The sequence below is a fragment of the Sulfitobacter sp. S223 genome (genome assembly GCF_025143825.1).
Taxonomy (GTDB): Bacteria; Pseudomonadota; Alphaproteobacteria; order Rhodobacterales; family Rhodobacteraceae; genus Sulfitobacter.
The window spans coordinates 1,019,376-1,134,718 of record NZ_CP083560.1 but is presented as its reverse complement, the minus strand read 5'-3'; the positions used below and the strand labels follow the sequence as shown (position 1 = coordinate 1,134,718).

The following is a 115,343-nucleotide window of genomic DNA, read 5'->3' as shown; positions in this document are numbered from 1 at the left end:
GAGGCAGACAGCTTTCTCCGGTTCCGCGACCAATGCGCAGCAGCCGGTATCGACAGGCCCATCATACCTGGCATCCTGCCGATCACGAACTGGACCTCAGCGCGCAAATTCGCCACAGCCTGTGGCACCACAATTCCCGCATGGATGGACGAAGCCTACCGCGCGGCAGAGCGTGATGGCCGGACAGAGCTGCTCTCGACCTCCATCTGCACTGAACTGTGCAGCGAACTGGTGGCAGAGGGCGTTGACTCGCTGCATTTCTACACGCTCAACCGCCCTGATCTGACGCGCGATGTTTGCCGGGCGCTTGGTGTGACACCGCAGTCGACTCTTTCGAACGTGGCGTAACACCTTGCGCCTTCATATTTGGCGGCTCTAGGCTGGATTGATACATTTAGCCGGAGCCGCCCATGCCAAGCCTTGCCACGTCACCCGACCAACTTCTGAGCCAATCCGAAGCGATCAAGCTTTCCGGTCTTGAGTTCATGCAGAAAATTCTGGACGGCACCAACCCAGGCCCCCCTATCGGCGGCACAATGGGATACCGCCTCTACGAGGTCGAGGAAGGCCGCTGCATTTTTCGCGGAACACCGGAATTCAACGTGACAAACCCGATGGGGACAGTACACGGCGGCTGGTACGGCACGCTTCTGGATAGTGCGATGGCCTGTGCGGTCATGACGCTGGTACCACGCGGTTCGGTCTATACGACACTGGAATACAAGGTAAACATCCTTCGCTCGATCCCGCTGGGCATGACCGTAGATTGCATCGGGATTGCCGACCACGTGGGCCGCTCAACGGGTGTATCTCATGGTGAGATCAGAGGCGTAGAAGATGGCAAGCTTTATGCCACAGGTTCCACCACCTGCATCGTGATGAAAATTTCCTGAAGCCCATACAGTCCTAATTCAGGAGAATGGGGTCAAGCGGCACGTCATATGAACGGGCCAGTGCGCCGCAATAGTCGATCCAGTCATGGAACTCTGTCTTGAACGCCATGGTGTATCCCATCGCGGTCCATTCCTCTTGCTTATAGCCATACACGCTGATCAGTTCATCCGGGTTCCGGCCTTCGATACGTGATTGTGCCTCTGCGGCTGCTAACATCGTGTCCCCGGCATGTGCGAGAACGCTCTTGTGCGGTTGTCGCGTGATATGTTGCTCCATCACCCCCATCAGCGCGCTGCACTGCGCCATCCCCCAACTGACGGGTTGTGCCTGCAAAGACGTTCCGCAGCAGAGTGCCACAGTAAGCGTGAAGAAACAGATTGTTCGCATGGCTAAACCTCTAGGAAAGCTGGCAAAAGCTGTACGCCCCCGAGGCGGCAATACTATGACCTGGCTGCGGCAAATGAGGGGGTGCTGCCAGCTGCCTGATCAACACTATCGTGTAATCGCTCTGACGGATCAGCACCCACAATCCGCTTTCGCCTGACAACAAACACTTTGCCCCACCCTGCCCATGTTCCGATAGAGGGCGCCGCAGGATTCTGAACAAACCGCTGCTGCCAATATTCGGGTAGCGGCAGGCCCATTTCCTGCGCCTGCTCCAACATCCAGACAAGTGGGATATTGGACAGCGGCCGCGCAAAGTCACGCCCGCCAAGCTGCCCGCCCACGTCGCCATGGCTTCCGCGAAACCAGACCTGATGGACCTGATCAGGCCGTTCGTCATCACGTTCCCACATGACCGGGCTATAGACCACGCGGTTTTCGTTCAAGGCCAGTGCATGACAGCCACGTTTGACGCATGCGCTTAGTTCATGACTGTGGAAGGCATGTTGCGAAGCACTCAGCCGCCAAAGAACAGGCGCATTGATGCCCAGGGATTTCACCGTGTCCCAGACGCCAACCATCTCTATCGGCACTTCATCATGGCAATAGGCATCGCTAAAGGCATGCGCCGCCTTGCCTTGTAGCCTACGCTCGTACAGTCGGTAGGCCTGACGCACGTTGCGCTCGGTCGCGTGCTCCTGCGTGAGCAACCCAACGCGGTTGATTACCCCCGCCAAAGAACGCACCGCATAAGCGCCGCGCGAATATCCCATCAGAAAAATTTGGTCACCCGGATGGTATCTGGATGCAAGATAGCCATAGGCCCGTTTGATCTGTCGATTAATTCCCCGCCCGACAACCACATCGCGCAACGACGACCAGTCGTTCCACTGCAATCCGGGTTCGTAATATACGGATATCTGACTGCGCATTTCCTGCGCCAGATGATACGTCAGGCCAGCGTTCGTTTCACACCCGGGATCAAGCGTAGACATTGTCCCATCCAGAATCACCAAATGGATTTGTTGCCCGCGTCGCGGCCCAAAATCGGTCGCCGGGCGGCGCCAGAGGCGGCCGAAAAGCCGCCTCAGGAACGAAACTTTGTGCTCACTCTGCAGCGATGGCCTCACCTTGCAGCAACTCCCAAACCTTGTGTGGTGTGAACGGCATATCCGCCTGACGGATACCGTGATCCCACAGCGCATCCTGCACCGCATTGGAGACCGCCGCCAACGCACCAACTGTGCCCGCTTCACCGCAGCCCTTCATCCCCATGATATTTGCCGTTGAGGGGACAGGTTCACTGGTGAACGAAATATATGGCACATCCATCGCACGTGGCATCGCATAGTCCATAAACGATGCTGTGAGCAGTTGGCCGTCTTCATCGTAAACAACCCGCTCTTGCAGCGCCTGACCGATACCTTGCACAACGCCGCCGTGCACCTGACCTTCGGCCAACAACGGGTTGATAAGGTTACCAAAGTCATCGACCACCGTGTAACGGTCGGTGGTAACAATGCCGGTTTCCGGATCGATCACCACCTCGCATACATGCACCCCGTTGGGGAAGCTGCGCGCAGGCAATGTCGCGCGTTCGTGATGGGTCAACAGATCTTCGCGCCCCTTTTCGCGCGCCATATCGGCCACTTCCAGCATGGTCGGCGTCAGGTTCGAACCTTCCGCACGGAAGCGTTCATCATCAAAGCTGATCTCGGTTGCCGGCACGCCCATCTCTTCCGAAAGAAACGCTGTGAAAGCATCGACCATCTTGCTTACGGTTGCCAGTGTCGCATTGTTTTGCGTGGTAACAGAACGGGAACCGCCTGTGCCGCCACCTTGCGCAATCAGATCACTGTCACCCTGAATAACGCGGATATTTTCAAGCGGAATACCCGTCTGGTCACTCAGGAATTTGGCATAGACTGTTTCATGGCCCTGCCCGCCCGATTGCGTCCCAACTAGGATTTCGACAGTGCCATCCTCAAGGAAATTGACTTTCGCACCTTCGCTTGGGTCGCCCAGAATACTCTCGATGTAATAGCACACGCCCTGACCGCGCAGCAGACCTTTCGCAGCATCCGCATCACGGCGCGCCGCAAAACCGGCCGCATCTGCCTGGCTCGCGCCACGTGTCAGGACCTTGTTAAAATCACCCACGTCGTATGTTTCGCCTGTCGCGGTCGCATAGGGGAACTGGTCAGGCTTGATAAAGTTGATCCGGCGCAGCTCCCACGGATCAACGCCCAACTCGCGCGCGGCGCGGTCCATCACACGCTCCAGCACATAAATCGCCTCGGGGCGGCCAGCACCTCGGTATGCATCCACTTGCACGGTGTTGGTGTAATAGCCCTCTACCTGCAACCACGTGTTCTGCACATCATAGACACCCATCAACACGCGAGAAAACAGCGTTGTCTGGATCGGTTGGCCAAACTGGCTGTTGTAGGCGCCCAAATTGCACTTGGTCCGCACACGATAGGCAGTGATCTTGTTGTTCTCGTCAAAGGCCAACTCAGCCACCGATACCAGATCGCGCCCACCATTGTCGCTCAGCATCGCTTCTGTACGCTCTGACATCCAGCGCACCGGTTTGCCCAATACACGGGCGGCATGGCTGACAAGGAAATACTCAGGATAGGCCATCGCCTTCATGCCAAACGCGCCGCCCGTATCAGGGTTGGTCACGCGCACAGCGCTTTCATCCAGACCAAACGCCTTGACCAGATTGCCCTTATGGACCCATACGCCCTGCCCGTTGTTCGCCAGATGCAAACGCGTACCGTCCCATTCAGCAAAACAGCCACGCGGTTCGATAGAATTGACGATGATGCGGTTATCGCCCACTTCCAAGGCAACTGTCTTGGCCGCCGACTTGAACGCGGCATCGGTGGCTTGCTCGTCGCCCATGCCCCAATCAAAGGCGCAGTTGTCTGTCGCCTCGGCATGAACCGTCTCACCGCCGCGCGCCATCGCGATGTTGGCAGGCAGCTCATCCACATCAAACATGATCAGCTCTGCCGCATCACGCGCCTGCTCGTAGGTTTCCGCCACGACCATCGCAACAGGCTCTCCGACAAAACGCACCTTGTCTTTGGCCAGCATCGGCCGCAGCGGAGACGCTGCGTCGCTGCCATCACGGTTCTTCAGGATCGCCCCTCCGATGGCGATATTCACGCCAGCCTCTTCCATGTCGGCACAGGTGAAAACCAGATGTACACCTTCGGCGGCAGCTGCATCGCTTACATCCAGCTCCGTAATCACGCCATGCGCCACAGACGAGCGGAACACAAACGCATGCAATGCGTCTTTGGGCGCGATGTCATCCACGTACCGTCCGGCACCGGTCAGAAAGCGCACATCTTCAACCCGTTTGATCGGTTGGCTTTTGCCGAATTTTTCCATGACCTTACTCCTCGGTGGTCGTCCCATTCAATTGAAAGGAAACTTAGCGGTCCTGTACCTGTTGTCTAGTGACGTCGTTATGTGTCTACGCCCTGCGGGAGGGCGGGCGGGGCGTTCTGCGGCCAAAGGCCAGCAGGAGCGTCGCACACCCTTCCCCTTTGGACCTTCCTCCGTTACATCAAAGGCAAATGCACAAGACGGGAGCCACCATCATGGCGCTGGAAAAAAACTTCGACGCAACCGAGGCCGAAGCACGCCTCTACGCCGCCTGGGAACAGGACGGCGCCTTCAAAGCAGGCGCGAACGCCAGCCGCGACGAAACCTACTGCGTCATGATCCCGCCGCCCAATGTGAACGGCTCCCTGCACGTTGGACACGCCTTCAACAACACGCTTCAGGATATCCTGACACGCTGGCACCGCATGCGCGGCTTCGACACACTTTGGCAGCCAGGACAGGATCACGCCGGCATCGCGCTGCAACTGGCTGTCGAAAACCAGCTTGCCAAAGAAGGCATCAAACGCACGGACCTCAGCCGAACAGAATTCCTTGAACACGCATGGAAGTACAAAGAGCAGACAGCCGACACCATCGTTGGCCAGCTCAAGCGTCTTGGCTCTTCTTGTGATTGGTCACGCAACGCCTTCACCATGTCCGGCGCCCCCGGTGACACCCGCATCGGCCACGAGAACTCGCCCAATTTCCATGACGCCGTGATCAAAGTCTTCGTACAAATGTATAACGAAGGCAAAATTTATCGCGGCAAGCGCCTTGTTAACTGGGACCCGCGCTTTGAAACCGCGATCTCCGACCTCGAGGTGGAAAACACCGAAGTGCCCGGCCACATGTGGCATTTCAAATACCCGCTCGCGGGCGGCGCAACGTATGAATACATCGAAAAAGACGAGGACGGGAACGAGACCCTGCGCGAGGTGCGCGATTATATCTCGATCGCCACCACGCGGCCTGAAACTATGCTGGGCGATGGCGCGGTCGCCGTTCACCCGTCAGATGAACGTTACGCACCAATTGTCGGAAAACTGTGCGAAATTCCGGTTGGCCCGAAAGAGCATCGTCGCCTGATCCCCATCATTACTGACGAATATCCCGACAAGGAATTCGGCTCCGGCGCGGTGAAAATCACCGGCGCGCACGACTTCAATGACTATCAGGTCGCCAAGCGCAACGGCATTCCGCTCTATAGTTTGATGGACACCAAAGCGGCCATGCGCGCTGACGGTCGCCCCTATCCTGAAGAAGCCGCAATTGCCCAAGCTATCGCGAATGGCGAGCAAGAATTCGACGAAGCGATGATCGCCGCGATGAACCTTGTGCCAGAAGAGTATCGCGGCTTGGACCGGTTCGAAGCGCGCAAGCGCGTTGTGGCCGACATCAACGCCGAAGGTCTTGCCGTGATGGTACCGAACCCCAAGGCAGACGATGAAGACAGCGAAGCGCCTGCCTTCATTCCATACGTAGAAAACAAACCGATCATGCAGCCCTTCGGTGACCGTTCCAAAGTAGTGATCGAACCCATGTTGACCGACCAATGGTTCGTGGACACCGACCAGATCGTTGGGCCTGCCCTTGATGCGGTGCGCAACGGCGATGTGAAAATCATGCCAGAAAGCGGCGAAAAGGTTTACTATAACTGGCTCGACAAAATCGAACCTTGGTGCATATCGCGTCAATTGTGGTGGGGCCACCAAATTCCGGTTTGGTACGGTCTGGACCTGAAATCTGCCGGATATGTCGATGACGAAGGCGACGGCGCGATGGACCTCGTGGAAATCTCACGGCTTTTGATGGATCAATCCCTGCCTGAAGGCGGTGATCATGTGCAATGTGCGCCCGATTTCGCCATGGCCAGTCAGGGCTTTAATGACTTCACCGCCGCCCTGCCCACACCGCTGAACCATGCGCGCGTGATCGAAGTCTCTACGCGCGCCGAAGCGATGCACGAACTGGCCGAGAGCCTTGGCAAATATTCCTTCAGCCAAGACCCGACAGAGATCGTCTATCCCGTGTGGCGTGACCCCGATGTGCTGGATACGTGGTTCTCTTCCGGCCTCTGGCCCATCGGCACGCTTGGCTGGCCCGAAGAGACAGACGCGTTGAACAAATACTTCCCTACATCCGACCTGATCACCGGACAGGATATCCTGTTCTTCTGGGTCGCGCGGATGATGATGATGCAGCTCGACACAACGGGCAAAATCCCGTTCGACACGGTCTACCTCCACGGCCTCGTGCGCGATGCCAAGGGTAAGAAAATGTCGAAGTCCGTGGGCAACGTGATTGATCCACTTGAGATCATTGACGAATACGGCGCCGACGCGCTGCGCTTTACCAATGCCGCGATGGCGTCGCTTGGTGGTGCCTTGAAACTGGATGCAGCACGGATTGCAGGTTATCGCAACTTCGGGACCAAAATCTGGAACGCCCACCGTTTCGCTGAAATGAACGGGGTGTTCCAGACCACGCCCGCCACACTTCCAACACCGAAAGCAACGCTCAACAAATGGATCGTTGGCGAAACAGCAAGGGTGCGCGAAGAGGTCGATGCCGCTCTCGACACCTACCGTTTCAACGATGCCGCCAGCGCGCTTTATGCCTTTGTCTGGGGCAAGGTCTGTGACTGGTACGTCGAGCTGTCCAAGCCCCTGCTGCAAGACGACGACGGCAAAGGCCCGGTAGCAACCGAGACGCGCGCAACTATGGCTTGGGTGCTGGATCAATGTCTGATCCTGCTCCACCCCATCATGCCCTTCATTACAGAAGAACTGTGGGGCGAAACCGCCAAGCGAGACAAGCCGCTTATCCACGCCGACTGGCCTACCTACACAACCGCCGATCTACTCGACGATGCGGCCGACCGCGAGCTGAATTGGGTTATTTCGCTGATCGAGAACATCCGCTCGGCCCGCGCGCAAATGCACGTTCCCGCTGGCCTTAAGGTGCCAATGATCGTGACAGGCATGGATGCGGCCGCTCAGGCGGCATGGGACAACAACGAAACCATGATCAAGCGTCTTGCAAGGGTGGAGAGCCTTGAGAAGGCTGATAGCTTCCCGAAAGGTACCGTCGCCATCGCCGCCGCCGGCGCGACCTTTGGCCTACCGCTTGAAGGTCTGATCGACATTGCAGAGGAAAAAGCCCGCCTGCAAAAATCGCTGGATAAGCTGGCCAAAGAGATCGGCGGCCTGAAGGGTCGTTTGAACAATCCGAAATTCGCAGCCTCCGCCCCGCCGGAAGTTGTCGAAGAGGCCCAAGGCAATCTTGCTGCGCGTCAGGAAGAGGCGGACCAATTGCAGGCTGCAATGGATCGCTTAGCCGAAATCGGGTAAATCAAGCGATGCGCAGCTTTGCCCGCCTTATTGAGTCCCAGATCGCCAAGGCCCGTGCCTCTGGCGTTCTGTCGGGGCTAAAGGGTGAGGGCAAGCCGCTTACCGAGAAAGCGATAGAGACGGGCGAACAAGCCGCCCTCTCAACCGGAATTCGGATCATGGCCGAAGCGGGCGCCGTGCCCGAAGAATTCGCGATCCGCAAAGAACTGGATGCGGCGCGCAAAATCTACACAACACTCAAGACCGAAGAGGCCCGCGCAAGACAGATGGCCAAGATCAGCAGTCTTGAGTTGCGCTACAACATCGCTGTTGAAGCCCGCCGAAAATTCCTGCGCTAACGCGCGGCGAGACAGCGCCCCCCAGCCCCGCAATGCGCGCGTTATTTGAACACTGCAGGACGTTTCGCAAAGCTTGCAGCGATAACCTCCATTTGATGTGGCTTGCCAAGCAGATCAACCTGCTCACGCGATTCAGCGTCCAGCACTGTCTTTGCATCTTCCGTTTCGGCCACTGCGATCAGCCGCTTAGCGGCGCGGATTGCAGACGGGCTTTTGCCTGCAATTGTCTCGGCCAGAGTCTGGGCCGCAGTAAGCGGATCATCGGCAAGCTCCGTGACCAGCCCCCAGCGTTCGGCTTGCTCGGCGCCGATGGGCGCTGCCGTATAGGTTAGTTTGCGCAGCACATCCGTCCGCACCAGTTTCGGCAACAACACCATACCGCCCATATCAGGGACGATGCCCCATTTCATTTCCATAACGGCAAATTGTGCATCCGGTGATGCAATGCGAATGTCGGCGCCCAGCGCGATTTGGAGACCCGCGCCAAAGCACACACCATGAACCGCAGCAATGACGGGAATATCCATCCGCGACCAGATCATCGCGACTTCCTGCCATTGGTTCGTAGTGCCGTTCCCGTGCGTGCGCGGCATCAGCAGGTCAGCCGGGTCTTTGCCAATCATACCGGACAGACCGGAAATATCGATCCCCGCGCAAAATGCCTTACCCTCACCCGACACGATCACCGCCCGCGCGTCAGAGGCTGCAACCTCCTCGCCCGCCGCGATGAGGGCTGTGATCATATCCTGATCCACCGCGTTCATTTTATCGGCGCGGGTCAGGCGCACGTGGGCAATGTGGTCTTTGTAGGTGACTGAGACGCGTGACATCGGCTTTCCTCCGCTAAGCTTTGCACGTAGCCAAACAGAAGCCCGTCCTACCTGCCACAAAAACGTGGCGGCACTTGGTTACTTCGGGACAAGCCGTTCAACCGCCCGCATCATGCCGAGGCTTTTGTCATAGGCGAGTGTCAGGATGCGGCGCATTTGGGGCTTTGCCACGGAAACTCCGGCGCCGCGCAGGGCACCTGCGGCTGCCGCTGTTCCAATAAAACCACGTCGTGTGAGCTTTGCCATGATCAGCCTCCCGTTTATGCGATCTATTCTCAAATAGATATCGCTTTGCCAGTTTACAAGGCTTGCCCTTCCCTGAGGCCCTGCATTAACTGAGCCCCATGACACATGTTCGCCTCACGCCCCTCGCCCAATCCCTGCCCGCAACGGTGCCCTTCGTCGGGCCAGAAACGCAAGAACGTGCGCGCGGCAAATCATTCGACGCCCGACTGGGTGCAAACGAGAACGTCTTTGGCCCCTCGCCGCTTGCCGTGAAAGCAATGGCCGAGACGCCGCAATGGATGTATGGCGATCCAGAGAGTTATGACCTGCGCACCGCGCTTGCCGTACATCACGGCTGCACGCCGGACAACATCATGGTGGGTGAAGGCATTGACGGACTGCTGGGCTATCTGGTGCGGCTGACTGTACAATCCGGCGATGCTGTTGTGACGTCGGCGGGCGCATATCCGACCTTCAACTATCATGTGGCCGGATTCGGCGGCACCTTGCATACAGTCCCCTACGTGGATGACCACGAAGATCCCTCCAGCCTGTTTGCCAAAGCTGCCGACGTAGACGCCAAACTGGTTTATCTGGCAAATCCAGACAATCCGATGGGCAGCCACCATCGCGGGGCAGATATCGCCGCAGCGATGGACGCCTTGCCCGCAGGTACTTTGCTTATTCTGGACGAAGCATATGTGGAATGTGCGCCCAAAGGGACCGCCCTTCCGCTGCCCGCAGATGATCCGCGTGTAGTCCGGATGCGCACCTTCTCAAAAGTCTACGGGCTGGCTGGGGCGCGTGTGGGGTACGCCATTGGACACCCCGATTTGATCGAGGCTTTTCACAAGGTACGCAACCATTTCGGTATGAACCGCGCGGCCCAAGCCGGCGCTTTGGCAGCACTTGCGGATCAGGCATATCTGGAGAAAACCCAACAGCAGATCGCGCAGGCGCGCGCGCGGATTGCGCAAATAGCGCAGGACAACGGCCTGACACCACTGCCCTCTGCCGCCAACTTCGTGACGATAGATTGCGGGCGCGATGGCGCCTTTGCCAAGGCCATTCTGGACGGTTTGATTGCGCGCGGTATCTTTGTCCGCATGCCCTTTGTTGCGCCGCAAAACCGCTGCATTCGTGTCAGCTGCGGCACGCCTGACATGCTTGACGCATTGGCCGCAGCGCTGCCCGCTGCCATCTCGGACGCAGAAAAAAGCTGACGACGCAGATTTGCGTGCTAGTTTTTGAGGTCTAAGAGAAAGGGCCGCAGATGAGCAACGCAAGAGGCAGTGCACCTAATTTCACCAGCGCATGTGTTGTGATGTTTGGCGTCAACATCGCGTGGATATTTGTGGTGCTCTGGGCCCTTTGGGGGCTGATCGCCGTGGCCGCCACAGGATGGTGCGTCAACCGTGCGATCAGCTATGTCGAGGCAAGGCGAAATTAGACGCCGCTGATAACCTCTGCCGCGGCGTCCAGCGCCCCGCGTCCGTGGGCGATGCCAAGGCTTTTCATGCCTGCTTGCATGCCGCCCAACAATCCCATGATCATCTGGCCGTTCACATGGCCCATGTGCCCCAACCGGAAATACGCATCACGGGCGGGATCGCCCGGCTCGGCCATACCCAGTCCGATGCCCAGCGTCAGGCCCAACTCTTGCTCGACCCAGTCGCGCAGGCGCGTGCCATCGTTGCGCCCAAGACGCAGTGAGGTGACTGCCGTACTGCGGCAGGCCGGATCTGTTATATTCAACCGAAGTTCACCACCTTCGGCCCACGCATCGCAAGCCGCCCAGACTGCACGTGCCAGAACCCTATGACGTGCCCAGACCTGATCGATCCCCTCTTCGTGGATCATGTCCAAGGCAACCCGCAGGCCGTAAAGATGGTGCGTCGGTGCCGTGCCGTTGAAATACTGCCAGAATTCCGTAGCTGTGCTGCGCGGTGTCCAGTCCCAGTAGCGGCTGACGCGGGGCATTGCCTCACGCACTGCCTGCGCCCGATCATTAAAGAAAACAAAGCTGCAACCGGGCGGCACCATCAGCCCCTTTTGACAACCGGTGACCATGACATCCGCGCCCCAACCGTCCATCTCGAAACGGTCACATCCCAGCGAAGCGATACAATCCGCCATCAGAAGCGCCGGATGCCCTGCTGCATCCAATACGCCGCGCAGCCCTTTGATATCATTCAAAACCGAACTTGAAGTGTCCACATGTACCGCCAGCACAGCCTTGATGCGGTGATCTTTGTCATCCGCCAACGCTTGCGCGACCCGCTCCAGATCGATTGGCGAGGATTTACCAAAATCAATCACCTGCGCATGCGCGCCCAGCCCTGTTGCCACATCGCCCCAGCCATGACCAAACCGGCCCGTCGCAGGAACCAAGACATGATCGCCCGGCGCAACGACATTGCTTAGCGCCGCCTCCCAGGCGGCATGGCCGTTGCCGATATAGATAGCAGCGTGATGCCGCGTGCGGGCCACCCGTTTCAGATCCGCCATCAACCCCGGCATCATATCTACCAGCTCACCTGCATAAATATTGGGCGCAGGGCGATGCATGGCCTGCAAAACGGCATCCGGCATCACTGAGGGGCCCGGAATGGCAAGGTATCCGCGACCATGGGACAGGTTTGGCCGGTGTGTCATGTGTCTTTATCCTGTATATCAGACGGTTAAACCGCCCTGTGGTGGGCCAACCATAGCTTGCGCGCGCGGGCCGTCAATTGCGCCTCTTGCTTGCTCCTTCACCCTGCGACGATTAAGGTTTGCGCTACGCGCAATCGCCCCAAGCCAGAAAGCCGGAATACCCATGAGCAGCGGACAGACCTATACATCAGGCGAACTAATGCGCTGGCTCTGGCGTGACTATCTGCGCCGCCATCTAGGCAAGTTGGGACTGGCTGTCTTTTTCATGGTTATCGAAGGCTCCACCCTTGGCGCGATGGCCAAGCTGATGGAACCAATGTTCGACCGCGTCTTTGTCGCCGGGCAGCAGTCGTGGCTTTTGATCGTCGGCTTTGTCTTGATGGGTATTTTTGTGCTGCGCGCGATTTCCGGTGTCGCACAAAAAGTCCTGCTGACCCGGATTGCCCAACGCTCTGCCGCGGATATGCGCATTGATCTGCTGGACCGTATGATGCAGCAGGACGGCGCATTTCACCAGACACACCCACCGGGTTTTCTGGTCCAACGCGTGCAATCGGACGTAAACGCAGTTGGCAACGTCTGGCGGGCAATCATCACCGGCGCAGGGCGTGATTTCATTGGCCTTCTGGTCCTGCTCGGCGTCGCAATATCAATTGATCCGGTTTGGGCCCTTCTGGCGTGCATCGGTATTCCGGTGATGGTGCTACCGGCCGCTTTTGCCCAGCGATTTGTCCGCAAACGTGCACGCGAGGCACGCGATCTAGGCGCAAGCCTATCCACCCGTCTGGACGAAGTGTTCCACGGGATTGTCCAGATCAAGCTTAATGCACTCGAAAACTACCAAGCGCGCCAATATCGCGACATCACAAAGCAGTTTGTCTCAACCGAAGTGCGCACGGCCTTTGGCAGTTCCGCCATCCCTGCGATGATCGACATCATCTCCGGCATCGGTTTCATGGCTGTTATTTTATATGGCGGGTCCGAGATCATCTCTGGTGACAAGACCATTGGTGAGTTCATGACGTTCTTCACGGCGATGGGTTTCACGTTCAATCCTTTGCGCCGTTTGGGCGCAATCAGCGGCCAGTGGCAGGTTGCGGCAGCCGCGCTTGAACGGATCAAAGAACTGATGGACGCGCCCCTGCGTCTGACATCGCCCGACGCGCCAAAGGCAGCGCCACGCGTTGACGCCGATATCACGCTAGAAGACGTGACCCTTTCCTTTGGCGATACCGAAGTTTTGCACGGTCTGTCGCTTACGGCTGAGGCAGGGCAAACGACGGCACTCGTCGGGGCATCTGGTGCCGGTAAATCTACGATCTTTAACCTGCTGACTCGTCTGTTGGACCCGACAAACGGTCATGTCCGCATCGGAGGCGTTGCCACGACCGAGATGGCCATTCCCGATCTGCGCACGCTTTTCTCTGTCGTCAGTCAAGAAGCATTGCTGTTTGATGAAACCCTGCGCGAGAATATCGTATTGGGCCGCACCGATGTCAGTGATGAACGGCTCAAGCAAGTCCTTGATGCTGCTTTTGTCTCCGACTTTTTGCCGCAGCTTGAAAACGGTCTTGATACCCATGTAGGGCCGCGCGGTTCTGCGTTGTCGGGCGGCCAACGGCAGCGTGTTGTGATTGCGCGGGCGCTGTTGCGTGACACGCCGGTGCTGCTGCTTGACGAAGCGACCAGCGCGCTGGATGCGCAATCAGAGCAGGTTGTGCAGGACGCATTGGACCGCCTCTCTGAGGGCCGGACCACGCTGGTTATTGCACACCGTCTCAGCACCATCCGCAACGCGGACAAGATCATCGTGATGGACCGTGGCCGGGCTGTCGATCAGGGCACACATGAGGAATTGCTGGCCCGCGGCGGCATTTATGCCGATCTGTACCGGCTCCAATTCAGGGACGGGAAGATGGTGTCAGACCGTCGGCGTGGCATATTGGGCCGCCGTGATGCCCCCCTGCCGGAGCAGCAACCCAACCTGCTTCAACGCATCGGGCAGCACTTCTTCGGTAATTGAGACCTGCGCTAGCGGTTATATGACTGTGATAGCTGCTCTGGCGGGGTGCCTGTCACATAGCGCAGCAAGGTCCACAAGTTACGCCCGCCCCGCCGAAGCCATCCTTGCCGCCGGTATTTCGCGGCAGAGGTCACGGCGACAGCATCCAAAGCCACCAACCGGCCCTTGAGCGCCCGCGCCAGAGCTACATCCTCCATAAGCGGTTGGTCTGAAAACCCGCCCACAGCATGGTAGAGGTCACGGTGGATCAGAAGCCCTTGATCGCCATAGGGAAGTCCGAATCTGCTCCGCAAATTTGCCCAGCTTGCGACGATTGACGCGGCGATTCCGCTTTGATCAAACGATAGACGGAACCAGCCTGCAGATTGCGGCTCCTCTAGATGTTTGCGCACCGCCTCCGTCCAGCCAGCGCGCAAAACGGTGTCCGCATGAATAAACAATAGCCAGTCGCCACGTGCGGTTGCAGCGCCGCGCCTAAGCTGACCACCACGAGACGCGGGCCCATGCAGCACGTCAGCCCCCCACGCTTGGGAAACAGCTCCGGTGGCATCTTCAGACCCGCCATCGCTCACGATCAGTTCGCGGATAAGGCCCAGCTCAAGCCCCTCCATCAACGCGCCAAAGCAAGCGCCAAGTGCAGGTTCGGCGTTGAGAGTGGGTACCACTACTGAAATTTGCGCTGGCATGGCGTTCCCCTTAGTCATGCCCCTGTAAAGCGGAGCCTGAATTGTTATATGTAAAACAACACCGAAAGGACACCCCGATGACCGCATCCTCCCGCCGTATCCTGCGCCTGAGTGGCGCAGACACCCACAGTTTCCTGCAGGGGTTGATAACCAATGACATCACTCGCCTTGATGCGGGGCTGGTCTATGCTGCGCTGCTGACTCCGCAAGGCAAATATATCGCGGACTTCTTTCTAAAAGCCGATGGCGATGGCGTTCTTCTGGATGCGGATGCGGAACAAGCCGACATGCTGGCGCAGCGCCTGACGATGTACAAATTGCGTGCCGACGTCACCATTGCCCAAACCGATCTGCACCTCCATCGTGGCACAGGCCCCGCCCCCGCTGACGCGCTGGCAGACCCGCGGCACCCTGATCTGGGTTGGCGCGCCTACCGCGATGCCCCGCAAGAGGATGACGCCACCGATTGGGACACCCTCTATGTCGCTCATCTGATCCCGCAAAGCGGGGTTGAGTTGACGCCAGACAGTTTCATTCTGGAAATGGGGTTCGAACGGCTGAACGGTGTCGATTTCCGCAAAGGCTGTTACGTGGGTCAGGAAGTGACCGCGCGCATGAAGCACAAGACAGAGCTGCGTAAAGGGCTCGCCAAGGTTCAAATCACCGGCCCCGCCCCCACCGGCACCGACATCACGTCAGAGGGCAAATCAGCAGGTACGTTGCTCACACGCGCCGGCGACGAGGCATTGGCTTATTTGCGATTTGACCGCGCCACTGGTGAGATGAAAGCAGATGACGCGACGTTAAAACGCATCCCATAACGAAAAAAACGCAGCCCCAGCAGGCTGCGTTTTTAAATCCGAATTATTAGAACCCATCAGGCGCGTTCTACATATTCCATTGTTTCTGTGTTCACGATGATATCCTCATCGGGCCCCACGAAAGGCGGCACAGAGACTTTAACACCATTGTCCAGAATGGCGGGTTTGAAAGAGTTCGCTGCGGTCTGACCTTTTACCACCGGCTCTGTCTCGACGACTTTGCAGGTCACTTTTTGCGGCAACGCGGCATTGATCGCCTCGTCTTCGTGGTATTCGACAACGATCATCATGCCATCCTGCAAGAACGGGCGACGATCCCCCAGCAGATCGGCTGCAAGCTGAACCTGCTCGTATGTGTCTGTATCCATTAGCACAAGCATGCCATCGTCTTCATAAAGAAACTGCTGGTCTTTCTGCTCAAGACGCACACGCTCTACTTTATCGGCGCTACGGAAGCGTTCATTCAGCTTGGAACCGTTGCGCAGGTTCTTCATCTCTACCTGAGCGAAGGCACCGCCTTTTCCTGGTTTGACGTGGTCGACTTTTACTGCCGCCCAAAGACCGCCGTTATGTTCCAGTACGTTTCCTGGACGAATCTCGTTTCCGTTGATTTTGGGCATGTGGCAAAACTCTGACATAAGGTTGATCAAACAATGATCAGCCCTATATCTTGAGTACAATGCACAAGCAAGCAGCCCAGTTTAGGTCAACTAGCATACAAAGACATGCAAATTGAACATATCAGCCATGCACAAACGGGGTATCCGAATCGCTCTTAATCTGTCAGAAGAAGCGAACGCCGAAAATGACAAGAGCAAGAATAAAGGAAGGACGACGAGTTGAAAGATTTCGTTGATGGCACAGCTTTTAATAACGAGCAAGGCAACCGTGCCCGTAAACTTTTTGCAGCCGTAGTACTGGCTGCACTCGATGATGCAATCGCAGACGACAAGAAATATGGCAACGGTCCAGAGCAGATCGCCCGTTGGGCACGTTCACGCGACGGCCGTGAAGTTCTCAGCTGTGCTGGGATCGACCCGAACGAACGTGTTGTAACCGGCCTGATGGATTTTGTGGGCAAAGGCGTTCGGACTTCCGTCGCCCTGTCACGCGAAGAATCAGAGCGCCGCAATGCAGCTCAACAGGCCGAAGCCGCATAAGCGACTTACGGAATTTACCTAAAAAAGACGCAGCCTTCGGGCTGCGTTTTTTTTTCGTCTGACGGATTGAGTTTACTGTTGTCTCTGGCGTTGAATCGCTCTTTTCCTTGGCTACCGTTTGCGCCACTTTGCCCGTGACCACATAAGGGGCAGATAATGGCAAAAGCGATCATGATCCAAGGTACCGGCAGCAATGTCGGCAAATCAATGATTGTCGCAGGCATTCTGCGGGCCGCCCGCGCGCGAGGCCTCGATGTCCGACCGTTTAAGCCTCAGAACATGTCAAACAACGCCGCCGTCACCAGCAATGGTGGCGAAATCGGCCGCGCACAAGCGCTACAGGCCCGCGCTTGTGGTGTCGCCCCTCACACCGATATGAACCCGATCTTGCTGAAGCCTCAAACGGCGACAGGTGCACAAGTCATAGTACAGGGACAGGTTGCTGGTCATCAGGAAGCGCGTGATTTCGGGCGCAATAAGCAGACGCTCATGCCAGCAGTTCTGGAGAGCTTTCGGCGACTTGCCAGTGAATGCGATCTTGTCGTGATAGAGGGCGCAGGTTCCCCTGCCGAAACGAACCTGCGTGCAGGCGATATTGCAAATATGGGTTTCGCCCGTGCTGCCGGTGTCCCTGTGATCCTCATGGGGGATATCGACCGTGGTGGCGTGATCGCGCAGATCGTAGGGACCCAAGCAGTACTCTCCGCGGAGGATCAAGCACTGATCAAAGGGTTTTGCGTCAACAAGTTTCGTGGCGATCGCAGCTTGTTCGACGCAGGGCGCGACGACATTGCCGCGCGCACAGGCTGGCCCAGCCTTGGGGTACTGCCATGGTTCGATCAAGCCGCACGTCTGCCTGCCGAAGACGTGATGGATTTGCCAGCACGGGCGCGCTCCGGCGGCGCCGGTCTGGTCGTAGCGGTGCCACAACTGCCGCGGATCGCCAACTTTGACGATCTTGATCCACTAGCCGCCGAGCCTGCTATCGACTTGCGCATGATTACGCCGGGCATGGCGATCCCTGCAGAAACTGATCTGGTGCTACTGGTGGGAAGCAAGTCCACCATTGCCGATCTGGCAGCCTTGCGGGCGTCCGGCTGGGATATAGACATCGCGGCCCATATCCGGCGTGGGGGACATGTGATGGGCCTGTGTGGTGGTTATCAGATGCTCGGGCGCACGATCACCGACGCGGAAGGAATTGAAGGCCCGGCTGGTACTGTCGACGGCCTTGGCCACCTGGACGTCCACACAACACTGGAGCCTGTGAAAAACCTGCTGCTCAGGGATGGGACACATCTGGAGAGCGGCGCACCCCTGACCGGTTACGAGATTCATATGGGCCGGACGGACGGGCCTGATTGCACCCGCCCCTGGCTGCGACTTGGAAACGTGGATGATGGTGCAGCCAGCCGAGACGGACGTGTTATGGGCTGCTATTTGCACGGCATCTTTGCGTCAGACGCTTTTCGTGCTGCCTATCTTGGCGGGCTCGGAGCATCGTCTTCTATTGTTTTTGAAGATCAGGTTGACGAAACCCTTGATGCGCTCGCCGCCCATATCGAGGCATATTTCGATCTCGACGCGCTGCTGGCTGCGGCGGTCGAGATAAAATAGGCCTATTCCATTTCCTGTGCGGTCAAGGCGCGGTGGATTTCACGGCGCACAAGTTTGCGCACGTTGCGTGTGATCCGTTCACCCAAGGCGCCTTGCAGTTCGGATCGGACAATCTCGCTGACCAAATCGCGCAGCGCTTCTTCGTCAATCACCTGATCGTCGCTGCCGAATGCTGCGCCTATTGGCGTATCCTCTAGGGCCTCATCCGCTTCGGGTATGGCATCGATTTCGTCTGCATCAAGCGGTGCACCATTGGCATCCAAATCAACGTCATCTTCCCACACCATGGCCGAGGTGTCGGCCGCGGCAAGTTCGTCACTCGCTTCGCCATCAGGCTCCCATTCTTGACGGGTTTTTCCAATAGCAGCGCCTAGCGCGGCAATCGTCGCCTTTAGCGGGACGCTCGCTGCCCGCAGGTCGCCGAAATTAATGTTCTGCGTGTCAGGTTCGTCTTGATCAGGCTCGAAGAACGCTTCGTCACCCGTCTCATCATCAGCCTGCACTTCTACATCTGTAGAATCCGGTTGCTTTGGTAAATGATCATTCCAATCGAAATCGTCGCTAAGATGATTTTGGCGATCTTCGATTTCTACAGGCGATGACCCGGCCTCGTCAGAAATGTCAGACTTGGCGCCTGCTGCGGCGCTGTCATCTTCGTCCTTCCAGTAGCTTTCATCGCTGTAATCGTCGTCTTCGTGCGGACTATCGTCTGCCTGAGGCTGCGTCTCAAGGGTCTCCTGAACCAATGCATCAAGCGCATCCATAATCTCGTCTGGTTTGGAGTTCTGCGTAGTGGGTTCCGCCGCCACCCCATCATCGACGTCATCAGCCGCCTCATCCGGTTGCATCCATGTCTCGCGGGCGACCGATCCGAGATCAAGCGGGGCTGCCTTCTGCTCCGTGGCTTCTGCGACGCGCAAGGCAGGGGTTAGAACCAAACGCTCCGCTGCTGGTTCCACTTCTCGCTCGGCTGGGGCCGGAGTTGCCAATTCGCGTGGCGCGCTTGAAAGCCCCGCGAGCGGACGCTTGTCTTCTGATACCAACCGGCGGATCGAAGACAAGACATCTTCAACCTCTTCGTTTGTTACGGGCTTTGACATTTTTCACCACTCTCTACTCAGTCGCAAAGATAGCGCGCAGATCAGATTCTCACAATGGTCGGAAAATCGTTAATAATTATAAAACTAGCCTGTTGCCTTCACGCAGTCCTTGACCGCGGATGGACTAAGGGCCGCCCTTTCCAGAGCGGCCCCATGTAGATCATCAACCCGGCGCTGCTTCAGTCTTTTTGCAACCGCTTAAGAACCCGGTCCAGTTGTGCGCCCTGCTTAGACTTCGAAGTGGGGCTATTTTTGACCAAATTATAATATTCGTTCACATCATATTGCTGGATCGGCAAACGCAAGTCGGTGGCTGTCAACCGCCCCATGGCTGCCAGTACACCGTAGGCGGCGTTGTACAGCTGGGACTGGGCAGAGATACGCGCAGCTTCGGCATCAAGCAGGGATTGCTCAGCGTCAAGCACGTCCAATGTTGTCCGTGCGCCAAGGGTCGCTTCTTCGCGCACCCCTTGGAAAGCAATGCGCGCGGCGCGAATTTGACGGTCAGATGCCGCAAGCGAAGCCCGAGCGGAGCTAAGTTGTGCATAGGCGATGCCGACGTTTTGCTGAACATCACGGCGGACGATGTGCAGATTGCCCCGCTGGGCGTCGCGTTGCGCCTGTGCTGCGCGCACTGCGGATGAACGCGCGCCGCCTTGATAAAGCGTACCACCGGCGTTGATACCAACACTGGCACCTGTGCTAAAGTTACTACTGTCCAGATTTTCACTGAGCGAGAGCGCGCCTTGTGCCACCACAGTCGGGCGCTTCGCGGCTTCGGCCCGTTTCACAGACAGGTCCGCTGCTGCGACACTGTGCTGAACAGATCGCAGGCTTGGGTGCAAACGCACGGCAAGCCCCTTCGCCGCATTGATGTCACCGCTGAGTGTGGGCAAATTCGGCGGCGGCGACAGGCGACCGGGCTTGCGACCGATCACATTGCGATATTCTTCGATCGCGATGGCAAGGTTACCCTGAGCCGTGGCAAGGCCACTGCGGGCCTGCGCCAACTGCGCCTCAGCCAAAGCAACGTCTGTGCGGGTGACTTCTCCGACTTCGAAACGGTTCTGGGCAGCACGCAATTCCTGTGTCAGGACGCGCATGTTGTTCTGGCGGAGCTGCACAAATTCATTGGCTTCGATTACGCCCATGTAGGCCTGCACACCGCGCAGCAGAACCTGCTGTTCAATCGAAATCAACGTCTGGCGCGTTGCCAAAACTGTTTCTTTCGCCACTTCGATACCCAGCGATGTCGCACCGCCATCATACAGCAATAGCTCTGCGATCAACTGGCCATTGGCAACGAGGCTATCAACATCCTGCGCCCCAAACGTGGTGGAGTTTTGTGCCCGCCCCAAGGTTTGCGTGATACTGGCCGTCCAGCGCAGCACAGGTTCCAATGCGGCGCCTGCTGCAGCCACGTCTTCATCTGCTGCCCGCAGCAATGCGCGGTTCTGTTCCAACAATCCCGAATTTGTGTAAGCGCTGACAAGCGCGTCGGCCAATGTATCAGCCCGGGTAGCTCCGCCAAGTGACACAAGAACCACCGCAGCAAAGCCGCTGATCCTTACAGCCTTTCCGGCAGTATGCCTGATCTTACTCAATACCATCTTATTGCCTCCGATCACGGCGCAAATCGCGCAGATCTATGTTTGTTATTTTTGTCACACCGCTTGGCGGTATGAAGACATTCACAGGGTGAACGACATTTCTTTTTCAAAGCCCGGCAAAACGGGCGCACTTGCATTGAACGCCAAACGCCAGCTGATCTTACCGCCGCGCTTATAACCGATACGGGCCTCACCAAATGCGTTCTGCATAAACAGCGCCGCAATCCGGCCACCTTCCTTGAGCTGGTCCGTGATCGCAGTCGGCACGTCCGAAACGCCGCCTTCCAAAACGATCACATCGTAGGGGCCGTGCTGCGGCGCGCCATCAACCAACAGACCTTGATGCACCACCGCGTTATCCGCACCAGCCGCCATCAGAGCGTCCTGCGCTTCACGCGCCATGTCTTCATCCTGTTCCACTGCAACAACTGCCTGCGCCATCCGCGCAATTACAGCTGTTGAATAGCCCAGGTTACAGCCCACGTTGAGAACCAGTTCGTCACTTTCTATTGCCAGCGCATCAAGCATTTTTGCCAAACTGCGCGGCTCAAGCAGTGCGCGCCCCTGCCCCAGATCAATGTTTTCCCCGACATAGGCAGCTTCACGCTGCACCGCCGGCACGAAATCTTCGCGCGCAACATGAAGCATTGCCTCAATAATCGGGAATTTAGTCACATCCGAAGGGCGCACCTGAGTATCGACCATCATCGTGCGTCTTTTAGAGAAATCAGTCATGGGGGAATGCTCGTTTTTTGCAGAATCCTGTTCGGGTTAATGTGCCACAACCCGCAGCTGGCAGCAACGCCACATACCGGGTCGCGTAAGCCAACTATACGCTAAAACGCACAGAATCACAACGCAACCTGTTGCGGAAACTATGTTTTGATCAAAAGTTGCAAAGCACGCTATTGAAGCTAATCATTCTTGAAAGGCGGATTAAAGAGATTTGCGGCCTGATTCACAGCTTGCGCCCTGAAGTATGAGCCAACAAAAACCAGTAGCGCGGCTCGCTCTGAAAAGCCATCAGCGACAATCATAGAGGCCAGATCAAACAGACGATAACAAAGCCAAGCCGAAAATAACGAACAACTTTTACGCTGCCTGCCAGCCGCACGCCCTACTGTCGAAGCCAAGAAAGTTTCACGCAAAGCAAGAACTCGATTTTACCCCCTTGCAGCTTCGGCTGGGAAACCCTAATAAACGCAAGGCTTCGGCGAGTTGGCGGAGTGGTTACGCAGCGGATTGCAAATCCGTGTACAGGAGTTCGATTCTCCTACTCGCCTCCATTTACTTTCAATGACTTAGCGGATCGAATGATCCAGCACGTTTGAAAGTCTAAACAAACGTCTAAACATTCTGTTTTTGTTCCGTTCTCTTTTGCTGTGCTTGAATGGCTCGCATCTTCTGCCGAACTTTTTTGGTATAGTGCAGAACCATCGCAGGGCTTTGCCCCGTCACAGCCGCGATGAGATCATCACTGCACCCAGCTTCGAGAAGCTCGCAAGCCGCGTTATAGCGCCAACTGTGAATATCAAAGTCCAGCGCCCCAACCTGTTCCCTAATCTTACGGACAGCCTGCGAGGCACCGCGATAAGACCAGCGGTTTGTGCCGCGCTCATTGGTCAGGATGAAAACTGAATGACGGCTGGCAGCATCAAGTGCGGCGTTGAGTTCTGGAAGGATTGGAACCCAAAGCTCTTTGCCCGTCTTATTCTGCCGTATGGCAAACGCACCGTCTTGAATGTCGGACCAGCGCATTTCTAGAACGTCCCCGATCCTCTGCCCTGTGCCGAGGCAAAGCTCCATAACGAGCCTTTCCCGCGAGCCAAGCGGACAAGAGTTCCGGTAAGCGTCTAACAAATCGCGGGGCCAAGGCTCTCGTGCGACTTTCTTAGCTTTAATCTCTGGAACGCCTTTAGCTGGGTTTGCTTCGCGCCACCCCAAATCAACGCAGTGCTCCATGAGTACACGAAGTACACGCAGAGAATAATTAGCGAAGTACGCTTTCTCCGCGTTTGCGTCACGAAGCTTGATAACGTCTTTCCGCTTCATATTGCATGGATTTGCATCCGCCATGATCGAAAGAAAGAAATCCAAGTACTTATCATAATCCAGAGCAGTTCGAGGCTTTAGCCTCTTATAGCGGTGCGAACTGCGATAGTCCTTGACCAACGCGCCGAAGTTCCGGGCATTGACCCGCTTTGGCGGTGCTTCACCATTTAAAATGTCCGCATATTCTTGCCAGAATTCTGCCGTTTGAAACTCATTCTGAAATTTGCGCGAGGGCCACCCCCGCCGCTGAAAATACAGACCGTTTCTCTGCCTATACACATGCTTTGGAAGCTCACGTTTTGTCATAGCGCATATCAATCCTCTCGAACTCGTCAGCGGTTGGTTCACTTGATAGCACAAGTTCGATCTTCCTGCCCTCAATTGTGACACGACTGACCGTTCTACCTGCTTTCTCAAACGTGCTGAGCAAACTCAATGCACGTTGTTCCACCGATGACGTTGACATTTTTCTTTCCTCACTATCGGTTCGAGAAAAGACAACCATATGGACTCTAGCAACAGGAAAATTTTAGGGTTCACCACTAGATGCATATAGGTTTTGTAACAATTCGTTACTAGAGATTAGCGGCGCGAGCTAACGCCGAACCGATTAGCACAATCAATCCCCATGTCTAAAAGGCCGGATTGCTCCCACATCGATGACAAGAGACTAACCTTACCCAAAGACTCACAGCCCCGCGCGAAAGTTCGAACGATAAATCGTGCTGAGTGTTATGGTTCGTTTTGGAGATGCCTTTGCCACCTATGGTATTGGTCCGCAGTCCCGCGTGTTAAGTGGTGACCGACTGCCGTGCAAAATTTCGGCCACCTTGATCAGTGTTCACCACTAAAAGGATATACCATCAAGAGTGTGTAAAAATATCCCGCCTATCGCCCTCTCCGATACTTACGTCTCCGAGGGCGATAGGCTTGCGTTGGGAACCAAGTCACAGCATTGGATTGAGGCCAGCACTTTCGCGCATCACGCAGAAAGCGGCGCTAGGAGCGCTACTTGCGCTCTCAGCACCCCCAGTTCAAAAATGCACCATAACGCTTGATCTAAACGCATCTCCGCGCCGCTGAGAGCGCCTTAGTTTCCCTGACGAATACTGAACACCAAACAACAGAGATTAAAAGAGCTGGTCTTGATGCTTTAATAGGCGGAAGGCGGTCATTCGCTACGCCCCGCACCAACGGCAGCTTTGCGCAGAAAGTGTGCTCTGCAAAGTCACGCGAACGGCCCTTACCGGACCTTAGTCAACGCGCCGCAAGCTGTGGTGCATATTCCCAAGTGATTGCCGCTTGCTTGCAATTATCCCTGCCGCGCGATGTCAATGAGATTGATTATTGCAAATCGGATCCAAGATCGACGTCGTGTTCCTTGAGCGAGTCTAAAGATCGTAGATTTGGAAGAGGCTGCTCAATCCGTTGAGCACTCGGCACTCGTTAAGAATGACCTTGCGCCATGGTAGCAGTGGCCGGAAGCGCGTAGACCTCAAATATCGCAGCGGTTCTGGCCATTGCGGGGTAAGAGAAGCATCCACGCCAGCATTCATTCTCCACTCATTGCACCAACAACACGTTTACTACTGAGAGGGCGTATTCTCTTGAAAAACTCCGCCGCCTCAAAACATCCTCGGAAACTTGAAACGTTGCTCTCGCAGCAAGGCCATTTATCCCACGGACCAGCCATCACTCTAACGTGCATGCTGAGCAATCGGTCAAGGTCTAATTTGGGGACGCTAATTGCGGCTTGGACCCGTCGTCGACTATCGAGGAGTCGCGTCGCCTAAAATTACAAAATACTTTTCGAGGCTGATAACGGCAAGCGGGCCGAGGATGGCTTTCTCAATTGAATCATGTAAGCCGTCTTAAAGATTTTTTGGACCTAGGGATGCTTTGAAGATGCTAGAACTCATCAGGCTGCTTGAGACTTCAGGTCAAACTGTTCGTTCCGATTTTCGTCGTTGGTTTGAAGAAATTCCAGTTGCCGCGAGTTGGACAGTTGCCTCGGACTACAGCGTTGGAAACAAGAACAAGAAAAGCGACGCGTTTTCTTTTGTAATTATGCCAAAGCATGACACCGATCAGAATATTGCATCGTGGATTTCCGCGTTTGCGCCAAAGGATATCAAAGGAACGCGTACTCCGTCTAATGAATTCCTAGATTATTTTTGTTCGCCGGTAACTTTCAGTTATAATTTCTTAGTTGAGAAAGACAGCAACTACTTGAAGGCTGCAATCACAACAGACGCTATGAAATCTATAGCAAAAAATCTTAGAGAAGTCGTTGCCGATTGGAAATCCGCAGAACCGGGTAACGAACAGTACTACACCGATTTGGACGGAAAATGCCAACAGCTGGAACGCGAGCTTTCCAGTAAGAATCCGTCAACGGCGCTTCTTCGGAGAATTTTTCTAGTTGCTTCATTTGGCGCGCTTGTATTCCACTTAATTCACGAGGAAAAATCGCCTCTAAGTATCCGGTGGATAACTGATCGTGATGCAATGTTTGATCGGCACGATGGGCTTGCGTTCGATCTCGCCTGGTTGTTGTTTCAAATCATGAGGAGGCGCTCAGGGGGTGTCATTGACGTTCTTAGACCGCAACTTATGTTTGCATCTCCGCTTATGGACGGCATCACGAAGCACGACGAGTTCGTTAGGTTGCCTGACTATTTGGCTGGTACGCTTGCTGACCTTCGATTGCCCAATGTAATGTTCAGCCATCCCAAATTTCCGACGATTTTTAACAGGCTTTTTGTGGACGCATTGAACAACGCGATAGTTGAGATTGTAGCGCCAACTGGTCGTGTTACATCGCGACGCCTAGCGTTTGGAAATCTGCCTCAGGGCGCCAATACCATTAAGCATCACAAGTAGACCTTTTTCAGCTGTCGGTCAGCTCTATCAGAAAACGTCGAACTTACCCCCTGCTGCTGACGTAAACGTCTGGTCCTGCGATGGCACCGATGTTCAGGTGGCCGCGGCAGAGTTTGGTTATCTTACAAAGATGCGTTAGAAGTTATGTAGTACTTCTGCGGTCAAATATTCAGTGAGCGAAAATATTACTTCCTGTTAAAGAGGCAAAACCGCCTTGCACCGTTGAACATCTATACAACAACTATAGACTTAAGGTTGTATTTTGAATTTGGATAGTTGCGTATGAAAATTTCGTCGTTTTGCCTCAAAAATTACCGTAGACTGATTGATGTAGAGTTGGTGCTGGACGACCAAAAAACGATACTGGTTGGGGCAAATAATAGCGGCAAAACCTCTGGTATTGGCGCTCTATACACTTTTCTAATGCGGCCTGAAAACTTGCGAGTGCGGGATATATCGAAGCAGCATTGGCAGTTAATCTCATCAATCGGAGTGCAGCTTGGCGCAGACGAGATCAGCACTGGGCGACTGGAAACGCTGAGAATGCAACTGGTAAGTCTTTTACCTCGGCTCGATGTGACTATTTGTGCTGAGGCAAGGGAAGCCTATAGGGCCAGAGACATCCTCCCCCATCTTGATTGGCGGGGAGGACCACTGGGGGTCAGGATCGCATATGAACCAGTGGAAATTGCAAAGTTGGCGGCAGACTACAGCAAGGCAAGAGAAGTGGTGGCAAAGCACGACGGCGTTTCGCTATGGCCAAAAAATCTTTTCGACTTTCTAGAGAAGGGTAGCAATTTTAGTAAATATATAAAGCAGAAGCACTATATTCTTGGCCTCGATACGGAGACCGCAATAGACTTGGATGAAGATGGTGAGCAAGCGGGAAAATCGGAGCCCCGTCTTCAACCATTAAATTCCGGTGCGCTGCGAAAGTTGATCCGAGTGGATGTGATCTCCGAACAGCGAGGGCTTGGCACCGAGGATAGTGCTAATGAGAAAGGGCCATATTCAGAGAAACAAAGGTTGCATAAACTGCTTCGCGAGTACTACGACCGCTTCTTGAATCCTGATGATTTTCCAGAGGCGGGAGATATTGAGGTTCTCCAAAAACAACAAGAGATGGAAGAAGGATTTACAAAGCGCCTTGAGCAACAGTTCAAAGCGCCCTTAGAAGAACTGGTAGATATGGGGTACCCCGGTATTGGAGGTAATCCTACTGTGGAGATTGCTGCCAAAATCAGTGGCACAGACGCGCTCCAAAAGTCTTCATCGGTCCGATATCGCTTTGATAAAAACCAAGATGAGAACCTTCCGGAAAGCTATCTCGGGCTTGGGTATCAGAACTTAATCTACCTTACGTTTCGGCTTTTGGGTTTTCGTGACAAATGGATGCGAAAAGGGAAGTCTGTATCGTCTGACGAAGATTTAACTGAGGAAATCGAGCCAATTCACTTAGTTCTAGTTGAGGAACCAGAGGTCAACTTACACGCTCAGGTACAGCGAGTGTTTATAGCGCAAGCTTACGAAACACTACGAAAACACCCCGCACTAGGTCAAGATTCAACTTTTCAGACTCAGTTGGTTGTGAGTACTCATTCGAGCCACGTCGTAAACGACGTCAATTTTAAGGACCTACGGTACTTTCGCCGCAGTTCCGCAAATGGTGCAGTCAATATGGATCATACATCCATTGAAAATATGTCCGAGTTATTCTCCACAGATGAAGATGCAATGAAATTTGTCAGTAAACACCTTAAGCTAACTCATTGTGACATTTTCTTTGCTGATGGGGTCATCTTTGTCGAAGGTCAGGCCGAACGACTTTTGGTTCCCGAGTTTATTGCCAATAGGTTTAGAGGGCTGTCCAAGAGGTATCTGTCCATTTTGGAAGTAAGCGGCGCTCATACGCACAAATACAAAGCTCTTGTCGAAAAGTTAGGTGTGGTCACACTCGTTATCACGGACTTGGACTCGCGGGACGCCGCAAAGCAAAAATGTGCACCGCAAAAAGGTGTAACCCAAACAACAAGCAATTACACACTCACAAGCTGGTATCCCCGAAAGCGCTTGATCGATGCTCTAGTTGCGCTTCCCCCAGAGCCCTCTTCCAGTAAGAGTTCGACCGTACCTTTATTTGTGGCTTACCAAAAGCCGATAGTACTCGGTGAAAATGAAGTTCTCAGCAGAACTTTTGAGGATGCGCTTATTCTTGAAAATTTCGTTCACCCGCACTTCGACGGCATCGCTAAATTGCAGGCAGCAAAAAAGAGCTTCGAAGACGGTTCAGTACTGCTTGAAGAGGCTCTATTTAGATATGTGCAAACGCTAACAAAAGGTGACTTCGCTTTTGATTGCCTTTTTTACATCGCGTCAGAAGCTGATAATTTTTTCGAACCGCCTGCATACATCCGCGAGGGTCTTGAATGGTTGCAAGCCCAGTTATTCCCCCGTTTATGAGCGAGACACCATGCCCAACGACCACACTTTAGCCACTACCAAACCAATAGAGCATGACAACCCGGTCGATGCAGGTATTCGGGAGTGCTTGCAGCTAGGATCAGGGAAGAGCTTTATCATCTTCGCTGGAGCTGGATCAGGGAAGACCTTTTCACTTGAGAACGCGCTAAAACATTTAAGATCTCTGTACCAAGAAGTGTTCTCGCGTCTTGGTAAACAGGTTGCAGTTGTCACTTTTACAAACAACGCCGCCGACGAAATTCGAGATCGAGTTGAGCGAAACTCAATTTTTACCATCTCAACGATCCACAGCTTTTGTTGGCACACAATCGCGGGGTTTAATGAGGATATTCGGCAATGGTTTTTGTCAGAGATACCAGGTGAACTTGAAAAATTGAAAGAACAGGAACGTCGGGGGCGTGCTGGCAAAGCGTCCGACGCAAGAAAAAGGAGTATCTTACGCTTAACCGAAAAGATGGAGTGGTTAGCCAATCCACAGGAATTTAAATATGATCCCAATGGGGTAAATTCAGCTCAGAATGCTCTTGCACACGCTGATGTTTTGAAGATCTTTGCCCATTTTGTAACAGTTAAACCGATGATGTCAGAAGTTCTTGCTAACAAGTACCCGTTCATATTTGTGGATGAGAGCCAAGACACTAACAAAGATGTGATCAATGCAATATTCTCGCTACAAAAAAAACAAGCTGATAAAACCGTTGTTGGCTTGTTCGGTGACAGGATGCAGCGCATATTTGGTGGTGGAGAGCCCGAGCTCGGCAAATCTCTTCCTAGCCAATGGGAAGAGTTTGACAAGCAGATGAACCATAGATCCGCTAAGCGCATTGTCGGGCTAGGGAATACCATCAGAAAAGAGGATGATGAGCGGCTACAGTATGCCAGAGATGGTGCTACCGAAGGTTTCGTTCGATTTTTTTTGCTTCCTCACGGAACCAGAGACAAGGATCAGGTAGAGCGAGGTATTAGGAAGTTCATGGCAGAGACTGCTGGTGACCTAGCGTGGAATGTGCCCACAGCCGACCAAACCGCAGTCTTGCTACTTGAGCATAGAATGGTCAGTCGCCGACTTGGTTTTGAGTTTTTGACAGACGAACTTTCTAGATCAAGTCAGATTAGGGACCGGCTTTTTGTGGGAGAAAGCTCAGAACTAAACTTCTTTTCAAACTCTGTCTTACCGTTAGTGGAGGCTGGACAAGCTGAAGACGTATTTGAAACCATGAAAATCCTACGAGACAACAAGTCGCCATTACTCCATGAGTCCGTATTCGTTGAGAATGAAACTGACCCTTTGCGTGTCGCACGCATAGCTGAAAGTGCGCTCAAGTCCGTTGCATCTAACAGCAACGTTTCGTTGAAGGACGTTCTGGCTGTCATTGCTGAACATAATCTTCTGCTTATCCCTTCCAAGCTTAAGTCTTTCGTGACCATCCAAGATGAAGTTTTGCCAGAAATTGATCTCGACAATGATATGATTGTCCCAAAAATTTCCGATCCACTGCCAGATGATGACGAATTTGACGCATGGGCGGCAGCGCTCGATACACCCTTTCGACAAGTTCGGGGTTACCGCGACTATATTGCGGGCAAATCAATCTACCGAACACACCAAGGGGTAAAGGGGAACGAATTTGAACGTGTAATGGCTATTATGGATGATGATGAAGCTGGTGGTTTCATGTTCTCCTATGAACAGTACTTCGGCGCGAAAGAGCCGACTGCAGAATTAGTCGCGAAGGACAAGGCTGGTGAAGAAACAGGATTGGGTCGCACTAGACGGCTATTCTACGTCACCTCAACAAGAGCGAAAAACAGCCTTGCTCATGTTATTTATACCGCCAACGTCGAGGCGGTGCGACAGAACTTACTGATGCGTAAGTTGGCAACCGAAGAAGAAATCTTGGTGTTGCCATTCTAATCGGCTTTAAAGCGTGCTTTGTCATTAGTTCGCGCGGTTGCCGCTAATATCTGTTTCGATAGGCCATGCTGCAACATTATTATTAATTACCAGAAGGCTGCTTTGGGCGGAGCGACGACTAGTCATAAAGCTCAAACTGATAATCTCGTCGATGATAGAAAAGAAGAGTGGTTCGGCGCACTCTCAATGAGGAATCTTTATTTTGACCCGTGATCGATGGATGGAAGACCCGAAAGCTGTAGAGGAAGCCGAGAAAGTGTATGCTTTTATTGGAATTTATGTGATTAGTTTCCAATGGTTTGAAGATAAAATTGACGAAATATTTACTCTTGGAAAGGGTGTGACAAACTCAAAAACGACGCTCAACTGGTTGGTCAAGAAAACCTTTAGCGACAAGATAAAGGCCTTTCATAAATTTGCGATAGACGATGAGTTTTTTCGCTTGGCTCCACAAAAGGATTGGTATGATGAGCTTGACATCATTTTAAAGCAGCTCGACGAAGAGCGTATCCGACGCAACGGACTCCTTCACTCCAATTTTATTTTTGACTTTCTTGCAATAGGTCAGCCTGTCATTTCGAACCAAGTAAAAAAAGAGAACGGCGTGGCCCAGATTCATAACCATGAATTATCAGTTGAAGTTCGAGACGGCATCCTACAGGAACTTGCGGATCTATCATTTCGCTTCTCAATGGTGTGCATGCAATTGAGAAATCTAGCTAAAAATCCTTGAAAATTTTAGAAACAAGCTTTTAATGACAGCCGCGGGAAAGCTGCAACGCCGCGTCAATTCGATTGGATTATGTCTCTTTTGGACGGTTCGGAACGTTCGGATGAGCTATGAGCGTCGTTGATCGATTGAAGTGGCTATCTAGCCGAATGCTAACTTTGTTCTATAGCCGGTCGGGCAGTTGGCTTTCGATAAACTTGATAAAATTGTATGACTCTCGCTCACAAACTCTCAAGATAAATAGCAACTCAATCACATCTAGCCGTCTTTCGCCCACTTCATACTTGCCGACAAATGATGGTGGCTTTCCCAGTTTCTTGGCCAGCTGGGCTTGAGACAAACCAGCCTCGCGACGCACCTCCAAGAGAGCTTTGAGCAGTTTCGAATATGCTTCCGTGTGAACAGTACCAGCCAAGATTTGATCCGCCATTATTATGACGAGATCGCTACCCCCATTTCGGGTTTACCCCCAAAATGGGGGTGATATACTGTACTTGCCGGATCGAGCAGGAGAGTACCGCCAGTGACCATTATCACTTTCTTCAACCCGATTGGCGGCAGCGGCCGAACCACTGCTGTCATGGCGATAGCCTCAGCTATCCTTGAAGAGAAAAAACAGAAACCTGCAGTTATAGACATGACAGAGGAAGCCAAGCCCACCGGTCATGGCAAACCGTCTTCGCTGACGGTTTGGGAGAGCAAAATAGTAGAGTGTGGATTTAGCTTCGACGACTTCAGAGTTGAGGAAGTCCACAATTTTGAAAGCATGATCCGTTCTGACTGTTATTGCGAAATGGATGGCTTCGCTTACCTGCTTGTAGACACGCCAAGGCGTCCAAACGACCTCGTGTTGGATATGCTAAGTCGAAGCGATCTGATCATAGTGCCTTTCAGGAACGCATCAGAAGCAGCCGTGAGCTGTAAACTGCTTGCTAAGCACGGCAAAAAGAAAACGCTGATCTATGGCTTGGTGTCCGGCGTGGAATCTGATGAAGAATACGAACTTGTGAAAGCTGCGTTCACAGGGTTGCCCGTCTTGGATAACTACCTTCCAAATGCGCCTATATTCGAACGACAGCACAAATGTGGGCACCTGTTTAACATGGACGCCCACGAGGGCGATCCAGAAAGCCTTCCGCCCGAAGAAGCGCAATTCAGTTTGATGAATGAGAATGGTTGTGTGTCGGCACAGCTTCTCTGGAAGGAGGTTCATTCGATTATTTGCAAGGATACCTTGCGAAAAGTCGAGGCGAGGCGCTCAGTCGATAACCCTATATAACTTCATTAATGTCGGGTTTCAAAGGCCGCGCCGCCGCGCGCCCCCCCCAACTTCCGGAAAGGTCTCACGATGCCCCGCTGCTCACGTTTTTCTTGAAAGCATCTGCGTTTGCTGCTCTCCTTACACTGCCCACCTCCGCTGTTACTCCAAGAACAGACTTTCACGCCGCTACCTACACCCGCAGAGCGGCCTTATCCTTACAATATCCTTGGAATGCAGCCCGGTGAAAGTATTGAGGATGCTATGGCGGTCATGACGATCCGCAGCGACGACGTGCCACCAGGCGAGACCGATGTCATCAGCGTGCAATCCCTCGATGGCCGTTCTCTAGAGTTTTCATACGAGCGGTTCCGCCAGATCGGCGGGTTGACCTTGAATGAACGGATGGGAAAAGTGGATTTCCCAAAGAACGTGATCGCCTCCCTGTCCTCGGACGCAATGGAACAGCGCCCTATTGCTGTCCGCAGGTTGATGCGCCTCCCGACAGACGAACTATCCAACTAACTGCTATAAGATGACATAAGCGCCGATTAATTTTTCGGAGAATTACAGCTCCATCTAAATGCGAAGGCGCGCCGGCTTCGGTAACTTTCACACCTCAGGCGGCAGCACCGAGGCGATAGCCTCGTTTCGTAGATATTCTATTGCGTGGGGGTTGCTTAGGATGCCACGCAAAAGGGCTGCCAGCCAACTATTTGCCCCCCTTGCATCAAGAGCCACTCGAAGCTCCATTGTAAGCTGATGCGTAACGCTTGTGGTGGTCAGCTTTGGATCTCTAAGCTTAATTTGGGTTGGAAGCGATGACCATTCATTTGCCGTCGATAAGTCGAACTGAATACCCAAGACGTTCTCAAGATGGAACGCGACAATTTCTTTCTGCGGTTCCTCCAAACTGGGAAGGGCACGGGGAATAAACCGCGCCGCTTTGAATGGCGATATGATCTCTACTTGCCAGATCGCTTGTTCCGCCCAACGGTCGAAATAGGGATGAATGAACCGCCGCGGATTCTCGCCATGAACTGTGGATCCCTTCACTCCAGAGTTGCAGTGGGTGCAAGCGGGTATAAGGTTTGCCCGCATGATAGAGAACTCAGGGAAAACCGTGCGGGGGAGGTAGTGGTCTAGGTCACCGATCACTGGTGACCCGCATACTGGGCACGATTTTAGCCCCTTTTTCCGCCTCATGCGACGAAGCTCACCAGACCCCTTGCGGTTGTCGTACAGCTTATACTGGCGGTCATGAACACCTGGGCCGAAGTTTTGCGGAGCAACCGCAAACGGACTTCCCGAATTTGCTCGGTATGCCTGATACGCTGCGATCCACGCGGCTTGGTGGGGCGTCCATTCCGGGTTCTTTGCTAATTTAGTGAGCTCCGCCTCATCATCGGCGACAGTCACAGGAAAAGTTAGGTGCTGCATTTGTCAGGCTTCCGGCTCATCTTCTTCAGGCACGGCAGCAAGAGGTTCGGCCAACCGGCGGGCAATAAAGGAAAGGCTCTCAGAATTCAGTTGAGCTCCATATTGTTCAATGACGCCGTCAATACCGAGTTCACGCCCTGTGTGATCGGCCCAATCTGCTAATGTCTTTTGAAAGCTATGAGATATGACAGTATCCCCGAACACGAATTGAGAAATGCTATCGATTGTCGCCCCGAAGGTTTGCATGCGCGGCCTGTCGATACGTATCTGACGGTCTTCAAGGGTGAGGACGTTAACGCGGTCACGGGGGGTCTCGCGTACGACATAGGCCGAGTGCGTTGCTATGACGGCAATTGATCCGGTCGACTGCAGCAGATTGTCGAGAATTTCCATCAAGTTCGAGATGAAATTAGGGTGAAGATGTGTCTCTGGCTCGTCCAACAAGAGCAGACTACCCTGTTCTATCGCTGACGCTGCCTGGGTTGCGAACCGGAGCATAGCGTACTCACCACTGCTGAGGCGGCGCACTTCCATGTCATTATTGAGGATTATAGTTTTTCGATCCCATTCGACTTGCTGTATCAATCGGATGGAATTTTGCTCTTCCAGATGTTTGCGTATTGGAAAGTAACTTTGGCCCTCAATTTCTACAACGTGCGGTAGCGTATCCCCGGGGATTCGCGCTCGCAGAGGCACATGAAGTCCCCGCCATAGACCAATTGGCTCAAGAGCTTCTTGGATCACATCCATTCGCGACTTGTCTCGGTCTTGCCCCAACACGTTTCGGTCGCCAGATTTTCGACACGCTATCAGAGCGGCAAGTAATGTGTCCGCACGGTCATCAATATGGGAGTTTACTGCAAAATACTCATAGTCAATACCGTGCCATGCCCCAATTGAGCGAGGAAAGGGATCGGTTGGAACCGACGAAAATACGATTACCCGCGAAGGACGAAGGGCAGGCAAAAAGCGTTGACGCGAGTAATCAGGTTTTTGTGGGTCATAAAGACCATCAACAATTGCTTTTAGGAGTTGTGTTTTGCCGACGCCGTTTCGGCCTATGAGAACAGAAGCCCTATCGCGGAAAATTTCATCCTGATCGAAATGGAAGGGTAATGTATAGGGATTGTCGGCACTGAGCATGCGCGCCGAAAACACGAAATCACTGGCTAATTCTTCCACTGGAGGCGGTGGATTAGGTCTAAAATAACGCCCTCCGCGTCTTAGAGCATCATAGGCACCACCATGACGAAGTGCACCAAAGTGGAAATCTTCACCGCCGATTAATGTGAGCAGCTCGGGATTGCTACCTTCCACCCTTGCGACGGTTGCGTCATGCATAATCCGCAGCGCGCTTACCCCGATCTCAAAGCCTAGAGCCGCGATGACATCCCGATACATATCGGTATCAGGGAGCAGTGAAGCAAAAGGTTGTTCGATATTGTTAACTGCGAGTAAATCACCGAACTTTCCAAATAACGCAGTAAAAACGTTCGAACTCCGGTTACTTCCTTGGAACATCACTCGCATATGGAAATCTAGGGTTTCTCCTTCAACGGGGTGAACATACAATCTTGCGAAAAAATTGCGTCCAAAATCATTCCAGCCTGGATTGTCGTGGTCGGGTATGATTGCAATGATAGGTTTTGGAAGTTCTTCGAGGTTTTCGACTGATTTCGCGATATAAACATCGACAGGCACGTCGGCTGGAATGACTTCGGGCATTTACTTCTCCTAAGTGACGCAGGCCGGGAACGTAGCACTTTGTCAAAAGCGGGGGTGTCCGCTTTTTTGTTTTCTGCTGCAATACACGGGGCAATCCCGTCAACTCATGGACGAGCATTATCGTCATCCAATCGTAGAGAACAACCTCTCAAATGGATCAGTGTGACTGCAATCCGATGTCGATCGAGCTGATAGCTTGAGTGGGGGAATCACTGCCGTCTCCCTCCAATATCTCGATATTCCAGCGCACCAGAGCCCTTTTTCAAGAATTAATTTTTGATATTTAACTATCTGGTTATCGGCGCGGTACCAGCCATTTTCTTCGAAAATCGCTGATTGTTGCATGCCATTGGTGGGTGATCAAACTGCGAATTGACACGATATACCATGCTAAACTCCTAGATCGGGTGTCTCTAGTGCAAAATATACACCCCTCTAAGCCCGTCCAATCCCAGAGAAAGAATAGACATAACAGTCATTTGCCAACTATCTTCAGCTTGACGCAGCACTTGAAGGCCAGCTAGTCATAAGAATACTAGCGATATATGGACGCCAAGATGGAACGCACTTCAGTCGCCATTAACAAGCGTGAATTCGTTAAAGCCCAGCTTCGAAGTAGTGGAACTTCTCTAAGCCAAATCGGGCGCGATCTTGGTCTGAAACCGTCAACAATATCTTCTGTCTTGTCCGGTGCGAGATCGCAAAAAGTTGAACGAGCAATTGCAGATGCGCTCAAAAACGAGCCTCAACTTATTTGGCCAGAGAGGTATTCCCCATGATCTAGTCAAAAGAAAACCGCCGAAAATCTTCGGCGGCTTCCTAGAATTAGTTATCGATTGGCGTTGGTATCTAGTTCTCTCAAATCAACCAAGCGAAGTCAAGGTGGGTGCTGCCCGCCAATGGCCGCGCTTACCAAAATGAGAAATTAGTATGTTCACAGATATACAGCGCCGAGTGCGTTACCTCTTGCAAAACCGGCTCAACAACACTCAAGTCGCTGATTTAACTAACTGTTCGCGAAACACAGCCGCTGGCTGGCGGGCAAGGCTTGCCGAACTCGACCTCAGCATTGAAGAAGCGGACGATATGGATGACGATGAACTTCGGCAGCTAGTCACCCCAGGTGTCTTCACCAAGAAGCAAACCTTTGCGATGCCAAATTTTAATCAGATTATGGTGGAGATTACCGAGCGTAGCGTAAACATTTCGACTCTTTATGATGAGTATAAAGAAAAGATCGATGTTGGTGAACGCCCGATGTCCCGGTCAACATTTTTTCGGTCTGTTCGGCAGCACGCCAAAGAAAAACAGATAACTATTTCCTTCGAATACGAACCTGGTGAGCAAATCCAAGTCGATTTTGTCGGTCGCAAGAAGAAGAAACAGCCAATACTTATGGACCAAGATGGGCATGAACAGAACTATGAACTGTTCTGCGCTGTGAGCTCAAGAAGCCGAAAAACGTTCCTTCTCGCGATTGAAAGTCAGTCGAAGCAACCAGTATTGGCTGCTTTCACCAAAATGTTAGAATTCTTTGGAGGCGTGCCTGTACTTGTTACGGTGGACAACTTCAAAGCTGCAATTTCGGAGCCTCGCAGGGGTAAATCAGAAGCTGTAGTTACTGCAGAATTTCAGGAGCTGGCTGATCACTATGGGTTTGGTTTGAAAGCGGCGAGAGTACGTAAACCGAAGGATAAGGCGTTAGTTGAAAACGGAGTTGGCATTGTACAAAATGATGTTTTGGCGGCCTTTCGAAACCGCCGGTTCTTTTCGCTCGGCGAGATGAATGAAGCTATCCGCGCACGTTTGGAGGCGCTGAACACTCGCCCCCTTACGGGTCACTTTGGCGAGAGCAGAAGTGAAATTTTTGAACGTATTGATGCTGACGGTTTTCTACCTCTACCTGCAACGCCATATGAGCACGGTCTTTGGTCTCGAAAAATCCGGGCTGGACGCGATTATCATGTTTTTTCGGAGGGTAGTCGCTACTCAGTTCCGTGGCGTTTCGCCAATCAACTGATGAACGTAAAAGTCACAACGACAACGGTGCACATCTACCATCTCGGGCGATTGATGGCCACGCACCAAAAGAGCGTTGAAAATGGTAAATTGATAACGAACCCTGATCATATGCCGGCTGCTCATCGCAGTGCAGCTCTAACACGTCTATCGGGTCTGAAGGGCTACGTACATGATATTGGTCCAAACGCCGAGCGGCTGATCGACGACCATTTTCGCGTAAACAAGCGGCCCCAAGAGACCGCCAATACTGCTATCAAACTAAGAATATTTACCGAGCAGTATTCGCCAGAACGGATTGATGCTGCCTGCGAAATGGCAGTCAATATTGGGAAGCCGTCTGCTAAAAAAGTCGAGTGTATTCTTGCTGGCGGACTAGACCAGTTGCCAACAGTTTCAAACTTTTCTCCGGAACATCCAATGCCGAAAACAAATGTACGTGGGGCAAATTACTTTGCCGAACTTTTAAATCTACCAGCGGGAGGTACGGAAGATGTCTAGCGCTCAGATCTTTGAACTTCTGCACGAGCTTCGTTTGGCCGGTTTCCGTGAGGAATTAGAGCATCAACTTCAGCTTCCTCAGTATTCAGATATGCCTATCCAAGACCGCATCCTACGTATGCTTCAAGCTGAGACGGAGCGACGTTATAATAACAAAATTGAGCGCTTAATGAAATCAGCTCAGTTCAAATACCAAGCAGAGCCAGAAGAGATTAATTTTCGAACGGGTCGTAACCTTGATAAATCGGAGATGCTTGATTTACTTAAATGCGATTGGGTCAAGCGGAAGCATAACCTTGTCGTTTCGGGCGCTTCGGGTACTGGGAAAACTTGGCTTGCGTGCGCACTAGGGGTCTCTGCGGTTCGGCATGAACTTGCGGTTCGCTACGTTAGAGTTGGGCGTCTTGTGGAAGAGGTCATGTACGCACGATTGGATGGCACGATTGCCAAATTTCGGGCGAAGCTATCTCGCCTCGATGTGCTTATCATCGACGACTTTTCCTTGAGCCCAATGAAAAAGCAGGAATTAACGGATCTCTTTGAGATAATTGAGGACCGCTCATCGCAAAGCACCACTATCATGATTGCGCAAAGATCCCCCGATGAGTGGTACGACTACATCGGAGATCCGCTTTTGGCGGACGCTTTTATGGATCGAATAAGAAGCCGAGCGCATTTCCTGCGTTTGGAAGGTAAATCGATGCGCTAGCGCGAGGACGTACAATCTCATTGAGATTGTGCGCTCAATGACTTGAGATATAGCTGCCCAATGACAAGGGATTTTGCACTGTGGTGCCGCTTGCGCAAACCGCACATTGACTTCACTGATCGAATAGCGGCTGTATCGGACTTAGTTGCCGTTCAGTGTGATGTTCAAACATTCTGCTATCAGCCCTTAATATCGGGCACCGCTCAAGGACATATTTTTTGTTAGGTCTGCGCCGCATGGTGTATGAAAATCTAGATCGGTTGACGCCTACGCCACACTTCCACTGCGCACTGCCGCAAGTCGCGATGTTTCGCACCTAAACTCTCGGATGTAAAACTGTCACGCAATTGCTGATCTCCAGTCTCATAGGCACATCAATTTGATGTTCAAGAAAGGCGAAACAGCTCATCAGCCAGTGCCAAAAGTCATATGCTGGAGGTTCCCGTAGGAGCTTCCTTAACCATGGTTTAAAGGATCAAGAATAGTCTGCGTGTGCACTAAAAGATCGTCAAAGGGTAGATTGATGGGTCGAAGTAGATTTGGGAACATAATCCTTTGATTGTTTCGACTGTCGAATAAAAACGGCCTCAATACTATCCGAAACTCGCGTTCTTTGGAAAATTCAGTGGGTTTTATCTGTTCTGAACGATCTATGGCTTGTAAAACTTCGCTTACGTCATGTTTAGACATATGTTCAGAGAAGGTTACAGTTCTGCTTCTGTATTCAACGAGTCGCAGGTCCGCAAAGACACGAACAGTGAGATTAGGATTGGGCAGAGGCGGGTAAGAAAACCCTGGTCCTTGCAGGGGACCGACAGTTTCTGGAATCTGGCATTCCGGAAAGGCCAAGTTTTCATATAATACAGCGATCAGCCGTTGAACAAAGTTATACAGCGAAGTTTCAGGTATTGACCAAACAGAATCGTATTGTGGATCAAGTATTACTGCGCCTACCTCGGGTGATGTGCTTAGGCAGAGTATATAAGCGTCTGCCACTTCAGCGTGCACATCGATTGTTCCCTGCACGGTTACATCTCGCTCGGTGCGCTTAGAAAGCTTGGCGTCAGACGTGCTGTACACACACCCAGATGTAAGTTCGCCATGAAAGGGGCGAACGATGATATTATGTGAGATTTCATCAAAGTCTAGCGGTAACGTGTGATGTGTAATATCCAATAACTCTTTGATATTTACCTTTGTTGGCTCTGGAAAAGATACGGATACATTGAAAGTGCCTTCGTACGGATCAACTATAAATCTGTTCTCGCTTCGCCGGTACTCAGACAGCGTTCCGAGCCGAAGTGTACTACCTAACTTAGGTAGATACTTCTGTGCACAATGCTTGTAGAGGCTGCCGAAACTACCAGCTGACGCTGGATCGGCATCCTCGATGTGAGGAAGCTGAACTGGTGGAGATGTGTGGATAATTGTAGATCTTATAATTTTGTTAGCCAATGTTGCGCTCTCATATCAATAGCCAAAACTTTGTGCATATAGCCCTCATCGGACATACGGCAGCAATCTCCAAAATGCCAAGGCAATCCATACTCATTCAGCGCTGTATAATCCGTGCGCTAGGAACTGTTATGAATTTCTATAATTTCAATGGGCGTCAAAGCCCTATTTAAGGTAATTTGGTTACGTCAGCAGAAGCAATTTTCTACGCGAAAACCCGAAAGTCGTATTTCCAAAAATTTTGTTTTCAGACTTCGTTGGATTGGCGAAAGCCCACTCGATGCAGACACAAAGTCGTTCTACAACTTATAGTTAGCTCGGAACGGATATCGCCTTATGTCTGCTTTCAACTCGCAATAGGCGAAGATTTCGAGCGCAACTAATGCCTATCTTCCGCCCAATGCGTCAAGAGACTATATATCCTTCGGGCTGGGAGCGGTCATTAGACGCGCCCCGCACCAAGGTCGGCTTGGGCCGAGAGCTGATTTATCGGACGCTCTTGTGCAAGGTAGCCGCGATAGGAGTAATCCTATCGCGGCTTAAAGGTAAGTTACGTGGTGCAGGTGATGGGAGCGCCGTCCTGTACGGCAGTCTGCCAATCGGCCCCGAGCGTTTCCCGAGCCGACAATGCATTCTTCGCATCGGGAGAACGAGGGTCGACGAGCTGAACAACCATTCCCTGTTCATTCATACCCGACCAGCCGTCATAACCCGTTGTATCACCCTGAATGACGAACAGGTCGTGACCACGGCGGATAACTTCTACCGCAGCGGTGCGGAACGCTACATTGCGTGTGCCGGACGAACCACAGGCTGGCGCGCCACGGGTCGAAACCTTAAAGCTAGTCTTGGAAAGCTGTTGAACATCAGTGGTTGCGCAGGCCGCGAGCATCAAAGCAACTGCTGTGATCGAAAAAATATTACGCTTCAAGTTGGTATCCTTTATAAATTGTTCACAGCTGCACAGCTATTGACTTGAGTGCCCTACGACAACCTCAGGTCGAAGCCCTTTTCAATGCCATGTATTTCTGTTGCATATGAGATACTTAGGGCAACCCCGCACTACAGCACCAGACCATTGCCTTGGACTATCCGTCAGCGGTGCTGCCAATGGCTGCCCTAGGCCCAAATTGGCTTGATGCAATTCTCAACATCGACAAGAAGCTACGCCTGAACTCTTGCTCCTTCGATCCCACCTTAGCCTCTAAACTGTTTGCTCAACGTCCCACCGTCCGACAAGGAACTCTAAACATTCTTGAAACGTTCCCTTAACTTCAGACACATCTCTAAACAAAAACATCATTTTTACCAGCCACATACCTAGTCTTGCAAATCCGTGTACACCGGTTCGATTCCGGCACTCGCCTCCAATAAAATCAATGGGTTACGAATTTTTCTGCTCATTGGGTATCACCTCGGGTATCAGTTTCTCGTTCTGTGCTTGTTCTGTTCGGGGTCATTTGCGCTTTGCTACCGCCTGTCGCGCGCGCATGATTTGGCGGGCCTCCCCCGCATATTTGATGATCATCTCTTTGGATGTATGGCCGCTGTAGCTGGCGATTTCATCGTCCGTACAGCCCGCCCACGCCAATTCCATGACGCCGCGATACCGCAAGGCGTGTTGGTCATGGGCCATCAGGCCTAAACGCTTACGCTCGCGCATCATCACACGCGCCATCGCGTGATAGTCCATTTTGGAACCGTTAGCGCGCGTCAGGATGTGCCGCGATGGGTGGGGCGCTACGCCTAGATCAGCTTTCGCTCCATCCAGTGCCGCCTTGAGTGCAATTGTGCAGGGCAGTGAAAGGACCGTATCTGTCTTATTCTGGCGCAGCTTGAGTGTATCGCCATCATAGTCGCCCCATTGAAAATCCACCCAGTCGCCGGGGCGCTGGACACTTCCCACACCAATCTCAAAAATCAGGCGAGGCAATGGCTCACCCTCTTCCCGCATCTTTTCAACGGACCCGTCGGTCCATGGCAAATGCGGTTTCTTGCGGTCTTCCGGAACTTTGAGCTGTTCTATTTCTGTTGCGGGATTGTCATCTCGCCAACGCTTTCGGATCGCCAACTTGCACAACATGCTGATCGCTGTGGGGAGGTAATTGGCAAACCTGACCCGATGGCGATTTTGGTCCATCGCCTCGTAAATATCGGCTTGGGTTAGCCGCGACACATCCATGTGACCGATTTTTTCGGTCAGATATTCGAAGGCATTTTCGAGGTCGCCTCGGTAGCGCGGGGAAAACCCGGCCCACTTGTCTGTTTCTTGCATTGCGTCGATAAGCGCAGCCCACGACGTTTTCACATTCGCTTTTTTGCCACTCAAAATTTCCCAATATTGGCGGTCGAATTCAGCCGTACCCTCTTCGGCAGTAATACGTCCCAGATAAATCATCTTGCCATTGACGATCTTGCGCACATACCAACGGCCAGACGGATGCCGCCAAAGGTATTTCTTGCGCCGACCTACCACTGAATTTGATCCCATAGCTCTGTCACATCCCCCGCTGATATCCGTTTAAGAACCTCAGTATCCCAACGAACAACGCCGGGTGCAATTTCATGCCCCGGCGGTAAGTGACCTTCGTCGACCAAAGCCTTGAACTCATTCGTGCGTAAATCGAGCAACCGCGCGGCGGTCGTCTCGCTGGCCATGATGGGTGTGTGCCGCGTCATTTGTCAGAACCCATTTCTTGGCCTGCTCTGCATCGCTCCGGCTTTTGGGCTTTGACCGTGAATTGAGAGACATATTTCTCCCAAGCTCCACTCGGAATCTTGGGGTTACGCTGCCCCGGCGCGGTGAAAATATGGTCCAGCATGTCTTCGCGGATCAGATATCGGATGTTGGTCACGGGCAGACCTACGCGCTCAGCCAGTTCCTTTGGTGTTTCGAGAGGTTTGGTCACGGCTCACCTTTCCATTGGATTTCAGTTGAAAACACTGCAAGAGTGAACAGGATCGCCCAAATCACTCTTCAAGTGCACATATGGGTGAAATATTAACTCATAGGTGCATCTTGTCAACGGACTTGAGCGGTATTGGCCTTCGTTTGCGAGAAATTCGCAAAATAAACGACATTACTCAGCCCGTTATGGCTGCTGCCATCGACGTGTCTGACCGCGCGTATAAGAACTATGAGCAGGAGAAACGGGATTTGCCTGCGCTAACAGCTCTGAACATCAGCGAGGCGTTCAGAGTGAATCTTGACTGGCTGCTGGCGGGGCGCGGCAAGATCCACAAAAGTGACGATCCCGAACTGGCTGAGGCAAGCGCAATCGCTGTCTTGTCCGAGGCTGACCGTCGCCGAACAAACCTACCTATCGCCAAGCTCGGCAAGATCATCGGGTTTGTCGCCGCGCAGGCCGCACAGACGGGCGAAAGCCCCGCACAGGTCGCCAGCCACTACTTTCAAACCCTTTAATCAGGAGACCGCCATGACCGAAACATATCAGCCGCTGAAAGCCACAAAGTCAGACTTGGACCCCTGCGACCAAGACGTACTTACCTTTGCGCGGCAAGTCGGCATCTCAGGCGCGTTCCTGTTTTTCGGTGGTGTGATTGCCTTGATCGCTACGGCGAACCAAACAACTTGGGACATTGCACGCTCCCTTTACGTTGTAATGGTTGTTCTTGGTCCTATCGGCATTATCGTAGCGCAAAGGCTTCTGCGCATATTGATGAAACATCGACGCAAGGAACTTTCGATTTTCGATCGTCTCTAGCCGGACAGTGGTTAGGTTAAACCCAGCCTTAATTCGGTGAGCTTAACTAACGCCTTGCATCGTCCCGATCCTAAGGCTGTACCCTCAGACAAAAATGAAAAGTTGCCCATGAACCAAGCTACGCAAAACTCAGGCCTAAGAGGCGCACAAAAAGCCAAAAAGGACGAGTTTTATACGCGCCTTGAGGATATCGAGAAAGAGCTTCGGCATTATAGGGATCACTTCAAAGGTAAAGTGGTTCTATGCAACTGCGATGACCCGCGAGTCAGCAACTTTTTTCACTACTTCTCCTATGGATTCGAACACCTTGGCCTGAGTAAGCTCATAACGACTTGCTATAAGAGCCGTGCGCTTGACCTGTTCAGCGAAAACGACGCCGAAGCCGCTATTTCACTAATTTATGAAGGCGACAAGAACGGCAACCGCGTGCCTGACATCGAAGAAATTGGTGTGAAGCAACTAGATGGTGACGGCGATTTTCGCAGCGATGAATGTGTCGCCTTGCTGAAACAGGCGGATATCGTAGTGACAAATCCGCCCTTTTCGTTGTTCCGCGACTACATCGCGCAGTTGGTCGAGCACGGCAAAAAATTCCTCATCATCGGAAACATGAACGCGGTCACCTACAAAGAGGTTTTCCCGCTGATTCAAGCCAACAAGGTTTGGCTTGGCCCAAGCATTCGTAGTGGTGATCGAGTTTTCGGTGTACCCGACGATTATCCATTAGAGGCGGCGGGATGTGGGATCGATGAGAATGGAAAAAAATTCATCAAGGTAAAAAGCGTAAGATGGTTCACAAACATGGATTTCGCTGAGCGTCACGAAGATCTTGTGTTGCATCGGAAATACACTCCAGATGACTATCCACACTATCACAATTTTGATGCCATCAACGTCGATGTAACAAACGACATTCCTGCTGATTATGATGGGCCGATGGGTGTGCCTATCACGTTTTTGGACAAGCATAATCCAGACCAGTTTGAAATTCTCGGCTCTAGTCGCACGCTTGGACAACGCATGTCCGAAGTTGCAGAAAAAGGAACTTTTCAACAGGGCGGGCCCCGTTTCTATTTGCCTAATGGCGATGGGACATTTCGTCGTCTCTACGAACGAATTGTTATACGAAAGCGCGCCCAATGAAGATTGTTCTCCAAGAAATCACCGTTCGCGAGCTAAGCGAAGATTACACCGACAACACCGAAGGTGGCGTCACGGGCTACGGCGGCAAGCTGGATATCCGGCCACCCTTTCAACGGGAGTTTGTCTATAAGGATGCGCAGCGTGATGCGGTAATTGACACGGCCTCCAAAGGCTTCCCCCTCAACGTCATGTATTGGGCCGTGCGTGAAAATGGCGAGTTCGAGATCATCGACGGACAACAACGCACCATTTCCCTGTGCCAATATGTGAACGGTGATTTTTCGGTGCAGATCGGCTCTTTCGAGCAGAAACGCGCGTTTCACAACCTGCAAGACGACGAGCAAGAAAGATTACTCGACTATCCCCTCACCGTTTACCTTTGCAGCGGGACGGATACTGAAAAGTTGGAGTGGTTCCAGACGATCAACATCGCGGGTGCAGAACTATCAGACCAAGAACTCCGTAACGCTGTTTTTCACGGTGAATGGGTCACAGACGCCAAAAAATGGTTTAGCAAACGGAACTGTCCCGCTCAGGCTATCGGAACAAAATATCTAACGGGTGAAGCCATTCGCCAAAAATATCTTGAGACGGCTATCAAGTGGCACGCGCCAGATGGTAACATCGAACAATACATGTCGGACCATCAAAAAGAGCAATCAGCCAAAGAGCTTTGGGACTATTTCCAAGCTGTCATCGAATGGGCTGAGGCGTGTTTCCCAAAATATCGTAACCAAATGAAGGGTGTCCCGTGGGGACCGCTCTATAACGAATATGGCCCGACTGTCATCGACTCGGCAAAGGCGGAAGATGAGGTCAAGCGCCTACTCATTGATGATGATGTATCAGCAAAATCAGGCATTTATAGCTACATCTTCGACGGCAAGGAACGCCACCTCAGCATTCGCAAGTTCTCCGAAAAAGACCGAACCGAAGCCTATGAGCGTCAAGGCGGCGTTTGCCCTGTCTGCAAAGAAACCTTTGCAATCACCGAGATGGAAGCCGACCACATCGACCCTTGGCACGCAGGGGGCAAAACCAACGCCGCCAATTGCCAGATGCTTTGTAAAGAAGACAATCGCAGGAAGTCTGGGACGTGATTAGATTGGCGTTATCAGTGGCCTAGGTTGGACGTGCCTCTAGATGCCTCTTAGTACCATGGGTATGGTAAGCGTGCTTTTTTCAAGCGAACTTCAACCATCAAAGACATTAGATGCCTCTCCATCTCGGAAATAACCGAGTGGTCTAGTTTCCTGTCCGATTGCTGGAAGGTTCCGCCGGTAATCACACGGGACAAGCGGTTGAGTTTGATATCCAGACCGCGCGTTGTCTCAATATCGTTGTCAAACAGTTCCAAATAAAGCTCTGGTAGGGTGTCGCAGAGGGCGACTAACCGTGCACCTGAAGCCTTCTGTTCGTCACATTCGTCAACGGACCAATAGTCCACCGCCAAAACACGTACCTCATCAAGTACTTCAACAATGAGATCTTCAAGTGTGTCACGCGAAGCGGTCTTGTGATCAACGCGTTTACCTCGAAATGAAAATACGTGTTTCGCAACGGCCCCTGCCAAGCCGCCGAGGAAGGCGATGGCAAAGATTCCGAGACCTTGACCAATGGTGTCAAGCAACTGCTTTGTCTTTGGCTTCCTCGATATATTGCCAAATCTGGGCGATATAGCGGTTCTTGCGCGCTTCTGTCGTCGTGATCGACAAGCGTTTTTTCAGCACCTCGAGAGTGAATCCATCTCTTACAAGACCTCCGAACGCCTCCTCCAAAAAGGAAGACGGATAGCCTACGGCCCCATCAAGGTTGATTTTAATTTCTTCTTCGCTTTCGTCCAAAAATTTCTTCAGAAACTCGTTTCTGAAGCGTTCGCCCGTTCGGTTACCATCCTTAGGATGATAACGGCCTGCCGGAACCCTTGAAAAGTCTTCAGCGATGTTGACAACCATCATGCCGCCTCCGTTAAATTTCTCTGAAAGCTCTGGATCGGGAAGATCCATTCTATCAGTGTACCACCTATATGGTGCTCGAGTGGTAAAGAAACAGTATCACAACCGTCCGCAAGTGTCACTTGTGCTTGACCACTTGTGATCCGCAGCGTCGAACCACTCACTTCTTTGACCGGGGCCTGTATATCCTTGAAGCCCTTGCCTCTCTTGTCGTCACCGGTTCTGGTTCGGGCTGCCTCCAAGGCTGCCTTCACCATGATTTCTTCCGGAGTATCAACAAGTTTCGTCAACTTTCCCAGAAGCTTACCAATGGCCACCTCTATATTCTCAACAAGGCCAGATGTTGGCAACGTCTTGGCAATTCCATGTCCTTGATCATAGATAATGACCTTAAGCTCTGATCGATCAGCGTCCATTACAGCGGCTGCCCACCAACGTTTTCCACAGCTCGGGTATTCAAGCGAATATTTGCTTAGGTACGCATGATTTGTAGCATTGAGCATCGCCTCCGCCATGCTGCTGTGAACAAAGTCAGTAGTTTGAAACTCCTCAAAAATTTGCCTGACAGATTTTTCAAATCCAAGAAATTTTTCCTCATCGCAGTTAAGGCCAGACATTAACGGTATGGCGGTCCGATGCCCATGAACCGCTACAGCCGTTTCTTCCACTGCGCTACCTTCCTTGAGATTTCCGATTAACCGAAAGACACCAAGTTGACGTAGCAATGAGATTGGCTCGCTGTCATCCTCGACCTTACCTTGATAAAATAATTCGTCGCCGGCGACACGCCGCAATCGGTCAATCTCTGCCGCTAAAATAATCGCGCAGCGCACAGAAATGGTTTCAAGATTTTCGAGACCAATCGAGTAGTGAACTGGGGTAGTTTTTCGGTATTCGCGGCGTTTCATGATCTGCTTGGAAAGCTGCTTAAGCTCCAGAAAAAACTGGATCGTTTGGTTAAAATTCCGGTCAATTGACAGAACTTCCGGACACTCAAAGCTAACAACGCCGCGGAACCGCTCTGGCAGCCTCTGAAGGCGACCGAACAATATGTCCTTACGAATTTCAGCTCGCAGTGTTCGACGCGCGGCTAATCTCAACCGCTTTGCTTTCGCTCTCTGACACTCGTATTTCATGTTACCGCTTCTAAAATGCCAGCCGATCGCTATTGCTAAACATAAATCACTAGACTTCAACCCATCAATGCGTTGAGCAGACAGCTTGGAACCTAGCCCCCATCGCCAAAACCCGGGTTCCAAGCGTCAAAAAAAGACGGAATAGATTACTTGGCCGTTTCGCCATTGAATCACAAACGGAACACCTGTCCGACCTGAATATCCTTGGCATCAATGCCCAACTCTTTCACGATGTAGCCTGCGTCACCCCATCGATGAATAATCCGCAGGTACCGATTACCGTCACCATCCTCAAACAAGCAACGGATGTTGACATAGTTTCCCCAAACGCCCGCAATGGCCGTCAAGGGCATACCAGTCGGCAAGCAATCAACTTTTTCATAGTCCCGATAGTCGATCCCAATATCTCGTGCCTGAGCAAAACTCATGGTGAAAATTTCATGGTCTAAGCGCATCTTCGTCCTTTCATTCTATAATCCGTAGCCATGACTCAGGTCCGCTTCCCGCTCCCTTGCGGCGTCTAGGTCTCTTTCAACTGCTTCTCGGCGGCCTTCACTAGTTTCAAGCTCGTCTCTAGTTGCGTGCGCAGCGTCCCGTAGCTCTGCCCCTCGCTCAACAAGCCGTTCAACGCATCCACGGATGCCGTTTGCGATTGAATGAGCACCGACACGCAGGCGGCCAATCCATCCATCTGGCTCTGCATCCTCGTCGTCGAGCGTGCCTCTAACCCGTTCAATTCCTGCGCTGAGACCTCGCAGGCCGTCACCAACCGCTCGACGCAGGCGAGCAAGTCGCGTTCCAAGGCTGTCAGGGGGGGTGCCATCTAATTCTCCTCGATCTTGATGCAGGTCACTGATCTGCCGCCCAGCATGCAAGTCCTCAGGCGCATCTTGGTCGGGTCCAGCACCAGCCATGTCCCGTCCTCCCTGTCGATCCGCGTCAGGCCCAGCTCCGTCAGTTCCGAGCGTGTCAGCTGGACTGTCCAAAGCCAGCTCGCGACCATCATCAAGGCGATCCCCGTCACGATGATCCCCGTGATGATCCAAGGTGAGAACCTCAGCCAATTCTTGATCAATTCGATCCGTTCCTCGAACAAGTTCCTGTTGTGAAACAGAAAGTGCGCCGTATCGTTCTTCATTGTAGTCTGCGCGTCGTTCAACATGGTCTGCGAGGTCTGCACGAAGGCTGTCATGTGAGATGCCATCAAGTCTTCTTGTTCTTTTTGCATCTGCGCCAGTTTCATACTCAGCCGCGATTTCTGCGTGTCGGGTTGGGGACCAGTTTTCATGGGTGAGAACGCCTTCGAGTTTGAACGGTTTTGAAAATTCAGGGTCGCGTACACTGATTGATTTTGCGGCTTGGCGCGTGACCTCGAAGCCTGTGTCTTCAAAGAAGGCGACCATGGATGCACGGTCGGTGATCAGGCCCGCGTCAATCTGGTCATATAGCGCGGACACGATGACCTGACGGGCCTCGGCACGCTCAGCACTTTCGCGCACCAGTTTGAAATCGCGGGCAAGGTCAGGCTCCATCGGGTCGGCCCAACCATGGGTCTTGTTTAACACGTCGCGCAATGTGCTGAACGCCGTCTCATGCCCCGGCGGTGCGACATTCAGTGCCCTGCCCGTCGCCAGTTCCAAACGCGGCGTGCAAAAGTGCAGCTCCACATTGCCCTCGTGGACGTGGCGCACCCAAAGGCAGTCATATTGATCTGCCTCAAGCCCCGCAAAGGCCAGAGCCTCAAATAGCTCAATGGCCTCTTGCTGGGCGTCCTCAGAAGGCTGGTCGCTGTCCGCAAAGCTAACCACGCCAGCGGTGTAGCTCCATTTGTTTGCGCTGGCGTCAATCAAATCCCGCGTCCGGTCGGGATTGCCGTGCAGAACTTCGGGCAGCGGGTCGCGGATTTTGGTCTGCGGCTGGCCGTAGTCATCGCGGATCAAATTGCGGTTTTCATCGTAGGCCAAAACCTCTCGCGCAGTCAGGTAATTCACCGGGGCCGCACCGCCGCCTGTGCCGGACGAAAAGAACGAGATAATCATTGCTGGCCCTCACTGTGCTGGCCAATGATCTGCGCAAGCTGGCGTTCTATCGCGGCAAGGCGCACGCTGACCTTGAGGGCGTCAATGTTGCTTGCGCGGCCAGATTTAACGGCCCCGTTGATCCAGCGAGCGAGTTGGTTGAGGTTGCCCCCGACACGGGCAACGGCAACGGTCAAAAGCGGATCAACACGCGGCACGGGCTTGCGCCGCCGCGCTTGGACCAGCCCCAAGGCCTCTCGCATCAGCGTGGCGTTGGGCAGTCCAGCCGCGTCTGCCTTGGCGACAAGTGCTGCCTTCTCCGCAACTGTGCATCGAAAGATCACAGTCTCGGAAAGGCCCTCTTTGACGCGCTCGTCGCGCGTCTGGTTGGGGTTTGAAGGGGAGGCAGGCCGCCCCTCACAAGTCCCGCCGATGTAATCGGTGGGTAACCTTGCTGTTTGCTCTGTGGTCGGATCGGTTGTGGTCATGATCTAAGGCCAGCGGCTTGGATTTGCGCTTGCGTCACCAGCTTTGAGGCGAGCAACACCGTCACCTGCGGAGCTGTGATGTGTTTGCACATCGGGCTGCAGTCACAGATCCAGCCGGCCAGCCGCGCATGATGATCGGCCTGCAACGCTGCCGCCTTCTCTCGGTCTTCTGCCTGCTTCTCGACATAGGCCTGCCAGCGCCGTGACTGAAACCAGTTGTCGGAAAAGCAGACCTTGGACCGGGTGAACCCTGCGCTGTCGGTGGCGTAGGCTTGGACGGCTTGCAGCATATCCTCCGGTGCGATCCCGTCCTTCAAGGCCTCTTCGATCTGGGCAAGGCACGCCGCCTTGTTCCGCAGTCGGTCGGGTGGATATGCTGCCAAAATCTTCTCAGCTTCTTCATCCTCCGCCGCCTCGCGCTTGCGCGAAGGAGGTTCTTTTACAGGTTCAATGGTAAGGTTTCTGTCCCGATTTGAGACTACCCCCGTCTCAACGCTGGGACTTTTCCCCCGCATTTTTGAGACGTTTCCCCCCGTCTCATTTTGAGACTCAACTCCATCAGGGCCGCTCACGCCCCCCTTCGGGCGGGCGCTTGGACCAAGCGTGATATCAAGGTGCAACTCATACTGATTGGACCCGCGCCCGCCCTCGCCATCGCCACGAGCGTGGCGCGTGACGAGGCCGCATTCTTCCAAGGTCGTCATGTGACGGAACAGCGTTGCGCGGCCCATTTCGCATTCATCCGCCAACCGCTGGGCACTGGGATTGCACTGGCCGGTTTCTTTGTTGTGGAAGTCTGCCAGTTGGATCAGCACAATCTTGGCGGCTGGTTTCAGACCTTTGACATTCGCGGCCCAGATCAACGCCATGCCACTCATGGTTTTAAGCCTGTCAAAACGCAGGTATCAGGTTCGCTTCTTGTTCGCCAAATGTCCTGATACTTTCTTGATCCTAAGCATCTGTTTTTGTGGCTAAATACACTGGATTGCAAATCCGTGTACAGGAGTTCGATTCTCCTACTCGCCTCCATTTACTTTCAATGACTTAGCAGATCGAATGATCCAGCCCGATTGAACGTCTAAACATTCTGTTTTTGTTCCGTTCTCTTTTGCTGTGCTTGAATGGCTCGCATCTTCTGCCGAACTTTTTTGGTATAGTGCAGAACCATCGCAGGGCTTTGCCCCGTCACAGCCGCGATGAGATCATCACTGCACCCAGCTTCGAGAAGCTCGCAAGCCGCGTTATAGCGCCAACTGTGAATATCAAAGTCCAGCGCCCCAACCTGTTCCCTAATCTTACGGACAGCCTGCGAGGCACCGCGATAAGACCAGCGGTTTGTGCCGCGCTCATTGGTCAGGATGAAAACTGAATGACGGCTGGCAGCATCAAGTGCGGCGTTGAGTTCTGGAAGGATTGGAACCCAAAGCTCTTTGCCCGTCTTATTCTGCCGTATGGCAAACGCACCGTCTTGAATGTCGGACCAGCGCATTTCTAGAACGTCCCCGATCCTCTGCCCTGTGCCGAGGCAAAGCTCCATAACGAGCCTTTCCCGCGAGCCAAGCGGACAAGAGTTCCGGTAAGCGTCTAACAAATCGCGGGGCCAAGGCTCTCGTGCGACTTTCTTAGCTTTAATCTCTGGAACGCCTTTAGCTGGGTTTGCTTCGCGCCACCCCAAATCAACGCAGTGCTCCATGAGTACACGAAGTACACGCAGAGAATAATTAGCGAAGTACGCTTTCTCCGCGTTTGCGTCACGAAGCTTGATAACGTCTTTCCGCTTCATATTGCATGGATTTGCATCCGCCATGATCGAAAGAAAGAAATCCAAGTACTTATCATAATCCAGAGCAGTTCGAGGCTTTAGCCTCTTATAGCGGTGCGAACTGCGATAGTCCTTGACCAACGCGCCGAAGTTCCGGGCATTGACCCGCTTTGGCGGTGCTTCACCATTTAAAATGTCCGCATATTCTTGCCAGAATTCTGCCGTTTGAAACTCATCCTGAAATTTGCGCGAGGGCCATCCCCGCCCCTGAAAATCCAGCCCGTTTCTCTGCCGGTACACATGCTTTGGAAGCTCACGTTTTGGGATAGCGCATATCAGTCCTCTCGAACTCGTCAGCCGTTGGTCCAACAGATAGCACCAGTTCGATTTTCCTGCCCTCAATTGTGACACGACTGACCGTTCTACCTGCTTTCTCGAACGAGCTGAGCAAGCTCAACGCACGTTGTTCAACCGATGACCCCGACATATTTCTTTCCTCACTATCGGTTCGAGCAAAGACAACCACATGGAATCTAGCAACAGAAAAATCTCAGGAATCACCACTAGATGCAGACAAGCATTGTAATAATTCGTTACTATGAATCAGCGGCGCGAGATCACGCCGAACCAATGAGCACAATCAATTCTTAGGCCTAAAAGGCCGGATTGCGCCCCCATCGATGACAAGAGACAAACCTTACCCAAAGATTCACAGCCCCGCACAAAATTCCGGCCACCTTGGTCAGGGGTCACCACTAAGAGGATATACCATCAGAGTAGTAGATATCTGCCCGCCTCTCGCCCTCTCCGATACTTACGTCTCCGAGGGCGAAAGGCTTATGTTGTGTGCCGGTTACGGCATTGGATTGAGGTCAGCACTTCGTGTCCCCCCAGAAAACAACGCTAGAAGAGCAGCTTGCGTCCGCAGCACCCAGCGGTCAGGGAAGCACCGAGCCGCTCGATTTAAACGCACCTCCGCGCCGCTGCGAGCGCCTTGGCTCCGAAAACCACGACTAATCATCGGACAGTAGGAAGTGAACAACTTGATCTTGATGCTTTAATGGGCGGGAAGCGGAAGTTCGCTGCGCAAGCATAGACCTGGGGAAACGAGAACTTTAGCTCCCACTCAGCACAGTGTTCCTGTAAAACCCAAACGTTCGAAAACCTGTCTCGCCCAAATTTGGTCACCCTTTTCAAATATCTGTTTCTATATCGGCTACACTCTTGCGATTTCGACAGCTTTAAGAGGCTCACATGACTATTCAAACACCCATCACAGCAGCAGAAAAAGACAAGGCAGCATTCGCGCAGGTAGACAATGGCAAGCTAAGCGACATGTTGGCCTATGCCGCAAATAAAACAGGCCGCTCACCAGTCAAACTGGGGATGGAGTTCTCCCGAATTTCGAGCAGCGACGCCAAAATAAATATTTCCGAATACATCCGGTGGGGCCTCTTTTACGAGGATCGCTACACCGAAGATCAGCGCGCGCAATTCATCTCGAACTCGCTTCATTGGCCTATCGCCCATGCCTGCAACAACCAGGGTTGGAGCAGTGCCGCAGAAGACAAAGTTCTAGCAGGAACAATCCTGAATGCTGGCGGTGCCTCCGCACCCGAGACCGTAGCCGTGATCGACACCTCACCGCGCCTCTATCCTGGAGTGCAAAAAATCTCGAACCCCGAAGATTTGCGCGATTTGATCCTCAGCCTTGGCAACACGAAACTCTTTGGCAAGATTGTTGACGGCATGGTCAGCTTTGGCGCCTTCAGCGTCAAAGACGCCGATCAAACCCATATCTCATGTGTTGGGCAGGCACCGATGACATATGCAGATTTCATGACCTCATTTTTGGGTGATAACGCCTACCTGCTTCAAGTAAAACTTGAAAACCATGAAGATATCGCGCCTTTTTGTTCGGCGCTCGCCACCATTCGCATGGTCAATCTGGTGCAAACCGACCGTGTCGATTGCCCGTTCGCGGTCATCTCCATGCCGCAAGGAGACCAGATTGCCGACACGCTCTGGCGCGGCGGAAACATTGCCTGTGAAATAGACACCGAAACCGGCGAGGTCAAAACCGTGGTGACCCGCAGTGGTCCCGAAATAGTTTTTCTTGAAGACCACCCCACACTTGCGGGCTGGATGGGTAAGAGACTGCCCCATTGGGACGCATTACGCGAGCTGAATGAACGCGCGGCACGGCTCTTTGCGCCGATCCGGTATCAATCGACTGACATCGCAATCACTAAAGACGGCCCAGTGATCGTCGAGATTAACTATGGCGGCGGATTTGGCTTGCCGCAAAACGCTGCTGGACGCGGTCTTCTCACCCCACAGATGCGCAGTTTCTTTAAGGAATGCGGTGTCCAGTTCGGCGCCAAGCCCAAAGTCGGAAAGTCCAGATTTAGGCTATTTGGCAAGGGGTGAACTCGTCTTTTTTTGCCATCAGGTGATTTCTTGACATCGGGGATGTGTGAGGAAGTTTTACCTATCCGCAAAATGAAATGATGAACTGTCCAGTGGTTGATTTGTCCCACTGAGCAGCGAGTTCAAAGGCAAAATGCTGCGCGATAGACGAATGTCAGGAAGGCGAAAGCTGCGCCGACAACGACGATTAAGCCAATCAAGGCGAAGATCGGGAAAGTCCCGCAGACTTTAAGTTCGCGTACCTGATATTTTGTAGCTGTAGCGAAAGTCCGCTGCGACGGGCCGCACAACAGCGATTGATATTGGCGATGAACGGCAGGTCCGGGCCGAATATGACTGGAAATAATGAACTGCTGCGGTTTCTAAAGGTCTACTTGTTAAAAACCGCCATATGTCCACGCTGCTTGGCTGCCGCCTTCCAGTGCTTCTTCCTTACCCCATCTGGCTCAAAAGGCGCATACTTTCCGCCAGAAAATTTGGGCCAATCGATTGCTAGACCGATCTTGACCATTTCTGCGCTCAGGTCTCGACCGTCTGGAAGGTAGCAAGTCGCGACAACACGGTCGTAAGAAATGTCCGGTTCAAGCTCGGCGGTAATAGTTTGGCCTTTGCACATTTTTACCAATTCCCACTTTGCCTTTTTCCCCCAAGGATGCTCCATTTCTGGTGCATCGATGCCTGCGAGCCGCAATCGAACCTTTCCAATCTGAATTGTGTCTCCATCAATGACATAACACTTTCCAGTTAGCGTAGCAGGTTGATCCTGCTCAATCTCCGGTTCGCTTGCTACCGTTTCAACAACGCGCAAGCTCCTCTTCATCTGCCGTTGAGACGTGTAACCGCGAGCCTGAGAATGGAATCCCTCTGACTCTGAACTACGCGGTACAGATCGAATATGGGTTTTGGATTTGAAACTAAAAATACGTAATAGAAATATAAACATGATGCTGAAATGGCCGATTATTAAATATATATCCGCAAACTTTAAAACTTCTGATTGCAAAAAATCAAGGAACCGTCTGATGCAGCTACTTAAAAACCACCTAGAACAAGTTATTCCCTTCTAAATATTCTTGATATGTTCCGGCCTTTTTCCAGCTTCATCTAGTCAGATTTACTATATAAATCAATATCATGCCTAGTCTTTCAAATCCGTGTACAGGAGTTCGATTCGCCTACTCACCCCCATTTATTTTCAATGATCCACATGAATATGTGACGATTTACGGATCGCCATTTCACCGGGCATTTTACAATTACGTTCTGGTAGTGTTCTTCTCTGCCTTCGCGACAATCACCAAAAATTTCGTTCATTTTGGTGTTACAGGGATGTACGCAAAACACCCCGCTTTTTAGTAGGAATTCTTAGTCGACGATTTCCTGAATCGAGGTGCTCGACATTGAACCTCTGACCTGCCCCCTGAGAGTCCGCTAATTTAAGTCAGCTCTGTTCAGGTTTTGGTCTTCCTTTGACCGGGTAGCATATTCTGCTGGCACAACGTCCAGCGACCATACTGCCATACTTAAACCGCCACTTGTAAAACTTCGCATTGCTGACGCCATGATTGCGGCACAACTCCTTCGCACCAAGCCCCGCCTGATGCTCTTTCACTTTCCCAATAATTTGTTCTTCGCTGAAACGGCTTCTCTTCATTGTCTGTCTCCTTGTTGGAGAACAGCCTTACCCTAAACGCCGGACATTTCTGGGGATCAGGTCGGTTGTTACACCGAACCGCAATTTAGACCGCATTAACAGTGGATGTCTGCAAAAGGCTTTTCGAGTGCATCTACGAAAGAGAAATTACCACGCCAGCTCAGTGAATATGTTGTCCTCTAAGCGCGAGCTTGGCGTGAAAGCCTCTTCGGAAATTGGTGCGAATTCCCGCAATTTGTTACCAATGGACAATCCGGACCAGAACCGTTGATCTGAGACCAATTTAATTTTGCCCTTCGGGGGGCTCAGCATGGCTGTCGCCTTTTGATCCCAAAGCACTGAGAGCTCCTGATCGAAGCGATTGGTCAGCTCTGAAGTATTAATTCGTTTTCGCCCATGAATTATGCCGACAAAACATCCTTTTCCGACATAAGCTATTTTTGCAGTCTCCGCCCCCATCACAGCAGAAAACGCTTGAGCAGAGTGCCTGAGACCCTCAAGAAACAGTGACGGTTCTTTCGGATTGAAAATGTGCCACAATGCGTCGACCTTCAAACTTATGAGCGACATCGCATAACATCCGGGCGGATATCGCAATAGGTGGTTCTCCAGAGTTCGAATGTCATAAACACCTTCTACGCCTATGTTTGGAATGTAATCGAACCTCATGTTCGTGAGTTTGCTCAGCTCTTGTCGGGCATCATTTGCAGTTGCAATGCTTTCGTTAAGCATGCCGGCACTAATGACCCGTGCTCTCAATTCAATTGCATTAAGCGGCTTTGGAAGGAAATCAGTGGCGCCAGCGTCGAATGCACGCTGCATCAGACCGGGTTCACGATTAGCGGTGATCATCAGGATCGGGGTAGCACTATACTGCTTCATCCCACGTAAAACCTGACAAAATTCAATCCCATCGGTGCCAGGCAACATGATGTCCAGCAGGATACAGTCATAAGTTAATTGCGACGCTTTCAGTGACGCAAGCGCGCTCTCCGCCGAGGCGTGACAGTCCAGCACATAATTCTGATCTTCAGGTAGATAGTGGTTAATAGTGTCAAGAATTATTGGGTCATCATCAATCGCCAGTATCCGCATGTATAAACTCACCTTCATTGTGTACCGTTATAGTGAAGTGCGATTCACTAAGAACAACCTATGCGGGCATTCTTGTGGAGCAATTATGTAAAATATGAGGCACCTTAACATGTAGCCTATACCGAAGGCTCAATTTGAGTAGTCGGTTGTTCAACGGTTGTGAGTCGGCGAATGTATGCATGTCACAAAAATATTCGTAGGCCGTTCCTTGACCGAAACAGACATCCGGCGCTGAAATTCCAGAATTTGATATCGCTCTGCCCCACAAGATCCAGACAAGAACTGGTGCATTCATCGAGCAGATGAGCAACGGCATGGCCTAGATCGTTTCTGATGCGGTTTCTAACGCGCAAGCGGCGCACAATCGGCAGATGAATTTGGCGGTGCGGGATTGGTATGCAGCAGGCGTTGAACCGTACCTAAAAATCCGCGATCAGAACCCTCGAATTTTGGCGACCCCAACCATGTCGGTATCTGTTTTGGACGTTCTATCCTCGCCTATCGTTGAAAAGGGACAAACACTGCCGCGCCCTTCTCTTTGTCCTGACCCGGACAGCGTCATTAGGCGATTAGCCCCATTGTCGGGGGTGGCATCGTATTGAATTACTCTGTTTCCGAGTGTCATCAAGGCAATGCAGGTGCGCTTGGATCGCTGCGCAGTGTGTACCCTGATGGCGAGAGCAGGCAAAATAGGCGCTCTCGACGTGTGCGGTCATCGACGTTGAAGCTGTTGTGATTGATGGGCCTGCCACCTAACGTCAGACAGACGTTGGCAGAGCGGACCCGCAGATATAACGCGAACCGAGATACGCGTGGTTTGATCCCGCACAGACCGAAGCAGCCACGATGGGCCGCAAAGTGCCGATAAACTTGAATATAGCAGATTTGCGAGGTATCGAAGAAAGGCAAGGAAACTCTTGCAACGCGCACACTTCGGTCGGAAGCATTTTGTAGGTCAATCAATCGTGAATGTGATAAAATTTATCGGGCCTGCCGTCCTTGGCTTAACACTTTCCGGATGTGCAGGCCAAGCTATCGAGAACGCCGATCCAAAACGCCCATTAGCCGTTGATCGCAATGTTGGCGACGTAAAAATCTCTACCAGACCGCTAAGCGTTGATAACGCGGTTCGGCTGGGCATTTTGAGGTCTACAGAAGTAGTCGCTGCTGAGTTGGATATTCGTCAAAAAGGCAATGATATCACCATTGCGCGCGCGGGGTTCTATCCAGAGCTATATGCCAATCTATCACCAAGCATTGACGAAGACACATTTGCTGTTGCGAATGCGGGCATCCGTTACACCCTGTTTGATTTTGGTGAGCGCGCGGCGAAGCTGAACGGTTCAGTGGCTGCAATCAAGGGATCGCAGTTTGACCTGATCGTAGAGATCGAGGATTCTGTCGAAGAAACGCTGGAAAGCTACATCGCAGTCTCCGTCGAAAATTCAAGAGTCGATTCAGCACATGACTACGTCAGCAGTGTTCGTTCACTTGAGCAGGCCGTTCGCGGCCGAGCGGAAATTGGGTTGGCATCAAGCGTTGATGTGAACGAAGTCGAAACCGCTCTGATCCAGGCCGATACAGCATTGATCGAAGCGCGTTCTGAGCAATCAAATGCTAAAGACGCATTGGCATCCAAACTGGGCGTGATGCCAAAAAGCGTTGTTCCGATCAGTGGCGTGCGCGAAGCCTTATCTACCAAGAAAATACCACTTTCAGAAATTGAATTCATCTCTTTTCCGCGCATCGTATCGCTCCAGACCAAGGTGGAAGAAGCGCAATACGCCCTTGCAGCCGCGTCTGCCGGTATACTTCCGCGCATCGGCGTAAAGCTTGGTGTCGGGATTGATCTACGTAAGGGCGAAGGGATCAATGGAACCGGCTTATCAGCAGGTCCGGAAATTTCCGAAGTGTTCTCTCTTGGGGGCGGCAGGAAAGAGCGCGTTAAGAATGCTGAGATCGATGTATCGATTGCCCAAAGCCGGCGGTCAGAAGAAATTCGTTTGGCCCGCCTTGAAGCTGTGCAATCCGTTACGAGTTTGAATACGAGTGAGCAGCAAGTTCAACAACGCAAAGAGATTTTGCGCCTTAGCATCAAGACACGCGATGTCATGTTGAGTGAGTACGAAGTCGGAACCAGGTCGCTGCGAGATTTATTGGACGCCGAGGAGCGTATCTATGAAGCGCAGGTGGATCTGGATGAGGCGCGTCGAAAGAACCTGATTGCACAGCTGCGCTACGTGATGGCCACAAATCTCGCCTCGAACAAACTTTACCGAGCACCTAAATGACGTCGACTTCCACCTCTGCTGCCAATGCGGGGTCGCTCAATAGTTGGCTGATAGCGGCTGAAACTTTGGCCGCGCACTTCGGCACAAGCTATGATCCTAGAAAAATATCTGATCCCGTGTCACGCCTCATTCAGGAAAACGGTGCGATGTACCTTGCCGCGCCTGCGATTGGCGAAGCCTTTGGCAAAGACACCGTGTTTATTGAGGTCAAAGACCTAAAACGCGCCGCGCGGAATGCGCCTTTGTTGTGCTGGAGCCATGAGAAGTTCCCCTTTGTTATTATCGGGAAAACCATGCGCGGCGACTTTCGGGTCGTGCAAACCAATTCCGAAGGCGTCGCTGAAGAAACCACATTGACGCACAAACGGTTGCGCAAGCTCTTCGCGGGAGGAATCGCATTCGAGGATAAGACACCGCTTGATGTCTGGGATGCGGACACTGCATTTGACAACAAAAAGAACTGGTTCTGGGGTTCCTTGAAACCTCTGAGCAAAAGTTTGCGCTATCTGATTTTGGCAGCGTTGATTGGCAACCTTTTGGCGGTCGCAGCATCACTGTTTGCCTTGCAGGTGTGGGACCGGGTAATCCCTGCACAATCTATCAACTCGCTGACAGTACTGGCGGTTGGCGTGATTATTGCCGTGATTTTCGAGCTGATATTGCGGCTACAGCGGGCGTCTTTGATTGACGACATCGGGCGCGAAGTGGACCTGAAAATTTCCGGCGGTGTGTTCGCGCACATGCTGGACCTGAAAAGCGACGCACGCCCTCAAAGTCTGGGGTCAATGGCTGCACAAATCCGCGAAATCAACCAAATCCGAGAGGCGATTTCTTCTTCCATGCTCAGCGCGGCAATCGATCTGCCATTCCTTTTTATCTACGTGATCGTCATTTACATGATCGGCGGCTACCTTGTTTATCCGATATTGGCCGCGATCCCCGTCGTTTTGTTCATCGGGCTGATTGCTCAATTCCCGTTAGCGCGTTTGGCGAAAGCCGGTTTGGAAGAGGCATCATTGCGCAACGGGCTGATTGTCGAAACCGTTCTGAAATCCGACGAAATCAAGCTCAACCAAGCCGAAAACACAATGCAGTTGCGGTGGGACCGGACCATTGGCGTGGGCAATGATATCAACAACCAACAGCGCAGATGGCGCAATTTCCTTACGAACTCCACTCAATCAATTCAACAGCTTGCGTATATCAGCGTTGTTATCCTTGGGGCTATCAATGTCATTGGCGGCGATCTTACGATGGGACAGGTGATCGCCTGCTCTATTCTGGCGAACCGATCCATCGCACCGCTTGCGCAGGTTTCTGCAGTCATGGGTGCAATACAAGGCAGCATCATCGCCAAACGCAGCATCGACGAAATGATGAAGCGCGACGCGGACACGCCGGGCGCGCAGCACATGCGCCGCGAATTACAAGCGCCGGACATCAGCCTGAAGGGCGTTCGGTACTCTTATAATGAAACTGAACACTTATCCTTGATCATTCCCAAGCTCGATATAAAATACGGAGAGAAGGTCGGGATCGTGGGACGTATCGGATCGGGAAAATCCACGTTATTGCGCCTGTTGTCCGGTCTGGCGGAACCATCAGACGGCACCGCCCTACTCGACAACACAGAAATGTCTTTGACCCATCCTGCTGATTTGCGGCGCGCAATTGGATATCAGGCCCAAGGATCGTCCCTTTTACGCGGGACCATTCGGGACAACCTTTTGATTGCACGACCGTCTGCTACGAATGAAGAAATGATGGCTGCCTGCGATGTAGCGGGTGTGCTGACACTTATCAAAAACAATCCGCGCGGGCTTGACCTCCCCATCAACGAAGCAGGCGCCGGTCTGTCCGGAGGGCAAAAGCAGTCACTGTTGCTGGCGCGGGCGATCCTGCGGGACCCAGCCATTCTGCTGCTGGATGAACCCACAGCCTCAATGGATGACCAGACAGAGGCCACTTTTATTGCTTCATTGAAGGAATGGGCCTCCAGTCGGACAGTCGTGATCGCTACGCATCGCCTTAAACCGCTTGAGATGTGTGACAGGTTGGTCGTGATCAACGAAGGACGGATCGTCCTGGACGGTCCGAAGCAGGAAATTCTTGATCAGCTCAACAAGCCGAGGACCGCTTAGAATGGCCAGTTCAGCAGAATTCAAAAAAGTCGCTGGCCGCGGCCAAAAGCGTATTATTGTGACGATTACCGTGGTGGTGATAGCATTTTTGCTTTGGGCCTCAGGGTCGACATTGGACGAGGTCGCGATTGGTTCCGGTCGCGTGATCCCCTCTTCACAGAAACAGCTGGTACAAAGCGTGCAAGGGGGCCGCGTTGTGCAATTGTTGGTGGCCGAAGGCGATGTTGTTGCCGAAGGTCAGCTGCTGGCCGTTCTTGACACCACCCGCATTGAGGCGGAACGCGAAGAAATTCAGGCGGGCCTCAATGATGCAAGAGCGCAGCAGCAGCTTCTGACCACCTTGCTGCAGGACAAAAGCACCCTATCGCTGTCAGAAGACTTACGCCAAGAAGAAGATCTTGTTCGGCAAAAGACAGCCCTGTTCAATGAGATGCGTTTTTCACATACCCAGAACGTGAGCGACCTTGAAGGCGAACGCGCTTTGCTTCTTCAGGAGCAAGAGATTTTCCAGCGGGCATCTGCATTGGGCGGAAGTACCGAGATCGAGCGGCTGCGCCTTCAGCAAAAGATCGCGTCGATTGAGACAGATTTGAACAATCTGCGCCAGTCTTACAAAAGCGACTTACAAATCCAGTTGGACGAAGTGAACCGTACGGCGATCCAGTTGAATATCAGGCTGGCCGCTCAACGTGAGCTGCTTGTTGGCAACGAACTGCGGTCCCCACGACGCGGTGTGGTGCAAGAAATTCTGGTCAGTACCGCGGGCGGTGGCGTATTGCCTCCTAACGGGACGGTGATGGAGATTGTCCCGATAGAAGATCGCCTGTTGATCGAAGCCCGCTTCAGCCCGCGGGACATCGCCTTTATCGCGCCGGATCAAATCGCGCGGATAAAAGTCACTGCCTATGATTTTTCAATCTACGGGGATTTGGAAGCAAGGGTTCTGCGCGTTTCACCGGATTCATTTCAGGATGAACTGCAAAAAGGTGAATACTATTTCGCCGTCACGCTTGAATCGGAGCGTACTTTCTTCACAACGCCCGACGGAAAAGAGCTTTCGATCATTCCCGGCATGACTACTTCGACCGAAATCCTGACAGGAAGCCGGACGGTTCTGCAATATTTGCTCAAACCATTGAACAAAGCGGCCGAGGCATTGCGAGAGCGTTAAGGCGTGCCTTCTAACGTGATCGACATCTCGCCCGTTTGCAGCATCTTCCCATAGCGCGCCGGAATGTTTGCTGTCACCTTTCCACCCTGTACCTTGCCTTGATAGCGGCAAATCACATGTGCTGTCTGCGGACGGCGATCGGTCAGCACCCAGTTCAAATCAGTACCGTCAGGATGTTCAGATGTGATAGCCATAACCATCGCCCCTTCAGCAAAACCCACGTGGAAACCATCGGGGCGCTCCCCATCGGGAAATGGTTTGGCATCCAAGAATCCAAAGACGGAATCGTGCTGCGTGAGGCTATTTCTCGCGTATGGCCACACGTAGGATCGCAGGAAATATTGATCTGCAAAGTGCGAGTCTTCCACCGGCTTTCTTAGAAAATCAGTGACCATATCGGCCATCAATGGCAGCGCACCCTTTTTCACCCCCCACAACCCTGCCAGCAACAGTTCTGTATGTGTGCCAATATCGCGCATCGCATGAAAACCTGTTTCGTCGTTGATCCACTCTTTTACCGCAGCGGCTTCCCGCTGGGAGATCACAGAGTCTGCATCGCGAAAAATAACGCGGCGCACGTCAGGATCATCATAGGCTGCAAAACGCCACATAGGCCCTGGCCAAGCCGCAACATCCTGCGCAACCTCACAGACTTCGCCACCGGCTGATCTGATCCGCTTGATCACAGTAGCAGGGACGGTGTCATCGACGTAAAAACGGCACACCCAGTCAGGGTATAGCCTGGGTTGTTCGATACAATTCAGGATTGCCGTCTCGCAATATTTCGAGTTTCCGCCGAACAACGAAAAAGCGATGACATCCTTTTGCGCTTCTTGGGCCAGTTCCGCCAATGGCAGATCAACGGGCTTATCTCGCGGGACCAATCCGTCCCGCAGCTCCAACGCCTTTCGCCCAACGATCGCAGCTTTTTCCCATTGCTTTAACGCTCCGTGTGCGTGTGCTGCCGCATCAGCAGCGCTCAAATTCGATGGGTCCAACGCCAATGCCTTTTCAGCGTAGACAATCGCGTCAGCCCACTTTCCCAAGTAAATCGAGGCAACCGCAGCGTCTGAAAAGATGTTCGGATGCGCAACGCCACGCCTGATTAACGCAACAACAACATTAAGCGCCTGATCAAACCGCCCTGCCCTATAGTGAGCCAGATACCGTGCCTTGGCCGCCTCCATATCCGGAGCTGCCTTTTTCACGCGCTTGGATTTTTTCTTCGCCATTCAAACATCCTTGGACATACCAGAGTGCCATGACAGCGGTTAGCTTTATGACGCAAAAGCAACCTGACCCAGTCAACCTGCGATGACAAGGAAAACGCGTCATGGACGGCCTCATGCACCGATGTTCCAGTACAATTCGCTCCAATAAAAAACGAAAAAGGGCGCGTTACTTATCCACAACGCGCCCTCTCACTCAAGCCTATGAGAGCTTAGCTTTCGATCACGCTGACTTCTGTGTCGATGATCAGAGTGGTGTCATTCAACCCGACATATACGTCATAAACCTCACCCTCGATGGAGCGCTGGTTATCTGTTGCCGTGTATTCGCCAGTCGTCAGGTTAACCGTGTCAAAGGCATCACCACTGATGATCAATTCACCACCTGAAGCAACGGCAAGAACATCGGCAGCCGTCAGAGTAACATCCTGTGCGTTCACGCCGTCATCCATATCAATATAGACAAGACCGCTACCCGATACATTCCCAAGATCAAGGTTCAGACCGTCATCGCTCAGGATTATGTATGGATCTGCCAGCGTTACGGCACCCACTTCGCTTGCATCCAGATCAACCTCGGTGCGATCTGTTTCTCCGTCGCCGTCGCTGTCTTCGGTCAGATAATCCGCCAGGCCGGTACCGCTGGTGTTGGTCGTGCCCTCATAGGCATCCCAGATACCATCGTCGTCAGAGTCGATATCAACAGAGTTCAGAATGCCGTCACTGTCGATATCATCCTGTGCTGGTGTACCGGATAGTTCGACTGCATCACTGATACCGTCAGCATCGTCATCTTCATCAAACGTGTCGCCGAACCCGTCACCATCGGTATCTATTACCGCGGTTGTTAGCCCAATCCCACTCGTTCCTGCTCCATCAGTTTGGGTTGCAAACAACGTGGCGCCATCTGCGATTGCCGCAGCTGTCACAATCGACCATGTCCCATCGGCAAGAACAGTTGCACTTCCGATAGCTCCTGTTGCGAAATCTGAAAGCGCAATAACAGCTCCGGCCTCACCAGTCCCGGAAACATAATTTGCTTGATCACGGACCGACGCATTGATCTTGGGAGGAAGTGGACCCGCAAGGTTGATGTTTTCGATTTGCGAATAGTTGATCGTGACAGAACCTCCGGCAGCGTTATCGAAGGTCACAGTCCCTGACTCCGCACCACTTGCGGTGACAACAACATTGTCCAAGCCCCGAAGGTCGAGAACATCACCAAAGCCACCATTGCTGGGATCACCAAGGTCTTCGCCCGTTTCACCACCGGTGATGGTAATGGTACCCGTACCCGCAAGTGTGCCATCCACACTGAATACATCGTCGCCGCTACCACCCAAAGCTATGTCACCGGCACCAACGATCAGGTCATCGTCACCTGCCCCACCATCAAGGCTGTCAGCATCTTCACCACCGACAAGCGTATCACTACCGGCACGCCCCTCAATGGTGTCTTCACCATCGCCCCCATCAAGATAGTCATTACCGGTGCCTGAGTCTTGGAAAACCATGGCAAGACGCTGCGCTGCCAAGTTACCATCAACGACCACATCAAGCAAAGTAAACGAAAGGATTGGCTTGCTCATCAACAAGGCAGAATCCGCATTCACTGAGAACTCCGGAGCAAAATAGACCTCTCCATCAACAGTCTGAATGATAACGGCTGTGAAAGTCCCTGATGTGCCATCTTCGAACGTAACAATTGCATTATAAACGGTAAGCGCATCCAACGTTTTGCTCACGCCGCCAATAATCATCTGTTCATTCGCAGAGTTGGTATTTTGAGGGCTGGTAAGACCAGATACAAAGCCCGCGTTGTTATCAATTTGACCGTCACCATCCGCATCGTTCGTCATCGCGAGCAAAACCCGTTTGCTTAGCGGACTATTCGCAGTCCCATAGGTCTGCCCCGAAGGATTGGAAGCATTCGTACCGAGGCTGGTGTTGTTTTCATTTACGATATTGCCCTCTATCGGGTCAATATCCGCAAAATTACCAAGCGAGATAACATTGTAGTTCGCGGACTGTACGACACTCGGCACGGGCGCTGCGTCGTTGTCACCAACGATAAAGTCGTTCCCGATACCGCCGTAAACAGTATCATCGCCCTGACCCGCATTAACGGTATCGTCACCGCCGTTGGCATTTATGACATCGTTCAGGCCGTCTGTTCCGTCGATTTGATCACCTTGGACATCTGTGTAGCCAGCGCCCATCACTTCGGCAGTATCAAGCCCGTCAACAACGCCATTCGGTACCGCGTCATATGCTTCGGAGACAGTGCCAGATGAAACACCGTTAATGTCTGTCGCAACTGCGGTCGCATTGCCATCCGGCTCAACTCCGGTTGAGGTTGCCTCATAGGCGCCGGTTCCGTCCGCTGTCACAGTGACCGTCTCACCCGACGGCATTGTAACCAGGACCGATGCGCCGGGTTCTGTCTGCCCCGTCACAGTCAGCGTACCGTCAGGGTTTGCCCCGTCAGCAGCAGAGATGGTGATTGCCGGCGCTGTCGCATCAACAAACGGTGCGACAGCCGTCGCTTCATTGCCGTTATTGTCGGACACTTTAGCCGTCACATTGCCGTTAGCCACCGGCCCAGCAACGATTGCAGTATAGCTACCACCTGCTTGAACCACCGCTGTCGCAGAAGACCCGTCGTCAAACGTAACAGTCACAATTGAGCCGACAGGCGCAGTCGTCGTGCCAGGAACAGTCACATTTCCTGTGTCATCTGATGTAAGTGTGCCAATAGTCAGCGTGGGCGGCGTCACGTCGTTGATCGCCCCTGTTGCCGTCACCGCGGCATTGCCGTTGTTGTCGGACACATCTGTGGTGATCGCCTGATTGTCCACCGGACCCGCCAGCGTGAAGCTGTAGCTGCCATCCGCCGCTGAGGTCGTCGTGACCGTCGAGCCGTCCGCCAGCGTCAGCGTCACAACCTCGTTCGGCGCCGTTGAGCTGCCGGAGATCACAACCGTGCCGTCCGTTGCCGTGCTGTCCACCGTATCAATGCTGATCACCGGCGGCGTCACGTCGTTGATCGCCCCTGTTGCCGTCACCGCGGCATTGCCGTTGTTGTCGGACACATCCGTGGTGATCGCCTGGTTGTCCACCGGACCCGCCAGCGTGAAGCTGTAGCTGCCGTCCGCCGCTGAGGTCGTCGTCACCGTCGAGCCGTCCGCAAGCGTCAGCGTCACAACCTCGTTCGGCGCCGTTGAGCTGCCGGAGATCACAACCGTGCCGTCCGTTGCCGTGCTGTCCACCGTATCAATGCTGATCACCGGCGGCGTCACGTCGTTGATCGCCCCTGTTGCCGTCACCGCGGCATTGCCGTTGTTGTCGGACACATCCGTGGTGATCGCCTGGTTGTCCACCGGACCCGCCAGCGTGAAGCTGTAGCTGCCATCCGCCGCTGAGGTCGTCGTGACCGTCGAGCCGTCCGCAAGCGTCAGCGTCACAACCTCGTTCGGCGCCGTCGAGCTGCCGGAGATCACAACCGTGCCGTCCGTTGCCGTGCTGTCCACCGTATCAATGCTGATCACCGGCGGCGTCACGTCGTTGATCGCCCCTGTTGCCGTCACCGCGGCATTGCCGTTGTTGTCGGACACATCTGTGGTGATCGCCTGATTGTCCACCGGACCCGCCAGCGTGAAGCTGTAGCTGCCATCCGCCGCTGAGGTCGTCGTGACCGTCGAGCCGTCCGCCAGCGTCAGCGTCACAACCTCGTTCGGCGCCGTTGAGCTGCCGGAGATCACAACCGTGCCGTCCGTTGCCGTGCTGTCCACCGTATCAATGCTGATCACCGGCGGCGTCACGTCGTTGATCGCCCCTGTTGCCGTCACCGCGGCATTGCCGTTGTTGTCGGACACATCTGTGGTGATCGCCTGATTGTCCACCGGACCCGCCAGCGTGAAGCTGTAGCTGCCATCCGCCGCTGAGGTCGTCGTGACCGTCGAGCCGTCCGCCAGCGTCAGCGTCACAACCTCGTTCGGCGCCGTTGAGCTGCCGGAGATCACAACCGTGCCGTCCGTTGCCGTGCTGTCCACCGTATCGATGCTGATCACCGGCGGCGTCACATCGTTGATCGCCCCTGTTGCCGTCACCGCGGCATTGCCGTTGTTGTCGGACACATCCGTGGTGATCGCCTGGTTGTCCACCGGACCCGCCAGCGTGAAGCTGTAGCTGCCGTCCGCCGCTGAGGTCGTCGTGACCGTCGAGCCGTCCGCAAGCGTCAGCGTCACAACCTCGTTCGGTGCCGTCGAGCTGCCGGAGATCACAACCGTGCCATCCGTCGCCGTGCTGTCCACCGTATCAATGCTGATCACCGGCGGCGTCACGTCGTTGATCGCCCCTGTTGCCGTCACCGCGGCATTGCCGTTGTTGTCGGACACATCCGTGGTGATCGCCTGGTTGTCCACCGGACCCGCCAGCGTGAAGCTGTAGCTGCCGTCCGCCGCTGAGGTCGTCGTGACCGTCGAGCCGTCCGCCAGCGTCAGCGTCACAACCTCGTTCGGCGCCGTCGAGCTGCCGGAGATCACAACCGTGCCGTCCGTTGCCGTGCTGTCCACCGTATCAATGCTGATCACCGGCGGCGTCACGTCGTTGATCGCCCCTGTTGCCGTCACCGCGGCATTGCCGTTGTTGTCGGACACATCCGTGGTGATCGCCTGGTTGTCCACCGGACCCGCCAGCGTGAAGCTGTAGCTGCCGTCCGCCGCTGAGGTCGTCGTGACCGTCGAGCCGTCCGCCAGCGTCAGCGTCACAACCTCGTTCGGCGCCGTCGAGCTGCCGGAGATCACAACCGTGCCGTCCGTTGCCGTGCTGTCCACCGTATCAATGCTGATCACCGGCGGCGTCACGTCGTTGATCGCCCCTGTTGCCGTCACCGCGGCATTGCCGTTGTTGTCGGACACATCCGTGGTGATCGCCTGGTTGTCCACCGGACCCGCCAGCGTGAAGCTGTAGCTGCCGTCCGCCGCTGAGGTCGTCGTGACCGTCGAGCCGTCCGCCAGCGTCAGCGTCACAACCTCGTTCGGCGCCGTCGAGCTGCCGGAGATCACAACCGTGCCGTCCGTTGCCGTGCTGTCCACCGTATCAATGCTGATCACCGGCGGCGTCACGTCGTTGATCGCCCCTGTTGCCGTCACCGCGGCATTGCCGTTGTTGTCGGACACATCCGTGGTGATCGCCTGGTTGTCCACCGGACCCGCCAGCGTGAAGCTGTAGCTGCCGTCCGCCGCTGAGGTCGTCGTGACCGTCGAGCCGTCCGCCAGCGTCAGCGTCACAACCTCGTTCGGCGCCGTCGAGCTGCCGGAGATCACAACCGTGCCGTCCGTTGCCGTGCTGTCCACCGTATCAATGCTGATCACCGGCGGCGTCACGTCGTTGATCGCCCCTGTTGCCGTCACCGCGGCATTGCCGTTGTTGTCGGACACATCCGTGGTGATCGCCTGGTTGTCCACCGGACCCGCCAGCGTGAAGCTGTAGCTGCCATCCGCCGCTGAGGTCGTCGTGACCGTCGAGCCGTCCGCAAGCGTCAGCGTCACAACCTCGTTCGGTGCCGTCGAGCTGCCGGAGATCACAACCGTGCCATCCGTCGCCGTGCTGTCCACCGTATCAATGCTGATCACCGGCGGCGTCACGTCGTTGATCGCCCCTGTTGCCGTCACCGCGGCATTGCCGTTGTTGTCGGACACATCCGTGGTGATCGCCTGGTTGTCCACCGGACCCGCCAGCGTGAAGCTGTAGCTGCCGTCCGCCGCTGAGGTCGTCGTGACCGTCGAGCCGTCCGCCAGCGTCAGCGTCACAACCTCGTTCGGCGCCGTCGAGCTGCCGGAGATCACAACCGTGCCGTCCGTTGCCGTGCTGTCCACCGTATCAATGCTGATCACCGGCGGCGTCACGTCGTTGATCGCCCCTGTTGCCGTCACCGCGGCATTGCCGTTGTTGTCGGACACATCCGTGGTGATCGCCTGGTTGTCCACCGGACCCGCCAGCGTGAAGCTGTAGCTGCCGTCCGCCGCTGAGGTCGTCGTGACCGTCGAGCCGTCCGCCAGCGTCAGCGTCACAACCTCGTTCGGCGCCGTCGAGCTGCCGGAGATCACAACCGTGCCGTCCGTTGCCGTGCTGTCCACCGTATCAATGCTGATCACCGGCGGCGTCACGTCGTTGATCGCCCCTGTTGCCGTCACCGCGGCATTGCCGTTGTTGTCGGACACATCCGTGGTGATCGCCTGGTTGTCCACCGGACCCGCCAGCGTGAAGCTGTAGCTGCCGTCCGCCGCTGAGGTCGTCGTGACCGTCGAGCCGTCCGCCAGCGTCAGCGTCACAACCTCGTTCGGCGCCGTCGAGCTGCCGGAGATCACAACCGTGCCGTCCGTTGCCGTGCTGTCCACCGTATCAATGCTGATCACCGGCGGCGTCACGTCGTTGATCGCCCCTGTTGCCGTCACCGCGGCATTGCCGTTGTTGTCGGACACATCCGTGGTGATCGCCTGGTTGTCCACCGGACCCGCCAGCGTGAAGCTGTAGCTGCCGTCCGCCGCTGAGGTCGTCGTCACCGTCGAGCCGTCCGCAAGCGTCAGCGTCACAACCTCGTTCGGCGCCGTTGAGCTGCCGGAGATCACAACCGTGCCGTCCGTTGCCGTGCTGTCCACCGTATCAATGCTGATCACCGGCGGCGTCACGTCGTTGATCGCCCCTGTTGCCGTCACCGCGGCATTGCCGTTGTTGTCGGACACATCCGTGGTGATCGCCTGGTTGTCCACCGGACCCGCCAGCGTGAAGCTGTAGCTGCCATCCGCCGCTGAGGTCGTCGTGACCGTCGAGCCGTCCGCCAGCGTCAGCGTCACAACCTCGTTCGGCGCCGTTGAGCTGCCGGAGATCACAACCGTGCCGTCCGTTGCCGTGCTGTCCACCGTATCAATGCTGATCACCGGCGGCGTCACGTCGTTGATCGCCCCTGTTGCCGTCACCGCGGCATTGCCGTTGTTGTCGGACACATCCGTGGTGATCGCCTGGTTGTCCACCGGACCCGCCAGCGTGAAGCTGTAGCTGCCATCCGCCGCTGAGGTCGTCGTGACCGTCGAGCCGTCCGCAAGCGTCAGCGTCACAACCTCGTTCGGCGCCGTCGAGCTGCCGGAGATCACAACCGTGCCGTCCGTTGCCGTGCTGTCCACCGTATCAATGCTGATCACCGGCGGCGTCACGTCGTTGATCGCCCCTGTTGCCGTCACCGCGGCATTGCCGTTGTTGTCGGACACATCTGTGGTGATCGCCTGATTGTCCACCGGACCCGCCAGCGTGAAGCTGTAGCTGCCATCCGCCGCTGAGGTCGTCGTGACCGTCGAGCCGTCCGCCAGCGTCAGCGTCACAACCTCGTTCGGCGCCGTTGAGCTGCCGGAGATCACAACCGTGCCGTCCGTTGCCGTGCTGTCCACCGTATCGATGCTGATCACCGGCGGCGTCACATCGTTGATCGCCCCTGTTGCCGGCACCGCGGCATTGCCGTTGTTGTCGGACACATCCGTGGTGATCGCCTGATTGTCCACCGGACCCGCCAGCGTGAAGCTGTAGCTGCCGTCCGCCGCTGAGGTCGTCGTGACCGTCGAGCCGTCCGCAAGCGTCAGCGTCACAACCTCGTTCGGCGCCGTCGAGCTGCCGGAGATCACAACCGTGCCGTCCGTTGCCGTGCTGTCCACCGTATCAATGCTGATCACCGGCGGCGTCACGTCGTTGATCGCCCCTGTTGCCGTCACCGCGGCATTGCCGTTGTTGTCGGACACATCCGTGGTGATCGCCTGGTTGTCCACCGGACCCGCCAGCGTGAAGCTGTAGCTGCCGTCCGCCGCTGAGGTCGTCGTGACCGTCGAGCCGTCCGCCAGCGTCAGCGTCACAACCTCGTTCGGCGCCGTCGAGCTGCCGGAGATCACAACCGTGCCGTCCGTTGCCGTGCTGTCCACCGTATCAATGCTGATCACCGGCGGCGTCACGTCGTTGATCGCCCCTGTTGCCGTCACCGCGGCATTGCCGTTGTTGTCGGACACATCCGTGGTGATCGCCTGGTTGTCCACCGGACCCGCCAGCGTGAAGCTGTAGCTGCCATCCGCCGCTGAGGTCGTCGTGACCGTCGAGCCGTCCGCAAGCGTCAGCGTCACAACCTCGTTCGGTGCCGTCGAGCTGCCGGAGATCACAACCGTGCCATCCGTCGCCGTGCTGTCCACCGTATCAATGCTGATCACCGGCGGCGTCACGTCGTTGATCGCCCCTGTTGCCGTCACCGCGGCATTGCCGTTGTTGTCGGACACATCCGTGGTGATCGCCTGGTTGTCCACCGGACCCGCCAGCGTGAAGCTGTAGCTGCCGTCCGCCGCTGAGGTCGTCGTGACCGTCGAGCCGTCCGCCAGCGTCAGCGTCACAACCTCGTTCGGCGCCGTCGAGCTGCCGGAGATCACAACCGTGCCGTCCGTTGCCGTGCTGTCCACCGTATCAATGCTGATCACCGGCGGCGTCACGTCGTTGATCGCCCCTGTTGCCGTCACCGCGGCATTGCCGTTGTTGTCGGACACATCCGTGGTGATCGCCTGGTTGTCCACCGGACCCGCCAGCGTGAAGCTGTAGCTGCCGTCCGCCGCTGAGGTCGTCGTGACCGTCGAGCCGTCCGCCAGCGTCAGCGTCACAACCTCGTTCGGCGCCGTCGAGCTGCCGGAGATCACAACCGTGCCGTCCGTTGCCGTGCTGTCCACCGTATCAATGCTGATCACCGGCGGCGTCACGTCGTTGATCGCCCCTGTTGCCGTCACCGCGGCATTGCCGTTGTTGTCGGACACATCCGTGGTGATCGCCTGGTTGTCCACCGGACCCGCCAGCGTGAAGCTGTAGCTGCCGTCCGCCGCTGAGGTCGTCGTGACCGTCGAGCCGTCCGCCAGCGTCAGCGTCACAACCTCGTTCGGCGCCGTCGAGCTGCCGGAGATCACAACCGTGCCGTCCGTTGCCGTGCTGTCCACCGTATCAATGCTGATCACCGGCGGCGTCACGTCGTTGATCGCCCCTGTTGCCGTCACCGCGGCATTGCCGTTGTTGTCGGACACATCCGTGGTGATCGCCTGGTTGTCCACCGGACCCGCCAGCGTGAAGCTGTAGCTGCCGTCCGCCGCTGAGGTCGTCGTCACCGTCGAGCCGTCCGCAAGCGTCAGCGTCACAACCTCGTTCGGCGCCGTTGAGCTGCCGGAGATCACAACCGTGCCGTCCGTTGCCGTGCTGTCCACCGTATCAATGCTGATCACCGGCGGCGTCACGTCGTTGATCGCCCCTGTTGCCGTCACCGCGGCATTGCCGTTGTTGTCGGACACATCCGTGGTGATCGCCTGGTTGTCCACCGGACCCGCCAGCGTGAAGCTGTAGCTGCCATCCGCCGCTGAGGTCGTCGTGACCGTCGAGCCGTCCGCAAGCGTCAGCGTCACAACCTCGTTCGGCGCCGTCGAGCTGCCGGAGATCACAACCGTGCCGTCCGTTGCCGTGCTGTCCACCGTATCAATGCTGATCACCGGCGGCGTCACGTCGTTGATCGCCCCTGTTGCCGTCACCGCGGCATTGCCGTTGTTGTCGGACACATCTGTGGTGATCGCCTGATTGTCCACCGGACCCGCCAGCGTGAAGCTGTAGCTGCCATCCGCCGCTGAGGTCGTCGTGACCGTCGAGCCGTCCGCCAGCGTCAGCGTCACAACCTCGTTCGGCGCCGTTGAGCTGCCGGAGATCACAACCGTGCCGTCCGTTGCCGTGCTGTCCACCGTATCAATGCTGATCACCGGCGGCGTCACGTCGTTGATCGCCCCTGTTGCCGTCACCGCGGCATTGCCGTTGTTGTCGGACACATCCGTGGTGATCGCCTGGTTGTCCACCGGACCCGCCAGCGTGAAGCTGTAGCTGCCATCCGCCGCTGAGGTCGTCGTGACCGTCGAGCCGTCCGCAAGCGTCAGCGTCACAACCTCGTTCGGCGCCGTCGAGCTGCCGGAGATCACAACCGTGCCGTCCGTTGCCGTGCTGTCCACCGTATCAATGCTGATCACCGGCGGCGTCACGTCGTTGATCGCCCCTGTTGCCGTCACCGCGGCATTGCCGTTGTTGTCGGACACATCTGTGGTGATCGCCTGATTGTCCACCGGACCCGCCAGCGTGAAGCTGTAGCTGCCATCCGCCGCTGAGGTCGTCGTGACCGTCGAGCCGTCCGCCAGCGTCAGCGTCACAACCTCGTTCGGCGCCGTTGAGCTGCCGGAGATCACAACCGTGCCGTCCGTTGCCGTGCTGTCCACCGTATCGATGCTGATCACCGGCGGCGTCACATCGTTGATCGCCCCTGTTGCCGTCACCGCGGCATTGCCGTTGTTGTCGGACACATCCGTGGTGATCGCCTGGTTGTCCACCGGACCCGCCAGCGTGAAGCTGTAGCTGCCGTCCGCCGCTGAGGTCGTCGTGACCGTCGAGCCGTCCGCAAGCGTCAGCGTCACAACCTCGTTCGGTGCCGTCGAGCTGCCGGAGATCACAACCGTGCCATCCGTCGCCGTGCTGTCCACCGTATCAATGCTGATCACCGGCGGCGTCACGTCGTTGATCGCCCCTGTTGCCGTCACCGCGGCATTGCCGTTGTTGTCGGACACATCCGTGGTGATCGCCTGGTTGTCCACCGGACCCGCCAGCGTGAAGCTGTAGCTGCCGTCCGCCGCTGAGGTCGTCGTGACCGTCGAGCCGTCCGCCAGCGTCAGCGTCACAACCTCGTTCGGCGCCGTCGAGCTGCCGGAGATCACAACCGTGCCGTCCGTTGCCGTGCTGTCCACCGTATCAATGCTGATCACCGGCGGCGTCACGTCGTTGATCGCCCCTGTTGCCGTCACCGCGGCATTGCCGTTGTTGTCGGACACATCCGTGGTGATCGCCTGGTTGTCCACCGGACCCGCCAGCGTGAAGCTGTAGCTGCCGTCCGCCGCTGAGGTCGTCGTGACCGTCGAGCCGTCCGCCAGCGTCAGCGTCACAACCTCGTTCGGCGCCGTCGAGCTGCCGGAGATCACAACCGTGCCGTCCGTTGCCGTGCTGTCCACCGTATCAATGCTGATCACCGGCGGCGTCACGTCGTTGATCGCCCCTGTTGCCGTCACCGCGGCATTGCCGTTGTTGTCGGACACATCCGTGGTGATCGCCTGGTTGTCCACCGGACCCGCCAGCGTGAAGCTGTAGCTGCCATCCGCCGCTGAGGTCGTCGTGACCGTCGAGCCGTCCGCAAGCGTCAGCGTCACAACCTCGTTCGGTGCCGTCGAGCTGCCGGAGATCACAACCGTGCCATCCGTCGCCGTGCTGTCCACCGTATCAATGCTGATCACCGGCGGCGTCACGTCGTTGATCGCCCCTGTTGCCGTCACCGCGGCATTGCCGTTGTTGTCGGACACATCCGTGGTGATCGCCTGGTTGTCCACCGGACCCGCCAGCGTGAAGCTGTAGCTGCCGTCCGCCGCTGAGGTCGTCGTGACCGTCGAGCCGTCCGCCAGCGTCAGCGTCACAACCTCGTTCGGCGCCGTCGAGCTGCCGGAGATCACAACCGTGCCGTCCGTTGCCGTGCTGTCCACCGTATCAATGCTGATCACCGGCGGCGTCACGTCGTTGATCGCCCCTGTTGCCGTCACCGCGGCATTGCCGTTGTTGTCGGACACATCCGTGGTGATCGCCTGGTTGTCCACCGGACCCGCCAGCGTGAAGCTGTAGCTGCCGTCCGCCGCTGAGGTCGTCGTGACCGTCGAGCCGTCCGCCAGCGTCAGCGTCACAACCTCGTTCGGCGCCGTCGAGCTGCCGGAGATCACAACCGTGCCGTCCGTTGCCGTGCTGTCCACCGTATCAATGCTGATCACCGGCGGCGTCACGTCGTTGATCGCCCCTGTTGCCGTCACCGCGGCATTGCCGTTGTTGTCGGACACATCCGTGGTGATCGCCTGGTTGTCCACCGGACCCGCCAGCGTGAAGCTGTAGCTGCCGTCCGCCGCTGAGGTCGTCGTGACCGTCGAGCCGTCCGCCAGCGTCAGCGTCACAACCTCGTTCGGCGCCGTCGAGCTGCCGGAGATCACAACCGTGCCGTCCGTTGCCGTGCTGTCCACCGTATCAATGCTGATCACCGGCGGCGTCACGTCGTTGATCGCCCCTGTTGCCGTCACCGCGGCATTGCCGTTGTTGTCGGACACATCCGTGGTGATCGCCTGGTTGTCCACCGGACCCGCCAGCGTGAAGCTGTAGCTGCCATCCGCCGCTGAGGTCGTCGTGACCGTCGAGCCGTCCGCCAGCGTCAGCGTCACAACCTCGTTCGGCGCCGTCGAGCTGCCGGAGATCACAACCGTGCCGTCCGTTGCCGTGCTGTCCACCGTATCGATGCTGATCACCGGCGGCGTCACGTCGTTGATCGCCCCTGTTGCCGTACCTTCATTGCCGCTCTCATCAGTCACGACAACAGTTACATCTTGGTCGTCTACCGGGCCTTCGAAAGTCACAGAGTAATTGCCATTGGCATCTGTTGTCGTAGCGACAGATGTACCGTCTACCAAGGTTACAACTACGGGTGCATTTGGCTCATCAGATGTGCCCGAAACGACCACATCACCATCAATCGTAGTGGAATTAATGCTGGAAATATCGACGACCGGAGGAACGTCGTCCTGATACAATCCCTCTGCAGGTCCGCTCGCTTCTGTACCGCCTTCTTCGATTTGGGTAGCTGTTACAATACCATCAACCGGCTGTGGAGTTGTAGAAGTGGCTGTATATTCACCTGCCCCATCTGCAGTAACGATGACGGTCTCACCTGTTGGAAAGGTAACTGTAACCTCAGCATTCGCTGAAGCCATACCAATGACCGTAACAGTACCATCACCGGCCGGCAAAACAGTATCAATGGTCGGCGGCAGTAGTGGGCCATCAACAAAATCGTCCACACCGGGACCGCTCGACTGGGTGCCACCTTCCAAAACCTGTGTTGCAGTAACTGTGCCATCTGGCTGGGTTTCAGTCGACGTAGCAGCGTAGTTCCCTTCAAAATCGGCAACCACAACGACCGTTTCACCGGATGGAAATGTGACCGTAACAGTCGAACGAATACCCGCGGTGCCCACAACAGAAACAGTGCCGTCCGGATTTTCCTCGGCAACCTCAACCGTCGGTGCAGGAATAGGATCAGCCCCCCCTCCACCACCAGAAGCGCCCCCAAGGGCTAAAGCAGACAGTCCCAAACCACCGAGCAGCGCCGCCAGCGGGAAACCGGCACAATCATCGAAATCAATCGGAGGCAAATCACCAGCCTGCAGGAAATAGCCCTCCAGACGGATTATTTCACCGTTGGTCAGCTTAATAACAAGATCATTTCCGTCACGATCACCAGCGACGACCCGATCAAGATCCAGGCAAATATGGACAAACTCAATAGCCGCGGAAACCGAGTAAGTTGCAGACTGATCGCTTTCAACATGGAGGATCTGGGCCTCTGTCAAACCTGCTGGCTTCTCACCGATAGCGTACCAAGTATTTTCCATTTACTGCTCCATTCGTTAATTTATACGTTCCACCGCGCTAAGAACGCATGATCGCCAGTCGTTACACCCAGTACATGCTCATACAACGTTCCGAAAAAGCACATTCGGATAGGTTTACTGATCTTTCGCATAGCCGGACATTAAGACAGCTTTGCGACAATTTCGCGGTGAATTTTATGTACATTTCGTCAAGTGAAACCACCTTCAGGTTGCATATTCAAGACGCCTTTAAGAGAATTTTAACTATTCCAAGATCACGAATTACCGTGCGAGACTTGCGCAAACGCTGAAAAGGTCGCCGGATGGATTCAGCGGAAAGGAGCTATGTTCCCGTTAAGGTTGATGATTTCTGCGAAGAATTCAGGGGCCAGTTTTCAAATCGGCCATACTAATGCACCCAAAGGCATGCACATCTCTCCAAAGCGTACGTGCTAAAGGCATGTGGTCCCCAAAGCCGCATACGCGTATCGATATCAACGATAGGGTCTATGGCAATCCGGGAGCACAGCTTTTGACCCAGAAGGCGACAACCGTTTCGACCTCGGCCTTACCAGTTTTGTTGACCGACAAGAACGGCAATTAGGGGACCTTCACGGGCACGGTCGTTTCTAGGGGGTCATTGTTTCAGAGCGGCTATTCTTACAGGGTGCTGCACGTCAATGAAGCTACTCTCATCAGGCATAGTGAACGCTCAAATCGATCTCTATATGCATGGCTTTTCTTTGATGAATGGTATCGTCCAGTCACCCAATCCAGCGAGTGACGGCTATTTCAAACATCCTTTCCCAATCCCCAAAATTCAGGAGCTGCGGTGTGCGACAGATTTTCATCTTCCCCTTGTATGGGGTTTGCAAATTCGTGGCTACACCAGCCGTTTATAGTTTAACACGGCATTTTGTGCCTGCAGGGATATCGCCGTTGGGATTTGGCAGTTCGAGTCTTACAAAAAAGGTGCTGCTTGCGGCATCAAAAACACTATCTACAACAGTGACCTCAGCCTCAAAGCTGCGGTCAAATGGCAAGACCTGGCGCACTTGGCGCGTGGTCCCTACAGAGACCCGACCGAAAGCTGTGATCGGTGCGAATACACCCACATGCAACGGGTTCGTTTCCGCCACTGTAACAATAGGCGTTTGCTCATTGGCAAATTCACCCTTGGCAGCAAGGATCGCTATTACAATGCCATCAACGGGGCTGCGAAGAACGCGCCGGTCGCGCACTTGCGTCGCTTGCGCCAGCTCAATCAATGCAACTTTCTGATCCAACTCCGCTTCCTCTACGGCCAGCTTGGCAAGTGCCAGTTCGATCTCCGCGCTTTGACGCAGAGCGACGGCCGCTACATTGCGCTGCTCAAGCTGCAAAGCGCGATCAAATTCCGTTTGACGCAGTTCCAAACGCGAGATTTGCGCCCGCAAGTTTACGTCAGAGGATGCCCGCGCTTGCGCAAGGTCGATCTGGAGGGTTTCAAGACGGTCATCAAGCTGCGCCAAAGCCTGCCCCACTTTGACACGGTCCCCCCGTTTGACCAAAACCTCGGAAATAATGCCGTCTGTTGCTGCAGAAAGGTCCGCGATCGAGCGTGGCTCGATCAGACAATCCAGATCTATCAACGGCTCCGTACCCGCTTGCTGTGCCTCTGCCTGACCGCTGTTCACAATCGCCGTCAGGCTGACAGTGGCCGCAAGAACCACACCTGTAAGGTTTCGCGCCGATGCCCTGATCATTCTACTCTCCCAGCAAATCCAAATTGTTCTTCACGGCGCAAATCATGCCGCAGTAAGTCCGTGCGCGCGCGTGCATGCAACCGCTCTGCGCGCGCCTGTGCGCGGTGGAACGCCTTTGCCCCCTGCACCCACCGCAATATGCGCGCGCGGCCAAAGCTGCTGATCAGTGGGTCCTCCCAACTGACGAATGCCTCGCAACTACCCGGATCGCCCTGCCGTGCACAGCGTCCGATCACCTGCCTGTCGATGCGCCGTGCTTCGTGTAGTTCCGTCAAGAGCACGTGCATCCCGCCCAAGGCCCTTACCTGTGTCGCCAAACCGATATCTACGCCACGCCCCGCCATATTGGTCGCAACAGTGATCGCGCCAAGCTGTCCGGCAGCGGCAATAATCTCGGCCTCCTGACCAGATTGCGCGGCATTCAGCAACTCATGCGGCAATCCTGCTTCCGTCAGACGTGCAGAGACCGCAGCACTGGCCCGCACCGTACGGGTTGCAATCAAAACAGGACGCCCCTTTGCATGCAGCTTGGCCACACGTGCGGCGACCTTGTCCCACTTCACCGCTTCGTTGCGCAAAATACGTCCACGTCCATATTTGCGCCTCGACGCCCGCGGGGGCGGGACAGGCACCACAGACAATCCATAGACCGCGCGTAACTCGGCCGAAACTTCGCGCGCCGTCCCCGTCATGCCCGCCAGTCTGCGATATCGGCGGAAAAACCTCTGATAGGTCATGCGTCCGAGCACCTCTCGGCGTCCCGTGATCTCGACATCTTCCTTGAGCTCAATCAATTGGTGCAGACCGTCCGACAGAGCCCGATCAGGTGAGACCCGACCAGTGTATTCATCAATCAGCTTTACTGTGCCGTCTTCGATCAAATAATGCTCATCGCGGTCAAAAAGATAGCGCGCCGACAGGGCAAGCGTGGCGGCATTCTCGCGGCGCGCCGTGTTGCGCCAAATGCCCCCCATCTCTTCTGCCTCACGGGTCAGGGCACGGCGGCCGGAGGCGGTCAACTCAATCTGCCTACCAGAACGGTTCACGACAAAATCGCGCCCCTCGACCAGCAACTGTGCCAAGTGCCACGCCGCTGCCGCCCAGTCAGGATCAGGCTGAGCTGTTGCCGACAGGATAAGCGGCGTGCGACATTCATCGATCAAAACAGAGTCCGCCTCATCCACGATCGCAAAAGGCAATCCATTCATCGAAATACCCGCGCCACGCGGGGTCTGCGCACTGATCATGTCAAAGGTCAGCCGCAGCGGCCCGACTTCTCCGGTCAGCCGGATGCGGTCGCGCAGATAGTCAAATGCCATCTCCTGATTGGATCCATAGGTGATCGCGCAGCGGTAGGCAGCGGCGCGGTTCTGATGCTCGATATCAGCAGTGATCAGCCCGACCCGAAGGCCCAAAGCCTCAGCAAGAGGCAACAAGGTTTCAGCATCGCGTGCGGCAAGGTAGTCATTGGCCGTAATGACATGGACGCGTTCGCCCATCAGGGCGATCATCACAGCGGCGACTGAGGCGGTGAGCGTCTTGCCCGATCCCGTCTCCATCTCGGCGAGCCGTCCCGAGACCAGAACCAAGACACCGGCGATCTGGCTGCGAAACGGCATAAAGCCAAGCTTGCGTTGTGTGAGGACGCATAGAAGCGCCAGCAAGTGCCGCGCAGGGCGAGACAGCGGCTTGCGCAGATCTGCCCGCTCTCTTGCCGTCTCGATGCGGGCCAATAGGACGTCGTCCTCAAGATGGCTGAGCTTGCGTGCCTGACGGGCGATGCCACGCGCAAGCCACATCATGCGCCGACGTGTGGCAACAGCGACAACCGGCTGGGTCCCCTGTGCTATCACCCACTTCAACGTAAAGCGCCAGTCCAGCGGCTGCTCGGCCCCTTGTGCAGGTACCATTTGCCGAAAAAGGCTAAGTCCTGCAACGGCTTGCGCCTTGGTTGGCGAGGGGGAAACCTGATCAAACATTGAAACGTCGCAAGAAAAGTTGCCGCAACCGGCGCCATCCGCGCTGAACCAACGGCTCTGCCCCGTGGTCAAAACGCACATGGACGCGCATGCCTAACACTAAACTGGGTGGTGCCGCTACCGGTTCCAGATCAAACTGCATCACCGGTTGCAGCGCCACCGCTGCACCGTTTGCGACAGGATCAAGCGAGAACTGCCCCCCTCCCTCGGTCGTCAAAGCGAGCGAGGCCAGTTCATATCCGATTGCAGGCACTTCTCTGGCAACACGCGCCTCAAACCGGTTTTCAGGCGCATCCGCAGGACGCATTTCAACACCCAGCGTGCGGGCCCTGACAAGGTCGGCCTTGTCTTGGGACACCGCTACGCGCACGACGATGGAGGCCGGATCAACCACATGGCCGATAACATCACCCCGCCGCAAAAAACGCCCTTCAAGATCACCGGCATTCGGCAAAACAAGCTCTCCTGCCCGGTGCGACACGACATCCCGCGCAACAGCAAGGCTTTGCAGGATGTTCAGCTCCTGCTCTGCGCGCACGGACTGCGCCTTCCACAGCTGCATATCATAGGCACTCTCGCTTAGGGCTTGTTCGTACCGGTAGCTATATTTACGGAACTCCGCCTCGGCGGCACGCAGACTAGCATCCGCATAGGGATCGGAAAGTTTCAGGATAACTGCACCCTGCGCGACATGATCGCCAGAGGCACTGACGACCTGCTCGATCATGCCTTCGGCCTCAGCATAAACCGTCTCGTCACGAGTGGAATGCACCACGCCTTCGGCCATCGTCCGGTACGGGACCCGGATCACCCCCAGTGACAGCACAAGTGCACAAATCACAATCCCACTGACCGCAAACGCCCTGCCCCGCCGCCCCCGCAGCCGATCTCCAACCACAACAAACTTCAAGTGTTTGAGCATCGGCACAATAAACATCAACGTCAAAGACCAGATCGCCAGCGCGATGCCGACTATGAAAAAACGCACAGCCACAATGGAGATTATCGTCACCGTTATCACGATCCGATAGCAAAACGCTGCGATAGAATAGAAAAAGAACCATCCTTTTTCGCCGCGCGCCCGCACTGGAGACCGCGCATCGGCAATGCCAAAGGCATAACGCTGGATCAGATAACCCAGATATTGGTTCGACCGGTTGCCAAGATTGGGGATTTCAATCGCGTCCGCCAACACAAAGTACCCGTCAAAGCGCAAGAGCGGGTTACCATTGAAAAGCAGCGTTGAAATCCCGCCGATGACCATCGTATTAAATGCAACCGCCCGCCACAGTCCCGGCTCCAGCTCGACCCACAGCAGCATTGCGCCCGCAGCCAGCCCCAGCTCAACCATGATGCCCGCCGCACTAACCAGAATCCGTGCGCGTTTGTCCGGAAATCCAGAAGCCGCAGACGCGTCAACGTAGGGCACGGGGATAAACACAAGAAACATCAGGCCAACTTCGCGCACTTCGCCGCCAAATTTCTTTAGCGCAAACCCATGGCCCAGCTCATGCAGGAGTTTGACCACCGGATAGACCATGACCAGCGCGATGAGCGAATTTGTGGCCAGCACACGGTCGATCAGGTTTTCGGTCAACGCGTCCCAATGCTGTACCGCCGTCACAGCACCAGCGCCGAGAAGCAGCAGATATAATAGCCCGCCCCAGATCGTAAAAAACGGTCGCGCGAGCGGCCAGCATTCCGTTAGTAACCGGTCCGGATCCATCAGTGGAAACCGCAGCGCCAGCGGGTTCATAAATCGCGCAACCAGCCCTTTGCCTTCCTTTTTTAACGCCCGCTCAACCAGCCGGTCATTGTCGGGCATTCCATCTGTTACCAGCAGATCAATCGAGCTGAGCTGCGCAATCGTGCTGAGCATTTCATCTTGCGTGGGCGCAGTCTCACCCAGCTCCGTACAGGTGATGTCCCAGATTTCACCAATGGTGCGCTTGCCGTCCATCTGGGCCACGACCCAATGCGTGCTGTCCGACAATCTACAAAATTTGCCTGACAGGGGATCGCGCATAACGAACCATTCAACACCACGAAACACCTGTCGCGTAATCTCGGTGCGCGGAGCAAGCCACGGGCGTAGATGTGCTGCGCGGTACCATATCGGGCTTTCAAATCCGGCGGCCATCCTCTCAGCCCGTCCAGCGCCAAATGGCCAGTCGTGCCCAATCTATGATCGGCCGTGTCCAGACATCGATCAACAACCGCTCTTCAACCTGGACTTTACCGATGCCGCGCATTCCGGGCCGCAAATCGCCTGAAGTTTCGGTCAGCTGCGCCTCTACAATGGCAAAGTTACGCCCGCCTTCGGCATTCATCCTCGGTGTAATCTGGGTGAGCTTGAATTCGAATTTCTGGTCTGGCAAGGGCGCAAGAACAAGCGAACCGGTCTGGCCGATCCGCACTTGATCGAGGTCGCGTTCCTCAACCTCCAGCGCGACACGGTAACTGTCCAGCGGAGCCAGACGGAAGAGTTGTTGCCCCAAACGCACTGCCGCTCCGAGAGACTGGCTGTGATCGCCCTCAATCACGACCGCATCAAAAGGCGCGCGCAAAACAGCACGATCCAATTGGCGCTGCGTCAGTTCCGCCTTTGCGCGGGCCTGCTCGATATTGGCCGATGCGATGCGCGCAGTTGCGGCTGAACGCTCTGCAAGCGCTTGGTCATACTCCCCCTCATACCGGCCCACATCTGTGAGCCAACGGGTCAATTCGATCTGCAGATCACGCTGGTCAAGGCCCAGCAGCGGCTCGCCTTCTTGCACGATGTCACCGGCACGGACGAATTGTTCAGCGATATGCCCGTCGAACGGCGCGACAATCATCCGCACGATTTCGCCCTGAATTTCCGACTGTGCCACAACGCGAAAATCCGCTTTGGCATACCAGAAAAACGCAATCAATCCAGCAAGCGTCAACACTGCCAGTTTGCGGCCCAAATAGCCTGCTCCCAACAAGCGGCCTAGGGCCTGACGGCCGCTTTGCCACAGCACACGCAGCACGCCACGTTCACCTTGTTCACGTTCGTCTATCAAAGCACCCAGTGCCGCGCCAACGCCCTCGGCAACCATTAAGTCTTGCTCCGAGAAACTCTCACCTGCTGGCTTTGCAAGCTGCAAAGCACCAATGGCTTTCCCGTTCGCGCCAGAAAAAAGGGCGACTGACAAAAGCTCGCCCATGCCTGCCTCACGCAGCAAGGCGGCATGATGTTGCGCCACCATGAAATCCTGAGAGTCTCGCGGCGGATAAAGCACTGAGCCTTCTTGGTAAAATGCCTCAGACATCGCCAAAGCGATAGCTTGTGCATGGGTGGTCTCGCGCGGGCGCTCCGAGACATCGGACAAGGCTGTGACTTTCATCCGCCGTCTCTGTGTCGCGCGTCCGATCGCAACATATGCGCAGTCCAACTCACGCGCCAGAAGGTTGCAGGCAGCCAACATGGCCGACCGCGACGAGTTCGCCTCTAGCACCGCGCCAATCGTGTCGAGAACCAAGGATGCTTTTGCGCGATCGCGATCTTCGGAAAATGCCAGATCACGGCGCAGCGCCGCTATGAGCCAACCGCTCGCCCAGCGCATGGCATGAAGCACCGCAGTAGGGTCATCTGGTTTCGTCTGGAATTCCAGACAGATCGCGCCATGTACCTCTTGATCAACGATCAACGGCAGAGCCAAACATGTCCCCGACCGCACAACGCCCCGCTCCTCTTCAAGAGCAGCTTCGACCGTGTTCATGATGGTGTGGCCCGGACTGCCCCCCTGCGGCCACAGAGCGATAGGCACAAGACCGTGCGGCATCATCACCACGACCGCGCCAGCCGCACACGGCCCAAGCGTTCGCACGGCAAGCGCAAGCCAGACCCGCGCAAAATCATCCAGATCAAGATCGTCAGAAAATCGTGACCACAGAGCCTTGTCCAGAATCGAAACAGTGTCGTCCTGGGCCTTCGGGGTTTCCGACGCGCCGGACCGGTCAGGTGGGGGCCTACTCATAATCTACTCCCCGCAAGGCGGCGGATTGTGAAAGGATCAGCCGCTCAGGCGTCTCCGCCCTTGGCTTTTTGCCCACCCGCAGCCGCAGCAGCGGCCAACCCGTCGAGCTTGATCTCGCCAAAGCGACTTTCATATTGAGACAGAACAGCGCCCATCAAAACAAACAGTCGCTTTGCGGCATGCGGATTGAGAATAATCCGCTCTTCCAGCCGCACATCAAATTCTTTACCCGCAGCAGGGTTCCATGTCTGGTTAGATCCGAACAAAAGCGTCACTTCCTCACGCGTTGAGGAGGCATTTACCACGTTCGCATAAGTGGTCTGCATTTGGCTATCATCCCAGTTCACAACCGGTGCCGCAGGAGCGCCGACTTCGGCTGTGGTGGTCGATGCGTCAGCGTCTTTTGCAGCGGTTTTCTTATTCGTCATCTGAAGTTCTTTCTCATTGATATTTATGGATTATATGCAAAACAGCATGGCTCAGCCGCTGCTAAAGCACAAGAAAAATCATCTATTTCATATTGTCGGTCCAAGACTAGGCAGCAGGGAATTTACCCTGCTGCGCAAATATTACTGGGCGGCCCACTTAAAGGACTTTCCCTTGCCCTTAGCCTTGCCTTTTCCTTTCACCGCCAGAACCGGTGCAGTATCAGCCGCATCCAGAAGCAAGACTTCGTCAGGGGTCAGCATACCATCTACCCGTGCATCATAAACCAACACCTCATTTGTGTTGGTCGCTGGCGCAATATTTGCAGCATCTTGCACCGACATCACAGGGAAGAGCGGTTGAGCAGGGTCAAAGCCACCAATCTGCGTGGTATCGCCCAACGGCGACAAGGCCGAGACGATCTGGCTTTCAACAGATTGAACCGACAGCATGGTAACGCTGGTGTCGGCCTGCAAAGGCGCAGCGGTTGCGGCAGGATCAGCGTTTGACCCACCCTTCCCATTGTTGCCTTTTCCGTTGTTTCCGTTGCCGTTACCACTGTCGGTACCGCCTCCGCCAGTCGTACTAGTGCCCAGCGTTGTATTGCCTGCCGCACGGGTGTCTTTGGCCCCGTTCGAATTACCGGGCTGAGGATCATCAGGCGCACCACGCTGATCGCCTGCATGCGGATCTTGCTGTTTGACAAGGCCAATTTCGCCAAACGGCTCGCCATTGCGTGCGGCGTCTCCTCCGTCGGCAATACGGGTCGGATCGGCGCCGTCCGCCTCGGATAGATCGTAGAGGAACGCTACAATCGACGGATTACCGGCGCGGATAATCGTTCCTGCACCGAATGGAGAGAATGGCACGAGGTAGCTGTTGAATTCGCCATTCCAGTCGATCATCCGGTCGCCACCAGTATTAGCAAGAAGGATGTCACGCCCGCCGCCGCCAAAGGCGATATCGGCATAGCTGTCAAATGGGTCAGGCGCATCGTTGATGCCGTCATTCGTCGAACGATCATCGTCGATGTCCAACATGTCATCGCCAAAGCCACCAAAGACATGGTCACGACCTGTCCCGCCAACCAGCCAGTCATTGCCCAGATCGCCAAAGATGCGGTCATCACCATCGCTAGCCAGACCGTCAACCTGGTCGGTGGTATCGGTGCCTGTGCCATCGCCCGCATCAAAGTTGAGCAAGAAGGGCACAGCGTTCGCATTCGTCGCCGGATCAGCAAATACATAGCCGTTGGTCGGATCAACAAAGATCAAGGGCCGCGGGCTGTTCTCGTCATAGGCGGCAAATTCGGTCAGACGACCATCCGCGCCACCCCAGTTAAGGATATTTCCCGGATTGCCGGGATTGTCATAGCTGAATGGCAACAAGATGAAGTCATAGGTCACCCCGTCCAAAGTATAGCTCACGTTGCCCGGCATTGCCTCGGCACCCGAAATAGCATCCGAGCCATATCCACCGTGCAGCGAATCCGATCCCAAACCGCCAAAGATGATATCATTGTCACCGGTAGAGCTGTCCGCGACATAAGCAATCGGATCAGCCAGATCATCCGACGAGAACGGCGTCAGATCGACTGTCTTTTTCAGCGCGTTGTCCAGATGGATCACAGCCTGATGGATGTCACCATTGGTCGCGATCAGCTCATTCGTAGCGACTGTTCCAATACCGTAAAGCGTTTCGGCCAGACCCGCGTCTGTAGTATTCTTCGACGTCCATATCCGACCATCGCCGCCGATCACGCCGTCCTGCCCGGTACCGCCAGACATCCAGTCATGGCCGTAACCGCCGATGATGTCGTCGTCTTCACTGTCACCATAAAGCGTATCGTCGCCGACCAGTCCGTAAAGGGAGTCGTCACCGCTTTCGCCGTGGATTTCATCCCCCTGCCCCAGATCGCCCGCAGCAGAGACCGCGTCTACGTCGGCACCTCCAAGCGTATAGTCGATCATTTCAGCCGCACGCACCACGATCCGTTCATCGCCACGGGCGTGGGCTGCGTAATGCTCGTCTGCATTATCGTCCAGTGCGTCATAGTTGAACGACACATAGCTGCTGTTGGCCGCGTCCGTGCCTTCAACCACACGGAGAATACGGCCATTGTCGCCAAGGATCATATCCGCATCGCGGGCGTGACGCTCTTCAATGGTAATATCTGCCGTACCGGCGTCCAATGCGCCAAGGTCTTCGACATAGTGGTTGCGCGCAATTCGCGTGCCCGCACCACCAAACAGGATATCGGCTCCCGTCGGGGTCCGTTCGTCCAGCGTATCAAGGCTGTAGAGGTCGGAGTTATCACCAAGGATATCGTCCTGCCCGAGGTTACCAAAGATCAGGTCGTTGCCGCCGTTGCCTTCAATATAGTCGTCGCCGTCTTCTGCTGATTTTACACCCGTGCTCAGCTCGAAAGAGGCGCGCATGATCAAGGCCCCGCTCGCGTCGCGCATCGCAAACACGCCCGCGTCATCCTGGTCCAAACCGTCAACAGAGCCATCGCCTTGAACGGTATCATCACCAAGCTGGGCAAAGATCACATCATCATCACCGCCACCCGCGATATAGTCCGAACCGAAGCGGTTTTGGGCATTGCCTTCGACCGCAGTGTTGTGGTCCAGCAAGTCAATTTCGAAGTTTTCCCATACCGCGGCATCTTCGGTTCTGGCCATCGCAGTCCGGTCAACAAGAGCAGCGCCCTCGTCCCCCGTACCAATACCATCACCGTAAAGCTGCGTGCCGCTGAGTTGCACAAAGCGTGGGTCTGTCACATCGTCAAACAGCGCATCTGCAATGCGATCAAGGGTGACATTGTCGCCAAAGATCAAATCTCGGTGCGTATCGCCATCAATTACGTCCGCACCCGCGCCGCCAATCAGCACATCCTCGTCTGCGTCACCAAAGATTGTGTCAGAGCCGCCTTGGGTATTGTCGGTGATCGTCACATGGCGAACGACATTGTCCAGCAGCTCAATCCGGCCAAAGTCTCCCAACACGATGTCGTTTTGCGCACCCGCTGCAATACGGTCATTGCCAAAGCCACCCAGAACAAGGTCGTCCCCAAGTGAAGTGGTTATCAGATCATCGCCGCCTTGCTGCGTATCCATTGTGCGGATCACATCCAGTGTTGTCAGATCAACTCCGCTTGGGGCTGCCCCCTGCGCGGCAAGCGCCGTACCGGCATAGACATCGTCAAAGATAACTTCGCCATTATCTCCCAGCACGATGTCTTTTTGATCATGCGTACTTGTCAGGCCGCCAATGTGATCGCCGTGTAGCGTATCATCGCCCAAGCCACCAAGAATAATATCGGTGCCCGACGCACCGGTAACGAAGTCAGCAGCCCCCGTAGTTGCGGCAAAGCGCTCTATCGCGTCGGTCGTCCGAATTTGGATAAACAGGCCGTCATCCATGCGGATTTCACCATTGTCACCCAGCACGACATCATCGCCATCAACAGCGGCATCAAGATTGCCTGCGTCATTGCCATGCACCGTGTCACTGCCGTAGCCCGCAATGATCAGATCAGCCCCGCGATCGCCAGTAATCAGGTCATTATCGCCCTGACGATTATTCTCTTCAACGCCTTCCTGAGCTTGACTGGTTAGCACATCGAGATCGGACAGATCACCATCCGCATCCCAGACCAATTGACCGTTATCCCCGAGGATCAAATCATTGCCGTCATGTATGCTGCGAAGTCCGGTCATGTGATCGCCGCGGATCACATCCTGTCCCAGACCGCCGATCAGGATATCGCCACCCGAAGCGCCCGTAAGCGTATCATTGGAGGAGAAGCTGTCTGTTGCATCTGTGGCGCGGATTTGTGCGAACTGGCCAGTCGTTAAAAGGATTTCGCCATTATCACCCAGAATGACGTCCGCTGTGTCCAACTCTGCGTCTTCGTTCGTGTCGCTGTTACCCGACAGCTCATCAGCACCGTAGCCACCGAAGATAAAATCGGTCCCTGCATTGCCCGAAATGATATCTGCGCCCCCAAGACCGTCCTGCGCGCTCGCAACCAGATCAAGCGTGGTGAAGTCCGGCGTTGTCTCCGTTCCCCAAAGCATCAGGCCATTATCGCCGAGGATGACGTCATCACCGTCGATCAGGCCATCACCTGCACCGATGTCTGTGCTGCCCGCATCGCCATAGATCGTGTCGGCGCCAACGCCGCCAATCATCCGGTCCGCACCAGCGCGGCCACGCATAAGGTCGTCGCCACCTGTGGCAGAGCTCACGTCCGTGCTTCTGATTTCCGACAGGCGTGAGGTGCCGGTCGAGGTCTCGAACAGGATCAAACCGTTGTCACCGATCAGCAGATCATTTCCATCCGTGGCACCTGCGTTGCCCTGAACGTCATCGCCGTCAATCGTATCACCGCCGAAGCCACCAATCACAATGTCAGCGCCCGCATCGGCCGCAATCGTATCAGCACCGCCAACAAAATCACCTGCACTTGTCACTTGCGACAGGATCGACGTGCTCGGTGCCATACTGTCATCGAGCGTCATATCAATCCGGCCATGATCACCAAGGATCACGTCATCGCCGTCTACCGCGCCCAGATCAACCACCGCAGCATCACCACGGATGATGTCACCGCCCAGACCACCAAAGATCAAATCACCGGCAGCATTGCCAAAGAGCGCATCCGCGGCACCGTTGGTCCGGTATGTTTCTGCAAACTGCAACACACCGTGCAACAGATGGGCATAGCCAGCGTCGCCAAAGATCAGATCAGCGCCATCGCGCGCTTCGGCTCCTGCCCCATCGGCATCACCAAATACAGTGTCGTTGCCTACGCCACCGATAAGCATGTCCCTGCCTGCGTTGCCGCGCAGCGTATCGTTACCGCCGATCGACAATTCAACCGAGTTTACTCGCGAGACGAAGGTATCCACTGTCTCACCGATGACAGGATTCAAATTGGGGGATGCGCCAAAGTCAAAGGTCACCCGACCCAGATCACCGAATACGACGTCATCATCGCTCAGCACTCCAGCATCATCGACGCCTGCTGTGATATCATCGTCCGCCTCACCGCCCATGATTATATCGTCGCCCGCACCGGTCGAGATCACATCATCGTCACCGCCTGCATCCGCAATCGCAATCACAAGCCCGGCACCCCATTGCACCATATCAGTCTGGTCTTCAGGGAGAGTCGAGATTCGCAGACCCGATGTCTCGTCAGGCGCGGTTGAGAAGTCAGGCGAGATGGTCATGCCGTTAAGGGTGTTCCCCTCGATCAGGCGCGGCTCTTGCAGGAAGCCGGTTCCGTTGTTTACGTCAACATAAAGACCGATCAGACCGGTATCACCACTCGACAGCGGATCACCCTGCAGACCGCTTGCCAGATCGGGCAGCGGTAATGTCTGGTTGGTGTTCAACACGCCAAAGCCAAACGGCCTCACGGCAAGGCCGCCGATCACATCCGGCGTCTGACCAAGACGGGTGACAACCGCGCTTACTCCGTTTGCATTGGGAATCCCGCGATAATCCACACGGCCAACATCGCCCAGAACAATATCCGCACCACTGCCGGTCAGGATTGTATCCTTGCCAGCGCCACCGAAGACAACCACATCCATTGAGGAGCCTTGAGCGTCAAAACTGTCATCGCCACCCTGCAAATCAACCGAGAGATTTCCATCCGCTGGATCAATAATCTGCCACGTGGCATCTATGCCGAAGGCATCGATCGGGCTATCAATATTCAGCGTATTTGCGTCATTTCCAAGGATCCAGCGCTCAGCCAATTGCAGCCCGTCTGCATCCAGAATGCGAACTTTCTGGCCCAGATATTCATCAACGGCAAAGCTGCCATCAAGGGTAAGAGTGGTCCGGAAATCTGCTGCGTCCTGCGCGTTTTCCAGCACAGCGGACACGCCGGCAGCCAAGAGACGCTCTTCTTTGTGGATATCGGCCGTGACGGTATCGCCCACACGCACGCCCGGCTGGTTCGGATCAGCAATTTCGTCGCCGGTGCGGATGATGGTCCAGACCCGTCCGCCATCATCACGGGTTGGCGTCCCCTTGATTTCAAAGTCATTGTAGCCCGCACCAAGCGTGATATCGATCACTTCAAGGTTGCCGAACGTGATACCGCCTGCGCGCTCACGCTCACCGATCACGGTGTTTGGCCCCATGTTTAGTCCAAACAAACGGTTGGCGGTCAGAACACCGCTGCTGTCTGCCGGGCTGTCATCATCATTCACAAACATCACATCAACCGATGCGACTTCTTCAACAAAGAAATTGAGGCTTTCGGACGTCAGGGCATAGCCCACATCACCCGTCAACGCCTCAATTACAGTGCCGTTTTCATCTGTAGCAAGCTCGTAGGGCGCATTCAGCGTAAAGACGACTTCGTCATCGGCCAGATCGGCCGTCCCTTTGGTGTCAATCTGCGCGTCGATGATCAGGCGGAACTGGTCTGTCACGGACTCTGCATTCTGGGCCGAGACGATCTCAATGGTTTTGCCAACAAGCGCGCCGATTTCCGCATCAGTGGCCAGCGGGAAAGGCTCGGCGGTGTCATCAACAGAGACGCGCAAGCGCAGATCATCCAGCACAATTCCCGTCAGATCCGTACGGCTCACGGTGATTTGCGTGTTACTTGCCGAATTGTCGATTGCCAGTGCCGTGCCAATGCGCGGCTTGGCATTCAGTTCACCCGGCAGGCGCACAGGCTCGGCCAAACCGTCCAGCGATCCGCTGCCGCCTGCACCGTCGATATAAACAGGTCCAAGGATGCCAGCCAGCGTGGCAGGACCAGGTGCAAACACTTTGGTATCCCCGCCGTCCACAACGGCATCGTCAACCGCAGCCACCGAAATGACCATGGGTACGTCCCATTTGTCAGGTGCAAAGGTAGCCATCACTTTTGTTACCAGATTGCCACCTGAATCGAATTGCTGGTTCCCGCTGGCATCCAGCGCCGCCACTTCGGTGAGCGCAATGGTATCGCTGCCCTGCGTAATACCCGTGATCTGGAGCTGTACCAGATCATGGCGGATTCCGCCTGTGAGGGTGGATTTTGTGACCAACTCTGTAAGATCAACGGTCACTGCAGCACTTGGCTGACCCGTCAAGACCAGCTCATAGGTATCGCCTGGGCCGCCCTCAATCACATCTGTCGATCCCCCGGTTTCACGCAGCAGCAGCGTTGGCGCGTCATCATCCGAGATCGTCACCAGAACGCTTTGGGCAAAGGCTTTGTCAAAGGTAGGAAGTTCGAAAGTATAGGAAACAGCAATCTTGCCGGACCTCTCTGATGGCTGACCCGCGGCATCGATAAACATGATGACGCCAGAGCCTTCCACGACAACATAGTCCCGCCCTTCAATCTGGGCGACGTTATCAACGGTAAATGCGGTGATCGCTTCGGGCACCTGCGTCAAACTGAACGAGGTAACCGGTGCACTGGCTGGAATATCGAGGGCCAACGAGGTGCTATCCTCGGTCACCTCAGCAAAATCAGGGGCAAAACCAAAGCGGATCTGCTCTGAATGCGCACCTTCGCGCGCAACGTCATTCACCGCGCGCACTTCGAGCAAGACACCGCCCAAGGCATTTGCAGAGGTGAAATCAATGGATGTGACCGCTGCGGCACCCTCGGCCGCGCCGACAGCCACCAGACTGATCTGTGAGGTGTCATAATCCAGCGAAAGGGTCATCGTATTGCCCCCCACCACAGGTTGGTTCAGACGCAGGCGCAGCACGTCGCGCTCACCCTCTTGATCGCCGTCTGATCCTTCAATCACAGCAGTTAGCGTGTCGTCATCCGCGATTACATTGCCTGCGCCGTCAAGCGCGATGTTCTGATCAACAATCAGGCCCGGCGTGTCGTTGTCATTGATCGTCACTTCAACGCTGCGGGTTTGCAGCCCGTCATACAAGCCGATGCTGAAGACGGTATCTGCCGCAGGATTAACGCCCCAGATGCCGTTCAACGTCAGTTCGGTCGCGGTGTTGCCGACAATCAAAAGCTCTTGGCCAGCGCCCGTGCCACCCACGATCTTGAGCTTGCGCCCGATCATGCTGTCGTCCGCGCCAAATTGTAGCGAAGCACCAGAGGCCGTTGTCGCAGTAAGAGTGGATCGGTCGTCGAAAATTTCTTCGGCTTTCATCTCGGTCACATTATCGACGAGGCCGGTTATAGCATCCGAGACGCGCAGGACAAAACCGGACTGCAATGTAGCAGGCAGATCATCCGCGTCCCAAGCGCTGTCAAATTCAAGCTGCATCGTCGCGCCAAAATCTACAGCGCCCGTGATGAAACGGCTTTGCCCAAATCCAGGCCCGGACGAGATCGTCAGACTGCGGCCCAGCAGATCATCGGGTGTCTGTCCCTGCAAAGCGGTTTTCAGAACAACCATCGATGTAACTGTCGCCTCGATCGTCGCATTGGCATCCACCACAACATCAACGCCCGATTTGAACAGATGCGTTACAACGCCGTTAGTCTGGTCTTCATAGGCGTCATCATCATAGTTGAACGACACCGGAAGGTTGCTTTGACCATCGAGATCGCCGCGAGTGAACAGGCTGCCGGGGGTCTCTTGACGGATACCGTCGGCAATAACCGACACATTTTGCGCAATAGCCCAATTCGCCGCCGTAAACGTCAGCGTGACTGCAGATCCATCCGCTTTGACACTTGCGCCACTGGCTGTGCTTTCAACGCGGAAGGCATATTTGCTTTGATCGCGACCATCGGGTGAAGGCAAAGGCGCGCCCACAATGACCTGCACATCGCGCGTTGGCGCCCGTGTCAGAACAACAGAGTAGACATCGCCAAGGGCTTCGCCTTCGTCAATGATTGTGCTACCCTGAGTTTGGGTGATCACGGCAAAGGCCTGATCATTGTCCGCCACATTTGCCGAAACGCCAAAGACCTTCTGACCGTCATAGCGCGCATCCGAAGAAGTCATGTCGTGGGTGATGATGCCGGAATGGCCCCGCAGATCATTGGAGACCACAGGCGGTGTTGGTCCGCTGGCACTGAAGGTATCGCTGCCCAAGCCGCCGAACAATTCGGTGAACACTGTACTCTTGGTGGATTGCAGGAAGAACCGGTCGTCCCCCTCACCCCCGTCAACCCGCAGGCTTTCGATGTTTACGAAGCTCACGTTCAAACCTGCGCCAAACACGCCCTCGTCCGTGATGACAAAATCATCACCGAATTCCGTGCCGATCACAACCAGCGTATCATAGCCGTCACCGCCATTGATGTTGAGCGGCGCATTCACGGCATACCGCACCGTGTCTGCACCGGCACCGCCAGTCAGATCCGTCCGCTCGCGCTGCGGCTCGGAAGAGCCGATCAGGGCAAAGGCGCGTACTTCGAAAAGATCATCGCCGCTTTCGCCATTAAGCTGCAAGGCGGCAAGGTTGTGATAGACAACAAAGGTATCGTCCCCGATGCCGCCATTCACAGTCATCGGGAAACTGATCCCGTTCGACAGCCAGCCGCGCGTCGTCTCGATCGACAAGAAGAAATCGTCAGCATCAATGCCCGTATCGATTCCGCCATTCTCGGCGTTCACATTGCGTGCGGTGCGGAACAATTGGCCAATCTGGAACTGGTCAGCGCCGGCGCCACCATTGAGCGTCATCTCCGCTGCGGTGTCATCGGCCGCAAAAATGTCGTCTCCACCGTGACCGTTTACGATCAAACGCTCAAGCGTGGCACCATAGTTGACCCGCTCGACGTAGAATTCACCATTCAAACCCGCGATAAACGCGTTCGTACCGGACGCATCCGAGCGCACAAGGAAGCGGTCGGCACGGTCCGTGCCGTTGACCTCAAGAAGGTCCACATCACCGGATTCGCCGGCATCTACAATAGTAATCCGGCTGTCTGTAGTCCCACCAGAAAAGTTCACGCGATAGGTATCGCTACCCTGTCCGCCGTTCAGATCATCCGAGCCTTTGGTGGCTGTGATCAAATCGTCGCCGCCACCGCCCTCGACCGTGTCGGCACCCGTGCCGCCATAAAGGATGTCATTATTTTCTCCACCTTCAAGCCGGTCAGCCTGACCGCCACCCCGAAGATCGTCCATGCCCGCACCACCGCGCAGATGGTCGCTGCCGCCGCCGCCCAGAACCAGATCATCACCGGCCCCTGCCGTCACATCATCATTGCCCATACCTGCGATAATAATGTCTTTCGAGCCGCCCGAAGTGATCACATCACCCGCGCCGTCTGCCCCAATGGCCAAACGCTCCAGCAGAACATTAACATTGCTCGCGTCCGTCAACGCCAAGAGGTTTGCGACAAAGTCATCCGACGCCGCAACTAGCAAGGACGACATAATCCGCCCGCTGTCGCCGAAGATCAGATTGTTGCCCTCACCGCCCGAAATCGTATCAAAGCCGCTGCCGCCAAAGATCATGTCTTTGCCCGCATTACCGCTGACCATATCGTCGCCATCAGAGCCGAAAATCACGTCGTGGCCCGCGCCGCCAGTGATATTGTCAGCGGCACCACCACCGTCAACATCTGTAACGCCGCCATTGTGCAACGCATTGAGGTTGCTCAGAATTTTCATACCTGTGCTGGCAAAGCTCAAAGTCCCGCCATCACCCAGAAGCAAATCGTTGCCGGACCCGCCGTCAAGTGTATCGCTATTGCCCGCTCCGATGACAATATCGTCACCTTCGCCGCCAGAAACAGTATCTCGCCCGTCCGTCGCTGTCGCTTTGGAAGACACCACGGTCTCTAGCAGATTGGCCTGATCACCCAACACAAGGTCATCGCCCGCACCGCCAAATACGTCGTCATCACCCGAACCACCGATCACAAGATCGTTGCCGCTGGACCCGATGATCGTGTCGCTGCCTGCGCCACCGTCAAGCAGGTTGAATCTGGACGACACCACAGTCGGTGTTTGATTATTGGTGAACTGGATCAGGTCGTTCCCTGCACCACCACGAATGTCAAAGTGGACTTCGTTCCCATTCCAGCCTTCCAGCGTAATGTTATCATTGCCGTTGCCGCCATCGATAACAATCGTCTGGCCCTTGCGAACTTGATAGGTAAATGCCGCGCCACTTGTTGGGCTGTCTTCACCAAAGCCATTCGGGGTCGTAAAGACATCGACGTTGATAAAGGCACCCGCATCCGTACCCTTGCGCACCGTGACGGTTTCACCAAAGTCCGTCGGATTGCCCAGCAAACGCTGCGGCGCAAATTGACCGGTGTTGATGATCAGATCGCCATTGGCAGCCTCAGAGGCCACGATTGGAGGGCGGAAGAAATCAATCTCGAATTCGGCAATCGTGAACGGATCAACCAGATCCCATTCTTTGTCGATCTCGAACAAAAATAGATCAATCTTTAGGAAGGCAAACAAGCGCGCAAAAATCTCGCCCGTTACGTCAAAGATCGCAAGCGGCGCAAGTAATTTATCCGCATCATCCGGCGCGCGCGTCTGGTTCACGAAGTTCGATACCAATTCGTTGATCCGCACCTTGCCATCGTTGTCAGGGTCAAACAGATCAAACAGAATTTCGATGAACAGACCACCGGCCACACCCGCCCGCGCCACACCGAGGTTCAACTCGGCAGCCGCCGTAATGCCACCAAGGAACGTCAATTCTGGGACGTCGGCACCAGTGCCATCGGCGTTTTCACGGTCAGACACATATAGTCCGTCCAGCAACAACAGCGGGTTGCGGAAATCACCGTCTACAAAGCTTGAAATACCCGTCGTGTCATAGCCAAAGGCAAAGTCAGCGACAAATTCAATCCCGAGGTTCAGCGAGACCCCCAACGGGCCAAAGATCGAGAAGAAGAAGCTCTTTTCGAAATCGGCAACGAGAGGCGCCAGATCATAGGTCACAAGTGTGGCCTCATCGCCCATCAGCAGACCGAATATCTGGCTTGGATCGGACAGGATCGGGAAGGCAAACGCGCCATTGGCCTGCAAGAGACCCTTCATGGTCCGCGCACCTTTTTTGTCGGCATTGTTGCCGTTGGCCGCTGCAGTATCGATTTCGCTGTTCACATCACTGGTTTGCAGCGTGCCACTGGCTTTGCGCTGCTGATAGACATCATTCCCCGAGAACCCGTCACCAAACGGATTGCTGCCTTCACTGCTGCCATCAAGATTGTCGAATATGACAAAATCACCAATCGGGATAACCAGATTGATGTTGCTTTCCGCAAGCTCGGCCACGGTGTTGACCAGCGTGATCACTTCGGCAATCGCCTTGATCATGCCGGGATCGACCTTGCCCGCAGTGGCGGCGATATCCAGCATCGTCAGGTTCACGCCGAACACATCAATCAGCGGGATTGGAGCCGTCAGAACATCAATCAGTGGCTGCAATGGCTCTGTCACCTCAGCCACTTTTTCAACAATAGGACCAAGAACTTCAGTGATATATTCACCCAAATCCAACTGCACATTGTTGAAGGCAAGATATTTCATGCCGTCCGCAAGCGACGCGCCAAGATCGTCTGACTCACCGCTCCCGATCAAAACAAACGTATTTTCAAATTCCCACAAGAAGTCGAAATCAGCCATGATCGAAGGGAAGCCAGAAGCACTGTTACCGCCCAACAAGCTCGGCGATATGCCAAGCGTCGCGTCCAGAACGGCCGCCGCGGTTACATCAATCCCGAAATTCAGACCAATCTCGCCAAATTCAGCGAGACCCAAGCGGTTCCGGTCATCGCCCCCACCGCTTTCAACATCGTCGGTCACATCAAGCGAGACTACAGCGGTCAATTCGGTCGTCTCGTCCAAGCCGTCGCCGTCAATATCACGCCCCGAGGACGTCTCGGCGTTTAGACCCAGAAAGCCCAGCTCGCCGCTGATAGAGCCCCTCGGCGTTGCCGTTGCGGTGAATTGCAGTTCCTTGATCTCGTCGCCATTTTCGTCGATCTCATTACCCACATCAAGGTAGAAGCCTTCCTTGGTCGAAAGGCCAAAGCCAAGATTGAGCGCCCAATCAATGCTCAGGTCCATCTCCGCCTCGGAACGCAGACCAAGACCGGGAATGCCGATATCAAACCCAAGGTCGATGTTGCTGAGATCGTCGGGTAACAGCTCTGCCCCGAGGGTGAAGTCCCAGAATATGTCGGCAGCGCTAATGTCTGCACCTTCAAACAAGACCTGACGCAGGGCTTCTCCGTCCAGCGCGATATAGTCGCCCGCCGTTTGTTCGGTCAGGTCAGCCCCGTCAATCGCAAGCAACAAATCCAAGCCATCTGGCCCAAGCAGATCGAACAACAGGTTTGAGATCACGTTGAGGTCGGCATCGGTAAAGTCAGCAGCTGCATCCTCGATCGCGTCCACAGCATTGCGGAAGTCACCGATAAAGTTATCACGGAAATCACCGATAAAATCAGATGCATCGGCAAAGGATGACCCAACAAGTGGCAGATTCAATTCTGCCAATGTGCCAAATAGATTGTCGCCCAGCAGCCCGAGGAACCCGTCAAAGCCGTCAACGGCGAGCCGGATGTTGTCAAAGATCGACAGGCGCGAGAAATCGAAAGTCTCAAGGTAGGAAACAAGCTCGCTGATATCGATGACAACATTGCCGCCGGTGATCGCCGCATCCAGCGATGCGTCATTTGTCGCGACAACAAGCGATGCAATGTTGGCAAGGTTGCCCTGCGAAGTGGTGAGCGCGGTGCCTGAGGAATTCTCTGTGATGGCGTCACCTACACGGATTGCTCCGATATAGTTGGCATCATTCGGGAAAAACAGTGGCAGTACACCTTCGACGGTGCCATATGCGCCGTTCTGGTTACCACCAATGTCGAAAACACTGCCCAGCTGGATGTCCGCCAGCGCGATGGCCTCCAGTCCGGCATCTGCCCATGAAACCGCAGCACCAGCATTGATCTCCACGCGCGCCGTCTCGGTGTCACTGTTCTGGATCGCCAAGGCAAGCGGCCCCAGCGAGGCGTTAAAGGCAAGGTCTTCACCGCCGACACTCAGTGTCGCTTCAAGCGCTGTTTCATCCAGCAAATAGACGGAATCCGCCACCGAAGAGGACGGATCAAGAATGGTATCAAGGTCAATGCCGAAGGCCAGCGTCATAAAGACACCGCCCTCTGCCCTCAGACCCGCCGAGCCGGAGAAATCAACGATCCCACCGATGCCCAGATCGTCAAAAATGTCGCCAAAGCCAAGATCGGCAAAACCCACATTCATGGTTTCGCTAAAGGCGGTGCCCAGATTAAGGCTGAAGGTCAGCATTTCCTGATCGCCGTTGTCTTCAAAGCCGATGCTGAAGGCTTCAAGCGCGTTATTCGTAGTTCCGGTAGCAAGCTCAAACGCTTCGCTCAATGTCGCCGAGGACAGACCAATCGCGTCATTCAACGCGTCTTCGAGGAATTGCAACGATCCTGCAGGATCATCGCGCAGCGCATTGATATAATCGCGCAGATCATCGGCCATGGCCAAGACATCGCGGATGGATTGATCAAGGACAGGAATGTCTTGATCAAGGAACTCGAAGCTTTCGAAATCGGCAAGGAAATCTGCGACAAGGATCAGCGCGTCAAGAATTTCATTCAGGCCGAAGTTACTGATCCCGTCGCCCAGTATGGCCGATACATCAGGCAGATCGACAGAGACAGAGGGGCGCAGCACCACGTTCTCAATGACCGCTGTTTGCAAGGTGGTGACAGGCGCACCGGGGCTGATCTCGCGCAGGTTTTCAAGCGTGACCGTGGTTGTGGGCCCGTTGGAAAGCGTCGCGATTGTTGCATCGAAGATCGTGCCATCCGCGTTCGTGAACCGCAGGTCAGCACCAACAGCGAGGACATCGCTTAGGTCCTGCCCGACACTAAAGCTGTCAGGCCCTGTAACGTTCAGGCCGCCATATGTATCAAATCGCATCCCCAGAAACGGGTCGCCAATGGCCAGAACGTCGACGCCAAAGCTGACGGAGGTATTCCCGCCCAAAATCGCGCTCGACAATGCGTCAAATCCGGCGGAACCACCTTGCAACGACAGTTCAAGATCAGCGCCACCATAGCTGGTCGCGTCCGGATCGCCGCCTGTCCCCTTGGCAAAAGTGATTTGGGGCAAGGCCAAAAGGTCCAGCGGGCTGTCGCCATTGCCGAATGTCTCGATGATCTCACCAAGCGTCAGAATGTCATCACCGGCAGGCGCGCCCACTGATGTGTTGAACCCAAATGTGGCGGTCGCTGCAAAATTCGCTGTACCTGTCAGGTTGACACCGATGAACCCAAGGCTTGCCTCGGCCTCAACGCCGGTCTCAAGCACGCCTTGCCCGCCGCCCTGCCCTGCGTCGCCCACGATAGCGTTCAACCGCACACCGACGAAATCGGTATCTCCGTTGCCTGTCGCATCAATACCAACACTGCTGTCTATGGTATAGGTGCCTGCTGTCAGGTTACCGACACCTGTCAGGCGGATGCTGGTTCCGATATACTCTGTCAAATCAAAGGTTTCGGAGTACACTACATTACCAGCGCCATATACCGCAAGATCGCTGATCAACCGTCCTGCTTCGGCCTCAAAGGTAAAGCTGCCCACATCGGACAGGTCGTCACTGCGCAGGAACAGACGGTCCGCCAGTTGCACGCCACCAATGTCGGTACCCGTGATCACCCCATCCGGCGTCTCAGGGGTTGAACCCGCGATAGTTACGGCCGTATCTGTTCCAACGATCCCCAGATCGGATGCTGCGGTTGAGCCATTTGTCGCCTCGACCGAACGGAGCAGAACGCCTCCATTGTTATAGCTGATCTGAATGCTTTTGCCGGATTCGTCCTCTGCCGTCAGTTCGTCATCCGGGGTGACAATCGCCTGCAGGTTGCCCGCGCTATCGGCGGCCTCGATCGCGGCGAGCACATTGCCCAGATTGACTGCATTTGTCAGATCAACAGTAAAGACCGTGCCATCATCTAAACGGATTAATATGTCATCGGTGTTTGATGCACCCGCTTCAAAGCCCAGTTCAGGCACGCTGTTTACAACGGTAAAATCATTCGCACCCAACGGGTTGCCGGATTTCACCGTCAGCACCAGCAGGTTGCCCTGATAATCGGCCTCGATTACTTCGGACAGGTCCGACGTGGTGCCATTCAATGCTGTCCAATCAGGCCCGCGCGCCTCGGAGATGGCCGTGTTCAAATCGGCGACCAGATCAATAATATTACGGTTCAAAGCCTGAGTGCTGCCGCCATCAACAGACAACGTTGAACTGGCAGGGACCACCACATCATAGGCCGTACCGTCGATATTCAGCGTCAGAGTCACATCATTGGCAAACACACCGACGCCCTTGGCAACCGTGCGCGCCGCTTTGAGAGTTTCTGTACCAGCTTGCCCATCATTGATGCCCAAAACCGCAATCGCAGGATCGCTATCTCCGACGTTCAATTGAATGCCAACACCTGCGCCCGCAGAGAACACGAGTGTGCCGGTGCCATCCACCGCCGCCGTGATACCGGTCGCACCGGCAGACAGATCGGCGTTGATCAAACCCGCAATAGTTGCGGCGCTCACTTGAAGATCCTGATTGGCCAACTGCACTTGCGTGCTTGTACCGGCTGTGGTGTTCATAACCGTAAAGTTCAGTGTCGCAATGCCTGTAGGCACTCTTGTTCCCGTGACCGCCTCTTCAGATTTCGGCTGCACTTTCAGCGCGCTCAACAAGGTCTGCGGATCCATATCGCCCGTGTCAGAGGGCACGCTCCCCGCAGGGACGCCCGGGATCGGGTCACCCGTGACTGGGTCGATCGTGACCGGGCCCGGCGTGAAATCAGTGGTCAGGTCAATCCCGAAACCAATCTGCAAATCGCCCTGCCCTGTCAGGACAATGCGGCTGTCGCTGCTGACGCTTGCCAGCTCGCCCAGATTGAGATCAAAGTCGGTTTCAAGCTCTGTCGCAAACAGGCTGCTCGACAGGGCCAGATCAAATATGAGCTGGTCCTCTGTGGTGTCATAACTAAAGCCGCCCGGCAGGATGCCGCGATCCTCGAGAATATCAAAGAAGCCCTGCGCAGAGCTGAAATTCGCGCCGTTAAAGCGGTTCAGCAAACCTGCCGTATCGTCGCCTAGGCCAATGTTGTTCTGCAGCGCCTCAAGGGTCACTTCCATGTCACGTTGCAGGCTTGCGCGGGTCGTATTGAAATTCACAGTCACGCTTGCAGCCAAAGCCGCACCAAGCTGGCCGCTTAGATCGGCCACAGTCCAAGAGCCGCCGGCTCCGGCAGTGATCAGCGCCGTATCGACAAGACCGCCCAGCGTATTGTCGAACTGGACAGAGGCCACAGTCGTATCGACGACTTTTAGCTCAAGTGCTGTTCCGACACCGCGGAATTCGATGAATTCGGCCAGACCTGCCTGCCCCAAAGCATCATTCAGATCGGTGACCAGCTTGTCCGATGCATCTTTGACGCCATCCGCGCCACGATCGTACAAGATGAGATCGGACAGCATGCCGCCCAGATCAGCGATGTCATCTAAACCTCCGGAGACAAAGGGAAGATTAATGTCGGACAACAAAGAGCTATCGGTCGCGTCTTCCATCCAGACGATGAAATCAGCCAACATCGAAATCAGATCATCAGCAGAAAAATCATTGAAATCAAGGAAGTCCGCAACATTGCCGCCCAGAGTGACCTCTGCACCTTCGCCGTCGAACAAATCTGTCTTCGAGAACTCAAGGGTCATCTGCCCCAAGCTGGCCAAGCCACCACCCGCAGCGAGCGTTAAGCTGCCATCAAGGTTCGCATTCCCACCCAAAGAGAACACATCAGAGTTAAAGTTGTAGCTGGCACCGGTCGTCGACAACGTGAGCGCAGCGGCTAGGCTCGAGCCACCTGTGACCCCTGTAAAGGAAGCGGCACCGGTCGCGTTCACGCCTGCGGCCGCATCCAGACTCCCGGTGATGACCCCTTCCAGAACGCCAACCTGCGCTCGGGTATCGAGGTCCAGATCAGCCACAAATCCCGCGCCCAAGCTATTGATTTCACCGCTAACACCCGAGACGCCAACCGTCAGTGAGGCATTTACGACGGCACCGACGCCCAGACGCGCTTCGGCCTGCGCGTCCAGCTCAAGCCCGACTGCATCGGCTTTCGCGCCGAGATCAATCGCCAGTCCTGTTTGCCGCGCCCCTGACAGCTCGAAATCAAAAATAACTTCATTGGTCCCCGTGAGACCAAAAGACACCTCGGACAGATCAAGGTTCAACGCACCAAGCCCGACCAGACGTTGCTCAATCGCGTCGCGCAGAATTTGCTCTGGCGTGGCGCTAAAGCCAAGCGCCGAGGCAACGGCATCAAACGTGCCTGTTGTGACGCTCAAGGATTGCACGTCATCCGCTTTGATCTGGAATGCGATCCTGTCATCGATCTCGCTGACAAAAATCCGATCCCCAAGCTCCGCAAGGGTGGCGTTCGTCGCCAGCTCAGCGGCAATACCATTCACGATCTGCTCAAGGGCCGAAGCGGCTGTTACCGCAGGAGAAGGCGTCAGAATTGTCGGCAGGACATCGACGACCAGAGCCTCGTTAATGACCGTGCCGTCTGTCAACGTAAGCGCAACATCAACACTGAATTGACCGGCAGAAATTTGTTCTGTCAGCTTCAGCGGACTCTTTACCGACGGCCCGACCTCACCTGCTGCAAAATTAACTGCGTTCAGCGCCGACTCAAAAACCGCAGCACTGCTGTCACCGGTCGGAAGGGCGGCGATAATTTCCGCACGTGTCGCGTCAATCATCTCGTAGAAATCAATGGCCTGCCCAAGGGTGACACCGGCCTGTCCAATCAGTGTGCTTCCCCCGATAAAAGGTAAAGACTGCGCAAATTCGGCAGCACCGGACAGCCCTGCGAGCACATCGGCAAAGGTATCAAAACCGTCACCAACCGCATCAGTGATCTGCGCCAGCGTTAGCGCCAGATCAGGGCCGCTAATCGAAGCTATGTTGTTCGCCGTCCCAGCAGCCAATCCACCAAGCGAGGTGACACCGCTGCCCAACTCGACCAGATCGCCTGCGCTGGCCTGAAAGCTCTCAACATCACGCAAGCTGACTTCACCATCAAGCGCTGCAGTTGCTCCGTCGATGATCCAGGTATTCAGGACGCCTGTACCAGAATTGATAACCGTATCAATCCCATCGCCGCCATTGAAAGTAACTGGAGGAAAGATGAAATCACCCAGAATGAGCTCATCATTCCCAGCTGTACCATCAATCGTGATCGTGCTGACATCAGCAAGCGTATGCGTTTCTGTCACGGTGGACATGTCAGCTCTGATCTTTTCGATCTCAAGGTTGCCGCCATCGATATCTAGAGCAATCTGCGCAAACCCCGCCATCGAGACGATCGGATCAGCTGACAGCAATATCCGCGGCTCCAGCATTTCCACGTCCATCTTCGCCGCCCGCGGCCCCTTGCGCGGTTTTGAAAGGATGGCACGAGGGGAAACGGCCCTCAGAAAGCTTGATTTCTTTTTACCAGCAGGTTCGTTCGCACTACCCGAGAGCTGCTCACCAAAAATAAAATCTTTCATGCAGAAGTATCCAATATGTGCGAAGCTTCAACCACGTCTCAGGCTGACGGTTGAAGGCAGTATAATCAAAAAAGCGCATTCAGCGAAAAACATGCCGAACTATACTGATAAAAATCGAGGCAGCAGGTGCGGTTCGAATAAAGTGGCAGGCAGACCACACCCGTAATTATTACAGATCAATAGACCTCACGAAACTTACCTTAAGTCAAGAAAAACCGAGCAATCGTTAGATTTTCAATTGAAAATTGCAAAATTCCAGATCGATAATTTCGACCAAGGATTGATCCGCTAGCTACGCCCTGTTCCAGGAGGCCGGCTGCTGTGTGATCTTTTTTACGGCCTCGGAACCGGCCTTGAGGCGACCATTGCCAGACACTATCGATCTCGTCGTTGCGGTGCAGTAATGTGCCGTGATCTGGCAAAACCGGACAGCGTGTTAGGGTTTATCCACGATGACGACAGGAGACAGAAGTAAAGCAAAGAGGCAGTTTTTCAGACAGGTTTAAATTCGCAGCGGCGCTTGAGGCGCATCGTCAAGATCGTACAAGGCAAGAGATAGCAGCCGAGGACAACAATCGGGCCCAAACAGCACCACCGCATCGCCTCCCAAAAACGACTGGAATACTCGGAGGTTTCTGGAGCGTGATTTCAGTTTACGCCGATCTTAAAAGTTAGTTCAAATAGTCGGCAAGGGGACAGATCGTGCCAGCCTTTAGTAGACTGAATAGTGCGATTTGCACCTGTTTCATTAACATCAGCACTTCCAAGCCTTTGAAATTAAGCGCTCGCCAACCGCATTATTTTTTGCATTTTATTCAATGATTTCAATACATACAGGAGTTCGCCTCCCTACTCGCCCACATATTTTTCAATGACTCAACGGATCGTCTAGTTCTGCCGATTTGAAAGTTTAGACATTTCATTTTGTACTGTCGCTTTTGCTGCGCCTCAATCGTCGGCATCTTTTGCTCTAGCTGCTTGGTATGGTGCACACTCACCGCTGAATTCTAACCTGTGAGAATGGCGATGGCCGCATCCGGAAAGTCGCCGATCCGGTGCCCAGTAAACCCTGAATATCCGGCGGCCCTGACGGGTCCCCTCAAGATGTGCTGACCAGATTAAGTCATCATGCCACGCAAGCTATTGGTTGTGTCTGAGGTAAACCAGAAAAGCAGATTACGGGAGCGATGGATGTTTGCCCTCGGTTGAAACTTTGGGGCAAAAAGCACTGCTGCAACTCAAGCTATGAGTCTCAATTGGAGGTTTGCGACTGGGCGAAAGCGCCCAAGAGCATAACCGGTCCGTTTCCCAGTAGCATGAACCTCTCGAGGCGCTCGCGCTGGAAGCGGGACAACCATTCCTTATTCTCGGTTTCGCTACGTCATTGAAAAATTTCACGCACATGCGCGCAGGCCACATTGTTTCCATCGCCGCAATTATTTCCGCGCACGACCAGAATTATGTCGTATTTAGATTGCAAACAGCCCTAAGGGTAAATGAAAATGATAGGTAGCAACGATGGACTGGCTGACATTATTTCTGACTAAATCTTGGGATGCGGTGCTCACTGCGGGCTTGGGAATTCTGACCCCAGCCATTTTCTTCCTGTGCTTGGGCTACTTGGTAAAGCGCAAAGCCCTGTTCCGAGACATTCGCCGCGCTCTTCCAGAGACTGGTCTAAACATCCAAATCATGGTGTTTAACCTTGTTTTTACCGTACCGCTCATTGTGTTTGCCGCAACATTCCTCTCAGACTTCTGGCACTCTACCGGGCTGGTTTTGTATTCCCCGGAGGACTGGAGCGGCTGGCCCGTTGTGGCCGTCGTTGTTATCGCCATCGTAGTAGGTGATTTTGTTGGATATTGGCGGCACCGGTTCGAACATAATTCTTTTCTGTGGCCGTCACATGCGGTGCATCATTCTGATACAGAGATGACTTGGCTGTCGCTGGAGCGTTTCCACCCCATCAACCGTTTTACGACCTTTGCTATCGATTCCAGCGCGCTTCTGCTCCTTGGCTTGCCGCCCTACGCAGTTGTCGCCAACTCGCTCGTACGCCACTACTATGGTTTCTTCATTCACGCTGATTTGCCTTGGACCTACGGCAAGTGGAACATCCTTTTCGTCTCGCCAGCCATGCACCGCTGGCACCACTCAGCGGACGAGATCGCCTATGGACGCAACTTCGCAACGATCTTTGGTCTGTGGGACTGGGCATTCGGCACCCATTATGTACCCGGTCCATGTGACGGCCCACTGGGCGTGGTCACAGATGAAATGAGCCCTACGCTCTGGTCTCAACTAAGCTACACGTTCCGCCCCAAGGCCTACGCAAAGCTGTTCCGCCGCAATCAAACAGAAACGTAGTGCCGAATGCTTTGCACTGCCCTACAAAACCCGAACCGCGCGTGTCATCACGCGCGGTTCGTTAAAGTAACGGCTCACCGCCAACCGCCCCGACAGCATGCAGGCTAACTGGCCGCTGTCGCACCAGTGATCTTCTGATGAGTATGGATAACCAGCCTCACCGCATTGTCGGGCGTACCATCTTTTAGCAGTACTTTTCTGGGCCATTCCATTGCACTGCGGAATATCGGTCCCCATGCGACCATCCAACCGGCAGAATTTTTTCGATCATCGCGAGTTCGTCCAAGCTCAGATCACGTGTCGCACCCTCTAAAAGTTGTGCAAAATGCACCGTAGAACGTGTGCCCGGGATCGGGATCACGTGATCGCCTTGCGCCAATGTCCATGCAATCGCCAGACCAGCCGCAGACATCCCGATCTGATTGGCAAATTCCTTGAAAGGTGCAACCGCGGCAATATTGGCGCTGAAATTTGGCTCCATAAAGCGGGGGTTGTTTGCCAGGAACGGCAGTTCCTGTGCAGCGGCATAACTGAGAGGTGTATCAGTAAGGAACGAACGCCCAACAGGAGAGAATGCCACCATGGCCACGCCCAATTCGGCACAGGTCTGGATCAGCCCCAATTCAGGCAGGCGGGTCGATAGAGAATACTCTGATTGGACGGCCGCGACAGGATGAACCGCATGCGCTCGGCGCAGCGACGTTGGCGCAATTTCGGAAAAACCTATGGCCTTTGCCTTGCCCTCTTTCACCAGACCCCCAAGCGTTCGGGCCACCTCTTCAATCGGGACAGAGGCATCGCGGCGATGCACATAATAAAGATCAACCGCTTCGACACCCAGTCTCTTGAGGCTAGCTTCCAGTTCTGTCCGTAGATGCGAAGCCGAGTTATCGAAAATGTTGCCCGGACCATCGGGGTTGCGGGCAATGCCGCCCTTTGTCGCAATTTTGAAATGCTCTTTGGCCTGTGGATGGGACCTTAGGTAATTGCCGATCACGGTCTCCGACGTGCCCATGCCATAGACGCTTGCCGTGTCGATATGAGACACGCCCACTTCTCTGGCAGCGTCAAGGATCGCATGGCTTTCGGTCTCATTGGTGGGGCCGTAAAAGTTGGAGAACGACATCGCCCCGATGCCAACTGGATGAACAAGAGGGCCGTTCCGGCCAAGGCAGCGAAGTTTCATTGCAGCTTTCCTGATCCTGACGATGCGCGGAAGCATCCGATTGTCAGCACTATCTCAATGGGAACGGGTAATGTCTATAAGACGCTCACCAGATAGTCCGATCCGCAACTATCTATTGGACATCCTTTAAATGTTATAGCCATGCTTGTGGAAAATCAGGAGAAACAAGAAATGGCACTTACAGCGATCATCGAAGCTCATGGCGGACCAGAACAGTTCAAACTGGTCGACAAAGAAGTCGGGGAGCCCGGCAAAGGCGAGGTGCGCATCGCCCACAAGGCCGTCGGCCTGAACTTCATTGATGTATACCAACGCACAGGCCTCTACCCGATGGAGCTGCCCCATGCGATGGGTATGGAAGCCGCCGGTCTGATTGAAGCTGTTGGCGAAGGCGTCACGCATCTTAAGGTAGGTGACCGCGCGGCCTATGCGTCTCAGCCACCGGGTGCCTACGCCGAAGCGCGGGTCATGCCCGCAGCACAAGTTTGCCCCCTGCCCGACGGCATATCTTTTGAGGAAGGTGCCGCGATGATGCTCAAGGGCATGACCGTTGAATACCTTTTCCACCGGACATCACCGCTGAAGGCGGGGGACACCGTATTGTTCCATGCGGCAGCAGGTGGCGTTGGCCTGCTGGCCTGTCAGTGGGCCCGCTCTGAAGGGATCACCCTGATCGGCACGGCTGGCACGGATGAGAAATGTCAGCTTGCGCTGGATCACGGGGCCAGTCACTGCATCAACTACAACACGCAAGATTGGGTGGCACAGGTGCGCAGCCTCACAGATGGCAAAGGCGTTGATGTGGTCATGGATGCCGTGGGCAAAGACACATTCGAGGGGTCGCTGGATTCGCTCAAGCCGTTGGGAATGATGATGTCTTTCGGGAATGCCTCTGGTCCGGTGCCACCGTTTGATGTGGGAATATTGGGCAAAAAAGGATCGCTGAAGATCACGAGGCCGACCCTGTTCACCCATATCAGCGATCACGCCACCTGTCAGGCGATGGCAAAGCATTTGGGCGAAAAGGTGCTGTCTGGCGACGTAAAGATCAATATCGGCCAACGCTTTGCCCTACGCGATGTTGCAAAGGCCCATGAGGCATTGGAAGCACGCAAGACCACAGGCAGCACGATCCTTGAAATCTGATAGCGAGGGCGGCAGGTCAGCCTGCTGCTCCCTCCTGCCCTATGGCGGTAAGACCGTTGCGCGACGGCGCACGCTGATCAACAGGCCCACTGTCAGCAAAACAAGTGCTGCGATACTGATCGCGCTTAGGCTCTCTCCCAAAATGAGAGCGCCCAGAATACCACCGCCGCCCGGCACTGCCGCAAGGATTGAGGAGGTGTTACCATTGCCGATGGTGCGCGACGCATGGGCAATGAACAAAAGCCCCATAAGATTTGGCACAAAACCCTGATAGACAGCTTGCAGAAGCAGTGGACCGGTTGGCGCGTCCGCCAGACCTGAGGGCAACCACATGGCATACACAGGCATATACAACGCAGCGTTCACCACCGTCCCGCAAAAGATAATCTGCATCGCGCCCAGTTGCCAACGCTCGGACAAAATGACGTAGAAGGAGAAAAAGACCGCGCCTACGATAAACAGCAGGTCCCCGATCCAGGCAAGTTCGCCGCGTGTGACCGTACCGTCCCACGCCAGCACAATGGCCGAGACAAGGATCAACGCAGCGCCAAAAAGCTGTCGGGGGGACGGCGACGCGCGAAACAACAAAAGACCGATCAAGATGCCCACCAGCGGCAGCACCCCGTTCATAAAGATGCCCCCATGTGCGGCGGGGGCAAACAGAAAGCCTGAAAAGACGCTAAGAATATACATTGGTCCGAGGATGAACGAGACCACCGCAATTTGCGTCAGCTTCATTCCGCGCCAAGGCTTGTAATAAATGCACAAAGGCACTGCCACAAACGACGCAAGCCCGTAGCGCATCGCAGCCAGATCATAAATCGTAAGACCGCTATCCGCTGCCACCCGACTGACGATCAGCCAGAAGGACCAGACAAACACAATCGTCCATGCGGCCAGATAGCCGGTCAGTTGGGAAGGAGAGCCAGTGGTCATCGTCGCTGCGCCATATCCTAAAGCACGAGAACAAGCTCCCGAGCCTAAGGAGTAGGAGGTCCCCCCTGCCATGACAAGAGGGGCCTCCGATTCTTACCGCCTGTTACGAAAGCTTACGCTTGATCCCAAGCGCGGTCGCCGTTTTCGTCTTTTACGCGGGTCGGCAGACCGATGGTGTCCAGCAGCGTAAACAGCGGCTTCGGGTCCAGCTCTTCGACGTTCATCATCTTGCCATGGTCATAGTAGCCCTGTGCGATCAGCATCGCAACAGCCACTGGCGGCACACCAGCGGTGTAGGAAATGCCCTGACTGCCGACTTCGTTATAGGCGTCTTTGTGGTCGGCGACATTGTACACGAACACTTCGACTTCTTTGCCGTCTTTGACACCTTTGACCAGATCACCGATGCAGGTCTTACCAGTGTAATTCGGCGCAAGGCTGGATGGGTCAGGCAATACCGCCTTCACCAGCTTCAGCGGCACAACCTCAAGCCCTTCGGCTGTCGTTACCGGCTGCTCTGACAGCAGGCCAAGGTTTTGCAGCACGGTAAAGACGTTGATGTAGTGATCGCCGAAGCCCATCCAGAACCGGATATCTGCCTGCGGATAGTTGGCCGCAAGCGAGTGAACCTCATCATGGCCGGACATATAGGCCTTTTGCTTACCCACGACGGGCAGGTCCCATTCGCGGCCAACCTCGAACATCTTGTTCTCTTGCCATGCGCCTTCCTGCCAGCTGTAGACAGTGCCCGTGAACTCACGAAAATTGATCTCCGGATCGAAGTTCGTCGAAAAATACTTACCGTGATTACCGGCGTTGATGTCCACGATGTCGATCGACGTGACCTCGTCCATAAACTCGTCCACGGCAAAGCGCGCAAAGGCGTTAACCATGCCAGGATCGAAACCGGCACCAAGGATCGCAGTCACACCAGCCTCGGCACAGGCTTCGCGGCGTTTCCATTCGTAATTTCCGTACCACGGCGGCGTTTCGCAAATCTTGGTCGGGTCTTCGTGGATTGCCGTGTCGATGTAGGCAGCACCAGTCTGGATACAGGCCTCAAGCACGGTCATGTTCACGAAAGGCGAGCCTACGTTGATCACAATCTGCACGCCGATCTTATTGATCAACGCGACAACCGCATCCGTGTCCATGCCATCTACTTCATGGGCCTCGAACACGCCCTCTTGTTTCATCGCTGCCTTGTCATGAACGCTTTGAATGATTGCTTCGCATTTGGAGACTGTCCGGCTTGCGATATGCAGATCGCCCAACACGTCATTATTTTGTGCGCATTTATGCGCGACAACCTGAGCGACGCCACCAGCGCCAATGATAAGAACATTGCGTTTCATGTATCCAAGAGACCTCGTTTGTTTGGTGTTCAGAGTTGATCGGGGGTTCAGGACAGGGCAGCCACGAAATCTTCATAGCCGAATTCGCGGACCAATCGTGTTGAGCCATCCAGTTCGCGGATGGCAATGCTTGGCATCTTCACGCCGTTGAACCAGTTTTTCTTGACCATTGTATAGCCTGCGGCGTCCTGAAAGGACAGCCGGTCACCGGCTTTCAGCGGCGCGTTAAAGCGGAATTCGCCAAAGATATCGCCAGCAAGGCATGACTTACCGCAGATCATCCATTCGTGGTTTCCTGCGTCCGGTGCCACCTTTGCGGGCTCGCGGTAGATCAGCAAATCCAGCATATGCGCCTCGATGGAGCTGTCGACGATCGCAAGGTTCTTGCCGTTGAACATGGTGTCCAGCACGGTCACTTCCAACGTCGCAGCGCCCGTGATCGCAGCCTCGCCGGGTTCCAGATAGACCTGCACGTCAAATCGTTGCGCAAAGGCCTTCAGGCGCCCGGCCAGCTTATCAAGAGGATAATCATCGCCAGTAAAGTGGATGCCACCGCCCAGACTGATCCAGTCCATCTGCTGGATGATCGCGCCAAAACGCCGCTCAATCAGTGTCAGCATCTCATCAAAGCGGGCGAAATCGTCGTTTTCGCAGTTGTTGTGGAACATCAAACCGCTGATCTTATCCGCAACTGCGGCAATCGTTTCTGGGTCGTGTTCGCCCAGACGGCTGAAAGGGCGCGCGGGATCTGCCAGATCGAACTCGGATGTGGATACGCCGGGGTTGACGCGCAGACCGCGGATGTGACCGCTAGACGCCTCTTCGAATTTGCTGAGCTGACCGATGGAATTGAAGATGATCTTATTGGAGCACGCCAGCACTTCGTCAATCTCGTGATCTGCATAGGCGACCGAATAGGCATGTGCTTCGCCTGCGAATTTCTCATGGCCCAACCGCACTTCGTAGAGCGATGACGATGTAGAGCCATCCATATACTGCGCCATTAGATCAAACACCGACCACGTGGCAAAACACTTCAACGCCAACAGGGATTTCGCGCCCGATGCCTCGCGTAGCCACGCGATTTTCTCAAGATTGGCTAACAGGTTGGTTTTGTCGATCAGATAGTATGGTGTTTGCACTGGACTGTCTCACACTGGGGTTGGCGGTCTGAACCGTTATCTAGGGCGTATGCCCGCAAAGTCAGCCGCAACACGGGTCGCCACCTTTAGCGCGCAAATGCACACTTCGAAAGCCCTTCGTCAGTATTGCGCGCGCAGATATTCCATCACAGCAGTGCGCACCGACATATCGCCGCGTGCGCGCGCCTGTTCAATCACTTCACGCACCTCTCCTAGGTCGCAGCGTCGCAGCAGGCTTTTTACCGGCCCGATAGAGGCAGGCCGCATGGAAAGCGTCCGCATTCCGATTGCCGCAAAGCATAGTGCCTCAACTGGACGGCCCGCATCCTCGCCGCAAAACGACAATGGTGTGCCGGTCGCTGCGCAGCGTTTCACAATGCCCTCAAGGAACGTGAGGAAGCTGACGTTAAGCGTATCATAGCGCTTGCGCACCCGCTCGTTCTCTCGGTCGGCAGCAAAGAAAAACTGCTTCAGGTCGTTGCCCCCGATCGACAGGAAGCCGACCTCCTCGAAAAACTTGTCAGGCGCGAAGGCGAGGCTGGGGGTCTCCAGCATGGCGCCGATTTCAATGGAAGATGGCAGCTTGTGCCCCAGTTTTTCTTCCCGCGCGAGCGTCTTGTCGACCTCTGCGCGCGCGGCGCGATATTCCTCGAATTGGGCGACAAAAGGGAACATCACCGTCAACGGCCCCCCATCGGCGGCGCGCATCAACGCCTGCAACTGCATCCGCATTATACCAGGCTTGTCCAGTCCGACACGGATCGCGCGCCAGCCCAAAGCCGGGTTCGGCTCATCGTTTGGCTTCATGTAGGGCAGCACTTTGTCCGACCCGATATCCAGTGTGCGGAACACAACCCGCTTGCCATGCGCGGCATCCAGCACGCGCTTATACTGCACGCTCAAATCCGACCGGCGCGGCATCTGGTTGCGCACCAGGAATTGAAGCTCGGTCCGGAATAACCCCACGCCTTCGGCGCCGGAACTGTCCAAAGAAGGAAGATCCGCCATCAGGCCCGCGTTCATATGCAAACCGATGATATTGCCGCACTTGGTTTCTGCCGGTTTGTCACGGATAGAGGCGTAGCGTTCTTGCGCAGCGGCCTGCATCGCGATCTTGTCCCGAAAGGCAGAGGCGACGCTATCGTCCGGCCGCAAATGCACCACGCCCTGCTCACCGTCCACCATCACGTGATCGCCATTCAGCGCCTCGTTGGTGATGCGTCCGGCATGCACGATCAACGGAATCGCCAGCGCACGCGCGACGATCGCGGCATGGCTCCCGACGGAGCCTTGTTCCAGCACGATACCGCGCAGGCTGCGTCCGTATTCAAGCAATTCGGCCGGGCCTATGTTGCGCGCGACAAGGATCGGATCGGGGGGCATCTCGGCGCCAGTGTCCGAACCCTGCCCCGTCAAAATGCGCAACAGCCTGTTGGAAAGATCGTCCAGATCGCTCAAACGCTCTCGCATATAGCTG

72 protein-coding genes, 1 tRNA gene and 1 pseudogene (2 of these 74 cut by a window edge) are annotated in these 115,343 nt (G+C 54.8%); 30 read left to right on the top strand and 44 right to left on the bottom strand.

Annotated elements, in window-relative coordinates:
• Positions 1–348 carry the 3' portion of a methylenetetrahydrofolate reductase [NAD(P)H] gene (gene metF / locus K3757_RS05510; protein ID WP_259999961.1) on the top strand. The gene continues 519 nt to the left of window position 1, outside the view, so only the last 348 of its 867 coding nucleotides appear in the window; its start codon lies beyond the left edge, outside the window; its stop codon occupies positions 346–348.
• A 62-nt stretch (positions 349–410) separates the two neighbouring features.
• Complete coding sequence (locus K3757_RS05505; RefSeq protein WP_259999960.1) at positions 411–893, top strand: PaaI family thioesterase; 483 nt, start codon at positions 411–413, stop codon at positions 891–893.
• A gap of 13 nt (positions 894–906) precedes the next feature.
• On the opposite strand, the gene K3757_RS05500 is transcribed toward K3757_RS05505, so the two are convergent.
• Genes K3757_RS05500 through K3757_RS05490 form a run of 3 tightly spaced genes read right to left on the bottom strand, consistent with a single transcriptional unit; the run spans position 907 to position 4,683 of the window.
• A complete protein-coding gene (locus K3757_RS05500) occupies positions 907–1,281 on the bottom strand; it encodes a hypothetical protein (protein WP_259999959.1) in 375 nt (124 codons plus the stop codon).
• A gap of 53 nt (positions 1,282–1,334) precedes the next feature.
• Entirely contained in the window at positions 1,335–2,369 is a 1,035-nt protein-coding gene (locus tag K3757_RS05495; RefSeq protein ID WP_260001191.1) for a DUF2235 domain-containing protein, read from the bottom strand.
• 16 nt (positions 2,370–2,385) lie between these two features.
• Entirely contained in the window at positions 2,386–4,683 is a 2,298-nt protein-coding gene (locus K3757_RS05490; protein ID WP_259999958.1) for a xanthine dehydrogenase family protein molybdopterin-binding subunit, read from the bottom strand.
• Positions 4,684–4,895: 212 nt separating this feature from the next.
• Between K3757_RS05490 and K3757_RS05485 the strand changes: the two genes are divergently transcribed.
• Both K3757_RS05485 and K3757_RS05480 read left to right on the top strand, forming a co-directional pair.
• Positions 4,896–8,030: a valine--tRNA ligase gene (locus tag K3757_RS05485; RefSeq protein ID WP_259999957.1), complete on the top strand. Its 3,135-nt coding sequence runs from the start codon at positions 4,896–4,898 to the stop codon at positions 8,028–8,030.
• A gap of 8 nt (positions 8,031–8,038) precedes the next feature.
• Entirely contained in the window at positions 8,039–8,368 is a 330-nt protein-coding gene (locus tag K3757_RS05480) for a DUF1992 domain-containing protein (RefSeq protein WP_259999956.1), read from the top strand.
• 41 nt (positions 8,369–8,409) lie between these two features.
• On the opposite strand, the gene K3757_RS05475 is transcribed toward K3757_RS05480, so the two are convergent.
• Together K3757_RS05475 and K3757_RS05470 are read right to left on the bottom strand one after the other, a co-directional pair.
• Positions 8,410–9,198, bottom strand: a complete 789-nt coding sequence (locus tag K3757_RS05475; protein WP_259999955.1) for a crotonase/enoyl-CoA hydratase family protein — start codon at positions 9,196–9,198, stop codon at positions 8,410–8,412.
• A 78-nt stretch (positions 9,199–9,276) separates the two neighbouring features.
• Positions 9,277–9,444, bottom strand: a complete 168-nt coding sequence (locus K3757_RS05470; protein WP_259999954.1) for a twin-arginine translocation signal domain-containing protein — start codon at positions 9,442–9,444, stop codon at positions 9,277–9,279.
• 98 nt (positions 9,445–9,542) lie between these two features.
• Here K3757_RS05470 and K3757_RS05465 point away from each other — a divergent pair, with 98 nt between their 5' ends.
• The gene (locus K3757_RS05465) at positions 9,543–10,646 is read left to right on the top strand and encodes a pyridoxal phosphate-dependent aminotransferase (RefSeq protein WP_259999953.1); all 1,104 of its coding nucleotides are present in this window, start codon (positions 9,543–9,545) and stop codon (positions 10,644–10,646) included.
• Positions 10,647–10,696: 50 nt separating this feature from the next.
• Positions 10,697–10,873 carry a hypothetical protein gene (locus tag K3757_RS05460; RefSeq protein WP_259999952.1) on the top strand — a complete coding sequence of 59 codons (177 nt, stop codon included), beginning with the start codon at positions 10,697–10,699 and terminating at the stop codon, positions 10,871–10,873.
• Here the strand turns inward: K3757_RS05460 and K3757_RS05455 are convergent.
• Entirely contained in the window at positions 10,870–12,078 is a 1,209-nt protein-coding gene (locus K3757_RS05455) for an alanine--glyoxylate aminotransferase family protein (RefSeq protein WP_259999951.1), read from the bottom strand. The genes K3757_RS05460 and K3757_RS05455 overlap by 4 nt on opposite strands.
• A gap of 163 nt (positions 12,079–12,241) precedes the next feature.
• Between K3757_RS05455 and K3757_RS05450 the strand changes: the two genes are divergently transcribed.
• The gene (locus tag K3757_RS05450) at positions 12,242–14,101 is read left to right on the top strand and encodes an ABC transporter ATP-binding protein (RefSeq protein ID WP_259999950.1); all 1,860 of its coding nucleotides are present in this window, start codon (positions 12,242–12,244) and stop codon (positions 14,099–14,101) included.
• Positions 14,102–14,109: 8 nt separating this feature from the next.
• Here the strand turns inward: K3757_RS05450 and K3757_RS05445 are convergent, their stop codons facing one another.
• Positions 14,110–14,787, bottom strand: coding sequence for a TIGR04283 family arsenosugar biosynthesis glycosyltransferase (locus K3757_RS05445; RefSeq protein WP_259999949.1), 678 nt, complete (start codon positions 14,785–14,787; stop codon positions 14,110–14,112).
• 77 nt (positions 14,788–14,864) lie between these two features.
• Between K3757_RS05445 and K3757_RS05440 the strand changes: the two genes are divergently transcribed.
• Entirely contained in the window at positions 14,865–15,608 is a 744-nt protein-coding gene (locus K3757_RS05440) for a folate-binding protein YgfZ (protein ID WP_259999948.1), read from the top strand.
• A gap of 56 nt (positions 15,609–15,664) precedes the next feature.
• Here the strand turns inward: K3757_RS05440 and efp are convergent, their stop codons facing one another.
• Positions 15,665–16,228 (bottom strand): elongation factor P, encoded by a 564-nt coding sequence (gene efp / locus K3757_RS05435; protein ID WP_259999947.1) that lies wholly within the window; start codon positions 16,226–16,228, stop codon positions 15,665–15,667.
• 219 nt (positions 16,229–16,447) lie between these two features.
• On the opposite strand from efp, the gene K3757_RS05430 reads away from it, so the two are divergent.
• Both K3757_RS05430 and K3757_RS05425 read left to right on the top strand, forming a co-directional pair.
• The gene (locus K3757_RS05430; RefSeq protein WP_008228933.1) at positions 16,448–16,768 is read left to right on the top strand and encodes a DUF6280 family protein; all 321 of its coding nucleotides are present in this window, start codon (positions 16,448–16,450) and stop codon (positions 16,766–16,768) included.
• 156 nt (positions 16,769–16,924) lie between these two features.
• Positions 16,925–18,385, top strand: a complete 1,461-nt coding sequence (locus K3757_RS05425) for a cobyric acid synthase (RefSeq protein ID WP_259999946.1) — start codon at positions 16,925–16,927, stop codon at positions 18,383–18,385.
• A 2-nt stretch (positions 18,386–18,387) separates the two neighbouring features.
• Here the strand turns inward: K3757_RS05425 and K3757_RS05420 are convergent, their stop codons facing one another.
• The 3 genes from K3757_RS05420 to K3757_RS05410 form a co-directional block, all read right to left on the bottom strand.
• Positions 18,388–19,485, bottom strand: a complete 1,098-nt coding sequence (locus tag K3757_RS05420) for a hypothetical protein (RefSeq protein WP_259999945.1) — start codon at positions 19,483–19,485, stop codon at positions 18,388–18,390.
• Between the two features lie 179 nt (positions 19,486–19,664).
• Positions 19,665–21,095, bottom strand: a complete 1,431-nt coding sequence (locus K3757_RS05415; RefSeq protein ID WP_259999944.1) for a TolC family outer membrane protein — start codon at positions 21,093–21,095, stop codon at positions 19,665–19,667.
• A gap of 81 nt (positions 21,096–21,176) precedes the next feature.
• Positions 21,177–21,830 (bottom strand): protein-L-isoaspartate O-methyltransferase, encoded by a 654-nt coding sequence (locus K3757_RS05410; RefSeq protein ID WP_259999943.1) that lies wholly within the window; start codon positions 21,828–21,830, stop codon positions 21,177–21,179.
• 477 nt (positions 21,831–22,307) lie between these two features.
• Between K3757_RS05410 and K3757_RS05405 the strand changes: the two genes are divergently transcribed.
• Positions 22,308–22,381 (top strand) — tRNA-Cys (locus tag K3757_RS05405).
• A gap of 61 nt (positions 22,382–22,442) precedes the next feature.
• Here K3757_RS05405 and K3757_RS05400 read toward each other — a convergent pair.
• On the bottom strand, positions 22,443–23,453 hold the full coding sequence (locus K3757_RS05400; protein WP_259999942.1) for a site-specific integrase: 1,011 nt from the start codon (positions 23,451–23,453) through the stop codon (positions 22,443–22,445).
• A 1,599-nt stretch (positions 23,454–25,052) separates the two neighbouring features.
• On the opposite strand from K3757_RS05400, the gene K3757_RS05395 reads away from it, so the two are divergent.
• The 4 genes from K3757_RS05395 to K3757_RS05380 all read left to right on the top strand — a co-directional run bounded on the left by K3757_RS05395 (position 25,053) and on the right by K3757_RS05380 (position 31,159).
• Complete coding sequence (locus K3757_RS05395; protein ID WP_259999941.1) at positions 25,053–26,030, top strand: hypothetical protein; 978 nt, start codon at positions 25,053–25,055, stop codon at positions 26,028–26,030.
• Between the two features lie 282 nt (positions 26,031–26,312).
• Positions 26,313–28,490 carry an AAA family ATPase gene (locus K3757_RS05390; protein ID WP_259999940.1) on the top strand — a complete coding sequence of 726 codons (2,178 nt, stop codon included), beginning with the start codon at positions 26,313–26,315 and terminating at the stop codon, positions 28,488–28,490.
• Positions 28,491–28,500: 10 nt separating this feature from the next.
• A complete protein-coding gene (locus tag K3757_RS05385; RefSeq protein WP_259999939.1) occupies positions 28,501–30,426 on the top strand; it encodes a UvrD-helicase domain-containing protein in 1,926 nt (641 codons plus the stop codon).
• Between the two features lie 202 nt (positions 30,427–30,628).
• Positions 30,629–31,159 (top strand): hypothetical protein, encoded by a 531-nt coding sequence (locus K3757_RS05380; RefSeq protein WP_259999938.1) that lies wholly within the window; start codon positions 30,629–30,631, stop codon positions 31,157–31,159.
• Positions 31,160–31,319: 160 nt separating this feature from the next.
• Here the strand turns inward: K3757_RS05380 and K3757_RS05375 are convergent, their stop codons facing one another.
• Positions 31,320–31,571 (bottom strand): helix-turn-helix transcriptional regulator, encoded by a 252-nt coding sequence (locus K3757_RS05375; protein WP_259999937.1) that lies wholly within the window; start codon positions 31,569–31,571, stop codon positions 31,320–31,322.
• A 108-nt stretch (positions 31,572–31,679) separates the two neighbouring features.
• On the opposite strand from K3757_RS05375, the gene K3757_RS05370 reads away from it, so the two are divergent.
• The gene (locus K3757_RS05370; RefSeq protein ID WP_259999936.1) at positions 31,680–32,435 is read left to right on the top strand and encodes a ParA family protein; all 756 of its coding nucleotides are present in this window, start codon (positions 31,680–31,682) and stop codon (positions 32,433–32,435) included.
• 243 nt (positions 32,436–32,678) lie between these two features.
• Positions 32,679–32,939 carry a hypothetical protein gene (locus K3757_RS05365; RefSeq protein WP_259999935.1) on the top strand — a complete coding sequence of 87 codons (261 nt, stop codon included), beginning with the start codon at positions 32,679–32,681 and terminating at the stop codon, positions 32,937–32,939.
• An 87-nt stretch (positions 32,940–33,026) separates the two neighbouring features.
• Here K3757_RS05365 and K3757_RS05360 read toward each other — a convergent pair whose 3' ends face one another.
• Together K3757_RS05360 and K3757_RS05355 are read right to left on the bottom strand one after the other, a co-directional pair.
• Positions 33,027–33,854 carry an HNH endonuclease gene (locus tag K3757_RS05360; RefSeq protein ID WP_259999934.1) on the bottom strand — a complete coding sequence of 276 codons (828 nt, stop codon included), beginning with the start codon at positions 33,852–33,854 and terminating at the stop codon, positions 33,027–33,029.
• Positions 33,855–33,857: 3 nt separating this feature from the next.
• Positions 33,858–35,579 (bottom strand): AAA family ATPase, encoded by a 1,722-nt coding sequence (locus K3757_RS05355; protein ID WP_259999933.1) that lies wholly within the window; start codon positions 35,577–35,579, stop codon positions 33,858–33,860.
• A 545-nt stretch (positions 35,580–36,124) separates the two neighbouring features.
• On the opposite strand from K3757_RS05355, the gene K3757_RS19100 reads away from it, so the two are divergent.
• The 3 genes from K3757_RS19100 to istB all read left to right on the top strand — a co-directional run bounded on the left by K3757_RS19100 (position 36,125) and on the right by istB (position 38,808).
• On the top strand, positions 36,125–36,358 hold the full coding sequence (locus tag K3757_RS19100) for a transcriptional regulator (RefSeq protein ID WP_409202573.1): 234 nt from the start codon (positions 36,125–36,127) through the stop codon (positions 36,356–36,358).
• A gap of 151 nt (positions 36,359–36,509) precedes the next feature.
• Complete coding sequence (gene istA, locus K3757_RS05350) at positions 36,510–38,099, top strand: IS21 family transposase (RefSeq protein ID WP_259999932.1); 1,590 nt, start codon at positions 36,510–36,512, stop codon at positions 38,097–38,099.
• On the top strand, positions 38,092–38,808 hold the full coding sequence (istB, locus tag K3757_RS05345) for an IS21-like element helper ATPase IstB (protein ID WP_259999931.1): 717 nt from the start codon (positions 38,092–38,094) through the stop codon (positions 38,806–38,808). The genes istA and istB overlap by 8 nt, the downstream gene beginning before the upstream one ends.
• Before the next feature lie 456 nt (positions 38,809–39,264).
• On the opposite strand, the gene K3757_RS05340 is transcribed toward istB, so the two are convergent.
• The 5 genes from K3757_RS05340 to K3757_RS05320 all read right to left on the bottom strand — a co-directional run bounded on the left by K3757_RS05340 (position 39,265) and on the right by K3757_RS05320 (position 43,172).
• Positions 39,265–40,263: a hypothetical protein gene (locus K3757_RS05340; protein WP_259999930.1), complete on the bottom strand. Its 999-nt coding sequence runs from the start codon at positions 40,261–40,263 to the stop codon at positions 39,265–39,267.
• Positions 40,264–40,813: 550 nt separating this feature from the next.
• Positions 40,814–41,194, bottom strand: a complete 381-nt coding sequence (locus K3757_RS05335) for a hypothetical protein (protein ID WP_259999929.1) — start codon at positions 41,192–41,194, stop codon at positions 40,814–40,816.
• 525 nt (positions 41,195–41,719) lie between these two features.
• Entirely contained in the window at positions 41,720–42,754 is a 1,035-nt protein-coding gene (locus tag K3757_RS05330; RefSeq protein WP_259999928.1) for a tyrosine-type recombinase/integrase, read from the bottom strand.
• Complete coding sequence (locus K3757_RS05325) at positions 42,733–42,942, bottom strand: hypothetical protein (protein ID WP_085632936.1); 210 nt, start codon at positions 42,940–42,942, stop codon at positions 42,733–42,735. Before K3757_RS05325 ends, K3757_RS05330 begins: the two co-directional genes overlap by 22 nt.
• On the bottom strand, positions 42,939–43,172 hold the full coding sequence (locus K3757_RS05320) for a hypothetical protein (protein WP_259999927.1): 234 nt from the start codon (positions 43,170–43,172) through the stop codon (positions 42,939–42,941). The genes K3757_RS05325 and K3757_RS05320 overlap by 4 nt, the downstream gene beginning before the upstream one ends.
• A gap of 80 nt (positions 43,173–43,252) precedes the next feature.
• Between K3757_RS05320 and K3757_RS05315 the strand changes: the two genes are divergently transcribed.
• From K3757_RS05315 to K3757_RS05300, 4 genes are all read left to right on the top strand, one after another.
• Positions 43,253–43,687 (top strand): helix-turn-helix domain-containing protein, encoded by a 435-nt coding sequence (locus K3757_RS05315; RefSeq protein WP_259999926.1) that lies wholly within the window; start codon positions 43,253–43,255, stop codon positions 43,685–43,687.
• Positions 43,688–43,700: 13 nt separating this feature from the next.
• Complete coding sequence (locus K3757_RS05310; protein ID WP_259999925.1) at positions 43,701–43,988, top strand: hypothetical protein; 288 nt, start codon at positions 43,701–43,703, stop codon at positions 43,986–43,988.
• Between the two features lie 108 nt (positions 43,989–44,096).
• A complete protein-coding gene (locus tag K3757_RS05305; RefSeq protein ID WP_259999924.1) occupies positions 44,097–45,131 on the top strand; it encodes an adenine-specific methyltransferase EcoRI family protein in 1,035 nt (344 codons plus the stop codon).
• Positions 45,128–46,231 carry a DUF262 domain-containing protein gene (locus tag K3757_RS05300; RefSeq protein WP_259999923.1) on the top strand — a complete coding sequence of 368 codons (1,104 nt, stop codon included), beginning with the start codon at positions 45,128–45,130 and terminating at the stop codon, positions 46,229–46,231. The genes K3757_RS05305 and K3757_RS05300 overlap by 4 nt, the downstream gene beginning before the upstream one ends.
• A gap of 50 nt (positions 46,232–46,281) precedes the next feature.
• Here K3757_RS05300 and K3757_RS05295 read toward each other — a convergent pair whose 3' ends face one another.
• The 8 genes from K3757_RS05295 to K3757_RS05260 all read right to left on the bottom strand — a co-directional run bounded on the left by K3757_RS05295 (position 46,282) and on the right by K3757_RS05260 (position 52,859).
• Positions 46,282–46,761, bottom strand: coding sequence for a hypothetical protein (locus K3757_RS05295; RefSeq protein WP_259999922.1), 480 nt, complete (start codon positions 46,759–46,761; stop codon positions 46,282–46,284).
• On the bottom strand, positions 46,754–47,089 hold the full coding sequence (locus tag K3757_RS05290) for an STAS-like domain-containing protein (protein ID WP_259999921.1): 336 nt from the start codon (positions 47,087–47,089) through the stop codon (positions 46,754–46,756). The genes K3757_RS05295 and K3757_RS05290 overlap by 8 nt, the downstream gene beginning before the upstream one ends.
• Positions 47,086–48,222: a hypothetical protein gene (locus tag K3757_RS05285; protein WP_259999920.1), complete on the bottom strand. Its 1,137-nt coding sequence runs from the start codon at positions 48,220–48,222 to the stop codon at positions 47,086–47,088. Before K3757_RS05285 ends, K3757_RS05290 begins: the two co-directional genes overlap by 4 nt.
• Positions 48,223–48,392: 170 nt before the next feature.
• A complete protein-coding gene (locus K3757_RS05280) occupies positions 48,393–48,677 on the bottom strand; it encodes a hypothetical protein (RefSeq protein WP_259999919.1) in 285 nt (94 codons plus the stop codon).
• A gap of 15 nt (positions 48,678–48,692) precedes the next feature.
• Complete coding sequence (locus K3757_RS05275) at positions 48,693–50,261, bottom strand: relaxase/mobilization nuclease domain-containing protein (protein WP_259999918.1); 1,569 nt, start codon at positions 50,259–50,261, stop codon at positions 48,693–48,695.
• Entirely contained in the window at positions 50,258–50,728 is a 471-nt protein-coding gene (locus K3757_RS05270; RefSeq protein WP_259999917.1) for a MobC family plasmid mobilization relaxosome protein, read from the bottom strand. The genes K3757_RS05275 and K3757_RS05270 overlap by 4 nt, the downstream gene beginning before the upstream one ends.
• Complete coding sequence (locus K3757_RS05265; protein ID WP_259999916.1) at positions 50,725–51,606, bottom strand: helix-turn-helix domain-containing protein; 882 nt, start codon at positions 51,604–51,606, stop codon at positions 50,725–50,727. The genes K3757_RS05270 and K3757_RS05265 overlap by 4 nt, the downstream gene beginning before the upstream one ends.
• A gap of 200 nt (positions 51,607–51,806) precedes the next feature.
• Positions 51,807–52,859 carry a site-specific integrase gene (locus K3757_RS05260; protein ID WP_259999915.1) on the bottom strand — a complete coding sequence of 351 codons (1,053 nt, stop codon included), beginning with the start codon at positions 52,857–52,859 and terminating at the stop codon, positions 51,807–51,809.
• An 885-nt stretch (positions 52,860–53,744) separates the two neighbouring features.
• On the opposite strand from K3757_RS05260, the gene K3757_RS05255 reads away from it, so the two are divergent.
• Positions 53,745–54,920, top strand: a complete 1,176-nt coding sequence (locus tag K3757_RS05255; RefSeq protein WP_259999914.1) for a sugar-transfer associated ATP-grasp domain-containing protein — start codon at positions 53,745–53,747, stop codon at positions 54,918–54,920.
• Between the two features lie 370 nt (positions 54,921–55,290).
• Here K3757_RS05255 and K3757_RS05250 read toward each other — a convergent pair whose 3' ends face one another.
• From K3757_RS05250 to K3757_RS05240, 3 genes and pseudogenes are all read right to left on the bottom strand, one after another.
• Complete coding sequence (locus K3757_RS05250) at positions 55,291–55,728, bottom strand: thermonuclease family protein (protein WP_259999913.1); 438 nt, start codon at positions 55,726–55,728, stop codon at positions 55,291–55,293.
• A gap of 702 nt (positions 55,729–56,430) precedes the next feature.
• Positions 56,431–56,574 (bottom strand): annotated as a pseudogene (locus tag K3757_RS05245) (transposase); the annotation flags it as partial.
• Between the two features lie 147 nt (positions 56,575–56,721).
• On the bottom strand, positions 56,722–57,669 hold the full coding sequence (locus K3757_RS05240; protein ID WP_259999912.1) for a PleD family two-component system response regulator: 948 nt from the start codon (positions 57,667–57,669) through the stop codon (positions 56,722–56,724).
• Between the two features lie 965 nt (positions 57,670–58,634).
• On the opposite strand from K3757_RS05240, the gene K3757_RS05235 reads away from it, so the two are divergent.
• Genes K3757_RS05235 through K3757_RS05225 form a run of 3 tightly spaced genes read left to right on the top strand, consistent with a single transcriptional unit; the run spans position 58,635 to position 63,272 of the window.
• Positions 58,635–59,960 carry a TolC family protein gene (locus K3757_RS05235; RefSeq protein WP_259999911.1) on the top strand — a complete coding sequence of 442 codons (1,326 nt, stop codon included), beginning with the start codon at positions 58,635–58,637 and terminating at the stop codon, positions 59,958–59,960.
• The gene (locus K3757_RS05230; RefSeq protein WP_259999910.1) at positions 59,957–62,101 is read left to right on the top strand and encodes an ATP-binding cassette domain-containing protein; all 2,145 of its coding nucleotides are present in this window, start codon (positions 59,957–59,959) and stop codon (positions 62,099–62,101) included. Before K3757_RS05235 ends, K3757_RS05230 begins: the two co-directional genes overlap by 4 nt.
• Position 62,102: 1 nt before the next feature.
• A complete protein-coding gene (locus K3757_RS05225) occupies positions 62,103–63,272 on the top strand; it encodes an HlyD family efflux transporter periplasmic adaptor subunit (protein WP_259999909.1) in 1,170 nt (389 codons plus the stop codon).
• Here the strand turns inward: K3757_RS05225 and K3757_RS05220 are convergent.
• The 8 genes from K3757_RS05220 to K3757_RS05185 form a co-directional block, all read right to left on the bottom strand.
• Positions 63,269–64,504 carry a M48 family metallopeptidase gene (locus K3757_RS05220; protein ID WP_259999908.1) on the bottom strand — a complete coding sequence of 412 codons (1,236 nt, stop codon included), beginning with the start codon at positions 64,502–64,504 and terminating at the stop codon, positions 63,269–63,271. The two genes, K3757_RS05225 and K3757_RS05220, sit on opposite strands and share 4 nt — an antisense overlap.
• A 209-nt stretch (positions 64,505–64,713) precedes the next feature.
• Entirely contained in the window at positions 64,714–78,066 is a 13,353-nt protein-coding gene (locus K3757_RS05215) for an Ig-like domain-containing protein (RefSeq protein ID WP_259999907.1), read from the bottom strand.
• 875 nt (positions 78,067–78,941) lie between these two features.
• Positions 78,942–79,790: an efflux RND transporter periplasmic adaptor subunit gene (locus tag K3757_RS05210; protein WP_259999906.1), complete on the bottom strand. Its 849-nt coding sequence runs from the start codon at positions 79,788–79,790 to the stop codon at positions 78,942–78,944.
• Positions 79,787–81,769 (bottom strand): hypothetical protein, encoded by a 1,983-nt coding sequence (locus K3757_RS05205; protein ID WP_259999905.1) that lies wholly within the window; start codon positions 81,767–81,769, stop codon positions 79,787–79,789. Before K3757_RS05205 ends, K3757_RS05210 begins: the two co-directional genes overlap by 4 nt.
• On the bottom strand, positions 81,762–83,909 hold the full coding sequence (locus tag K3757_RS05200; RefSeq protein WP_259999904.1) for a peptidase M50: 2,148 nt from the start codon (positions 83,907–83,909) through the stop codon (positions 81,762–81,764). Before K3757_RS05200 ends, K3757_RS05205 begins: the two co-directional genes overlap by 8 nt.
• 4 nt (positions 83,910–83,913) lie before the next feature.
• Positions 83,914–85,773: an efflux RND transporter periplasmic adaptor subunit gene (locus K3757_RS05195; RefSeq protein ID WP_259999903.1), complete on the bottom strand. Its 1,860-nt coding sequence runs from the start codon at positions 85,771–85,773 to the stop codon at positions 83,914–83,916.
• A gap of 44 nt (positions 85,774–85,817) precedes the next feature.
• The gene (locus tag K3757_RS05190; protein WP_259999902.1) at positions 85,818–86,201 is read right to left on the bottom strand and encodes a DUF3467 domain-containing protein; all 384 of its coding nucleotides are present in this window, start codon (positions 86,199–86,201) and stop codon (positions 85,818–85,820) included.
• A gap of 141 nt (positions 86,202–86,342) precedes the next feature.
• Positions 86,343–105,734 (bottom strand): calcium-binding protein, encoded by a 19,392-nt coding sequence (locus tag K3757_RS05185; protein ID WP_259999901.1) that lies wholly within the window; start codon positions 105,732–105,734, stop codon positions 86,343–86,345.
• A 1,518-nt stretch (positions 105,735–107,252) separates the two neighbouring features.
• Here K3757_RS05185 and K3757_RS05180 point away from each other — a divergent pair.
• Positions 107,253–108,101 carry a sterol desaturase family protein gene (locus K3757_RS05180; protein WP_259999900.1) on the top strand — a complete coding sequence of 283 codons (849 nt, stop codon included), beginning with the start codon at positions 107,253–107,255 and terminating at the stop codon, positions 108,099–108,101.
• 184 nt (positions 108,102–108,285) lie between these two features.
• Here K3757_RS05180 and K3757_RS05175 read toward each other — a convergent pair whose 3' ends face one another.
• The gene (locus K3757_RS05175; RefSeq protein WP_259999899.1) at positions 108,286–109,287 is read right to left on the bottom strand and encodes an aldo/keto reductase; all 1,002 of its coding nucleotides are present in this window, start codon (positions 109,285–109,287) and stop codon (positions 108,286–108,288) included.
• A gap of 171 nt (positions 109,288–109,458) precedes the next feature.
• On the opposite strand from K3757_RS05175, the gene K3757_RS05170 reads away from it, so the two are divergent.
• Positions 109,459–110,433, top strand: a complete 975-nt coding sequence (locus tag K3757_RS05170; protein ID WP_259999898.1) for a quinone oxidoreductase — start codon at positions 109,459–109,461, stop codon at positions 110,431–110,433.
• Positions 110,434–110,472: 39 nt separating this feature from the next.
• Here K3757_RS05170 and K3757_RS05165 read toward each other — a convergent pair whose 3' ends face one another.
• From K3757_RS05165 to ptsP, 4 genes are all read right to left on the bottom strand, one after another.
• Positions 110,473–111,369 (bottom strand): DMT family transporter, encoded by an 897-nt coding sequence (locus tag K3757_RS05165; protein ID WP_259999897.1) that lies wholly within the window; start codon positions 111,367–111,369, stop codon positions 110,473–110,475.
• 113 nt (positions 111,370–111,482) lie between these two features.
• On the bottom strand, positions 111,483–112,724 hold the full coding sequence (locus K3757_RS05160; RefSeq protein ID WP_259999896.1) for a saccharopine dehydrogenase family protein: 1,242 nt from the start codon (positions 112,722–112,724) through the stop codon (positions 111,483–111,485).
• A 47-nt stretch (positions 112,725–112,771) separates the two neighbouring features.
• Complete coding sequence (locus tag K3757_RS05155; RefSeq protein ID WP_259999895.1) at positions 112,772–113,866, bottom strand: carboxynorspermidine decarboxylase; 1,095 nt, start codon at positions 113,864–113,866, stop codon at positions 112,772–112,774.
• 120 nt (positions 113,867–113,986) lie between these two features.
• Positions 113,987–115,343, bottom strand: the 3' portion of a protein-coding gene (gene ptsP, locus K3757_RS05150; RefSeq protein WP_259999894.1) for a phosphoenolpyruvate--protein phosphotransferase. Its footprint extends 884 nt past the window's final position; 1,357 of the gene's 2,241 nt are visible here — the last part of the coding sequence; its start codon lies beyond the right edge, outside the window; its stop codon occupies positions 113,987–113,989.

Coding starts and splice junctions, on each gene's coding strand:
- K3757_RS05305 (WP_259999924.1), top strand. CDS start 44,097: ATGAACCAAGCTACGCAAAACTCAGGCCTAAGAGGCGCACAAAAAGCC.
- K3757_RS05450 (WP_259999950.1), top strand. CDS start 12,242: ATGAGCAGCGGACAGACCTATACATCAGGCGAACTAATGCGCTGGCTC.
- K3757_RS05170 (WP_259999898.1), top strand. CDS start 109,459: ATGGCACTTACAGCGATCATCGAAGCTCATGGCGGACCAGAACAGTTC.
- K3757_RS05330 (WP_259999928.1), bottom strand. CDS start 42,754: ATGGGATCAAATTCAGTGGTAGGTCGGCGCAAGAAATACCTTTGGCGG.
- K3757_RS05180 (WP_259999900.1), top strand. CDS start 107,253: ATGGACTGGCTGACATTATTTCTGACTAAATCTTGGGATGCGGTGCTC.
- K3757_RS05445 (WP_259999949.1), bottom strand. CDS start 14,787: ATGCCAGCGCAAATTTCAGTAGTGGTACCCACTCTCAACGCCGAACCT.
- K3757_RS05165 (WP_259999897.1), bottom strand. CDS start 111,369: ATGACCACTGGCTCTCCTTCCCAACTGACCGGCTATCTGGCCGCATGG.
- K3757_RS05500 (WP_259999959.1), bottom strand. CDS start 1,281: ATGCGAACAATCTGTTTCTTCACGCTTACTGTGGCACTCTGCTGCGGA.
- efp (WP_259999947.1), bottom strand. CDS start 16,228: ATGCCCAAAATCAACGGAAACGAGATTCGTCCAGGAAACGTACTGGAA.
- K3757_RS19100 (WP_409202573.1), top strand. CDS start 36,125: ATGGACGCCAAGATGGAACGCACTTCAGTCGCCATTAACAAGCGTGAA.
- K3757_RS05160 (WP_259999896.1), bottom strand. CDS start 112,724: ATGAAACGCAATGTTCTTATCATTGGCGCTGGTGGCGTCGCTCAGGTT.
- K3757_RS05390 (WP_259999940.1), top strand. CDS start 26,313: ATGAAAATTTCGTCGTTTTGCCTCAAAAATTACCGTAGACTGATTGAT.
- K3757_RS05175 (WP_259999899.1), bottom strand. CDS start 109,287: ATGAAACTTCGCTGCCTTGGCCGGAACGGCCCTCTTGTTCATCCAGTT.
- K3757_RS05265 (WP_259999916.1), bottom strand. CDS start 51,606: ATGAGTGGCATGGCGTTGATCTGGGCCGCGAATGTCAAAGGTCTGAAA.
- K3757_RS05485 (WP_259999957.1), top strand. CDS start 4,896: ATGGCGCTGGAAAAAAACTTCGACGCAACCGAGGCCGAAGCACGCCTC.
- K3757_RS05365 (WP_259999935.1), top strand. CDS start 32,679: ATGGCGGTCATGACGATCCGCAGCGACGACGTGCCACCAGGCGAGACC.
- K3757_RS05185 (WP_259999901.1), bottom strand. CDS start 105,734: ATGAAAGATTTTATTTTTGGTGAGCAGCTCTCGGGTAGTGCGAACGAA.
- K3757_RS05200 (WP_259999904.1), bottom strand. CDS start 83,909: ATGGCCGCCGGATTTGAAAGCCCGATATGGTACCGCGCAGCACATCTA.
- K3757_RS05360 (WP_259999934.1), bottom strand. CDS start 33,854: ATGCAGCACCTAACTTTTCCTGTGACTGTCGCCGATGATGAGGCGGAG.
- K3757_RS05420 (WP_259999945.1), bottom strand. CDS start 19,485: ATGTCAAAGCCCGTAACAAACGAAGAGGTTGAAGATGTCTTGTCTTCG.
- K3757_RS05440 (WP_259999948.1), top strand. CDS start 14,865: ATGACCGCATCCTCCCGCCGTATCCTGCGCCTGAGTGGCGCAGACACC.
- K3757_RS05220 (WP_259999908.1), bottom strand. CDS start 64,504: ATGGCGAAGAAAAAATCCAAGCGCGTGAAAAAGGCAGCTCCGGATATG.
- K3757_RS05415 (WP_259999944.1), bottom strand. CDS start 21,095: ATGGTATTGAGTAAGATCAGGCATACTGCCGGAAAGGCTGTAAGGATC.
- K3757_RS05240 (WP_259999912.1), bottom strand. CDS start 57,669: ATGCGGATACTGGCGATTGATGATGACCCAATAATTCTTGACACTATT.
- K3757_RS05475 (WP_259999955.1), bottom strand. CDS start 9,198: ATGTCACGCGTCTCAGTCACCTACAAAGACCACATTGCCCACGTGCGC.
- istB (WP_259999931.1), top strand. CDS start 38,092: ATGTCTAGCGCTCAGATCTTTGAACTTCTGCACGAGCTTCGTTTGGCC.
- K3757_RS05410 (WP_259999943.1), bottom strand. CDS start 21,830: ATGACTGATTTCTCTAAAAGACGCACGATGATGGTCGATACTCAGGTG.
- K3757_RS05505 (WP_259999960.1), top strand. CDS start 411: ATGCCAAGCCTTGCCACGTCACCCGACCAACTTCTGAGCCAATCCGAA.
- K3757_RS05385 (WP_259999939.1), top strand. CDS start 28,501: ATGCCCAACGACCACACTTTAGCCACTACCAAACCAATAGAGCATGAC.
- K3757_RS05425 (WP_259999946.1), top strand. CDS start 16,925: ATGGCAAAAGCGATCATGATCCAAGGTACCGGCAGCAATGTCGGCAAA.
- K3757_RS05290 (WP_259999921.1), bottom strand. CDS start 47,089: ATGATGGTTGTCAACATCGCTGAAGACTTTTCAAGGGTTCCGGCAGGC.
- istA (WP_259999932.1), top strand. CDS start 36,510: ATGTTCACAGATATACAGCGCCGAGTGCGTTACCTCTTGCAAAACCGG.
- K3757_RS05400 (WP_259999942.1), bottom strand. CDS start 23,453: ATGACAAAACGTGAGCTTCCAAAGCATGTGTATAGGCAGAGAAACGGT.
- K3757_RS05455 (WP_259999951.1), bottom strand. CDS start 12,078: ATGACACACCGGCCAAACCTGTCCCATGGTCGCGGATACCTTGCCATT.
- K3757_RS05310 (WP_259999925.1), top strand. CDS start 43,701: ATGACCGAAACATATCAGCCGCTGAAAGCCACAAAGTCAGACTTGGAC.
- K3757_RS05285 (WP_259999920.1), bottom strand. CDS start 48,222: ATGAAATACGAGTGTCAGAGAGCGAAAGCAAAGCGGTTGAGATTAGCC.
- K3757_RS05395 (WP_259999941.1), top strand. CDS start 25,053: ATGCTAGAACTCATCAGGCTGCTTGAGACTTCAGGTCAAACTGTTCGT.
- K3757_RS05225 (WP_259999909.1), top strand. CDS start 62,103: ATGGCCAGTTCAGCAGAATTCAAAAAAGTCGCTGGCCGCGGCCAAAAG.
- K3757_RS05470 (WP_259999954.1), bottom strand. CDS start 9,444: ATGGCAAAGCTCACACGACGTGGTTTTATTGGAACAGCGGCAGCCGCA.
- K3757_RS05300 (WP_259999923.1), top strand. CDS start 45,128: ATGAAGATTGTTCTCCAAGAAATCACCGTTCGCGAGCTAAGCGAAGAT.
- K3757_RS05270 (WP_259999917.1), bottom strand. CDS start 50,728: ATGACCACAACCGATCCGACCACAGAGCAAACAGCAAGGTTACCCACC.
- K3757_RS05215 (WP_259999907.1), bottom strand. CDS start 78,066: ATGGAAAATACTTGGTACGCTATCGGTGAGAAGCCAGCAGGTTTGACA.
- K3757_RS05465 (WP_259999953.1), top strand. CDS start 9,543: ATGACACATGTTCGCCTCACGCCCCTCGCCCAATCCCTGCCCGCAACG.
- K3757_RS05460 (WP_259999952.1), top strand. CDS start 10,697: ATGAGCAACGCAAGAGGCAGTGCACCTAATTTCACCAGCGCATGTGTT.
- K3757_RS05190 (WP_259999902.1), bottom strand. CDS start 86,201: ATGACGAATAAGAAAACCGCTGCAAAAGACGCTGACGCATCGACCACC.
- K3757_RS05480 (WP_259999956.1), top strand. CDS start 8,039: ATGCGCAGCTTTGCCCGCCTTATTGAGTCCCAGATCGCCAAGGCCCGT.
- K3757_RS05195 (WP_259999903.1), bottom strand. CDS start 85,773: ATGAGTAGGCCCCCACCTGACCGGTCCGGCGCGTCGGAAACCCCGAAG.
- K3757_RS05210 (WP_259999906.1), bottom strand. CDS start 79,790: ATGATCAGGGCATCGGCGCGAAACCTTACAGGTGTGGTTCTTGCGGCC.
- K3757_RS05280 (WP_259999919.1), bottom strand. CDS start 48,677: ATGCGCTTAGACCATGAAATTTTCACCATGAGTTTTGCTCAGGCACGA.
- K3757_RS05230 (WP_259999910.1), top strand. CDS start 59,957: ATGACGTCGACTTCCACCTCTGCTGCCAATGCGGGGTCGCTCAATAGT.
- K3757_RS05355 (WP_259999933.1), bottom strand. CDS start 35,579: ATGCCCGAAGTCATTCCAGCCGACGTGCCTGTCGATGTTTATATCGCG.
- K3757_RS05315 (WP_259999926.1), top strand. CDS start 43,253: ATGGGTGAAATATTAACTCATAGGTGCATCTTGTCAACGGACTTGAGC.
- K3757_RS05275 (WP_259999918.1), bottom strand. CDS start 50,261: ATGATTATCTCGTTCTTTTCGTCCGGCACAGGCGGCGGTGCGGCCCCG.
- K3757_RS05205 (WP_259999905.1), bottom strand. CDS start 81,769: ATGTTTGATCAGGTTTCCCCCTCGCCAACCAAGGCGCAAGCCGTTGCA.
- K3757_RS05255 (WP_259999914.1), top strand. CDS start 53,745: ATGACTATTCAAACACCCATCACAGCAGCAGAAAAAGACAAGGCAGCA.
- K3757_RS05325 (WP_085632936.1), bottom strand. CDS start 42,942: ATGACGCGGCACACACCCATCATGGCCAGCGAGACGACCGCCGCGCGG.
- K3757_RS05490 (WP_259999958.1), bottom strand. CDS start 4,683: ATGGAAAAATTCGGCAAAAGCCAACCGATCAAACGGGTTGAAGATGTG.